At 43.8% G+C, this 115,343-nt stretch carries 95 protein-coding genes (2 of these 95 cut by a window edge); 75 read left to right on the top strand and 20 right to left on the bottom strand.

The window, feature by feature from the left end; all coding sequences use genetic code 11:
• A protein-coding gene (locus MHI25_RS23240) for an S-layer homology domain-containing protein (protein WP_340394432.1) crosses the window boundary here: on the top strand, positions 1 to 2,953 show its 3' portion. It extends 1,943 nt beyond the left edge of the window; the window shows 2,953 of its 4,896 coding nt (coding positions 1,944-4,896); its start codon lies off the left edge, out of view; it ends in the stop codon at positions 2,951 to 2,953.
• A 1,675-nt stretch (positions 2,954 to 4,628) separates the two neighbouring features.
• Here MHI25_RS23240 and MHI25_RS23235 read toward each other — a convergent pair.
• Positions 4,629 to 6,353, bottom strand: a complete 1,725-nt coding sequence (locus tag MHI25_RS23235; RefSeq protein WP_175617405.1) for a sensor histidine kinase — start codon at positions 6,351 to 6,353, stop codon at positions 4,629 to 4,631.
• A gap of 257 nt (positions 6,354 to 6,610) precedes the next feature.
• On the opposite strand from MHI25_RS23235, the gene MHI25_RS23230 reads away from it, so the two are divergent.
• The 3 genes from MHI25_RS23230 to MHI25_RS23220 all read left to right on the top strand — a co-directional run bounded on the left by MHI25_RS23230 (position 6,611) and on the right by MHI25_RS23220 (position 10,205).
• On the top strand, positions 6,611 to 7,567 hold the full coding sequence (locus MHI25_RS23230; protein WP_051491272.1) for an ABC transporter permease subunit: 957 nt from the start codon (positions 6,611 to 6,613) through the stop codon (positions 7,565 to 7,567).
• Positions 7,568 to 7,593: 26 nt separating this feature from the next.
• Positions 7,594 to 8,484, top strand: a complete 891-nt coding sequence (locus tag MHI25_RS23225) for a carbohydrate ABC transporter permease (RefSeq protein ID WP_036683186.1) — start codon at positions 7,594 to 7,596, stop codon at positions 8,482 to 8,484.
• 107 nt (positions 8,485 to 8,591) lie between these two features.
• A complete protein-coding gene (locus MHI25_RS23220) occupies positions 8,592 to 10,205 on the top strand; it encodes an extracellular solute-binding protein (protein WP_038574721.1) in 1,614 nt (537 codons plus the stop codon).
• Between the two features lie 71 nt (positions 10,206 to 10,276).
• Here the strand turns inward: MHI25_RS23220 and MHI25_RS23215 are convergent, their stop codons facing one another.
• A complete protein-coding gene (locus MHI25_RS23215) occupies positions 10,277 to 11,128 on the bottom strand; it encodes a helix-turn-helix domain-containing protein (protein ID WP_076128941.1) in 852 nt (283 codons plus the stop codon).
• Between the two features lie 133 nt (positions 11,129 to 11,261).
• Here MHI25_RS23215 and MHI25_RS23210 point away from each other — a divergent pair, with 133 nt between their 5' ends.
• Positions 11,262 to 13,727: a glycoside hydrolase family 2 protein gene (locus MHI25_RS23210; RefSeq protein ID WP_076187615.1), complete on the top strand. Its 2,466-nt coding sequence runs from the start codon at positions 11,262 to 11,264 to the stop codon at positions 13,725 to 13,727.
• Between the two features lie 235 nt (positions 13,728 to 13,962).
• Positions 13,963 to 16,152 (top strand): alpha-galactosidase, encoded by a 2,190-nt coding sequence (locus MHI25_RS23205; RefSeq protein ID WP_076279238.1) that lies wholly within the window; start codon positions 13,963 to 13,965, stop codon positions 16,150 to 16,152.
• Between the two features lie 1,335 nt (positions 16,153 to 17,487).
• On the opposite strand, the gene MHI25_RS23200 is transcribed toward MHI25_RS23205, so the two are convergent.
• The 3 genes from MHI25_RS23200 to MHI25_RS23190 form a co-directional block, all read right to left on the bottom strand.
• Positions 17,488 to 18,366 (bottom strand): AraC family transcriptional regulator, encoded by an 879-nt coding sequence (locus MHI25_RS23200; RefSeq protein WP_340394427.1) that lies wholly within the window; start codon positions 18,364 to 18,366, stop codon positions 17,488 to 17,490.
• 75 nt (positions 18,367 to 18,441) lie between these two features.
• Entirely contained in the window at positions 18,442 to 19,797 is a 1,356-nt protein-coding gene (locus MHI25_RS23195; RefSeq protein WP_340394425.1) for a response regulator, read from the bottom strand.
• Complete coding sequence (locus MHI25_RS23190) at positions 19,778 to 21,508, bottom strand: histidine kinase (protein WP_076130287.1); 1,731 nt, start codon at positions 21,506 to 21,508, stop codon at positions 19,778 to 19,780. The genes MHI25_RS23195 and MHI25_RS23190 overlap by 20 nt, the downstream gene beginning before the upstream one ends.
• Before the next feature lie 228 nt (positions 21,509 to 21,736).
• On the opposite strand from MHI25_RS23190, the gene MHI25_RS23185 reads away from it, so the two are divergent.
• The 5 genes from MHI25_RS23185 to MHI25_RS23165 all read left to right on the top strand — a co-directional run bounded on the left by MHI25_RS23185 (position 21,737) and on the right by MHI25_RS23165 (position 28,861).
• Entirely contained in the window at positions 21,737 to 22,693 is a 957-nt protein-coding gene (locus MHI25_RS23185) for an ABC transporter permease subunit (protein WP_340394424.1), read from the top strand.
• 36 nt (positions 22,694 to 22,729) lie between these two features.
• On the top strand, positions 22,730 to 23,605 hold the full coding sequence (locus tag MHI25_RS23180) for a carbohydrate ABC transporter permease (protein WP_036683169.1): 876 nt from the start codon (positions 22,730 to 22,732) through the stop codon (positions 23,603 to 23,605).
• Positions 23,606 to 23,646: 41 nt separating this feature from the next.
• Positions 23,647 to 25,320, top strand: a complete 1,674-nt coding sequence (locus MHI25_RS23175; RefSeq protein WP_076147914.1) for a hypothetical protein — start codon at positions 23,647 to 23,649, stop codon at positions 25,318 to 25,320.
• 86 nt (positions 25,321 to 25,406) lie between these two features.
• Positions 25,407 to 26,831 carry a family 43 glycosylhydrolase gene (locus MHI25_RS23170; protein WP_076130285.1) on the top strand — a complete coding sequence of 475 codons (1,425 nt, stop codon included), beginning with the start codon at positions 25,407 to 25,409 and terminating at the stop codon, positions 26,829 to 26,831.
• A gap of 26 nt (positions 26,832 to 26,857) precedes the next feature.
• Entirely contained in the window at positions 26,858 to 28,861 is a 2,004-nt protein-coding gene (locus tag MHI25_RS23165; protein ID WP_076306420.1) for a beta-galactosidase, read from the top strand.
• 76 nt (positions 28,862 to 28,937) lie between these two features.
• Here MHI25_RS23165 and MHI25_RS23160 read toward each other — a convergent pair whose 3' ends face one another.
• A complete protein-coding gene (locus tag MHI25_RS23160) occupies positions 28,938 to 31,226 on the bottom strand; it encodes an AraC family transcriptional regulator (protein ID WP_340394421.1) in 2,289 nt (762 codons plus the stop codon).
• Positions 31,227 to 31,519: 293 nt separating this feature from the next.
• On the opposite strand from MHI25_RS23160, the gene MHI25_RS23155 reads away from it, so the two are divergent.
• The 23 genes from MHI25_RS23155 to MHI25_RS23045 all read left to right on the top strand — a co-directional run bounded on the left by MHI25_RS23155 (position 31,520) and on the right by MHI25_RS23045 (position 59,639).
• Complete coding sequence (locus MHI25_RS23155; RefSeq protein ID WP_076130294.1) at positions 31,520 to 32,470, top strand: ABC transporter permease subunit; 951 nt, start codon at positions 31,520 to 31,522, stop codon at positions 32,468 to 32,470.
• A gap of 15 nt (positions 32,471 to 32,485) precedes the next feature.
• On the top strand, positions 32,486 to 33,355 hold the full coding sequence (locus tag MHI25_RS23150) for a carbohydrate ABC transporter permease (RefSeq protein WP_076130282.1): 870 nt from the start codon (positions 32,486 to 32,488) through the stop codon (positions 33,353 to 33,355).
• A gap of 43 nt (positions 33,356 to 33,398) precedes the next feature.
• Entirely contained in the window at positions 33,399 to 34,961 is a 1,563-nt protein-coding gene (locus MHI25_RS23145) for an extracellular solute-binding protein (protein WP_340394419.1), read from the top strand.
• A 37-nt stretch (positions 34,962 to 34,998) separates the two neighbouring features.
• The gene (locus MHI25_RS23140; protein WP_340394416.1) at positions 34,999 to 35,787 is read left to right on the top strand and encodes a glucosamine-6-phosphate deaminase; all 789 of its coding nucleotides are present in this window, start codon (positions 34,999 to 35,001) and stop codon (positions 35,785 to 35,787) included.
• On the top strand, positions 35,715 to 36,944 hold the full coding sequence (locus MHI25_RS23135; protein ID WP_340394414.1) for an amidohydrolase family protein: 1,230 nt from the start codon (positions 35,715 to 35,717) through the stop codon (positions 36,942 to 36,944). Before MHI25_RS23140 ends, MHI25_RS23135 begins: the two co-directional genes overlap by 73 nt.
• 26 nt (positions 36,945 to 36,970) lie before the next feature.
• The gene (locus MHI25_RS23130; RefSeq protein ID WP_340010926.1) at positions 36,971 to 38,776 is read left to right on the top strand and encodes a DUF4838 domain-containing protein; all 1,806 of its coding nucleotides are present in this window, start codon (positions 36,971 to 36,973) and stop codon (positions 38,774 to 38,776) included.
• Positions 38,777 to 38,943: 167 nt separating this feature from the next.
• Positions 38,944 to 40,860 carry an S-layer homology domain-containing protein gene (locus tag MHI25_RS23125; RefSeq protein WP_340394412.1) on the top strand — a complete coding sequence of 639 codons (1,917 nt, stop codon included), beginning with the start codon at positions 38,944 to 38,946 and terminating at the stop codon, positions 40,858 to 40,860.
• Positions 40,854 to 41,084 (top strand): hypothetical protein, encoded by a 231-nt coding sequence (locus tag MHI25_RS23120; RefSeq protein WP_340394411.1) that lies wholly within the window; start codon positions 40,854 to 40,856, stop codon positions 41,082 to 41,084. The genes MHI25_RS23125 and MHI25_RS23120 overlap by 7 nt, the downstream gene beginning before the upstream one ends.
• Positions 41,085 to 41,155: 71 nt before the next feature.
• A complete protein-coding gene (locus MHI25_RS23115) occupies positions 41,156 to 44,086 on the top strand; it encodes an insulinase family protein (RefSeq protein ID WP_076279226.1) in 2,931 nt (976 codons plus the stop codon).
• A 155-nt stretch (positions 44,087 to 44,241) separates the two neighbouring features.
• Positions 44,242 to 44,673 carry a MarR family transcriptional regulator gene (locus MHI25_RS23110; RefSeq protein ID WP_036683144.1) on the top strand — a complete coding sequence of 144 codons (432 nt, stop codon included), beginning with the start codon at positions 44,242 to 44,244 and terminating at the stop codon, positions 44,671 to 44,673.
• A gap of 18 nt (positions 44,674 to 44,691) precedes the next feature.
• Positions 44,692 to 46,074 carry an MATE family efflux transporter gene (locus MHI25_RS23105; RefSeq protein WP_340394410.1) on the top strand — a complete coding sequence of 461 codons (1,383 nt, stop codon included), beginning with the start codon at positions 44,692 to 44,694 and terminating at the stop codon, positions 46,072 to 46,074.
• Between the two features lie 190 nt (positions 46,075 to 46,264).
• Entirely contained in the window at positions 46,265 to 47,170 is a 906-nt protein-coding gene (locus MHI25_RS23100) for a sugar ABC transporter permease (RefSeq protein ID WP_036683142.1), read from the top strand.
• Positions 47,171 to 47,233: 63 nt separating this feature from the next.
• Positions 47,234 to 48,016: a carbohydrate ABC transporter permease gene (locus tag MHI25_RS23095; RefSeq protein ID WP_052097522.1), complete on the top strand. Its 783-nt coding sequence runs from the start codon at positions 47,234 to 47,236 to the stop codon at positions 48,014 to 48,016.
• A gap of 140 nt (positions 48,017 to 48,156) precedes the next feature.
• Positions 48,157 to 49,521, top strand: coding sequence for an extracellular solute-binding protein (locus MHI25_RS23090; RefSeq protein WP_076130274.1), 1,365 nt, complete (start codon positions 48,157 to 48,159; stop codon positions 49,519 to 49,521).
• A gap of 104 nt (positions 49,522 to 49,625) precedes the next feature.
• Positions 49,626 to 51,425: a sensor histidine kinase gene (locus MHI25_RS23085; protein ID WP_076281335.1), complete on the top strand. Its 1,800-nt coding sequence runs from the start codon at positions 49,626 to 49,628 to the stop codon at positions 51,423 to 51,425.
• Positions 51,400 to 52,998 carry a helix-turn-helix domain-containing protein gene (locus tag MHI25_RS23080; protein ID WP_076194771.1) on the top strand — a complete coding sequence of 533 codons (1,599 nt, stop codon included), beginning with the start codon at positions 51,400 to 51,402 and terminating at the stop codon, positions 52,996 to 52,998. Before MHI25_RS23085 ends, MHI25_RS23080 begins: the two co-directional genes overlap by 26 nt.
• A 24-nt stretch (positions 52,999 to 53,022) precedes the next feature.
• Positions 53,023 to 54,888, top strand: coding sequence for a DUF2264 domain-containing protein (locus tag MHI25_RS23075; protein WP_340394409.1), 1,866 nt, complete (start codon positions 53,023 to 53,025; stop codon positions 54,886 to 54,888).
• Positions 54,878 to 55,993, top strand: coding sequence for a glycoside hydrolase family 88 protein (locus MHI25_RS23070; protein WP_340394407.1), 1,116 nt, complete (start codon positions 54,878 to 54,880; stop codon positions 55,991 to 55,993). The genes MHI25_RS23075 and MHI25_RS23070 overlap by 11 nt, the downstream gene beginning before the upstream one ends.
• Positions 55,994 to 56,210: 217 nt before the next feature.
• Complete coding sequence (locus MHI25_RS23065; RefSeq protein ID WP_076186917.1) at positions 56,211 to 56,876, top strand: amino acid ABC transporter permease; 666 nt, start codon at positions 56,211 to 56,213, stop codon at positions 56,874 to 56,876.
• Complete coding sequence (locus MHI25_RS23060) at positions 56,857 to 57,534, top strand: amino acid ABC transporter permease (protein WP_340394404.1); 678 nt, start codon at positions 56,857 to 56,859, stop codon at positions 57,532 to 57,534. The genes MHI25_RS23065 and MHI25_RS23060 overlap by 20 nt, the downstream gene beginning before the upstream one ends.
• Before the next feature lie 22 nt (positions 57,535 to 57,556).
• Positions 57,557 to 58,312 (top strand): amino acid ABC transporter ATP-binding protein, encoded by a 756-nt coding sequence (locus tag MHI25_RS23055; RefSeq protein ID WP_076134604.1) that lies wholly within the window; start codon positions 57,557 to 57,559, stop codon positions 58,310 to 58,312.
• 19 nt (positions 58,313 to 58,331) lie between these two features.
• On the top strand, positions 58,332 to 59,207 hold the full coding sequence (locus MHI25_RS23050) for a cysteine ABC transporter substrate-binding protein (RefSeq protein ID WP_036683125.1): 876 nt from the start codon (positions 58,332 to 58,334) through the stop codon (positions 59,205 to 59,207).
• A 120-nt stretch (positions 59,208 to 59,327) separates the two neighbouring features.
• Entirely contained in the window at positions 59,328 to 59,639 is a 312-nt protein-coding gene (locus MHI25_RS23045) for a hypothetical protein (protein WP_340394402.1), read from the top strand.
• Between the two features lie 85 nt (positions 59,640 to 59,724).
• Here the strand turns inward: MHI25_RS23045 and MHI25_RS23040 are convergent, their stop codons facing one another.
• Both MHI25_RS23040 and MHI25_RS23035 read right to left on the bottom strand, forming a co-directional pair.
• Positions 59,725 to 59,937, bottom strand: coding sequence for a hypothetical protein (locus MHI25_RS23040; protein WP_038572647.1), 213 nt, complete (start codon positions 59,935 to 59,937; stop codon positions 59,725 to 59,727).
• A gap of 244 nt (positions 59,938 to 60,181) precedes the next feature.
• Positions 60,182 to 61,627, bottom strand: a complete 1,446-nt coding sequence (locus MHI25_RS23035) for a hypothetical protein (RefSeq protein ID WP_340394401.1) — start codon at positions 61,625 to 61,627, stop codon at positions 60,182 to 60,184.
• An 85-nt stretch (positions 61,628 to 61,712) separates the two neighbouring features.
• On the opposite strand from MHI25_RS23035, the gene MHI25_RS23030 reads away from it, so the two are divergent.
• The 5 genes from MHI25_RS23030 (at position 61,713) to MHI25_RS23010 (ending at position 67,340) form a co-directional block, all read left to right on the top strand.
• Positions 61,713 to 62,324: a DedA family protein gene (locus tag MHI25_RS23030; RefSeq protein ID WP_076130264.1), complete on the top strand. Its 612-nt coding sequence runs from the start codon at positions 61,713 to 61,715 to the stop codon at positions 62,322 to 62,324.
• Positions 62,325 to 62,484: 160 nt separating this feature from the next.
• Entirely contained in the window at positions 62,485 to 62,838 is a 354-nt protein-coding gene (locus MHI25_RS23025; protein ID WP_340394399.1) for a VOC family protein, read from the top strand.
• A gap of 202 nt (positions 62,839 to 63,040) precedes the next feature.
• Positions 63,041 to 65,209 (top strand): serine hydrolase domain-containing protein, encoded by a 2,169-nt coding sequence (locus MHI25_RS23020; RefSeq protein WP_081387971.1) that lies wholly within the window; start codon positions 63,041 to 63,043, stop codon positions 65,207 to 65,209.
• Between the two features lie 307 nt (positions 65,210 to 65,516).
• Positions 65,517 to 66,662, top strand: coding sequence for a hypothetical protein (locus MHI25_RS23015; protein ID WP_076310133.1), 1,146 nt, complete (start codon positions 65,517 to 65,519; stop codon positions 66,660 to 66,662).
• A 327-nt stretch (positions 66,663 to 66,989) separates the two neighbouring features.
• On the top strand, positions 66,990 to 67,340 hold the full coding sequence (locus tag MHI25_RS23010) for a DUF6678 family protein (RefSeq protein ID WP_340394397.1): 351 nt from the start codon (positions 66,990 to 66,992) through the stop codon (positions 67,338 to 67,340).
• 103 nt (positions 67,341 to 67,443) lie between these two features.
• Here MHI25_RS23010 and MHI25_RS23005 read toward each other — a convergent pair whose 3' ends face one another.
• From MHI25_RS23005 to MHI25_RS22995, 3 genes are all read right to left on the bottom strand, one after another.
• Positions 67,444 to 67,920, bottom strand: a complete 477-nt coding sequence (locus MHI25_RS23005; RefSeq protein WP_340394395.1) for a hypothetical protein — start codon at positions 67,918 to 67,920, stop codon at positions 67,444 to 67,446.
• A gap of 82 nt (positions 67,921 to 68,002) precedes the next feature.
• Positions 68,003 to 68,410: a VOC family protein gene (locus MHI25_RS23000; protein ID WP_076130260.1), complete on the bottom strand. Its 408-nt coding sequence runs from the start codon at positions 68,408 to 68,410 to the stop codon at positions 68,003 to 68,005.
• Between the two features lie 80 nt (positions 68,411 to 68,490).
• Positions 68,491 to 69,351: a LysR family transcriptional regulator gene (locus MHI25_RS22995; protein ID WP_254847659.1), complete on the bottom strand. Its 861-nt coding sequence runs from the start codon at positions 69,349 to 69,351 to the stop codon at positions 68,491 to 68,493.
• Positions 69,352 to 69,531: 180 nt separating this feature from the next.
• On the opposite strand from MHI25_RS22995, the gene MHI25_RS22990 reads away from it, so the two are divergent.
• A complete protein-coding gene (locus tag MHI25_RS22990) occupies positions 69,532 to 70,725 on the top strand; it encodes an MFS transporter (protein WP_340394393.1) in 1,194 nt (397 codons plus the stop codon).
• 30 nt (positions 70,726 to 70,755) lie between these two features.
• On the opposite strand, the gene MHI25_RS22985 is transcribed toward MHI25_RS22990, so the two are convergent.
• The gene (locus MHI25_RS22985) at positions 70,756 to 71,499 is read right to left on the bottom strand and encodes a MerR family transcriptional regulator (protein ID WP_340394392.1); all 744 of its coding nucleotides are present in this window, start codon (positions 71,497 to 71,499) and stop codon (positions 70,756 to 70,758) included.
• Between the two features lie 92 nt (positions 71,500 to 71,591).
• Between MHI25_RS22985 and MHI25_RS22980 the strand changes: the two genes are divergently transcribed.
• The 18 genes from MHI25_RS22980 (at position 71,592) to MHI25_RS22895 (ending at position 90,034) form a co-directional block, all read left to right on the top strand.
• On the top strand, positions 71,592 to 72,293 hold the full coding sequence (locus MHI25_RS22980; protein WP_340394390.1) for a type II CAAX endopeptidase family protein: 702 nt from the start codon (positions 71,592 to 71,594) through the stop codon (positions 72,291 to 72,293).
• A 317-nt stretch (positions 72,294 to 72,610) separates the two neighbouring features.
• On the top strand, positions 72,611 to 73,534 hold the full coding sequence (locus tag MHI25_RS22975) for a helix-turn-helix transcriptional regulator (protein WP_076218443.1): 924 nt from the start codon (positions 72,611 to 72,613) through the stop codon (positions 73,532 to 73,534).
• 249 nt (positions 73,535 to 73,783) lie between these two features.
• Positions 73,784 to 74,761, top strand: coding sequence for a phosphotransferase (locus tag MHI25_RS22970; protein WP_340394389.1), 978 nt, complete (start codon positions 73,784 to 73,786; stop codon positions 74,759 to 74,761).
• Positions 74,762 to 76,283: 1,522 nt separating this feature from the next.
• Positions 76,284 to 77,102 (top strand): helix-turn-helix domain-containing protein, encoded by an 819-nt coding sequence (locus MHI25_RS22965; protein WP_076194965.1) that lies wholly within the window; start codon positions 76,284 to 76,286, stop codon positions 77,100 to 77,102.
• 23 nt (positions 77,103 to 77,125) lie between these two features.
• The gene (locus MHI25_RS22960) at positions 77,126 to 78,301 is read left to right on the top strand and encodes an MFS transporter (protein ID WP_076184230.1); all 1,176 of its coding nucleotides are present in this window, start codon (positions 77,126 to 77,128) and stop codon (positions 78,299 to 78,301) included.
• 229 nt (positions 78,302 to 78,530) lie between these two features.
• Positions 78,531 to 79,013 (top strand): hypothetical protein, encoded by a 483-nt coding sequence (locus MHI25_RS22955; RefSeq protein ID WP_340394388.1) that lies wholly within the window; start codon positions 78,531 to 78,533, stop codon positions 79,011 to 79,013.
• A 124-nt stretch (positions 79,014 to 79,137) separates the two neighbouring features.
• Positions 79,138 to 79,425 (top strand): hypothetical protein, encoded by a 288-nt coding sequence (locus MHI25_RS22950; RefSeq protein WP_340394387.1) that lies wholly within the window; start codon positions 79,138 to 79,140, stop codon positions 79,423 to 79,425.
• 323 nt (positions 79,426 to 79,748) lie between these two features.
• Positions 79,749 to 80,603, top strand: a complete 855-nt coding sequence (locus tag MHI25_RS22945) for a hypothetical protein (protein WP_076184228.1) — start codon at positions 79,749 to 79,751, stop codon at positions 80,601 to 80,603.
• Between the two features lie 178 nt (positions 80,604 to 80,781).
• Entirely contained in the window at positions 80,782 to 81,225 is a 444-nt protein-coding gene (locus MHI25_RS22940; RefSeq protein WP_076279211.1) for a GNAT family N-acetyltransferase, read from the top strand.
• 95 nt (positions 81,226 to 81,320) lie between these two features.
• Entirely contained in the window at positions 81,321 to 81,761 is a 441-nt protein-coding gene (locus MHI25_RS22935; protein WP_081391890.1) for a DUF6678 family protein, read from the top strand.
• Positions 81,762 to 81,944: 183 nt separating this feature from the next.
• Positions 81,945 to 82,526 carry a TetR/AcrR family transcriptional regulator gene (locus tag MHI25_RS22930; protein ID WP_076184227.1) on the top strand — a complete coding sequence of 194 codons (582 nt, stop codon included), beginning with the start codon at positions 81,945 to 81,947 and terminating at the stop codon, positions 82,524 to 82,526.
• 23 nt (positions 82,527 to 82,549) lie between these two features.
• Positions 82,550 to 83,173 (top strand): HXXEE domain-containing protein, encoded by a 624-nt coding sequence (locus MHI25_RS22925; protein WP_076304651.1) that lies wholly within the window; start codon positions 82,550 to 82,552, stop codon positions 83,171 to 83,173.
• Between the two features lie 287 nt (positions 83,174 to 83,460).
• A complete protein-coding gene (locus tag MHI25_RS22920) occupies positions 83,461 to 84,645 on the top strand; it encodes a glycosyltransferase (RefSeq protein ID WP_076304652.1) in 1,185 nt (394 codons plus the stop codon).
• Positions 84,646 to 84,847: 202 nt separating this feature from the next.
• Positions 84,848 to 85,912 carry a serine hydrolase domain-containing protein gene (locus MHI25_RS22915; protein WP_076304653.1) on the top strand — a complete coding sequence of 355 codons (1,065 nt, stop codon included), beginning with the start codon at positions 84,848 to 84,850 and terminating at the stop codon, positions 85,910 to 85,912.
• A 114-nt stretch (positions 85,913 to 86,026) separates the two neighbouring features.
• Positions 86,027 to 87,136, top strand: a complete 1,110-nt coding sequence (locus MHI25_RS22910) for a hypothetical protein (RefSeq protein ID WP_076304654.1) — start codon at positions 86,027 to 86,029, stop codon at positions 87,134 to 87,136.
• Positions 87,137 to 87,290: 154 nt separating this feature from the next.
• On the top strand, positions 87,291 to 87,749 hold the full coding sequence (locus MHI25_RS22905; RefSeq protein WP_038572615.1) for a GNAT family N-acetyltransferase: 459 nt from the start codon (positions 87,291 to 87,293) through the stop codon (positions 87,747 to 87,749).
• Positions 87,750 to 87,786: 37 nt separating this feature from the next.
• Positions 87,787 to 89,259: an amidase family protein gene (locus MHI25_RS22900; protein WP_340394382.1), complete on the top strand. Its 1,473-nt coding sequence runs from the start codon at positions 87,787 to 87,789 to the stop codon at positions 89,257 to 89,259.
• A 199-nt stretch (positions 89,260 to 89,458) separates the two neighbouring features.
• Positions 89,459 to 90,034 (top strand): dihydrofolate reductase family protein, encoded by a 576-nt coding sequence (locus MHI25_RS22895; RefSeq protein ID WP_076307288.1) that lies wholly within the window; start codon positions 89,459 to 89,461, stop codon positions 90,032 to 90,034.
• Positions 90,035 to 90,173: 139 nt separating this feature from the next.
• Here the strand turns inward: MHI25_RS22895 and MHI25_RS22890 are convergent, their stop codons facing one another.
• Complete coding sequence (locus MHI25_RS22890; RefSeq protein WP_340394380.1) at positions 90,174 to 90,371, bottom strand: hypothetical protein; 198 nt, start codon at positions 90,369 to 90,371, stop codon at positions 90,174 to 90,176.
• 97 nt (positions 90,372 to 90,468) lie between these two features.
• Here MHI25_RS22890 and MHI25_RS22885 point away from each other — a divergent pair, with 97 nt between their 5' ends.
• The 5 genes from MHI25_RS22885 (at position 90,469) to MHI25_RS22865 (ending at position 93,928) form a co-directional block, all read left to right on the top strand.
• Entirely contained in the window at positions 90,469 to 91,092 is a 624-nt protein-coding gene (locus tag MHI25_RS22885) for a hypothetical protein (RefSeq protein WP_340394378.1), read from the top strand.
• 23 nt (positions 91,093 to 91,115) lie between these two features.
• The gene (locus MHI25_RS22880; RefSeq protein WP_076279204.1) at positions 91,116 to 91,466 is read left to right on the top strand and encodes an MmcQ/YjbR family DNA-binding protein; all 351 of its coding nucleotides are present in this window, start codon (positions 91,116 to 91,118) and stop codon (positions 91,464 to 91,466) included.
• 77 nt (positions 91,467 to 91,543) lie between these two features.
• Entirely contained in the window at positions 91,544 to 91,735 is a 192-nt protein-coding gene (locus MHI25_RS22875; RefSeq protein ID WP_076130223.1) for a hypothetical protein, read from the top strand.
• A gap of 365 nt (positions 91,736 to 92,100) precedes the next feature.
• On the top strand, positions 92,101 to 92,613 hold the full coding sequence (locus MHI25_RS22870; RefSeq protein WP_340394376.1) for a GNAT family N-acetyltransferase: 513 nt from the start codon (positions 92,101 to 92,103) through the stop codon (positions 92,611 to 92,613).
• A gap of 175 nt (positions 92,614 to 92,788) precedes the next feature.
• A complete protein-coding gene (locus MHI25_RS22865) occupies positions 92,789 to 93,928 on the top strand; it encodes a 5-methyltetrahydropteroyltriglutamate--homocysteine S-methyltransferase (RefSeq protein ID WP_340394375.1) in 1,140 nt (379 codons plus the stop codon).
• A 445-nt stretch (positions 93,929 to 94,373) separates the two neighbouring features.
• On the opposite strand, the gene MHI25_RS22860 is transcribed toward MHI25_RS22865, so the two are convergent.
• The 3 genes from MHI25_RS22860 to MHI25_RS22850 form a co-directional block, all read right to left on the bottom strand.
• Complete coding sequence (locus MHI25_RS22860) at positions 94,374 to 95,315, bottom strand: NAD(P)H-binding protein (protein WP_076130225.1); 942 nt, start codon at positions 95,313 to 95,315, stop codon at positions 94,374 to 94,376.
• A gap of 78 nt (positions 95,316 to 95,393) precedes the next feature.
• The gene (locus MHI25_RS22855; protein WP_076130226.1) at positions 95,394 to 96,293 is read right to left on the bottom strand and encodes a LysR family transcriptional regulator; all 900 of its coding nucleotides are present in this window, start codon (positions 96,291 to 96,293) and stop codon (positions 95,394 to 95,396) included.
• Between the two features lie 91 nt (positions 96,294 to 96,384).
• On the bottom strand, positions 96,385 to 97,575 hold the full coding sequence (locus tag MHI25_RS22850; RefSeq protein WP_248548383.1) for a coenzyme F420-0:L-glutamate ligase: 1,191 nt from the start codon (positions 97,573 to 97,575) through the stop codon (positions 96,385 to 96,387).
• 147 nt (positions 97,576 to 97,722) lie between these two features.
• On the opposite strand from MHI25_RS22850, the gene MHI25_RS22845 reads away from it, so the two are divergent.
• The 3 genes from MHI25_RS22845 to MHI25_RS22835 all read left to right on the top strand — a co-directional run bounded on the left by MHI25_RS22845 (position 97,723) and on the right by MHI25_RS22835 (position 100,524).
• Positions 97,723 to 98,919 carry a macrolide family glycosyltransferase gene (locus MHI25_RS22845; RefSeq protein ID WP_340394373.1) on the top strand — a complete coding sequence of 399 codons (1,197 nt, stop codon included), beginning with the start codon at positions 97,723 to 97,725 and terminating at the stop codon, positions 98,917 to 98,919.
• Positions 98,916 to 99,863, top strand: coding sequence for a YafY family protein (locus tag MHI25_RS22840; RefSeq protein ID WP_076130229.1), 948 nt, complete (start codon positions 98,916 to 98,918; stop codon positions 99,861 to 99,863). Before MHI25_RS22845 ends, MHI25_RS22840 begins: the two co-directional genes overlap by 4 nt.
• Before the next feature lie 67 nt (positions 99,864 to 99,930).
• Positions 99,931 to 100,524, top strand: coding sequence for a DinB family protein (locus tag MHI25_RS22835; RefSeq protein WP_340395701.1), 594 nt, complete (start codon positions 99,931 to 99,933; stop codon positions 100,522 to 100,524).
• Between the two features lie 17 nt (positions 100,525 to 100,541).
• On the opposite strand, the gene MHI25_RS22830 is transcribed toward MHI25_RS22835, so the two are convergent.
• Positions 100,542 to 102,158: a response regulator gene (locus tag MHI25_RS22830; protein ID WP_340394371.1), complete on the bottom strand. Its 1,617-nt coding sequence runs from the start codon at positions 102,156 to 102,158 to the stop codon at positions 100,542 to 100,544.
• Between the two features lie 4 nt (positions 102,159 to 102,162).
• Positions 102,163 to 103,902, bottom strand: coding sequence for a sensor histidine kinase (locus MHI25_RS22825; protein WP_076130231.1), 1,740 nt, complete (start codon positions 103,900 to 103,902; stop codon positions 102,163 to 102,165).
• Positions 103,903 to 104,249: 347 nt separating this feature from the next.
• Between MHI25_RS22825 and MHI25_RS22820 the strand changes: the two genes are divergently transcribed.
• The 4 genes from MHI25_RS22820 to gnpA all read left to right on the top strand — a co-directional run bounded on the left by MHI25_RS22820 (position 104,250) and on the right by gnpA (position 109,807).
• Positions 104,250 to 105,725: a carbohydrate ABC transporter substrate-binding protein gene (locus MHI25_RS22820; protein WP_076194993.1), complete on the top strand. Its 1,476-nt coding sequence runs from the start codon at positions 104,250 to 104,252 to the stop codon at positions 105,723 to 105,725.
• Between the two features lie 90 nt (positions 105,726 to 105,815).
• Positions 105,816 to 106,757, top strand: a complete 942-nt coding sequence (locus MHI25_RS22815; protein WP_244886367.1) for a sugar ABC transporter permease — start codon at positions 105,816 to 105,818, stop codon at positions 106,755 to 106,757.
• 9 nt (positions 106,758 to 106,766) lie between these two features.
• Positions 106,767 to 107,621, top strand: a complete 855-nt coding sequence (locus tag MHI25_RS22810; RefSeq protein WP_076134560.1) for a carbohydrate ABC transporter permease — start codon at positions 106,767 to 106,769, stop codon at positions 107,619 to 107,621.
• Between the two features lie 26 nt (positions 107,622 to 107,647).
• Entirely contained in the window at positions 107,648 to 109,807 is a 2,160-nt protein-coding gene (gene gnpA / locus MHI25_RS22805) for a 1,3-beta-galactosyl-N-acetylhexosamine phosphorylase (RefSeq protein WP_340394368.1), read from the top strand.
• 452 nt (positions 109,808 to 110,259) lie between these two features.
• Here gnpA and MHI25_RS22800 read toward each other — a convergent pair whose 3' ends face one another.
• Entirely contained in the window at positions 110,260 to 111,165 is a 906-nt protein-coding gene (locus MHI25_RS22800) for an AraC family transcriptional regulator (RefSeq protein WP_076184211.1), read from the bottom strand.
• Between the two features lie 182 nt (positions 111,166 to 111,347).
• Here MHI25_RS22800 and MHI25_RS22795 point away from each other — a divergent pair, with 182 nt between their 5' ends.
• Genes MHI25_RS22795 through MHI25_RS22785 form a run of 3 tightly spaced genes read left to right on the top strand, consistent with a single transcriptional unit; the run spans position 111,348 to position 114,275 of the window.
• A complete protein-coding gene (locus MHI25_RS22795) occupies positions 111,348 to 112,196 on the top strand; it encodes a sugar phosphate isomerase/epimerase family protein (protein WP_076130236.1) in 849 nt (282 codons plus the stop codon).
• 20 nt (positions 112,197 to 112,216) lie between these two features.
• Entirely contained in the window at positions 112,217 to 113,230 is a 1,014-nt protein-coding gene (locus MHI25_RS22790; protein WP_340394365.1) for a Gfo/Idh/MocA family oxidoreductase, read from the top strand.
• A gap of 31 nt (positions 113,231 to 113,261) precedes the next feature.
• The gene (locus tag MHI25_RS22785) at positions 113,262 to 114,275 is read left to right on the top strand and encodes a Gfo/Idh/MocA family oxidoreductase (protein ID WP_076302700.1); all 1,014 of its coding nucleotides are present in this window, start codon (positions 113,262 to 113,264) and stop codon (positions 114,273 to 114,275) included.
• A gap of 77 nt (positions 114,276 to 114,352) precedes the next feature.
• Here MHI25_RS22785 and MHI25_RS22780 read toward each other — a convergent pair whose 3' ends face one another.
• Positions 114,353 to 114,562 carry a hypothetical protein gene (locus MHI25_RS22780; RefSeq protein ID WP_036683023.1) on the bottom strand — a complete coding sequence of 70 codons (210 nt, stop codon included), beginning with the start codon at positions 114,560 to 114,562 and terminating at the stop codon, positions 114,353 to 114,355.
• Positions 114,563 to 114,766: 204 nt separating this feature from the next.
• On the opposite strand from MHI25_RS22780, the gene MHI25_RS22775 reads away from it, so the two are divergent.
• Positions 114,767 to 115,081, top strand: coding sequence for a hypothetical protein (locus MHI25_RS22775; protein ID WP_076130239.1), 315 nt, complete (start codon positions 114,767 to 114,769; stop codon positions 115,079 to 115,081).
• Positions 115,082 to 115,198: 117 nt separating this feature from the next.
• Positions 115,199 to 115,343 carry the 5' end (the start) of a hypothetical protein gene (locus tag MHI25_RS22770; protein WP_076134553.1) on the top strand. Its footprint extends 389 nt past the window's final position, so 145 of the gene's 534 nt are visible here — the first part of the coding sequence; it begins with the start codon at positions 115,199 to 115,201; its stop codon lies beyond the right edge, outside the window.

The following is a 115,343-nucleotide window of genomic DNA, read 5'->3' as shown; positions in this document are numbered from 1 at the left end:
GACAGGCATCGACTGGAAAGGTTCCTCCAATCGGCTGAATGAGCTGGTCGTATATGGCGGTGCAGCTAGTGATGTTACCCGGGATACCCAGCCTCATGGCAGCTTAAGTGGAACAAACTTGTCCTCACCTATGATCATGGTAGGGGCCTTCAGTGATTACCGTACAGGGCTTGAGGAGTATGGCAAAGCTAATGCGATCATTACACCTGCACTTGCGCTAAACCCCGAGCTGCCACAAGGCGTACCGGTTGGTTTTAATAGCTGGGGAGCTTACGAGGGTACGCTTTCGTATCAAGATGTAGTGGATGTCTCCAATTACTACAAAGAGAATCTGCAAAATTTCAATAATAACGGCAATGTATTTATTAACATGGATTCTTATTGGGATAATCTGAATGATAAGCAGCTGACTGACGCCGTATCGGTTATTAAAGGGAATGGCCAGCATGCGGGTATTTATTGGGCACCGTTTGTATACTGGGGCAACAATATGGACCAGATTGTAGAGGGAACTGACAATAAATATACTTACGGCGATATTGTCCTTAAGGATGCCGCGGGTCAACCGCTGCCGACTCTGGACGGGGCTTTTCCTTTGGATGTAACACATCCTGGTGCACAATTGCGCATGAACTATTTTTTGGACAAATTTAAAGCTCTGGGCTTCACCTTCATCAAATTGGATTTCTTAACGCATGGTTCGCTTGAGGGGCAACATTTCGATCCAACTATAACGACAGGAATCCAAGCTTATAATGAAGGAATGCGTTATGTGAAAGAACGTCTGGATGGAAAAATGTTCATTAGCGCATCAATTGCGCCAATTTTCCCGAGCCAATATGCGCATAGCCGACGAATTTCCTGCGACACCTACGGCAAGATCAATGAAACCGAATATATGCTGAATTCATTAACCTATGGCTTTTGGCAAAATGGCACGATCTACACCTACACCGATCCTGATCATTTGGCATTGGCCCGTGCTACCAGCTTGACTGAAGCGCGTACCCGTATGAACTCTGGCGTTATCGCTGGAACAGTACTGCTTGGCTCTGACAATGTTAACGATCCAAAAGCACAGGAGTACATGACCGCTTTGTTCAACAACAAAGATGTTCTCGATTTAGCTTTAAAAGGAAAAGTGTTCAAGCCACTTGAAGGAAATACAAACGCCAATGCCGCCGATACTTTTGTTATGAAGGATGGCAATGATTATTATCTGGCCGTATTCAATTACAGTGCATCTGCTTCGGCAGATAAGCAAGTTGATCTTGGCCGCGCTGGATTGGATACTGCAGAGATTTATACTACGCAAGATCTCTGGACAGGAGAAGTTTCCTCTGCCACAGGAGCTATGAAATTGTCCTTGCAGCCGACAGAGTCGAAACTGGTAAAATTGACGGCTGCACCTAAGACAGTAACCGGTATAACACTGGATAAGACAGAGCTTGCGTTGACCGCTGGTGAAACCGGCAAGTTGACGGCTACAGTATCCCCGGAAGATGCGACGGATAAAGCAGTACTTTGGACTTCGAGCGATACCTCTGTAGCTACCGTAGTGTACGGAACAGTAACCGCTGTAGAAGCTGGAAAGGCCACCATTACTGTGGAGACGGTAGATGGTGGGTTCAAAGCATCGGCAGAAATCACAGTCAAAGAGGCCTCTACAGGAGAGCCGGGAAATCCGGGAGAGCCTAGTAATCCGGGAGAGCCGGGAAATCCGGGAGAACCGAGCGATCCGGGAGAGCCTAGTAATCCTGGGAATCCAGGAAATTCGGGAGAACCGAGTAATCCTGGGAATCCAGGAAACAATGGCGGTACCTCTGGCAGCACTTCTGGTCAGGTAGTGGTTGAGATTAAAGGGGACATCCAACAAGTTCAGTTATCCTCTGCTGTAGTCCGACAGTTGGCGAACCACACCCTAGTTTTGAATGCGGGTAAGCTCTCCTTGCAGGTACCAGCGGAGCTAATTCACCAGTTGCAAAACAAGCTGCCAGAGGGACAGCGGGAAGATAGCAAGATTGCCCTGAAGATGGTGAACCTCAGCAGCAAGGCCGATGAGTTGGTTGCTACAGTGGCTAGTTCTACTAATGCGGCTGCTGTTCTCAAGGGAGACATCTATGAATTTAGTCTTTCTATTACCACTAAGTCAGGCACTACAGACACACTCGCTACATTTGATAAGCCAATAACACTCATCATGCCAGTGGCAGAAGGCTTCAATGCTAAACGAGGCGGTGTTTATTATATCGCGGACAATGGCAGGCTGGAATATATTCAAGCTGATTATGCTAACGGTGTATTAAAAGCTGAGGTCAGCCACTTCAGCAAATATGCTGTGCTGGAGTTGAACCGCATCTTTGTCGATGTTCCGGCCAATCACTGGGCTAACCCAGTAATCCAAGAGCTGGCGTCCAAGCTATATGTGCAGGGCACAAGCAAAGTAAAGTTTGAACCAAGCCGGGCAGTTACACGTGCCGAGTTCACTTCGATGCTTGTTCATGCCCTTGGACTGACCGCGACAGGAAAAGAAAGCTTTGCTGATGTTGCTCCATCCGCCTGGTATGCGGAGCCTATCTCAATCGCTTACAAGGCGGGAATCGTGAGTGGCAGAAGTGCGTCCAAGTTTGAGCCGGGCGCACAAATCACCCGTGAAGAAATCACGGTGATGCTAATGAAGGCTTACGAGCTGAACAACGGCGTAACAGCCAATGGTGCAACAACCAACGGCGTAACAACCATTGGTGCAACAACTAACGGCGCAACAATCAACGGTGCAACTGCCGCAGCGTTCACCGACATGAATCAGGTGTCTGCTTGGGCCGCTGCTTCTGTAAATGAAGCGGCCAGTCTAGGACTGATTCAAGGTCAAAGTCATGAACGGTTTGCACCAAAAGGAATCGCTTCGCGCGCAGAAGCGGCTCAAGTGATCTATAATTTGATTTTGAAGTAAGCTGAAATGACTACAAAAGAGCGACTCTCCATTAACCGGAGAGTCGCTCTTTTTGATAGATCAGTTAATGAAATTAGCTACTTTATCGAACTTTACTAATAGATACTACATTACTATTAGGTACATTGCTATTAGGTACATTACTGTTTGGCAGTTACTAATACCACACTTTACTATCTATCGGAACTTACTCCAGTAAAGTAGAATCCCGTGCAAAAGTCGAGCACACCCCAGCAAAGTAGAATCCCGTGTAAAAGTAGAACACACTCCAGCAAAGTAGAATCCCGTGTAAAAGTAGAACACACCCAGCAAAGTAGAATCCCGCGCAAAAGTAGAACACACCTCAGCAAAGCAGAATCCTGCGCAAAAGTCGAACACACTACGGAAAAGTAGAATCCCGCGTAAAAGTAGAACACACTACGGCAAAGTAGATCATAGTTAGAACACATCGGACCGTATCGCAGCTATTTCGGCTATTTGAGCTATTCTACAAAGGTATCGGACTGTATAGCTCTTATTGCTATAAAAATGTCCAGAATTACTGTGCAAATGAGTCAATAGCTGCATCTGAGTCCGATAGCCGAGCAAAATGCCCTGATTCATCGAAATAGGGTCCCCTCGGTCCGATGCGTATGAGGAAGGAGTATAAGTAGAGCACACCTCAGCAAAGTAGAATCCCGCGCATAAGTTGAACACACCCCAGCAAAGTAGAATCCCGCACAAAAGTCGAACACACTACGGCAAAGTAGATCATAGTTAGAACACATCGGACCGTATCGCAGCTATTTTGGATATTTGAGTCATTTTACAAAGATTTCGGACTGTATAGCTCTTATTGCTATAAAAATGTCCAGAATTACTGTGCAAATGAGTCAATAGCTGCATCTGAGTCCGATAGCCGAGCAAAATGCCCTGATTCATCGAAATAGGGTCCCCTCGGTCCGATGCGTATGAGGAAGGAGTATAAGTAGAGCACACCTCAGAAAAGTAGAATCCCGCGCAAAAGTAGAGCATACCCAGCAAAGTAGAATCCCGCGCAAAAGTAGAGCATACCCAGCAAAGTAGAATCCCGTGCAAAAGTAGAACACACCCCGGCAAAGTAGATCATAGTTAGAACACATCGGACCGTATCGCAGCTATTTCGGCTATTTGAGCTATTCTACAAAGGTATCGGACTGTATAGCTCTTATTGCTATAAAAATGTCCAGAATTACTGTGCAAATGAGTCAATAGCTGCATCTGAGTCCGGTAGTTGAGCAAAGTACCCTGATTCATCGAAATAAGGTACCCTCGGTCCGATGCGAATGAGGAGGGAGCATAAGTAGAACACACTCCGTCAAATTAGAATCCCGCGCAAAGTCGAACACATCGGACCGTATTGCAGCTATTTCGGATATTTGAGCTATTCTACAAAGGTATCGGACTGTATAGCTCTTATTGCTATAAAATTGTCCGGAATTATTGTGTAAATGAGTCAATAGCTGCATCTGAGTCCGATAGTCGAGCAAAATGCCCCGAATCATCGAAATAAGGTCCCCTCGGTCCGATACGAATGAGCAGGGAGCAAATAGTACCGAGCGATCTAAACGATCCCATCGATCCCATCGATCCCATCATATCCAAGGAGAAGCAAGCCAAACGATCCCCGCAATGGAGAATCCCCTCGTCACCGCTCCTACACCTCTTTTTGGGGTAAACGAATCTGCACAGTGGTGCCTATTCCTAGTCTGCTAAACACTTTAACGCCGTAGTGCTCACCAAATTTCAGTTTGATGCGGCGATCAACGTTAGTGATTCCGTACCCTCGTCCAGGCTTATCCTCAAGCAAAGAACTGAGCGTCTCGCGGCTCATCCCCATGCCATCATCGATTACTGACAAAATAATATCGTTCGCTTCCATGACACCTTTGATATGAATATTCAGCGGACTTTCTTGACTCCACACGGCATGCAGCACTGCATTCTCCACAAAAGGCTGTAAGGCAAGTTTGACTGTAGAGTAAGGCAGAATCGCTTCATCTACTTTGTAGGTAATGTTCAGTTGTCCTTTAAAGCGGATTAGCTGAATGGCGTTGTAGCTCTGGGTCAGCTTTAATTCCTCGTGGATGGTCAATATACTTTTCCCTTTATTCAGGGAGATTCGATAAAACTTGGCTAGATGAAGCACCAAATCTTGTATACGGGTATCTTGATGTTTTAGGGCAAGCGATGAGATGGAGCCCAGTGTGTTGTACAGAAAATGAGGGTTGATCTGCGCTTGCAGCAGGTCAAGCTCGGCTTCCTTGCTCTGCAGCTCCTTCTGATACACCTCGGTAATGAGACTTTTGAGCCGGGTGGTCATTTGCTTGAAGGCAAAATGCAGCTGGCCAATCTCATCATTTCCCAAATGTTCTTCTGTACTATGATTGAAATCCCCCCGTTCCAGGCGGCGGATCATCCGGATTAAAGTACGGATACGCTTGCTGAATAGCGACGCCGTAATGTAAATCAGCAGGAGGGCCACGCCAATAAAGCCCAGTGAGATTTTGATAATCAGATCTGAGAGTGATTTAGCATCCTGAATAATGCTGTCATAAGGGAAGATGGACACCGTTTTCCATCCATTTTTGAGCGTGTTATAGACGGCGAAAGCCTTTACCCCTTTGTAAGTTGTGTCAAATCTGCCCGATGGCGATTCATCGAATTTCTGATCAAGCAATTCCGGCAGGCTCGTATTTAATAAGTGCTTGTCTGCTGCTGAGAGAATAAGCCCTTTGTCATTAATAATAAAAATATCTTTCCCGCCCGCTTCTTCCTCCATTAAAGAATAGATTACCGATTCGGAGATTCTGAAGACCAGAATACCGTAGGGATATTGATTGCGGTTATTGTTCAAAAATCTTGCTAAGGTAAACATGGCCGGACTATCTTCGGTTTGCGGTGAGGACAGATGAATGATATTCCCGTGTGACTGCTGAAGCTGCTTGAACAGCTCGGTCTCTTTAACCTCAGCTGTTACCGGCTTGATATAGTAATCATCTTTGGGAAGTGATTCATTGTCCGAATAAATGAAAACGCTATCAAAATCAGGATAGGCAGTCATTATCGTGTCCATGCGGTTGCCTATATATTGATAGACATCCAGATAAGAAGGATCATCCTGGTATTCACTCGTGAGGTAGCTGGCAAGTCTGTTATCCAGGTAGATGGAAGCTGAAATATGTTCATAGCTGTCCAGCTTGTTTTCCAAATTTTTATTAATCTGAGCTGTTGAATTCATCATATTGCTGTAAATCTGATCCGTTAATTTTGATTTTGTTAATTCGTAGGAAAGGTAGGCGAAAAGCATCATCGGAACAATGGTCACTAGCACAAATACGCTGAACAGCTTGGAACGAAAGCTCAAATCAATAAAAGGCATATAAATATATTTCCTATATATATGGCGCATAGAAGAAGTCCCTTCTTTACTGTAAATTCGCTGTTTGCCATGTTCATCATAGCAGACTAAATATCGAAATCCAATGCTCGAATCTGCCGAAACTCCTTTAAAAAGCGCTATCATTCGGAGGATTGAAGTATAGAAAGCCACCTGTTGCGGACTTAAGATGAATAGGAGAGAAGTTGAATCGAGATGTGGCTCGACATGCTGCACTAAATAAAAAGGGAGGGTATTTGATGCATAAAGCAAGCGCTATCAAAACAGTCAGAGGCAATAATCTGTGGTACAGATTAAAAGAGCAGAAATGGTTATTTTTGCTGATGCTGCCTGCCTTAATTGCGACATTGCTATTTTCTTATGGTCCTATGTTTGGGATGTATATGGCGTTTACGAATTATCAGCCGGGCGGAGGAACGTTTTTTCAACAATTTTTCCATGCAGAGTTTGTAGGCTTCAAGTGGTTTGAGTATTTCTTTACTACCGGAGATTTCTACCGTGTAATGCGTAATACGCTCGCTACAAGCTTGCTGACCTTGTTATTCGGATTTCCAGCGCCGATCATACTCGCACTTGTACTGAATGAAGCTAGGCAGGGATTTTTCAAAAGATTTGTACAGACGGTTTCTTATCTGCCGCATTTTATCTCATGGGTTATCGCTGCAAACATCGTGATTACGCTGCTGGCTTCCGATGGGATGTTTAACAATTTACTGGTGACGTTGGGCATTGTTCAGGAACCGGTTGCTTTTCTACAAAATGGACCACTATTCTGGTGGATTATCGCTTTGTCTAACATGTGGAAGGAAATGGGCTTCAGCGCCATTATGTATCTTGCTGCAATTTCCGCTATTAATCCAGAGCTCTACGAAGCAGCAAGAGTGGATGGAGCCAGTCGCTTTCGGCAAATGTGGCATATTACGTTGCCAGCCTTGCGTCCAACCATTGTTATTTTAGGGATTCTAGCCGTCGGAGGCATTTTGAATGCGGGCTTTGAACAACAATACCTGCTGCAAAACAATACCGTGCTTGAGTATTCAGAGGTTATCGATATTTATGCATATAAATACGGGCTACAAAACAGCATGTTCTCCTACGGGGCGGCCGTTGGGGTATTTAAATCCGTGATTGCCTTTATACTTGTTGTAATTGTGAATCGTATTTCTAGAAAAGTGAACGACCAAGCGTTGTTCTAAACACGAAAAAGAGAGGAGCGCTTGTGATGATTTCGAATAGATACGGGGATCATATTTTTAAATTTATAGTTTATTTCATTCTTATACTTGTGTTGTTAGTTACCTTTCTGCCTTTTTGGAATATTCTCGTTCTTTCATTAAATGCTGCTGAGGATACCGTACGTGGTGGCGTCTATTTATGGCCCAGAGTCCTCACCTTTGATAGCTACAGTCAAATCTTAAAAGATAGCGAGATTTTGAATGGCTTATGGGTTACTGTCAAACGTACCGTAATTGGAGCGCCGCTATCTGTCCTTGTCATTACGATGCTTGCTTATCCGCTAAGCCGCCGGAATTTGATGGGACGTAAAGGATGGAATCTATATTTTGTCTTCACGATGTATTTTGGAGGCGGACTGATTCCTTATTACATGGTGCTTAAAGCGCTGAATATGATTGACACGTTTTCCGTATTTATTTTGCCAGGGCTGATGAATGTCTTCTATATGATTATTGTCCGTACCTTTATGGAGGGGCTGCCTGGTGAGATCGAGGAGTCGGCGAAGGTAGACGGGGCGAATGACCTGACGATTTTCTTCCGGATTGTTCTACCTTTGACCACACCCGTGCTTGCGACTGTAGGACTTTTTCAGGCAATCTCACATTGGAATTCGTGGTTTGACTCCTATGCGTTTACCTATAGTTCTGACTTAAAGACCTTACAAGCCGTACTCGTAAAAATATTAAGCCAATTCCAAACCGGAGGCATGGTATCGCAATCGCAAATGCTAGCTAACTCGGCTAAGCGGAATGCGGTTTCAAGTGATACTATCCGGATGGCAGCGACGATGGTGGCAACATTGCCTATCGTACTGGTATACCCATTCCTGCAAAAGTACTTTGTTAAGGGTATGACTTTGGGAGCGGTTAAGAGTTAATATGATTAAATAAATGGCGGCCCTGAAGGGGGGTGAGCGGACAGACTTGCTTGGTTGCTTGATAGACTTATGAAGTAACTTACTTAATGGGAGGAATTAGGGTGTCTATGATAAAGAAAAACAAATGGTTGAACGTGAGTATTACTGCAGCATTAGCCGTTGGTGTATTAGCGGGTTGTGCTTCAAATGATGGAAAAAACAATACAAACCAAACGGCCGGAGACGATAAAAAACAAGAGCCGATTACATTGACCTGGTTTGATTCAAATACCAAGGGTGAGCCTTTCACTGATGCTATTGCGCAAGAAATCACCAAAAAAACGGGCATTTCGATCTCAATACAGCAGCCAACGGGTAATCCTACGGAAAAGCTGAGCTTGATGCTAGCCAGCGGTGACTATCCAGATGTAGTTGTAATGAGCCGGGGTGATGCTTCTCTCGATAAATACATTACAAGTGGCGCATTTATAGCGCTCGATGAGTTAATTGAGAAAAGTGGACCAGACATTAAAGAAATGTACGGCGACACATTGATCAAAACACGTTATAAAGATGGAAAAAACTATTACCTAGCTAACTGGTATGGCCTGGATAGTGATCCTGTTTTCGGTATGCTGATGAGAAAAAATCTGGTTGCTGACCTGGCTCCAGATAAGGCAGATGGCTCCACCCCACTCACAACGGATGAGTTTGAAGCACTTTTAAAGAATTTTAAAGAGAAAAACAAGACAATTGATGGAAAAGAAACTGTTCCAATGACGATGAACGGTGAAAATATGGGCGCCAACCTGGGTACATTTAAAGGGATGTGGGGTCTGAGAACCTACTACGATAATAATGGAACATTACAATATGATGTTAAGGATCCAAAGTATCGCGAGATGCTGCTTTATGTGAACAGTCTGTATAGAGAAGGTCTAATCGAAAAAGAATTTGCCATCAGCAAAACACAAACCTGGATTCAAAAGCTGGCTACCGGCGCAGTGTTCTCCACACCAGGCGCATACTGGGACCCAGGTAACGCAAATGGTACTCTGAAGAAGGATGGCGGAGATGATAATCAGTTCTTCCCGTACAAGGTTGTAGCACCAGGCACAGAGACCTCCCAAACAACATTCGGACCAAGAAGCTCACTTGGATGGGATGCTATTGCCATTACGAAAAATAACAAACACCCTGAAGAAACTATCAAGCTGTTCAACTACCTAGCGAGTGACGAAGGACAACATTTGCTGCTATGGGGTAAGGAAGGCGAGCAGTACACCATGGTGGATGGAAAGAGACAACCAGACCCTGCATTCCTGCAAAGCTTCAAGGATAACTGGGACGATGCTGTGAAGAAGAGTGGTGTTCGTAAATGGTTGTGGTTTGTTAAAAATGGTCTGGATGCCAATGAACAGCCATACGATATGGCCGTTAAATACCAACGTAGTGAAATTGACGAAATGGCCATTAAGAGCCTTGGAGATTCTGTATGGGATACAGCAGAATTTGATAACTTAGGTCCTGACGGCGGAACGCCTGAAGCGCTGACCGCGCAAAAAGTAAAAGATATTATGGACCAAAGCATTACGAGAGTAATCATCGCTCCTTCTGAAGCCGAAGCCAATTCTACATTCGACAAGATGCTTGCGGATATGAAAAAAGCTGGGGATGAAAAAGTAGAAGAAATCTTCAATCAGAAGTATAGCGAACGTATGGAATTGTGGAACTCAAAATAATATATTTATCTATGTAAAAGCTTCCTCTCTGCATTTCAGCAGAGGGAAGCTTTTTTTGTTGTATAAAAAAACTAAACCAGCCGATTAACATGTGCATTCCTGCGGAAATCAAGCGGGGCTTGATGATAGAATTTTTTGAATTGATGATAGAAATGACTGACATTCTCGAAGCCGGATTCCAAAGCGATATCGACCACACGCAGCTCGGTAGTGAGCAGTAGGTTGCGGGCTACATTGAGCTTTAGCTGGTTGATATATTCCGTAGGTGTCTGGTTCAAGTATTGCCGGAAGGCACGGTTCACATGGCCGGCGCTTCTCCCTGACAGCTCGTACAAGGCATGAAGTCCACGGTGCAAATTATCCTTTAAATGCATTTTGGTTATGGCATGCTCTAGCCAGAGCGGGAATTCTGGTTGAGCGACTGTCTCTGCGGAGAAAAAATGCTGGGTGAGTGTATCGACGAGCAGGCCTTTTAGAAAAATCCGGGACTTAACCTTGTCTAGGGTTGATAGGATTCGAATGCGTTCCATAGAACGGATGAAACTAGCCATTTCCAGCTGAGATAACATGGCGATTCGGGGGAGAGGCGTGTTCAGCAATCCGTGCAAAAACTCCTCTTCATTCAGATAAGTTAAAGCATCTTCAATGAGGCTTTTGCGGCAGGGAATGTTCAGGAAACGGCAATCGCTATCACCATCTGCTTCATATCTGTGGGTATCACTGGGCCGAATAAAGACAAGGCAGCCCGTCTGAAGCAGCTGCGCTGTCCCGTTAACAATATGCTGACATCTGCCTTCTGTGAGAATGAAAAATTCATAGAAATCATGCGTATGCTCTGGAGATACCTGACTTAAGGACTCCACCCAGAAAGGGTCTGCTAGTAGTTCAGGATTCATATGGCTTGCCTCGGTGTATTTGAGCATGTTCGTCCTCCAGGGTATTAGTGATGTTAAAATAGCACATGATTATCGAGAACACAACACAAGAAATATAAAGATATTATTGATAGACTTGATCTATAAGAAGGCAAAATAGCACATTTTGGAGGCGGAGAAAATGCATCTTGTAGATATAAATGGAAAATGGAAAATGAGACGTCTGCATGAGCCGAGTTGGCTGGAGGCTAGTGTGCCAGGTTCTGTCTATCACGATTTATTGAATGCCGGAGAAATGCCGGATCCGTTCTATCGTGAGCAGGAATATGAGGTTCTGGAATTATCCAATGACGATTACGAATATCAGCGTTGCTTTCAAGTGGAAGCTGAAGTGTTACAGCATGACTGCGTATTTCTGCTGTGTGAGGGGCTGGATACGTTATGCGAGCTTTTTGTGAATGGAACTAACATTCTGAACAGTGATAATATGCACCGGACGTATGAAGTGGACATTAAGTCAGTGTTGAAGCAAGGCGATAACACCATTCACGCGATTTTTCGTTCCCCAGTGGAATTTGCTCTGCGGAAGCAAGCGGAGCTGCCGCTTAGCAGTTGTGCTGATGCAGTGGAGGGAATATCCCATCTGCGCAAAGCACATTCCATGTTCGGCTGGGACTGGGGTCCGAAGCTACCCGATCTTGGAATCTGGAGAAGTCTCTCCATTCAGGGGTATGACAGTGCCCGTGTTGACGATGTTTATATTACACAATTTCACGAGCCGGATAAGGTTACTCTGGATGTTCGGGTAAGAACAGAGAGCTGGCAGGAGGTTGAACGGGAAATCGTAGTCAGCGTTCACACTCCAGCAGGTGTGGCCGTTGAACGTCGTGTGTTCGAAACTGCCGGAGAAGATCATCATATTACACTGGAAATTATCGAGCCAGAGCTGTGGTGGCCGAATAATCTGGGTGCACAACCCCTGTATAACGTCGAGGTTGTGCTGTTACAGAAGGGACAGGAGCTGGATCGTCGAGAACTGCGGATTGGATTAAGAACGATTTCTGTGAAGCAGGAAGAAGACCAGTGGGGACAATCATTCGCTTTTGAAGTCAACGGCGTGCTTATCTTTTCTACAGGTGCTGATTATATTCTGGAAGATAATCTTCTGCCTCGCGTGACTATGGAACGCACGGATCGCCTGCTCCAAAGCTGCGTGGCTGCTAACTTTAATACTATTCGCGTATGGGGTGGCGGTTATTATCCTGACGATTATTTTTATGATCTATGCGATGAATATGGGCTTATTGTCTGGCAGGATCATCTGTATGCCTGTGGAATCTATGCTCTGACAGAATCTTTTGAGGACAATATCACACATGAGACGATCGACAACATGAAGCGCCTGCGCCATCACGCATCGTTAGGCTTGTGGTGTGGCAACAACGAACAGGAGATGGCTTGGGTCGATTGGGATTGGGAGAATCATTATTCGCTCCAGCTAAAGGCCGACTATATCAAGCAATATGAAGTGCTTCTGCCGGCTATCGCTAAGGAAGTTGATCCCAATACCTTTTACTGGCGTGCCTCTCCTTCCTCTAAAGGAAGCTTTGATAAGCCGAATGACGAGAACTATGGAGACATGCATTACTGGGGAGTTTGGCATGGCAAGGAGCCTTTTACCGATTACCGGAAGCTCTATCCGCGTTATATGTCTGAGTTTGGCCTGCAATCCTTCCCAAGCTTGAAGACGATTGAATCCTTTACGCTGCCGGAGGATCGCAATATTTTCTCCTATGTCATGGAGTCCCACCAAAAGAACAATACCGGAAATGAGAAAATTCTCTATTATATCGGCGAGACCTACAAATATCCGAAGGATTTTGAATCTATTCTCTATGCGTCCCAGCTTATCCAAGCCGAAGGCATGCGCTGTGGCGTAGAGCATTGGCGTAGACATAGAGGGCGCTGCATGGGCGCATTGTATTGGCAGTTGAACGATTGTTGGCCGGTTGCCTCTTGGTCTAGCATCGATTATTATGGCCGGTGGAAAGCAATGCATTATACGGCTAGACGTTTTTTTGCTCCAGTTCTTGCTTCTGCACATGACGAAGGAACCGTAGTTTGCCTGCATGTCTCTAATGAGAGCCGAGAGAAAGTGAGCGGTGAATTAAGATGGAGACTGCTTACTCCGACATCAGAGGTTCTAATGGAAGGTGCGAAGTCGGTGAAGATTGAGGCTTTAAGCAGTGCCGAGTTCGATCGGCTTGATTTTGGTCATGTCTTGGATACAAAAGAGAAGAAACGTGAAGCCTATCTGGAATATGTATTTGAGGTAGAGGGGGAGACGATAAGCGGGGGAACCGTCTTGTTCGTTAAGCCGAAACACTTCAGCTTTGTTGATCCTGAGCTTGAAGCCGTAGTCACAGAGGAAGCAGAACAATTCGTTATTACTGTGAAGTCAAAAGCATATGCCCGTTTCGTTGGACTTGATTTCAAGGAAAGAGATGCGATCTTCAGTGATAACTATTTCGACCTGTCAGCTGGCATTTCAAGAATCGTTACGGTTGCCAAAAAAGATCTCGACAAACCAGCTACGGCTGAGGAACTGCGTGCCCAGCTTACTGTACGTTCCGTCTTTGATATTTAAGCAAAAGGTTATTTTCCTACTATATCCTAGGCTACCAATCTCCAAATGACAGTTTGATGATATATATTCTAGTGGTTTAGATCCTGTGTATAGATAGATCAATATTTTACTATAATAGGTATAGATATTAAGATTGTATACCCTTCCATTTCACTCTAAAATAGACTTCGAAGAAGCATTAACTACAAACAATAAACGTTCTATTGAGCTACCTTAAGGAGAGTGCAAACATATTATGGGTATTTATTATGACGACAACCGCAAGGTGTTTCATTTACAGTCAGAGAAATCCAGCTATATTATTGAAATGATCAAAGGTGTTATTCCAGCGCATGTTTACTGGGGCCCACAATTGGCAGGGAGAGAATTTCAACACCCGTTGAATTTGGTGGAACGTTGCTCTTTTAGCCCAACTTATTTGCAGGAGGATAAAAATATCTCCCTCGACACCTTGCCAAGCGAATTCCCTTCCTATGGAAACGGGGATTTCCGCGAACCGGCACTGGAGGTTCACCTAGTAGATGGCACGACCGTAACGGATTTCCGTTATAAGAGCTACACCATTAATAAAGGAAAACCTGCACTCAAAGGTCTGCCTGCTACTTATGTTGAAAGTGATGAAGAAGCAGAGACCTTGGAAATTATACTGCAAGATGATAAAACAGGATTGATCGCTGCCTTGAGCTATACCGTATTTAACGATCAGGATGTTATAACACGTTCCGTGCGGATTGAGAATCTGGGTAAGGACAATCTGGTTTTGAAAAGAGTATTAAGCGCGAATGTTGACTTCCATGATTCTGACTATGACATGCTGCAATTATCCGGTACTTGGACTAGAGAACGCCATATTCACAAAAGACCCCTCGTTCCTGGCATCCAGCGGATTGACAGCAAACGCGGCTCCAGCAGCCATCAGCAGAATCCTTTTATGGCCTTGCTTGCAAAAGATGCGACAGAGGACCATGGCGAAGTTTATGGATTCAGCCTTGTGTATAGCGGGAGTTTCCTCGCCCAAGCAGAAGTGGATCAATACGGAATTTCCAGAGTAGGGATCGGTATTCAACCTTTCAACTTTCAGTGGTTGCTTGAACCGGGCGAATCCTTTCAGGCACCTGAAGCAGTATTAGTAAGATCCAGTGAAGGGCTTGGCGGTTTATCGAGAACCTATCACCGTCTGTATCGGACCCGGTTATGCAGAGGTGAATTCCGCGATAGCAAGCGTCCTATTCTGATCAACAACTGGGAAGCGACTTATTTTAATTTTAATGCGGATAAAATCAAAGAAATTGCTAAAGCAGGAAAAGAGCTAGGCCTAGAGCTGTTTGTGCTGGATGACGGCTGGTTCGGCAAACGTGATAACGACGACAGCTCCCTGGGAGATTGGGTAGAGGATCGTCGCAAGCTGCCTGAAGGTCTTGGAAAGCTAGGCGAAGATATCACGGCAATGGGCATGGAATTCGGATTATGGTTCGAGCCAGAAATGGTATCGCCTGAAAGTGATCTTTACCGTGAACATCCAGACTGGTGTCTCCATGTACCTGGGCATAAAAGTTCATTAGCCCGCCAGCAGCTAGTGCTGGATTTATCCCGTAAGGATGTATGTGATTATATCGTCGAGTCAGTTAGCTCGGTATTATCATCCGCTCCGATTACTTATGTGAAATGGGATATGAACCGGAATATGACGGAGATTGGATCAGCGCTTCTTCCAGCCGAACGTCAACGTGAAACGGCACACCGTTATATCCTTGGACTTTATGATGTGCTGGAACGTATCGTTTCCCGTTTCCCTCATATTTTGTTCGAAAGCTGCTCCGGCGGGGGCGGACGATTTGACCCGGGAATGCTGTATTATATGCCACAGACCTGGACTAGCGATGATACGGATGCAGTGGAAAGATTGAAGATCCAATACGGAACAAGTATGGTGTATCCTGCGAGTTCAATGGGTGCCCATGTGTCGGCTGTTCCTAACCATCAGGTACATCGTATTACACCTTTGGAGACACGTGGTCATGTCGCGATGTCGGGTAATTTCGGCTACGAGCTGGATTTGACCAAGCTTACTGAAGCTGAGCGCGAGGATATCCGCAAGCAGGTTTCGGAGTACAAGGAACTGAGAATGCTGATTCAGTACGGTGATTTCTATCGACTGCTTAGTCCTTTTGAAGGAAACGAGACGGCATGGATGTTTGTTTCCGCTGATAAAAAAGAAGCCTTCGCCACCTACTTCCAAGTTCTGGCCGGGCCTAATCCACCGTTGCGCAGATTGCGTCTGAAAGGACTCGACCCTGCGAAATCGTATAAGCTTGAGCTTAACGGCGGAGTATACAGAGGGGATGAGCTGATGCACTTCGGACTCACGCTTCCACAGCTTGAGGGCGATTTCAGAAGCCTACTTTTCGTGCTTAGAGAAGTTTAATCAAAAAAGGAGGGTGCCCCAAAAGCCATTGGCTGCTGAGCACCTTCCTTTTTTTTCTCCTTTTTTGAGTTCTTTTGTGACTAGCTGCGCGCCCGAAGCTGTTATTGGATGGGGTGTTTAGCAGAATGTTTACCTAGCCTTAGCCGGGGATAGCGGGCTCGAATAAGGGTGTTTAGCAAGATGCTTTGCTAGCCAGGTGCTGCCGTACGCGAATTAGTGCACCTTGTAAGTAGCTTGACGCCACTGGAATTGAGTGTTTATAACTCGAAGTCGGCGGGCTCAAATTGGTGCACCATGTAAGTTGCTTCCCCAGCCAACACGGTGCTATCGGACTCAAATGCCGCTAATCGCAGTCTTTTCACACATTTGGAGTTTTATCGGACCGCATAGTCGCTATTGACTCTAAAAGTACCTAATATGCACCTCTTTCGAAGGAATAGTTGCACTGGAGTCCGAAACTGTGCTCAAAAGGCGGAAAATTGGCAAATAGCGTCATCTGAGTCCGAAAGCGGCTGTGGAGGGGGGGACTCGGTGCTTTCGTACGCGAATTAAGGTGTTTAGCAAGTTGCTTCCCTAGCCGTGGGCTAGCGTACGCGAATTGGTACGCCTTGCAAGTTACTTACTCAGCCAACACGGTGCTATAGGACTCAGATGCCGCTAACCGCAGTCTTTTCACACATTTGGAGTTTTATCGGACCGCATAGTCGCTATTGGCTCGAAAAGTACCTAATATGCACCTCTTTCGAAGGAATAGCTGCACTGGAGTCCGAAACAGTACTCAAAAGACGAAAAATTGGCAAATAGCGTCATCTGAGTCCGAAAGCGGCGGTAGAGGGGGGTGACTCGGTGCTTTCGTATGCGAATTAAGGTGTTTAGCAGGATGTTTACCTAGGCGGGGGCTGCCGTACGCGAATTTGGGTGTTTAGCAAGTTTCTTCCCTAGCCGTGGGCTAGCGTACGCGAATTGGTACGCCTTGCAAGTTACTTACTCAGCCAACACGGTGCTATAGGACTCAGATGCCGCTAACCGCATTCTTTTCACACATTTGGAGTTTTATCGGACCGCATAGTCGCTATTGGCTCGAAAAGCACCTAATATGCACCTCTTTCGAAGGAATAGCTGCACTGGAGTCCGAAACAGTACTCAAAAGACGAAAAATTGGCAAATAGCTTCATCTGGGTCCGAAAGCGGGGGAGGGTGCTTGTGAGTTGGCACCACCATATCTGAATGGTTGCTACTTGCATCCACCGGCCCCGAATTAGCACCCCACGCCTGCCACGCCTGCCACGCCTGCCACTCAGCTCTATCGAAGCCGAATAGATATGCCTAGCAACATCAATTTTCAAAAAACACATGTTTGGACAGGAACTCTAGGTCCTGCTCGCGGTAAGTGGAGGGGCTAACTCCAAAGTAGGAACGAAAAACTTTGCCGAAATAGCTGGCATTGTCAAACCCGGTGTCCACAGCGATCTGGTAGATCGTCTGATCTGTTGTTTTCAGCATAGATGCTGCCAGCTCGATCCGTCTCCTTCTTAAATACTCAAAGGGCGAGAGATTGATGTTTTTTTGAAATAGCCTGCAAAGATGATGTTTAGAAATTCCAACATGTGCGGCGACATCGTCTAAGCTAAGGTTATTATTGTGCAGATCATTTTTCATGAATTGTATAGCGGCATGGAGTTTGTCATTTTTTATATAGGTGGTTAACAAACTCGGTTTCTTGAGGTATTTCTCCATGGACAATATCCACTGAAAGGCTTTCCCCGTTAGAAAATGCAAATCTCTTTCTTCATCAACCTGGATGTCCTTGAACATACTCCACAATAAATCTATCGGAACCGATTCCTGAGGGAGTTCTATAATAGGACCGCCATGTGCGATCAGCTGGTTCCAGAGTGAAATAGCTAGAGGTCCTCGTACATTCAGCCAAATGAATTCCCAGGGCTCTGTACCTTCCTCCGGATAATAATATCTGTGTATACTGGGGACAGTCACTAGGAAAGCTTTGCCCTTCGTTAATGGGTGAACAACCCCGTCTATTTCAATTCTACCCTCTCCAGATAAGGTGTACTGAAAAATAACACAACTTCTCTCCGTCCGGTTCTGGCCGTTGAATGAATATGCCGGAGTCTCGGCTTGTTCCCAGCCAATAGAATCAAACAGAAGCATAGAAGCTTGTTCTTCCGAGCGAATGGTGTAGGAGGAGCGCAACATTAGCAGGTTTCCTTTCCGTGGTTCGTTACTTCATTCAAAGTGTAAACTTTTTTGTTGATCTGTTCAATTTTTGTTTCATTTAATCTGCTGTCTTCGATATTGATAAGGCGTAATGCCATACTGATCTTTGAACAGCTTAATGAAATATTGTGGCTTTTTGTAGCCGACTAGATGTGAAATATCGAGCACATGTAAGTTGGAATCGATTAATAACTTGGAGGCCTTTTCCAAGCGTTTAGAAGAAATGTAGCTCGATAAATTTTCACCCGTCTCCTGCTTATAAAATTTGGACAGGTAAACAGGATGTAGGTGAACAATTTTCCCTAAGTCCTCCAGGCTCAAGCAATCACTAATATGATTGGAGATATAGGCTTGAATGGTATGAACAATGTTTTGATTGGAAAATTTAGCGCTTCTATCTAATTGGGTGAGACTCTGCAAGATGGATTGAAGAGCCGTATCTGGTTCTGATAATTGATTGAAAATCCAGTCTGCGACCTCACCTGATTGGATTTTATCGGTTGTGGAATACAGCAAATTAATGAATTCGAGCAGGTAGAGGAGCTTTTGTTTTTTGACAGTGAGCTTGGCAAAGTTTTTTAAAATGTTTTTTCTGGTTTGTTCCCATTCTCCAAGCTCTAATTTAGGGAGAGCACTAGAGGCACTCAGCATAGTAAAGTCACTGGCCCCAATATTTTCATTAAAAAAGAAATGATAAAAAATATGCCGAACAGCATGCTTTTGAGAAAATTCAAACGGCTCGGAAAAAGAAATGGAATCGACGCTGCTTGCCACAGTTTCGGTATTGGATTCTGGAATAATTCCAGTAATGGCTGATGGAGTGATCCAAATAAAGTCCCGTCCACCATTATGATCTTTTAACATCATTTCATCTTTCCCTCTAGCCCCTGAGACGTGAAAAAAGCAAAAGTGCTCATTCCGTAAAGCAGTATCGAGTGTGCTGTGATCATAACGTAGTGGGGAAGGTCCGCTAATAACAGAAAGCAAGTAACCTAGCCCATCTATCTTTTTCTCTGCCACTGGGGTTTTTGGGGGTTTCTCAGCGATACTCTTAATAACTTGACTCATGGCTTTTTCCATATCCTCTTTATCTACCGGCTTGAGTAAATAATCCAAAGCGCCCAGACGGATGGCTTGTTGTGCATAATCAAATTGAGAATAACCGGAAAGGAAAATTACCTTGGTATTGAGCTTTTTCTCATGAACATGATGCAGTAAATCAATGCCGGATACCTCGGGCATACGAATATCTGTAATAAGGATATCTATATGATTCTGATTCAATAGCTCCTTGGCTTCAATCGAATTTGTTGTCGTCTCAATATGCTCAATTCCAAATTTGCTCCAATCCAGCAGGTGTTTTAAATATTCAACGATGTAATGTCCGTCATCAACTATCAATAATCGCATATTGTCCTCCTTCATCCAGCGAGAAATCTATGAATGCCAGCACGGATAAACCACCCCAGTCATTGATGAAGAACCGCAGTCCGCTTAATTCACCATACGCATTTTTGAGGCGATGATGAATGTTCCAAAGACCAATTCCTCTTGATCCTTCAGGGGGGGATTCATTCTCAAGTCTGGCCATTAGCTGGTGTATTTCCTCAGCAGTAAGCCCCTTACCGTCATCGGCAACAATAATTAATGCTCCAGTATCAAGTTCTTTTACATCTATAGTAACGCGATGAGCCCCTTGCTGTTCTTCAATCCCATGCTGGATTGCGTTCTCGACCATAGGCTGGATAATCAGTGGCATAATCAGATGCTCTCCCAGTTCAGGAGGCAGGTTGATTTCATAATTTATTTTTTTGGAAAGTGACATGATGGATAAAAAATGATCGGCAAGCTGCAATTCAGAAGCCAACGTAACATTATCTGAATTCATTTTTGTTAAATAACGATAGTACTCTGCTAAATGCTTGCTCATCTGCATTACGGCTTCCGGTGAAGTTTTTGCCACTGCCATAATAAAAAACAGATTATTGTAAAGAAAATGTGGATTGATCTGAGCCTGTAGCTGTTTCACTTCGGCGTTTCTGCGCAGCTCGGTTTCTATTTTTAATGAAGCGAATAAAGCCTGTATTTTGGCGACCATGTGGTTAAAGCTTTTAAATAGACTATAAAATTGATTGTCCGGGTTCTCACTAATTCTGGTGCTGTAATTCCCTTGTTCCACTTGGTAGAATTTCTTGTCGAGCAGATATACATTGCGATAATAGTTTCGATAGAACATAAAAATCACGATAAGACCAATGATCAAGATCATTAAGATGCTGACAAAAAACACCTGTTTATTCCGGTTAAGCGGATTCAAAAAATCACTCATTCGCGTATAGGTAACTAGATACGTATCAATCGGCTCAATATACTTTGATAAAACATAATAATCGTCATCGTTGATATGATAGTCAAACTTTAGAATTTCATGTGCATTGGGTGTTATCGTCTCCTTGGCTTTTTCCTCGATTCGAATATCCACCGCTTTATTGCTAATCATTAAACTCTTGTTCACAAGTAAAAAGGCATTGGAGCTCTCGCCGCCACTCACTGCTTTTTCTAAAAGACTTGTTAAATACTCCTTTTTCAGCTTAACGCCCACGATGTACTGAATATTGGCAGGATTCTTAGGTTCATGAATATAAGGATAGATTGAAAAATAATACAAATTGTTATTAACAATCTGCCAGCCTCGCTGCGTGACTTTCTGAAAGGGCTGTTTGGCAAGCGAATCATGACCCGTAAAAATAAAAGTGCCGTCCGATTTCCAGTAGATACCGATAGATTCAATCGCCTGACTGGAGAGAAGTGGTGCTGATATGCGGTCATAGATATCGTTTTTTTTCATCTGGGCATCGTAATTGTTCATCTCTTGTATTTTGCTTTGATAGAAACGTACGGAGGTGTCGGCTGTATATTGGATGCCATACAAACTTGCCTCAGAGATGATGCCATCCAGAATGCTTTCCGTATAGGCTAGCTGATTTTTGGAGGAGTTAACCAAGCTCTCTTGAATGGTTTTGGAACCTAGGGAGTTCATTACGAAAAACAAACTTAAGGTAAGTAAAAGGAAAAAAACGAAAAAATATATGAATCGTTTCATATTTACTTTTTTAATCATAAGCATTACTCCTGTCGCTAGGACTCGTGTGAATTCATCATAAGCCATATATTCCAAAAGAAAAAGAGAAGAGCTCTCGCAAAATGAAAGCGTTTATAAAGATGTTTAGCGAGTGGTTATGATATTTAATTTGAGACATTTTCGAATGAAAGCGCTTTTGTTAACATTAAACCAGAAAGAAATTAGCAGCCAAGAATGTAAAAGGGGGTAAGCACAATAGCACAGATAATGAATACCCAGCTCAAATGGAGTGAGAAAGCCAACGTTAAAAAAAGCAGAAAGAATCCTTGGAAAAAGGAAATCAAAAAAAATTGGCCATTGTATGTTTTATGTATCCCAGCTTTGGTATTCGTTCTAATTTTTGCCTACGGTCCTATGGTCGGATTAGTGATGGCCTTTCAGGATTACAAGCCCTGGCTTGGAATTACAGGTTCAACTTGGATTGGTTGGGATAACTTCGCAAGAATCTTTCAATATAAAGAGGCAACACAATCCATTATCAACACCCTCATTATTGCTGTAATCAAAATTATAGTCGGAATTATTGTTCCTATCTTTATGGCGATTCTGCTAAGCGAGATTAGAAACATGGGGATTAAAAAGAGTATTCAAACCTTGGTCTATTTACCGCATTTTCTCTCTTGGGTAACCGTTGCCGGAATCATGATTGATATCTTAGGTCTGGATGGGGGCATAAATCATTTTCTTACGAATTTCCTCGGACTGAAACCGATTTTCTTTTTGGGCGATCCTACGCTGTTTAGACCGACGATCATCATCAGTGATTTATGGAAAAACTTCGGATTTGGCATGATTGTCTACTTAGCGGTGATTACAGGGATCGATCCTTCTTATTATGAGGCAGCTGAGATCGACGGCGCGTCACGCCGCCAACAAATAAGACATGTTACCTTACCAAGTATGATGCCAATGATCATCGTAATTGCAACGTTAAGCCTTGGGAATATCCTGGATGCAGGATTTGACCAAATCTATAACTTATACAATCCACTCGTATATAGTACGGGAGATATCATCGATACTTATGTTTACCGGTCATCCTTATTGAATGGCCAATACGGTTTTGGTACCGCTGTTGGATTGTTTAAATCCGGCATCAGCTTCATATTAATCGTAATTTCCTATCGAATTGCTTACAAGGTAGCTAACTATAAAATATTTTAAGCCGAAGTTGTTAAGCTTACAAAACTGTTAGGAGGAATGGGAGTGTATTATAAATCCAAGGGATATAGGATATTTTCGATTTTCAATCATATCCTCCTGATTCTAGTAGCCTTATCGTGTTTATTGCCTATGCTTCATTTGCTAGCACAATCATTTAGTAGTAAGACAGCGGTAAATGGGAATTTGGTATCCTTTTGGCCGGTGGACTTTAATATCGAAGCCTATGTGAAAACTTTTAAAAACACGAATTTTACAGGCTCCATGAGAATCTCAGTGGTCCGGACGGTACTGGGGACGTTAATCAGCATGTTCATTATTACAACGGCGGGGTATGCCTTGTCCAAAGATTTCCGTGGGCGTAATGCTTTAATGTGGATTTTTATATTCACGATGTTGTTTTCCGGTGGATTGATTCCTTCTTATATATTGGTTACGAAACTTGGGCTCAAGGACACGATCTGGTCGCTCGTGCTTCCCGGTGCCTTCGGAGCTTATAATTTGATTCTGATTATGAATTTCTTTAAAACAATCCCTAAGGCGCTTGAAGAGGCGGCATTTATCGATGGGGCTTCGTTCTTCGTCATTTTCCGGAAAATCTATCTTCCGCTTTCCCTTCCCGGTCTGGCAACCGTTGGATTGTTTATCATGGTGGGGAGCTGGAACGCATGGTTTGATGGGATTTTGTATATGTCGAATACAACGGACTATCCGTTAGCTTCATTCTTACAGACTGTAGTGGTGCAAGGTTCAGCGCAGAGTATGGCACTTAGTCAATCAGAAGCAGCCGCGTTGTCAGAACAGAGTATCAAAGCTGCGCAAATTTTTATTAGCACACTGCCCATTATCCTTGTGTACCCTTTTCTACAGAAGTATTTTGTCAAAGGCATCGTTCTGGGTGCTGTAAAAGAATAACGTGACCAACATATAAAACTTTAATTCAAAGGAGCTTATTGATGAAAAAAACAGGGGCCTTAATAACGACTACTGTATTGATGGCAGGATTGCTAGCGGGCTGCGGCTCAAACGGTAAAGAATCTACTGCGGCAGAAGCGGTTCTCAAAGACGGCAAATACGATCCTCCTATTACTATCAACATCGCCAAGCAACAAGATGAGAATGCCGGTAAATATATCAACGGGGAGAGCTTAAATGATAATGTGTTGACCCGCTGGGGTGTCGAGAATCTAGGGATTAACATCCAAACTACTCTTTTGGGCGGTGATGCCTCCCAATATAATACGAAACTTCGTTTAGCGCTCACTGGTTCCGAGAAGCTTCCGGATGTTTTGCCAGTGTATGATACCTCATTAGAAAATGATCTGATTCAATCTGGACTTGTAAAAGATATTGCGGAGGACATTAACAAATACATGCCTGAGCGTCTGAAAGAAATATATAAACAATATCCAACAACGTTCAACCCGGTTATCCAGGACGGCAAGGTTTATGGGATGGCGATCTCGCCCAATCTCACTGAAGGTGAGGTCATGCTTATCCGTCAAGATTGGTTAGATAAATTAAATTTAAAAGCGCCAACAAATATAGATGAATTTGAACAGGTAATCGCTGCTTTTACGAATGATGATCCGGATGGTAACGGAAAAAATGATACTTATGGATTTGATTTCTCGGGAAAAGATTCTTACAACACGGGCTGGGTAAGCGACTCTGTAATGATTTTTAGTGCTTATACAGGGAAGAGTCTCCCCGGCCAATGGTATAACGACAATGGAAAACTCACTTACGGTTCCGTCGCTGATGGGACAAAAGATGCGTTAGCTAAACTTCGCGATTGGTACTCCAAAGGGTATTTAAATAAGGAGTTGGCTACACAGGGTGCATGGGATGCACTGGCGGATTTCACTGAAGGTAAAGCAGGGATTATTATTGGCCGTCCTTGGCTGTACGGCAGTGTTAAAGATGTGGAAACTAACGTAAAAGGGGCTAAAATCAAAGCTTACCCAACAATTAACGGTGTAAGTGGGGATCGAACCTACCAATCCGGTCAACAGAACGATGGTGTCTTTATGTTTAATAAAGACTTTAACAATATGGAAGCTTTCTTCTTGTATTATGACAAGCTTTACGATGCAGCATTTGGTACCGGAGATTTCAAATATGGTTATGCTCAGGGATATGATTATGACATCGTTGGCGATGAAGTGGTATTCGATTCCAAGAAATTCAATACGCCTTTGGATGCCGCTCAAGGTGTAGGGAAAATGGCTTTTACCAAAAATACACCAAGTGTGGATGGCCCAGGTAAATCTTTTTATGATCTTTCCAAAGGTGCAAAAGCTGAGAATGGGGTCTTGATCAGATCGGCATCAAATGATGAAACAGCCAAAGAGGGATATGTGATTTCCTATGAGAATAGAGAGTCACTGCTTCCAAATGCATTTAACGGTCCACCTACCAAGACCATGCAGACAACTTGGGAGCAACTGAATACGATGGAAAAGGAAACCTTCACCAAAATTATTTACAGTAAAGAGCCGCTAACTGCGTACGATGACTTCGTGAAGCAATGGCATGACAAAGGCGGTACGAAAATTTCCGAAGAAATCAACGAATGGTATAACAATGCTAGCAAGGTGGATGTGATGTCTCAGATGGGATTGAAATAAGTTCGCAAGAACAGCAGGTTCAGTTAAGGTCATCCTTGGCCGGACCTGCTTTTTTGTCTAAAAATCTGATCCTCTGGAGGTTAATCATGGACGAAAATGCGAGTACAGTCACCCTACTAAATAGCGCTCCACTTCTGGATATGAGCGGAAATCCTGTACATGCACATGGTGGACATATGCTCTATACGGATGGATATTATTACTGGTTTGGTGAGAACCGGATGGATCGGCGGAGAGTGAGCTGCTACCGATCTGTGGATCTAGTGAATTGGGAATGGCGCAATGATGTGCTCACACTCGATTCACCGGTACAGCCGATTTATCATCGCACCACATTAGAGCTTGAACCCTTGGACAGGGAGGGGCGCCCAACGGGTGCGGTAATTGAGCGCCCAAAAGTACTCTACAACAAACTTACAGGGAGATTTGTTATGTGGATGCATTGGGAAAATGGACGCGACTACTCTGATGCGCGCTGCGCGATCGCTGATTGCGGGACGGTAGATGGGGATTATGTTTACCGGGGCAGCTTTAATCCGATAGGTAACATGTCTCGGGACTGCACCTTGTTCCAGGATGACGATGGGACGGCATATTTTATCTCCGCGGCAAGGGAAAATGCTGATCTTATTATGTATCGTCTGTCACCTGATTACCTCAGCATAGAAGAACAGGTCAAGACCTTGTGGCCCGGACAAGCGCGTGAAGCACCTGCATTAATGAAACGTCAGGGTGTATACTTCCTCATCTCGTCCGCCTGTACGGGCTGGTTGCCTAACCAAGGAACCTATGCCTGGTCCGAGGAATTATTTGGTCGTTGGTCACCCTTGCTGCCTTTGGGCGACATCACTACATACGACAGCCAGCCTGCTTTTATAGTTCCTATTGTAGGAACAGACAATGACCAGTGCTCTTACCTGTATGTTGGGGATCGCTGGGACCCTGCGGATTATTATGCCTCTTCCTATGTATTTCTGCCGCTCGGCTTTCCTTCTGACCGGGAAATGAAGCTTGACTGGGCAGAGCGAACGGTGATTGACCTAAGGAAGGGAATCGTAGCTGTGGAATGCGGCTCTGGTAGTGGTCTGTTCAGATTGAAAAGCTTAGGAATGGGGCTTTATCTGGCGGCGGGAAATCAATCCATTGAACATGAGGAGACCCTGAACGTCGAAGTCCGGACGCTTTCGTATGAAGATCAGCAGCAGAGATGGACGGTTGAATACGGGGAGAAGGGTAGGGCGAGAATTCGAAACAGTGAAAAGGCCTTATCTATTGGCCCGTTGAATTCCTTGCTGCTGGAGCCTATTCGTGACAACGAAGATCAGTTTATATGGTTGCTTACAGAGACAGAAGCAGGTTCACTGACTATTGGGAGCAATGACGGAAGAGTTCTTACCGTAGCAGGAGAACAGCGTGGGGGCTGGGGTTGTGTGTTTCTTGAATCCAAACGCTGCCATGATCCCCGTCTAGGTGCAGACCCGCAGCTTTTTCAACTGATTTCAGTAAGGTAAACAGTTTAGAGAAAAGAGGTATACCGATGAGTTTATCTGTCTCCTTCCCTATGGAATGGTTTAAAAGTGACCCCCATACACAACTTACTGCGACTTCCTCTGAGGCGTTTCAGTTCATCACTACACCAGAAGGTGGTGGATTTGAGCTTCAGTCAGGGCATCTGGAATCCGCCGCTTGGTGCGATTATGGTTTCGTTAATGCGGAGGTTTACCATGAAAGCCGTGACGTTCTGGTGCTGTTATTCAGTTTTTATGATCGGGATCATCGCGTCATTACTTATCATGTAGGAATTTTACCCGGTGTGCGCACGAAAATTTGTTTACCCTTGATTCATTTAAATGGTGAGAAGCTGTTCCTTCCCCGTTATCCGGGTGTGATGCAGACAGTACTGAGGGGAGATGCAGGCATCGATCGCAAGCATATCACCCGATTCTCTATCGCTACTCTCCCTTCAACAACAAGTAGAGCTGTGCAAATTAGTGGCTTGGCTCTAAGTCTAACTGAGCCCGTCTTTGAGTATGAACAGCAACCATATATAGATGATCTGGGCCAATTAAAGGGAAGGGATTGGCCAGGGAAAACGGTTGATGCAGAAGCGATGACGGATCGGCTGCGCACAGAGCGGAAACTTGCGGAACATGCTGATCACAATGGAGGTGACCTCAGCAGGTACGGAGGTTGGAAGGCGCTGAGATTCGCGGCAACTGGATATTTCCGCACGGAGTTTGACGGCAGCCGCTGGTGGTTCGTTGATCCAGAGGGTTATGCCCTGTTCAGTACGGGGATGGACTGTGTGGGTCCAGCTTGTTCTATGCATGTAACTGGCATGGAACACTTGATACCCTCATTGCCGGAGCGGGAAGGAATCTATCAAGAAGCTTGGTCACAGGATGGCGAGGAATTCAGCTTCGAGATTGCTAATCTGATCACTGCTTTTGGGGCGGAGTGGCGCTCTAACTGGGTGGCTATGACGGATTTTCGCTTACAACAATGGGGATTCAACACCATCGGTAACTGGTCCAATGATAGATTTATCAACGAATCCCAGCTTCCGTATGTTTATCCTCTAGTGGACTTTCCGCTGACGGAGCAAACTATTTTCCGGGATTTCCCGGATGTGTTTAGCCCGGAGTATGAGCGGAATGCCGGAAGCTTTGCGGAGCAGCTTCTTCCATTAAGGGAAGACCAGAGAATGGTCGGTTATTTCATGCGTAATGAGCCGCATTGGGCATTCGTGGATGGGTTGAATTTGACCGGGCAGATGCTGAAATCTCCGGTCCGTTATGCCAGTAAGAAGGAATTCATTCGCTGGCTTGCAGAAAAGTACAAAACAGTGGAACGATTAAACATGGCGTGGGATAGCGTTTTTGTAGAATTCGAGGATTTATACGATGTATCGAATGTGAATGTAACCGGGGATAATCTCACTTCTGCCCGAGAAGTGGATTATAACCAGTTTAACCGGATCATGATTCGACGGTATGTAGAAGTGCCAGCCCGTCTTTGCAAGCAGACGGATCCGAATCATCTGAATTTGGGAATGCGTTATGCCTGGGTTGGCAGTGATGAGGTGCTGGAGGGCTGCGAATGGTTTGATGTATTCTCTATGAACTGCTATCAGTTTAGTCCTGACAAGGAACAGATCGCCCAGATCAGCGGACGACTGAACAAACCAGTCATGATTGGGGAATATCATTTTGGTGCGGCTGAAGGCGGCATGTTGGCTTATGGGATCCGTGCGGTGGCAACCCAGAAGGAGCGCGGTGAGGCTTACCGTTATTATGTGGAGCAGGGGGCAGCCATCCCGCAGCTCATCGGAGTTCATTATTTTCAATGGAATGATCAGCCTGTGCTCGGACGTTATGACGGAGAAAACTATCAAATCGGTGTAGTGGATGTCTGCAACCGTCCATATGAACCTTTCGTGCACGCAGCGAGAAAGGCCCATGACCAGATGTATCAGGTGCGGACGGGTATGACAGCGCCCTATAATATTGTGCCAATGGAGATTCCGAAAACGGGATTCTGATTGCAAATCTTTACAACAAAAAGGCCCCCAGCCAATGGGGGGCCTTTTTTGTCCTCTCCTCTGCAATGTAGCCTCTTTACAAGCCAAGGCCGGAGGAGGGGAGTGAACCATCACGGGAATAGCGCTTGCGGTATTCGCCCGGAGTTATTCCGGCACAACGTTTGAACATACGGATGAAGGAATTTACGTTCTGATAACCGACCTGAAGCGCGATATCCTGAATCCGCAGTTCCAGATTCATTAGCAGCTCTTTGGCCCGCTCAATCCGCAGATTGTTCAGATATTCACTGAAGTTGATGTTTGTTTTCTCTTTAAAAATGCTGGACAGGTAACCTGGAGTTAAATTTAACTTGTCTGCTACTAGGTTGAGGTTGATGTCCTCGCCGTAATGTTTGTCTAAGTAATCCAGTACAAAGCTGATAATGGGGTCGCGCGACTCCGAGCGGCTACTGATGACCACGAGCACAGGACGAACCAGATCACGCAGCCATTCCTTGTATTGATCCATTGAGTGGAAAGCGTTAAATGGCTCTAGTCGCGGTGGTAAGAGACGCTCCGCTTCCGCTTGGGGCAGATTCAGCCTCGTCACCGTTTTGCTTGTCTGTTCCGCTGCTCCCAAGGCAAATGCCCGAAAATCCGCCGCCGCCGCGTCCTTGTGCTGCAGCTGCTCCAGCTGACGATCCAACCAAGCGAATACAGCCTCCTCATTGCCAGACTGCAGCAGATTGTGCAGCTCCTCTCCGTGTGTCACCTTTAAATGAAAGGATTTGGCGGATGAGGCTCTAGGTTCTACGATAATTTGTGTTTCCCCGTTCAATCTACGCTCATTTAACAACATCGATAGATTATTGTAGGCATCGGTAAATGAGGTTTCGCCTGAATATACCGGACTTACAGCAATAGTCAGATATAAGGATGTCTCCGAATCCAGCAGCTCCTTAAGGGTATCAAGAGCCTGCAGAAAACTGCTCTGCGGTCCGGGATTGAACAGGAGCAGCATGAGCTGATCATGTTCCGGCTGGAGTGCGACGCTTTCGCTTTCACCACCAGTGATCAAGTTTTGAACCAGCTTCCATAACATCAGTGTGTGTTTCTCCAATTCGTCCGGTAAGGTTTTGAAGCTGACCTTGAACAGAATGGAGGCATAGGGCTGTTCGGATTGCCTTACATCTTCAAGCTCCGCGAGGCTTTTACTCAGCGGGATATTTTTCACTTTATGAGTATAGGCATATTGGCGCACCAATGAGTTCTTATGATCAAGATCGGTCTGGATGAAGCGGTTACTCTCCAAAATGGAGCTCAGGCGGTCGCCAATAATGGCGAATTCCTTCACACTGCTCAATTTTTCAGGCCGGCTGCCTGCCTTACGGTCCAAGGCGGCAATCAGGCGCTGGAGCGGTTGGTTAAGCCGGTGGCTGAAGATTAGGGATGAGAGAACACTGATCAGTACTGCGGCAGAGAGTAATACAGCCAGCAATAGCTGCATCCCCCGCATTTCCGCAGCAATAGCCGCCACCTGGGTCACTCGGATATAGGTGAATCCAGTCTGTTTACCTTTTTCATAGAAGTAATATTGGTCTCCGACCCGCTCATGGGCATTGCCACTTTCCGGAAGCTGGCTTGTTTGCAGTTTACCCTCTGATGTAGAGAACAATAGATTCTTCTGCGCATCCAGGATATAGAACGGGGTATTGCCGGCATCTCCGTAGGCGGCCTGCATCAGCTGCGGATTCAGCATGACAATGCCGTACACTTCCTCATAAGGAATCGCTTTGACCAGCACTGGCATTAACCTTCCGAGCGTACGGGTGGAATGTATGGTTTTCTCGGTAAAGGTTACGGCGGGCATGACTTTTAAAAATTGATTGTCCATCGTTTGCCGGCTCCAGTACTCCGGAGGGTATTCTGCACTGAAGTAGTATTTACCGAACATATCTGCGGCGCTGCTTAGGCCCTCCCTCTCCAGTACATAATTTTCCTTTTTAAAATAAAGAATGAAATTTTCGATATGCAGAAAAGGATTAGCATACAGCGTTGAGAGATCCGATATCACTTCTGCCGGGATATCATATCGTCGGTTCTCTTTGAGGTGGCTTAGAATGCCTAGATTGGCAGTCCATGAATCGGATTGGGTGAGGGCAAGAATCATGTTCTGGGTCAACCGGAAATGATTTTCGTAGCCTTCGACCGTTTGTGCGAGGCCAAGCTCATTTTGCCGGATCATCTCCTTATAGATTTTGCCGCTTAAATACAGATGGGAGAACAGATTAAATGATGCCAAAATCAAGATGACACTGAGGAAGCTTAGCATCAGCTTAACGAACAGGGCATTCAGCGCAAATTTGCCTGTAACGGATCCCTTCATATGTATCCCCCTTTGGATGCACCCGTAAATGAATTGGATTAATTCTATCATAGCGGCAAAAAGCTAACACCAACAATATGCAATTTTGCTGATTTGTACGCTATTCTATGGAAATCCGCAGTTAAGGCGAAATGTTATATAACATGTAGATAGCGCTTTCCAAAGAAATGCAGCTATAATTCGGAGACAAATCCCAGGAAAAAGGGGGAAGTAATCTGACATCTATATGATTTATGATCATTTTAACAAGAGGAGACATGCATATGGCTCAAGCTAGCGTAGTGCAGGACAAAATGCGAAAGAAAGTGCACCGGCGACCCCAACGACCTCAACGCCACAAAGCGGGAATCCTTCGAACTTGGAATAAAAACAAGGCGCTCTGGCTGCTGTTCCTGCCGTGCCTGTTGTATTATTTGATCTTCCGCTATGCACCGATGTTTGGATTAGTTATCACTTTCAAGGATTACAATCTTTTTAAAGGGATTTGGGCCAGTGATTGGGTGGGACTCAAATATTACAGGATGTTTATAGAGAATCCCGATTTTTGGCCGCTGATGAAAAACACTTTTCTGCTTGGTTTATATAAGCTGTTTTTTGGCTTCCCGGCACCCATTCTACTGGCGATTCTGCTTAATGAGGTGCGCAAGGCTGCTTTCAAACGAGTTGTGCAGACCGTCAGCTATCTTCCACATTTTATCTCAAATGTCATTGTTGCCAGTATGGTGATCATGTTTTTATCCCCAACCGGAGGGCTGATTAATAATCTGCTTGGTGCCATAGGGATTGGACCGATCAATTTCATGAACGATCCTGGATTGTTCCGCGGTATTTATGTCCTGTCGGAGATCTGGCAGCATATCGGCTGGGAGACCATTATCTACTTGGCCGCGTTGACCGCTATCGACCCGCAGCTGTATGAAGCCGCTGATATGGACGGAGCCAGCCGCATGCGTAAAATATGGCATGTCACCTTGCCCGGCATTTCACCCGCCATCGTGATCACCTTGATTCTTAATATCGGTAAAGTGCTCGAGATTGGCTTCGAGAAGGTGTTCCTGATGCAGAACCCGGCGATCTACGACACAGCGGATATTATCAGTACTTATGTCTATAGGGTGGGTATGGTGCAGGGGAACTTCAGCTATGGCGCTTCTATTGATCTTTTTATGGGCGTGATTAGCTTGATCTTCATCTATACAGCAAATTACATCAGCCGCCGTGTAAGCGAGACAAGTTTATGGTAGAAAAGAGGTGTGGTGATGAGATCACCCCGTTTATCTTGGTTTAATGTCGTGAGCACTTTTATCCTTCTCGTGGTTGTGGTGGTCACGCTTTATCCGTTCCTGCATATGCTCGCTGTCTCTCTCAGTAGTGATGTGCATGTCATGAAGAATACAGTTTCTTTCTGGCCTAAGGGTTTTAACCTGAATATGTATAAGCTTGTACTCGGAGATTCGCAAATCTGGGTGGCTTACAAAAATACACTCATTTACACCGTGCTTGGCACCCTTATCTCGCTGGTGGTCACCTCCACGGGTGCCTATGCACTCTCACGCAGTGATATGGCACTGCGCAAGAGCTTCACCCTGTTGATTGTGGTGACGATGTTTTTCAGCGGAGGGATGATTCCCACGTTCCTCGTGGTTCGCTCCCTGGATCTGGTCGACACCGTATGGGGCATGGTGCTGCCGGGGGCGGTTAGCACTTGGAATCTGATTCTGATGCGGACCTTTTTCTCCGGCATTCCTAAAGAGCTGGAGGAGTCTGGCCGCATCGACGGACTGAATGATATCGGCATATTTATCCGTATTATTGTTCCGCTTTCCAAGGCTTCCTTCGCCACCATAGCGCTCTTTTACGCGGTTGGCATGTGGAATAACTTTATTTACCCGCTGCTCTACCTGCGCTCACCGGATTTGTTCCCGCTGCAAGTTCTGCTGCGCAATCTGGTGCTGGCTGGCAGTGCTAGCTCAGGGGATGTTACTAGCATTGGAGGTGACAACATGGTGATAGAAGAATCGCTGAAGTACGCGACGATTATGGTCTCGACGCTTCCGATTCTGATTGTGTATCCATTTGTACAGAAGTATTTCGTTAAGGGGGCCATGATTGGCGCGGTTAAGGGATAGGCGGGTGGAACCGTCAAAAATTCAGCATAAGGGAGAGATCGTAATGAACAAATGGAAATCTGTACTGCTGCCACTGGTGATTGCAGCAACCGTAGTAACTGGCTGCAGCGGAGGGGGCAATGACACCTCGTCGCAGAGTAATACTCAGGGCAGCAGTACCGCTTCACCTACTGATTCGTCCAAAACGGAAAAAACCTTCACTGCGCTCTTAGACAACAATGCTACGTTCCCTTATTCGAAAAGCTGGCCCATTTGGAGCTGGCTGAAGGAGAAAACCGGTGTCACACTCGAGGTGCAGACCCCTTCAGGGAAGCTTGAAGAGAGCTTGAACCTGGCGATTGCTTCGAAGGCAATGCCGGATCTGATGTATATGCCTAACCGCAAAGAATCGAATAAATTCGGGCAACAGGGTGCGTTGGTGGATTTGATGGAGTATATGGACAAAATGCCGAATCTGACCGCCTGGGTAAAGCAGTATCCAGAGGAAGCGAAGGCTGCACTATCTGCTGATGGCAAAATGTATATGTTCCCGAATCAGGGCTTTGGCGAGACGAACCGCATGATCTGGTTATACCGTAAAGACATTTTTGACAAAGAAGGAATCCAGGCACCAGCCACATATGAGGAGCTGCATACAGCTCTAAAAACCTTGAAGGCGAAATATCCGGACAGCTATCCGCTTTCGATCCGCTACGGACAAATTCCCGATGAAATGAATGCCAATATGACAGTGAATTACGGGACGGGTGAAGGGGCTTATTATGATTTTGATAAAAAAGAGTGGCTTTTTGGACCCACGGAAGATAGTTACAAGGAAATGGTTGGTATGTGGAAAATATTTTATGACGAAGGGCTGATTCCGCCCGACTTTCTATCTCTGCAAACTAAGCAATGGCAGGACATGGTATCCACGGGCAAATCGTTTGTGACCATTGATTACATCAGCCGGATCGATTTTTTTAACAATGCGATGCAGCAGGAAAATCCGGAGTTCAACATGCAGTTTATGGCTCCTCCAGCGGGCATTGCCGGTGGCAAGCAACTGAACCCGTATTTTCATTATATGGAAGGTGGCCTAACCGTGGCTTCAACCTCGAAGAACATCGATGATGTGATGAGTTATATGGACTTTTTCTATTCCGAAGAGGGACGTACGCTCAGCAGCTGGGGCGTGGAGGGTGAGACATATGTGAAGGAAGGCGACACGATCAAGTTCAAACCAGAGTACAACGATGTGATCGAAATGCGGAAGCAGACAGGACTTCAGACTAGCGGAACGTACACCTGGATCGACTTTGGTGCACATCTGTCGTTGTTCTCAGACAATTTGAAGTATGCCTTTGAAGAAGCGACGAAATATGATCCGTCCATGATGCAGCCACGGCCTGCATTTACGGAGAAAGAGAATGAAATTATTGCGATAACCGGCCAGGCGATCCAAAAACACCGCGATGAAAGCTTTGCCAAGTTTGTTACCGGCTCCCGAAAGCTGGCCGACTGGGACAAATATGTGGAGGAGATGAACAATCTCGGCGTGGATAAGCTGCTGGCTACTTATAAGGAAGCTTACGACCGTGTTCAGAACATTCAGTTAAACGGGAATTAATCTGTCTGGTGCCAAGGACAATAGGTGCCCGGAAAGGATGAGCGGGATGAATGACATCATTAAGCCTTTAGAGACACACAGAGTGGAGCAGATGTCCGTTCAGGTTTATGAAGATCGTAACCTGATGGGCGCTGCGGCGGCATCGCAGGTTGCGCAGAAAATTAGAGCTTTGCTTCAAGATTCTGCGCGTCAGGTCCGAATTGTGTTTGCTGCCGCACCTTCGCAAAATGAACTGTACGAGGGGCTGGTGCGGGAGCAGGGGATGGATTGGTCCCGGGTCAATGCTTTTCATATGGATGAATACATTGGCCTTGCGGCTTCGGCTCCCCAGCGTTTCGGCCGTTTTTTGACAGATCGGCTATACAGTCGGGTTAACCCTGGCCGGGTAGAACTGCTGGATGGTCTCGCCGCTGATGTGGTGCAGGAATGCCAGAGATATTCGGCTTTGTTGAGCGAGGCGCCTATTGATATCGTTTGCCTCGGGATCGGGGAAAACGGGCATATCGCGTTTAATGATCCGCCAGTCGCTAATTTTACCGACCCGCAGCTGGTCAAAGCGGTCGAACTGGAGGAAGCCTGCCGCCGCCAGCAAGTGAATGACGGTTGTTTTACCTCGCTGGACGAGGTGCCAACCCATGCGCTGACGCTTACGGTACCAGCCTTGCTGGCTGGCCGTCACCTGTACGGAATTGTACCGGGAGTGTCCAAACGCAAGGCTTTACAGGCGGCACTTCATGATTCGATCAGCACGGCATGTCCAGCTACTATTCTGCGCACCCATCCGGAGATCACGATGTTCACGGATCGGGCTGCCTTCGGCCTATGAACGCGCCAATTAAGGGAAAGCACTATAAAACTGGGCGGCCGGTTGAGGTAAGTGTCGAGCAGGGGCGAATCACTTCGGTCACCGAACTTGCGGAGAGTCCAGCCAGGGCCGATTGGCCCTGGCTGGCACCCGGGTTGGTGGATCTGCAAGTGAACGGGGGCTGGGGGCTGGATCTCAACACGCTGCCTTTACAGCCTGCAACGGTATTGGAACTGTCCCGACTTTTGCTAGGAAACGGGGTAACCAGTTATTGTCCAACTCTGATTACTAATGGCAAAGAAGCGCTGGCTCAAGCGGTCTCCGCCATTGCGGAAGCCGCTTCGCTGTATCCGGAAGCTGCTGGGGGGATTGTAGGAATTCATCTGGAAGGTCCTTTTCTGTCACCAGAAGAGGGTCCACGCGGCGCCCATCCAAGGGAACATATTGGCCCGCCGGATTGGGATATGTTATGCCGCTGGCAAGAAGCGGCTGAAGGGCTTATCCGTATCCTCACCGTCTCCCCGGAATGGGCAAACGCCGCTGCATTTATCGCCCGGTGCAGTGAATCAGGCATCCTTGTTTCCATAGGGCATACAGCAGCTTCCCCCGAGCAGATTAGGGAGGCGGTTGCCGCAGGAGCGGTGATGTCTACGCATCTCGGCAATGGCACACATCTGACGCTGCCCCGTCATCCCAACTATTTGTGGGAGCAGCTGGCGGCGGATGAACTATACGGCTGTATGATTGCAGATGGCCAACATTTACCACCCGCTCTGTTGAAAGTAATCCTACGGATGAAGCGCAGCCGCACCATCTTGGTCAGCGATGCTGTATCACTGAGCGGAATGCCGCCGGGAACTTATCACCTGCACATTGGTGGGGAGGTTGTATTAACAGCAGAAGGGCGGCTGCATCTGGCTGGCAATCAGCAGCTGCTTGCAGGTTCCGCCATGATGCTTCCAGATCAGGTGGCCTATCTTGCGGAGGCTGGATTAGCCCGGCTGGATGAAGCCTGGGATTGTGCTTCTGCTCATCCGGCTACTTTGCTGGGGCTGGAGCAGGCGGCAGGGCTTAGGGCTGGAGCACCTGCCGATCTCGTGAGCTTCTGCTATGACGACAGGACACTTACCGTGCTGGAATGCTGGAAAAAGGGTCATAGCAAGGCTTGCAGTAATTAATTACAGCAAAGATTAGGAGGAGAACGATGCAGAGCTTGATACCGCAACCGAAGCAGATCCAAGTGAAAGAGGGCGAAGCTTTTGAGTTCAGCGAGGATGTAAGCCTGAGCCTCTACATGGAGCAGCATGATCCGAGACTAGTGGTTCATTGCCGCCGCTCGTTTCCGGAGCTGGAATGTACACATGTTATCTCGGGAAAAGGATATTCACTTATTCTTCAGAGTCTCTCGCAGCCAGAAACGAAAGGAGCACAGCCAGATGAAGTGGATCTGAAATTGCTTAACGGCCGGGCGGAAGGGTACAGGCTGGAGGTGTCGGAGCGCCGGGTGGTAATCCGTGCACTGGATGCGCCGGGTCTGTTTTACGGGCTACAAACGTTACTACAACTGCTTAAGTCAGTAGGGGAAGTTCCTGCTGTGTCTATCACGGACTGGCCTGACACTACCTTGCGGGTGATGAACTTTGATCTTCGCCAGACATTTTCCAAGCCAGAGCTGCTGCTATCGTATTTGGCGGATTTTGCCCGGTATAAAACGAATGCAGTTCTGATTGAATACGAAGATAAATTCCCGTTCCAGAAGTACCCGGAATTCGTGCATCCTCAGCATTCGTTAAGCCTCACACAGCTAGAGGAACTGAAACGTACAGCCCATGAATATTTTATTGAGATCATTCCGCTGCAGCAGAGTTTCGGGCATCTGGAGTATGTACTCCGCCACGACGCTTGGCGGCACTTGCGCGAAACGGAGTTATCCCTCGGGGAGATCTGTCCATCGCATCCGGAATCCTTCGAGCTGATTACCGATCTGTTACAGGAGATGATGGATGCTCATCCGGATTCCCGTTATATTCACCTCGGCTGCGACGAGGTGTACAGCTTATGTGAATGCGAACGCTGTAAAACGTTGTTCGGAGGGGTACGGGAGCGGGCTTTTATCGCTTTTTTGAACACTTTGATTGAATTTACAGCCAGCCGTGGTAAAAAAGTGATTTTCTGGCATGACATGCTGGACAAATGCCCGCCGGAGGAACTGGCAAAGCTGGATAAGCGGAGTGCAGCGATGATCTGGATATACAACGGACGTAATATTGAAGCTGAGGTTTCTTCTCTTGCGGATAAATTCAGGTCACTAGGCATCGAGGTTATGGGAGCACCGGCGGTTCGCAGCTTTGACTGGGCTGAACATCAGAATTATCCGGTACTATTGAACCGGACGGATAATCTGCTCCAATGGGCGGAGACAGCGGATAAGCTGGACCTCGGTTGCATCGTCGCCACGAACTGGACAGGGCCGTTCAGCCTTGGTGTTCCTTATGGGATCTTTGAAACGACGTGGTATCCGATGCTGCTGCACGCCGATTTGGCCTGGAACCGTAAAGCGGACTCAGCAACATTTATCGATCGATTCATGGAGCAGTTTCATGGCATCGGTCCTAGAACAGGTCACGCTCAGCTCGGGAATTATCAGCTGGAAGATTATTATGATGTTATCTGGAAGCTGTTGGACAAGGTGAAGGATCATAAGGATGAAGCAGAGCTGATTGCCATTATGCATGATTTTGAAGCGGCGACGGACCGTTCGCGGGCGATCCACAAATATGTCTACCGCTGGGAGCTCTATCCGGGAGACGAAGCGGAAAGGCACTCGCTGCTGAACAATTACATGCGAAATCGCCGCGGACGTGAGAACGTTTTGCCTCGCATGAAAGCGGCTTTGGAGCGTTACCAGCCATCCGATATGGCGGAGCATTTTGTGAAATCCCGCTTCTATCTTCACGATTATCTGGAGCGGACATTATACCGTGAGCTGGGGTTTGCTCAGGTAGAATAAGAGTTTTGAAAAGATCGTAGGGCTATCGTGTAAGCGGGTAGCAGTGCGGTCTTTTTTTAATTCATAGCTGGATGAAGCTACATATTACAACATATTCAGGAACTAAATCCCAGTTTGCAGCGTCTAACTTATAAAGTTCTAGCAAACTACATTGGAGGAGAATGAATATGAGAGCTACACCCATAAACCGGACTATAAGGAAGGTTACACTTACCGCATTATGTATTTTGCTTGTATTGCTGAGTGGCAGGGTAATGGCGGAGCCGTCTCCGGCACAAAAGACAACCGCGGTATTCACAGCGGAGATGCAGAGTGCCTTGGAAGGGGCACAGAATGTGCTGCTGACGATACAGCCATTCCCGGACGAAGCAGCCGTAGGTTTCTTCAAGAATGGGCGCAGTCTGCCCAAGGGATATCTGGAGCAGACTGCCGATAAGATTCTGGAACAGCGGGGCAAGTTCACCAAGGTGGCAGAGCTAACTCGAACAGCGCTGGCTTACAGTGCTGCGGGGGGCAACATCAACAACATCGCTGGTATTGATCTTTATCCATTCCTGATGAATCATGACGGAATTGATTCGGAAGGGGCAGCAGCGGTAGCAGCCGCCTATATTACCTCGAAGAATTCCATTTCAAATTCATTGGAGCGGACAAACCGTTACCCCGATTTGTTGTTTTATCAGCTGCTTGATATGCAGCTAGCGGACGGCAGCTGGCCGCTGGCCGGGCAGAAGCAAGGAGATCTGGTAGCTACTGCCTGGGTACTAACCGCACTTGCTTCGGAAGTGAGTTCAGAACAAACAGCGCAGCCGATCGAGAAGGCTTTGTTGTGGCTTAAGAGCAAGCAGCAGCTAGACGGAGGGTTCGATGGTAAAACTGCGACGACAGCGCAGGTGATTGTTGCTTTATCCTCGCAGGGAGTCGATGCAGCAGATTTCACCAAGGAAGGCGGAGCCTCGCTGCTGGACCATTTGCTGGCGCGGAAGCTCCCGGGTGGCGGCTTTACACAGACAGCAGGCGGAGGAAACGATAGTCCCGCAACTGTGCAAGCCTATCTTGCCCTGACTTCCTATAAGCTGCTGTCCAAGCAGGCTGGCATGCTGTATAGCGGACTGCATCATGCTGGACTTGACCGGGCAACAATTCAGGTCGAAGGACCCGGTGGCACCGTTGCCGGGGGGCATATTGTTGGCGGAGATGCTGTGAAGGCAGCGGCAGCTTTTTTACAGGCGAAGGGTCTGGCGTATAAGCTGAATGCGGATGCAGCTAAACCGGCCTTCACAGCTATCGAGGGGATTCAGAACGGGCGATACAATGGACGCGGAGAATGGAAGATTGCTGTATTCAGCGGGGGCAGTGCATGGATGTATCCTGAGAATAGCCCGTACAGACTGACGATAGGCAATGGGGATCAGCTGCTTGTTTACTACGCGGACGATACAGAACTGCTTGACCGGATGGAAGTGAAATGGAAAGATAAAAACGGCCAGGAAATGGGTGGATACGCAAGCGCCAATATGCCGTTTTCCCTCCATATCACCAAGTCAAACGGTCAGCTGGGCGGTCTTCCGGCTTTCGGCGCTACTGTGACACTTCAAGGAAAAAGCGTAGTGGCTGACAGCACGGGAAAGGTGTCATTTGCCGGCATGAAGCCCGGTGTCTATCCTGTGCAAGTCACCAAATACCGTAAAGATGCCGCTCCAGCACTTTCCAAACGGACGTTTGCGCTGCATGTCTCTTCCCCGGAATTGGCCAGCTTTACGGATGCCAATAAAGTCGCAGCTTGGGCACGTTTGGATATCGCAACAGCGCTCAGCAGCGGATATATTCAGGGCGTGAGTGCCAGCGGAAATGTGCTGGCTCCTAAGCAGAAGCTGACCCGGGCTGAATTTCTGACCCTGCTGCTGCGGCTATTGCATGAGTTCCCCGATGCCAAGGCCACTTCTAGCTTTAAGGATGTTCCGGCGGACAAATGGTACAGCCGTACCATCGCCAAGGCTGAGAGCTGGGCATTATCAGCTCTCCAACCGGTAAGTTCGAGCCGGACCGCGGTATTACGCGGGAAGAAGCGGCGGTTATGGTAACCAAAGCCGCCCGGTTGTCTACGTACGGCAGCCCGGACCGTGTGAAGTTTGCCGATACTTCCAGTTTGTCAGAGGCGAGCCGCCAGGCGATTCAGGCCGTGAATGAACATGAAGTAATGACCGGCAGCGGGGGCCGCTTCGATCCAAAGCAGATTCTGGTGCGTGAGCAGGCAGCGGCAATTTTAGTCAGACTGCAGAAATTAATCCCGGAAGCCTTCTATTAATGGAATAAACGTCCAGGGATATGATAAGCTTCAGATAGAGTTATCACATCCAGTGCAGAGGAGGCAAATCTATGAGCCGCTTGATCACAGGCAATATATATTATGGATTTCAGGTCGTTAATGAGGAATTTATCCGGGAGATCGATTCCGCCGTATTCACGATGGAACATCTGAAGAGCGGCGCCAGGCTGCTTTTCGTGCAGAATCAGGATGACAACAAGGTATTCAGCGTGAGCTTCAGGACCCCGCCTGAAGATAGTACAGGGGTCTTTCATATTTTGGAGCATTCTGTATTATGTGGTTCGGAGAAATATCCGGTGAAGGAACCTTTTGTAGAATTGCTAAAGGGTTCGATGCAGACATTCCTGAACGCATTTACGTTTGGGGATAAGACGATGTATCCGGTGGCGAGCCGGAATGAGCAGGATTTCTCCAATCTGATGGAGGTCTACCTGGATAGTGTTTTTCAGCCGAATATTTATAAGCAAAAGGAGATTTTTGAGCAAGAGGGCTGGCATTACGAGCTTCAGCAAACAGAAGCTGAGCTGATCTATAAAGGCGTGGTTTACAACGAGATGAAGGGTTCCTATTCCTCGCCGTTTACGGTACTGATGGACAGGATCAAAAAGTCGTTGTATCCAGACACGATTTACCGTCATTCTTCAGGTGGAGATCCGCAGGAGATTCCTGCGCTTACGTATGAGCAATTTCTTGAGGCGCACAGCAATTATTATCATCCGTCCAACAGTTATTTTTATCTGTACGGAGACGTCTCTATTGAAGAGAAGCTGCAATTTATAGACCAGGAATACCTTAGCCGTTATGAAAAAAACAGCTTTGATACCTCCATTCCCCTACAACAGCCTACCGGAATGACGGAGCTGGTAGCGGATTATCCGATTCTGGAAGCAGAAACGGCCGACGACAAAACTTATTTGAGTCTGAACTATGTAATTGGAACCTCTACGGATCGGGAACTGAATCTGGCTTTTGATATTTTGAAAAGCATGCTGATGGACAGCAATGCAGCTCCGCTTAAGCAAGCCCTGCTGGAAAGCGGTCTGGGTAAAGATGCCTTTGCTTTTTATTCCGACAGTATGGTTCAGCCGCTGCTTGGCATTACCCTGACACATTCGAACGCCTCCGCCAAAGATGCCTTCGTGGAGCTGGTGAAGACCACATTAAGCAGCTTGGTTAAGAACGGGCTGGATGAGAAGCTGGTGCTGGCGGCGGTCAACAGCAAGGAATTTGAGCTGCGGGAAGCGGACTTTAGCCGATATCCAAAGGGACTTACTTACAATATCGAAGTGATGAAGTCCTGGCTCTATGACGGTCAGCCGTCTACTCATATGCTTTATGAAGAGGTATTCACTACCATTCGGGAAAAGATAACGGATCGTTATTTTGAGAAGCTGATTGAGGTCTACTTACTGAACAGTGATCATTGCAGTCTGGTGGTGCTGAACCCGTCCAAGACGATTGCAGCCGACAAGGAAGCGAGCACCCAGCGTCAATTAAGTGAATACAAATCATCACAGCAACCAGACCAGCTGGAGCAGCTTGTGCAGAGTACACAGCATCTTCTGGCGCGGCAAGGTCGTGCAGATGCAACCGAGGATTTGCAGAAGCTGCCAAGTTTATCTCTACAGGACATTAACCGCAGTGCTGAACCTCAGGTGCCATCCCATGAATATAACCTTGAGGGTCTAAAGCTGATCCACCATGACGTATCTACTCAAAAGATTGCGTACTGCAAGTTTTATTGGGATACGAGTGTTGTGGCTCCTGAGCAAATTCCTTATCTTGTGCTGCTGGCAGAGGTATTGGGCCAAATGGAGACAGCTTCTTACAGCATTGAAGAGCTCACTAGTGAAATTGGGATCAAAACCGGAGGCATTCATTTCAAAAATGAGATCTTTGGCGCTGCAAAAGATACTGGGGCCAGTTATCAGCCTAAATTCACTGCGCAGGTTAAGGTGATGGCGGGGCATATTGGCGAATCGCTGGATCTGCTGCGTGAGATGCTCTATACCAGCGCGCTCGATAACTTGACGAAGCTACAGGAAATCGTCCGGCGGGAAGCCTCACAGATGGAATCCGTCCTGAATCAAAAAGGTAATGAAATCGCGGCCAGCCGCCTGATGTCTTATTTTTCGGACATGGGAGCGTATCAGGAACAACAGGGTGGCGTGGCCTATTACCGCTTTATCCGTGAGCTTGCCGAGAAGATCGATCAGCAGGGAGCTGAGGTGGCAGACACGCTGAAGGATATCTGTACGGTTTTATTCAATAAACAGAATTTAATCATCAGCGTGACGGGTACCCCTGATTTGTATGAAGAATTCGCCGCTAATGTAGCGAAGCTGGATATTCAGGATCGGCCAGTGGTGAATAAACCTAAGATTACGGCGCAGGGGCATGCGGATAATGAAGGTTTTATGTCTTCCAGCCAGGTGCAATATGTGGTTAAAGGCTACGACTTCAACAAGCTAGGATTTACGTATTCCGGCAAAATGCAGGTGCTCAAAAAAATCATGAGCCTCACCTATCTGTGGAATGCCGTGCGCGTGAAGGGCGGAGCTTATGGCGGCAGCCTGATGCTGCGCAGAGATGGGATATTGATGTTCACTTCCTACCGTGATCCCAATTTGCAGGAGACGCTGGAGGTTTATGATCAGGCGTACCGATTCACCGAAGGATATGAAGCGGATGCCGACGAGATGACCAAAGCAATTATCGGCACCCTGTCCATGTTGGACCAGCCGCTGAGCCCAAGCGCTCAGGGACGGCGGGCGGACCGGCATTATTTTGAACAGGTAACCGGGGCCGAGCTGCAGCAGGAACGGGATGAAATCTTGTCGACCACACCGGAAGACATCAGACAGTATGCCGATTTGCTTAAGGCTGTGACGGAACAAAATTATTTCACAGTTGTCGGCAATGAATCCAAGCTGAAATCAACAAAAGTCTTATTTGGAAACCTAGAAGAACTTGTGATGTAATTCTCTCTATAAACTCCTCTTCAGTACCTGTCTACTCGACAAGTGCTGGAGAGGAGTTTTTGTATTTAGTTAGAACCTTGACAGTTAGAGTTCTATCTATTATGATAATGATGTTACTTAGAGTTCTAACTAATCCGCAAGAGGAGGAAATAACAATGAACAAACCCGTGGTAGACACACCATTTTCTAATTTAATACGAGAGATTGGGATAAAAATAAAAGGTACAGCTGACACCAGGTTAAATGAGTTAGGTCTGAACTCACAACAAGGCCGCATGATCGGCTATATTTTTGAGAATCAAGCAGAAGGGGTTATTCAGAAGGATTTAGCGGAGGTCTTTAACAGGAAGGGGGCGAGCATTACCAGTATGCTTCAGGGGTTGGAGAAGAAAGGGTATATCCAGCGTGTCACTCCTGAAAATGATGAACGTCAAAAGAGTATTTTTGTATTGGAAAAAGGTGCTCTTTTAGTGGAAGAGTTCAATGAGATTTTCTCTGAGGTAGAAGCAAGCATTACTAAGGCGCTTAGTCCGGAAGAAACTGCAACCCTAAAGTCTTTACTTCAAAAAGTTAGTTCAAGTTTATAAACGTTCGGAGGTTCACTTATGACAAATGAGTTGTCAAATCAATATTATTTAGAGTCGGCGCCCATGAAAAAAGCGATCGCTCATTTATCGATTCCCATGATGATTGGGATGTCTGTGGGTACTATTTATAATGTAATCAATGCTTACTTCATCGGCTTATTACACAATACCAGTATGCTGACCGCAATCACGCTGGGCCTGCCTATTTTTACCGTTTTAATGGCTTTTGGAAATGTGCTGGGGGTAGGCGGAGGAACATTTATAACTCGCTTGGCGGGGCAAAAAGAGACGAAAAAAGGGAAAAAGGTTGCCGGATATACTTTTTACGGGAGTATTGTAGTGGGGCTTCTTATCGCGCTCATCGCTTGGTTAGCTATTAATCCGATCACGCGAATGCTTGGTGCAGATGCTGCTACCTTAGACTTTACGAAGTCTTATGTGCTCACTCTTTTTGCAGGCGGATTTGCTGTTGTGCTTAATTTTGCTTTGGAACAACTGGTCCGTTCGGAAGGTGCCTCGAAGGAATCGATGTATGGTATTTTTATCAGTACGGCTTTAAGTTTGATTTTTGATCCTTTATTTATTCTCGTGCTGAATTGGCATGTTGCCGGAGCTGCTTTGGCTATGGTTTTAGCAAATTTGGGCTCTGCCATTTATTATATTTACTTTTTGGAAACGAAAAGTGAGCATTTAAGAGGATTTTTGAAGCATTTCAAGATATCTGTACGAGATCAGCTTGAGGTTTATAAAATAGGTACAGCCGAGCTATTGCAAGCCAGTTTTTTAATTGTCAGCACGCTTTTGTTAAATAACTATTCCATTCAATATGGGGAGAGTGTGGTCGCCGGATTTGGTGTGGCTTTAAGAATTGTGCAGATTCCAGAATTTCTATCGATGGGTTTATTTTTGGGATTGATTCCGCTATTTGCTTTTAACTTTGCTAGTAAAAATACGGAGAGACTTAAATCCAGCATCAAATACGCTTTTGCATATATAGGCGGCATTGCAGTTGTTTTTGTAAGTCTAGTATATGTGTTTAGAGGAACGATTCTTCATTGGTTCTCAGGCGATCCTTCTGTGTTAAGCATGGGAACTTATATTTTGGCAGCTATGCTGATCTCCGCTTTATTTAATGGATTTACCGGATTATTTATGAGCATTTTTCAAGCAACAGGGCAAGGCACACCCACTACTATTATGGCGATAAGCCAAGGTGTATTATTTATACCGATGATTATCGTATTGCATTCTATTTTTGGCCTGCATGGTGTGATTTGGTCGATGACTGTGACTGAGGTAATAACGAGTGTGATGGGTGTGGTTTTGTTTATGATTTTTCGGAAAAAGCTGAATAGTGCGGGCGTTGATGGAAAAGGGACTGTAGAGGTTACGCCGGTATAACGCGATTGCTTTATGTAAAACTCAATATGGATTTTGTTTACTGCGGGAGCTTGGCTCGCGCTTTTTTTGCGTTGTGCAAAAGAATTCATAACTAAAGGATCGGTAAAATTCGTTCCAAAATGAACAATTCTAGTTCTTATGAAGACTGCTTACTTTTTCTACAATTATGGATAAGTAAAGGAGGAGAACTATGATACGCAAAAAAAGGTTTCATCTTAACATGGACACACGCGAAGCGATGGCGGGATATCTATTCGTTGCTCCGCTTATGCTTGGGCTGATCATCTTGACGTTGATCCCGGTGCTGGGCTCACTGCTGTTAAGCTTCACGGACTGGAACTTTGTGGCTGGGTTAGGGGGGATTAAGTTCGCGGGCGTGGATAATTTCATCAGGCTGTTTCATGATGATGCTTTTATGAAAAGCTTGCTGAACAATTTGCTCTTTATTATCACAGTACCGGTTACGATCATCGTTGCCCTGCTGCTGGCTATCCTGATTGATAAACAGGTTTTTCTGAAGGATTTGTTTAAAGTGATTTATTTCCTTCCGTACATTTCCAGTGTAGTTGCCATCGCTATGGTTTGGCAGGTTATGTTTCACCCTTCACTGGGACCCGTCAATCAATTCCTGATGTCACTGGGGTGGAACAACCCACCCAAATGGTTAGCGGATATCCATTATGCTCTGCCGTCGCTGATGTTGATTCAAGTCTGGATTCAGCTCGGTTACAACATTATTATTTTTATTGCAGGTTTACAGAGTATTCCTAAGGATCTTTATGAAGCGGCTGATATTGATGGTGCCAACGTCTGGCGCAAATTCCGCAACATCACGGTTCCCTGCATTTCGCCAACTACCTTTTTCCTGCTGGTAACAGGGGTTATCGGCTCATTTAAAATCTTTGATCTGATACAAGTATTGACCCAGGGTGGACCGGCTAACTCCACGACCGTTATCGTCTACGAGTTATATGATACAGCCTTCAATCAGCTGAAGACGGGTTACGCCTCTAGCATGGCACTCGTTCTGTTCCTTATTTGCCTGATCATTACAGCCTTGCAGATGTTGGCGCAAAAAAAATGGGTCAACTATTAAAGGCGGAAAGGAGAAATTACAGTGAAAAAAGAGCTTTTATCCAGAACCTTCTGGACCATCGCCATGGGACTGCTAGGTATCGCATTTCTTTTACCGTTCCTATGGATGTTATCCACTTCCTTTAAGCTGGAGAAAGATGTGTTTAACTTTCCGATTCAATGGTTGCCACAGCAGTGGAACCTCATTGAAAATTATAAACAGGTGTGGTCGGGTGACTTTGCTCGCTATTATGGAAATTCCATTTATATTACGCTGGCTACGACTATAATTAATGTGCTGATATGCGCACTTGCTGCTTATGGGTTCTCCAAGCTGCGTTTTCCGGGCAGGGATGCGATGTTTATAGTTGTATTGGCACTTTATATGGTTCCTCCGCAGGCATCGTTGGTTCCACAGTTTCTACTGTTTAACTGGCTGAATTTGATTGACACACATTTGGGATTAATCCTGATTAACAGCTTTAGTATTATTGGAGCGTTTATGCTCAAGCAATTTTTTATGGGGGTAAACAACGAGTATCTTGAATCGGCGCGGATGGATGGAGCAGGGCATTTTCGCTCTTTTCTACAGATTGCCTTTCCGCTGATCCGTCCCGCTGTAGCTACTTATGCTATTTTGCGCTTTATTTGGACCTGGAACGACTATCAATATCCACTCATTTTTTTGAAATCCAAGGAGCTGTTCACGATTCAGCTGGGGATCCGGTTGTTCGGGGACCAATACGGGGATGTCTATTCACTCATGATGGCTGGTGCGGTATCTGCAATCCTGCCGTTGCTGATCATTTTTGCACTCGGACAGAAGCAGGTTATTGAGGGAATTGCCCTCGGAGGTGTGAAAGGATAATAAAAGTCAAAATAGTTTCTCTTCGGTAGAATATGAGAACTTTCCTCGTCAATCCTGCATGTTAGGATATTCTTGTAAGCAGTTACATAGTCACTGGTTGTTAAGCAAGTGATGCCCAACACATTTATAGGAGGGTCTAAATGAAAAAGAAATTATTATCTGCATTCATCATCACATCGATGGCGTTATCATTGGCCGCTTGCGGCGGAAATGCGAAAACCAATAATGCAGGAGCGACTAATGCACCCGATGCTGGTGGAAATTCAAAGCCTGCAGCAGAGAAGGTTACCCTGAAGCTGAGCACCTGGCAGACAGAAGCCAAAGCGAAATGGAGCACGATTATCGCGGAGTTTGAGAAGACGCATCCCGATATTCATGTGGAAGTAGATTTGCTGAACGAAAAAGGTGATTCGGTTGCCTCTATGCAGAAGCTGGATTTGATGGCGGCTGCGAGCGATCCGCTGGATATTGTCGAACTGCCTTATACCAACTATTCACAGCGTGCAGATATCGGTTTGTTGGAACCGATGGATGACTATATTCAGAAGGAAGGTTATAAACTCGCAGATGAATATCTGGTGGACACTACGGTCAATGGCAAAATCTATGCATTACCGTCTTCCATGCAGCGCTGGTTCGTGCTCCTTAACAAAGAAATGTTAGATGAGGCGGGCCTTCCGGTTCCGACCGACTGGACATGGGCGGATTTCGAAGAGTATGCCAAGAAATTGACCAAGGGTGAGGGCGCAACGAAACGTTTTGGCGCGTATCTGCATAATTGGCCGGATTATTTCCAGCTCCAGCTGATGAGCAAGTCTACGGATAATACTTTTCTAAAAGCTGATGGAACCTCCAATGCACTTGACCCGCAATTTAAGGCTAATCTGCAGATGATGAAGAAAATGATGTACGAAGATAAGAGTGCCACTCCTTATGAGGATATTATTTCGCAAAAACTAGCCTACCGGAATCAGTATTTTAACGGTTTAGCAGCGATGCTTCCGATGGGCGACTGGATGGTTGCGGAATCGGGTGGAACGGATGCCATTCCGGCAACCTTTGTTACCGCGTTTGCGCCGATCCCCCGTCTTGACAGTGAGAGCAAACATTACTCACCCGTACAGCCGACCTACATGGGAATAGCCGCTAAATCCAAGCATAAGGAGGCTGCCTATACCTTTGTGCGCTGGTATACCTCAGAAGGACTGGAAATCGGTGGACGCGTTTTCTCTGGCTGGGCCAAATCGGATACGAATAAATTAGTGGATACAATTGTGAGTGGTTCTAAGGATTCCTCTAAGATTGATGTCGATTCTCTGAAATATACGATGGAGAACTCGACACCTGGTGCAACGCAGGTTCCGGCTAAATATGCGGATGAAGCTAAGAACAACGTTATTCCAGAAGCGGAGATGTATCTCCTTGGTCAACAGGATCTGGATGTCACAGTTGCCAATATCGATAAAAAAATAACGGAAGTTGTTCAGAACAATAGCGGAAAGTAAGCGGAGGCTGATTGTACGCTTTTCAAAGGGGGCTTATAATGTGGGGGCAGGAAAGCATTTCTGCCTCCTGCTCCAAATTCAAACAGATGTGGGGCCTGTAATCCGTGTTTAGAAAGCATCAATCCCTCCGTAAGAAACTTGTCTGGTCATCGCTGATCTGCGTGCTGATCCCGCTTGTCTGCATTTACATGGTTACTGATTATTTGACCCGGGATCTCATTCTGGAGAAAGCGGTTGGTAGCGCAAGAGAATCTTTAAATGCAGCCAGCGCCAATATGAATGCCATATTTGAACAGACACTGGAACAGTCCAACTTTGTGCTCCAGAACAGCGAGATCAGGCAGATGATGTCTGCCGATTCAGAGTCGCTCCGTGCACCAAAGCAGATCATTCAGTATAACCGTATGTCGCGGATGCTGGATGATATGTTTGTTTTAACAGAATATTTGAAGGTGACGTTAATCGGAAAAAATGGTTTGATTTATACCAGCTATCCTTACAGTGACTTTAACCCGAAAAATTTCTACAACAAAAATTGGACATCGTTGCTGAAACAAATTCAACCCATTTCGACTTATTGGAGAGCGGAGCACGATACGTACTACAATTATTCTGATAAAGGCTCAGCTGATTGGGTAACCATTGCGAGGCCGATTCAATCGACCTCCAGCAGTACCATCGGATATTTAATTATTAATATCAATGAGCGTAAGCTCCGTCCTTATCTAAATAACGATAATGATAAAGAGATGATGCTTTTGGATGACAAGGGAACTGTAGTTTCCCATGCTGACAAGACCCGAATCGGAGAGACGATGACGTGGTTGAAAATGGATGGCGAGCTTGACACTGTGGAAATCGACGGAGAGAAGTTTTTATATGTTGATCAGGAGCTGAGCAGTAACAAATGGCGGATGGTCAGCATTATCCCGCTGAAGGCAGCCTTGTCGAAAAATAAGCAGATTTTATTTATCAGCCTGGCGGTGCAGATTCTTTTTTTTACCTTGTTTTCCGTTCTCTTAACCGTTCTAATCTCAAAGCTGACTCAGCCAATCGTAAAATTAAGCGCTTTTGTAAAGCGAATAGGTCGTGGTCAGTTGGATGAACGTTCGTTCATTCGAGGGAATAATGAGGCAGCACAGCTCGCCCGCACCATTGACCAGATGCTGGATCGGATCGAGTCTATGATTGAACAAATCACTTATGAACAGACGGGAAAAAGAAAAGCCGAACTAGAGATGCTGCAAGCGCAGATCAATCCACATTTTATGTTTAATCTGCTGAATTCGATTCGCTTAAATATCCTGATGCAAGGCGATCGGGAGAATGCTGAGTTGATTGGTTCGCTGTCGTCTTTGCTCCGGATGACCTTTAACAGGGACAATGAGTTTATCCCGCTTCGTGAGGAGACAGATACGATATCGCATTATGTCACTTTAATGAATTTCCGCCATGCCAATCAGGTCAGGCTGGAAATGAATTTAGCGGACGGTAGCGCTGAAGCACTGGTGCCTCGATTTATGATTCAACCCATGATCGAGAATGCCATCATCCATGGCTTCGAGCAGTTTGGTGGCGAGATTTTTATTGAAGCTCGTATTGTTGCAACTACGGGAAGCTTGGTTATCACCATTAAGGATAATGGGATCGGGATGTCGCCGGAAACTTTAACAAGACTTCGTGAAACCGCATACAGCAGCGAACAAATTACAGAGGAGGACAGAAAAGGGTTCTCCGGCATAGGTTTACGCAATGTGGCCCAACGCCTCAGTATGATTTATGGCGCTTCTTTTAAGCTGAATATTCAAAGTGAACCTGATGTGGGCACAGAGATTTGTCTGGAGTTTCCTCTGGATTACGGAAAGGTGGGTGTGGAGAATGCTGACGGCAATATTGGTGGATGATGACTATCCGGTTATCCGTTATTTGTCGCAGGCCGTACCTTGGAGTGAGCTCGGTATTGAACTCATCGGATGTTATTATAGCGGTCTCGAGGCTTGGGAAAAAGCACAGCAGAGTCCACCAGATCTTATTATTACCGATATTGGCATGCCCAAGATGAACGGGCTGGAGATGCTGGAGCTATTCAGAGCTGTGCAGCCCGGAATCCGTGCGATTATTCTCTCCTGCCACAACGAATTCAAATACGCCCAGCAAGCGCTGAAATTAAACGTAGGAGAATATATTTTAAAAGAATCACTGGATATTGAGCAGTTACAGCAAGCGATTAGCACCCTTGTGGCGGAAGTGGGACTGAATAGGCAGCAGCATACAGAGATGCTGGTTTATAAGCAAAAGCAGTCTCAAAATCGCGCCGCGCTGAAGGAAAAGTTTCTAAAAGATACCTTGTATCAATCCTGGGATAAGGGGGCTTGGATCGAGCAGGCCCGATCAAACGGAATTATGATCCATGCCAAAAACTATATCCCGCTGGTTATTGTAATTGATCGTCCAGAGGAAGCTTCAAGGGTGCGCCGGATGAGTGAATATACGATTTCTTTTGCGGTTGAGAATATTATGCAGGAAGTGCTTGAGGCTGATCACAGTCTGTTTATTTCGAGATACAGCCATAAGGAGATTGTCATTCTCTTTTGCAGCGACCAGCCTTCCAAAGATCACCAGGCTATCTATCACTCCATTCAAAATGCAGCCTCTGCGGTTCAAAAATATCTTAAACTCTCTGTCTCTTGCTTATTTGGCGCTGAGGCGCGCAGTCCTGAGGAAATTCGCGGAACATTGCAGCGGATGCTGAGGGAGAAAATACAGCGCTTTTATCTCCCTGCGGCGGGAATCCACCGTTTTGAAGAAGTCTGCTTTTCCGGAGAAGATATTTATGCTGAATATGGAACCTTGTACGCTGTTATCAATGATGATATTGCCTTGAACAGGAACACGGAGCTTCGCGTTCATGTAAAGGAATGGAGGGAATGGGTGGCCTCGCAAAAATTCCATCCGAATGAAGTCAAGGAATGTGTGCTTCGCTTGCTGATGGACTTGCAGATGAAGACGAAACAGCTTCTGCAATCTCCATTGCCTATAACCGAAGAAAAGCTATTTAGCGTGGTTGGTGACATTGAAACTCTGGAGCATTTGGAACAATGGCTGGTGCAGTATTTGGAGGAATTAGCGCGGAAAATAAGTATGTTCTCCATCAAGTCTAAACGGAGTGAGGTCATCAAAGCCCAGCAGTTCGTGATTAGTCATGTGACGGAGAAAATAACGCTGGAGGACATGGCAGGCCGCCTTAACTTAAATGCCAGTTATTTCAGCCGCTTATTCAAACGGGAAACAAACCAGAACTTCATCGAATATGTAAATATGCTAAAGCTTCAGAAGGCAAAGGAGCTGCTTAACCAATCTGAAAAGACAGTGGAAGAGATCTCCGAGTATCTGGGATATGCCAACAAAAGTTATTTCATCAAGCTGTTTAAACGGGAAATGGGCATGAGGCCTAGTGAATATGCCGCTTGGCATTGAGTGTGGACAGGAGGAAACATTGCTGTGGGAATAAAGGGCACTAAAAATGAATTACAGATGTTCCTAAATGAACTATATACTCCACTGGAGCGCAGATTTACCTCTGGTTGTGCAGGAATTAATATGGGCGCTACAGGATCGATTTACAATGAAGCTACAGCGCTTATGGAAGCTTTTGCCCGTCCTCTATGGGGCCTTGTTCCTCATGCCAGCGGTGGAGGGGAAAGTGCACTCTGGCCGATGTTTCTGGAAGGAATCATCAACGGGACAGACCCGGAGCATGAAGAATATTGGGGGCAATTTACTTCCAAAGATCAGCGTATGGTAGAGCAGGCCGTGTTGGGACTGGGGCTTGCTCTTGCACCACATAAAATGTGGGAGCCGCTGAGTGACACGCAGAAAATAAATGTATATAACTGGCTAAATCAGATTAATCATGTGGATCGTTCCAATCCGAATAACTGGCTGATGTTCACGGTTCTTGTAAATGTGGGCTTCAAGAAAGTCGGATTACCTTATGATCAGAGCATAATGGATGATTATCTAGCGCAGATCGATAATTACTATCTTGGTGACGGTTGGTATTCCGATGGATTGACCGATCAGAGGGACTATTATATTGCTTTTGCTATGCATTATTATACGCTGATATACGCTAAGTTGATGGCGGATGATGATCCTCAGAGAGCTGCTGTTTATCGGGAAAGATCCGCACGATTTGCCGAGGATTTCATTTATTGGTTCGCTGAGGACGGAAGCGCACTTCCTTTTGGTCGTAGCCTGACCTATCGTTTTGCACAGGTTTCATTCTGGAGTGCGCTGGTGTATACAGATATGGTTCCTTTTTCATATGGCGTTCTTAAAGGAATCATTATGCGCCATTTTCGTTGGTGGTTTGAACAACCTATTATGGGATTAGACGGACTGCTTAGCATCGGATATGCTTATCCGAATCTAGTCATGACAGAGAACTACAACGCCCCCGGATCTCCGTATTGGGCCTTTAAAGCTATGCTTATTCTTGCCTTGCCAGATGATCATCCTTTTTGGCAGGCGGAGGAGGAGCCGTTGCCTATTTTGAAAGAGGTACGGGCTCTTCAAGAGGCGCGAATGCTTGTGAGTCGTCCGGAAGGAAACAGGCAGGTTATTGCCTATACCTCTGGTCAGATGGCTAACTTTGATATGGCCCATAGCGCAGCCAAATATTCTAAATTTGCATATTCCACTCTGTTTGGCTTTAGTGTCCCGAAAGCGGGTTACGGGTTGGTTCAAGGCGCTTACGATTCTACACTCGCACTATGCGAATGTGATGAACACTATCGGGTACGCAGATTCTGTGAGACCTGGGAAATCGGGGACAGCTATGTATATTCCCGCTGGCATCCCTGGAGTGATGTACATGTGGAGACATGGATTATTCCGGCAGGTCTATGGCATGTTCGTGTTCACAGCATTCATACTGCCCGGCGGCTGGATGTAGCGGAAGGTGGATTTGCCATTGGCCAGTCAGCTGGCTTCTCGCACAGTGAACGGGAAATTATTAATGTATCAAACACTGCTGTTTCGGTACAACTGCCCTGGGGAATCAGTGCCATACATAGGCTATGCGGCTTTGATCGGGGAGAGTGCGTATATCCCGAGCCGAATACCAATCTGCTGAAGCCGCGGACACTTCTTCCGAGCTTGTGCTCCAGACTGGAACCGGGAGATCAAGTATTGATATCTGCTGTCTTCGGAGCGACGAATACTCCGGAGAACCAGGCAAGTCTTGCTTCACCGCCGCTTATTCAATGGCACTCGGACGGAAGGGTTGCTGTATACGAACCTAGTAACGATACACTTTTGCATACTGTTGATTTAAGGGGAGGGAGAAACAAAGATGTGGAATAAGGCTATTGAGGATGCGATTCACAAAGTTGGGAGCAATATGGCTAACCATCCGGGCAAACTGCCTCATATCGCTGAGGGGCAACAGTACGAATGGGGAGATAACGACGACTGGATAGAGGGTTTCTATGTTGGGATGATGTGGCTTGCTTATGAATATAGTAAGGATTCATGCTATAAGGAGGCGGCAGCCTCTTGGTTGGGGGACTTCAAGCATCGTCTGGATCATCACATCGCTCTGGACCATCATGACATTGGTTTCTTGTATACATTGACTGCAGTAGCGGAGTGGAAAATAACGGGCAGCGAAGCGGCACGAGCTGTCGGTCTGCAAGCTGCGGATACGCTGTGCAAGCGCTGGCGTGAACCAGCAGGGATTCTTCAGGCCTGGGGACTGGAGAGTGATCCGGAGAATGCGGGACGTATCATTATTGACTGCTTGATGAATTTACCTCTATTGTTCTGGGCAGCGGAGGAAACAGGAGATAAGCGCTATTATGAAATAGCGCTCGAACATGCGTTTAAGAGCCGGAAATTTCTTGTGCGTGGGGATGCCTCCTCTTACCATACTTTTTATTTTGATCCGGCTACCGGAAATGCAATTCGTGGAGGAACACATCAAGGTTATGAGGACGGATCGACCTGGACACGTGGTCAAGCTTGGGGAATATACGGTTTTGCTCTGGCGTATCGCTATACGCAGAATGAGGATTTTCTTAAGACTTCTAAGAGCCTAGCGGATTATTTTATCAGCCATCTACCGGAGGATAGTGTGGCTTATTGGGATTTCGATGTGATAGTGGGAGCGGAGACCCCTCGCGACAGCTCGGCTTCGGCGATTGCCGCAGCCGGTCTTTTGGAACTGCTCGATCACCTAGGCGTAGACGATCCGGACCGGGCCATTTATGAAGTTGCTTTACACCGTAGCATGAAATCTCTAGTGGAACATTATGCGACATCTGGTAATCCGGAAGCAGAGGGACTTCTAAAGCATGGTTCTTATCATGTGAGAGGTGGACGTGTGCCTGATGGTCATATGATTTGGGGAGATTATTATTATATGGAAGCGTTGATCCGCTTGCAGACCGGCATCCGAGGCTATTGGTAGTGGGATGTTAGGGTGGGGCAAGGTTTATCCTATAGAAGAAGGAAACTGCTAAGACTAATCTCTTAGCGGTTTTTTTTGTGGACTACTATACAAGAGTTTTAAAACGTAGTTATTTACTTGGAATAGTATGAATAAAATCATATCACCACGCGTAAGGTTTAATGTAAGATTTTGATAATTATTAGAAATTAAGAAAAGGGGATCGGGTTACTCAGATATGAATTTAGACTGGGAGTTTATCTACGAGAGTTTGCCGCTTTATGGTGAGGCGATGTGGCTGACAGTGAAGCTAGCGTTGTTAGCTATTGTATTCTCACTCCTTATTGGATTACTGTTCAGTATCGTCTTGTACTATAAGGTCAAAATCGTCAGTGATGTTATTAAGATCTACATTGAGCTTTCACGGAACACCCCTTTACTTGTGCAGCTCTTTTTTCTTTACTATGGCTTACCTAAGATCGGAATTCACTTTAGTGAAATGACCTGTGCGATTGTAGGCATGACATTTTTGGGCGGGAGCTATATGACGGAGGCTTTTCGAAGTGGGTTCGAGGCAGTTAGCCAATCGCAGATTGAATCAGGTCAGAGCATTGGACTGTCTAAGCTGCAGCTGGTCAGATATGTTATTTTTCCCCAAGCTTTTGCGATAAGTATTCCTTCTTTAGGGGCAAATGCGATCTTTCTGCTGAAGGAGACCTCTATTGTAGGTGCCATTGCTTTAATGGATTTGATGAATGTGGCAAAAGACTTGATCGGCATGCATTACAAAACAGCGGAGTCTCTGCTCCTTCTGGTACTCGCCTATTTGGTGTTAGTCCTGCCCTTATCGCTTTTATTGACTTGGGTGGAAAGGAAGGTGAGATATGCAGAATTCGGGGATTGAGGTGCTTTTTGAAGGTTCTAATTTCGAACGATTATTAGGGGGCTTACTTGTAACGATTGAAATTTCATTTCTCTCTATTGGAATCGGTACGTTATTAGGGATCGTTATGGGATTGCTCCGGACGCTGGGATCGAGGTCATTAAGGTTTATATTACGTCTTTATTTGGAGACCTTTAGAATTATTCCGATTCTAGTGTGGCTGTATGTAGTACATTTCAGTTTCTCTCCATTACTTCATATCGATATCAGCGGGGAGACTACCTCTATATTGGTGTTCAGCTTATGGGGAGCTGCGGAAATTGGCGATCTTGTTCGTGGAGCTTTGCAATCTATGCCAAAACATCAGGTGGAATCTGCTAGGGCGCTAGGTCTGAGCAGCAGTCAACTTTATCGGCATATTTTGATCCCGCAGGCTGTACGCAGAATGCTGCCGGGAATGATTAATCTTGCCACACGAATGATCAAGACAACATCACTGGTGGTGCTGATTGGAGTGATTGAGGTGGTAAAGATCGGGCAGCAGATCATTGAACTCGGCGTAATAAAAGCGCCCACCGCTTCATTCTGGGTATACGGCTTTATCTTTATATTATATTTTTCTGTATGTTTTCCGTTATCCAGACTTTCGAAAAAAGTTGAAAGCAGATGGCAAAATTAAGGCTTAGGAAGGAACGGTTGTAATGGCAGATTCCGGAGAACTCCTGCTGGAGGTTACACAATTACACAAATATTTTGGAGAGCGAAAGGTTCTGGACGGCATTGAATTGCAGGTCGAAAAAGGAGAAGTAATCGTTATTCTCGGTCCCTCTGGCTGTGGAAAAAGTACGTTCCTACGTTGTCTTAACGGTTTGGAACCGGTTCAGGAAGGCGCGATACAATATCGTGGGCAGAACCTCGCGGGGGCTGCTGTAGATTGGCGTGAAGTTAGGCAGCATATCGGAATGGTCTTTCAAAATTATGAGTTATTCCCGCATATGACGGTTATGGATAACATTCTTCTAGGCCCTCTGAAAGTACAAAAGAGAGAGCTTAAAGAAGCAACGCAGCAAGCGGAACAGCTCTTAGAGCGGGTTGGGCTGCTTGAGCGTAAACTGGACTATCCACGCCAGCTTTCCGGTGGACAAAAGCAGAGAATAGCTATAGTAAGAGCTTTATGTATGAATCCGGAGATTATGTTATTTGATGAAGTGACAGCATCCTTGGATCCGGAAATGGTTCGGGAAGTGCTTGATGTCATCTTAGGGCTTGCTCAGCAAGGAATGACGATGATCATCGTGACTCATGAAATGGGGTTTGCCAAATCGGTTGGGGATCGGATCGTGTTTATGGATCAAGGCAAGATATGTGAGATCGCTGCCCCGCAACAATTTTTTACCCACCCTGCGACAGAACGTGCCCAGCATTTTCTGGATATATTTCAGTACGAAAAATTATAGAAATAGGAGAGGAAGAGAAATGAAGAAAAGTTTGAAATGGCTAACGATGCTGGTAGGTGTAAGTATATTATTGATGGGATTGGCTGCTTGCGGAAATAGTTCGGATAACAACGGAAACTCAGCATCTTCTAAATTCACTTCTATTGAACAGCTAAAGAAGAAAGGGAAGATTAAGATCGGCGTATTTGCAGACAAACCACCTTTTGGTTATGTGGACGCTGAGGGTAAAAACCAAGGGTTTGATGTGTATATTGCCAAACGCTTTGCCAAGGATCTGCTAGGGGATGAATCGAAGGTTGAATTTGTGTTAGTTGATGCTGCCAGCCGCGTGGCATATCTTGAATCGGGTAAGGTTGATATCATTATGGCTAACTTTACGGTCACCGAGGAAAGAAAAGAAAAAGTGGATTTTGCTAATCCGTACATGAAATTGTCCTTTGGGATCGTATCCCCAGACAGTGCTCCAATCACTTCCATTGATCAATTAAAAGGGAACAAGCAAAAGCTCATTGTAGCTAAAGGTACGACAGCGGAAACCTATTTTACCAAAGAATATCCGGATATTGAATTGCTCAAATTCGATCAGTACACAGAGATTTTTGCAGCGCTTAAAGATGGTCGGGGGGCGGCAATCGCTAACGATAATACAGAACTCATTGCTTGGGCTAAATCAAATCCTGGATTTACGGTCAGCATTCCTGCTTTCGGGGGTCAGGATACAATTGCTCCAGCAGTGGCAAAGGGGAATAAGGAATTGCTGGACTGGATTAATACAGAACTTGATACCCTTGGTAAAGAACAATTTATCCATCAAGCCTACAAAGAAACCTTAAATGAAATTTACGGTGAAGGATATACTGATGAGCTTGTCGTTGAAGGCGGGAAAATCCAGTAACGGATTGGGAATAACATTGCGGGGGCATCTGAGAAGATGCCTTTTCTACAGATAGACTATTGCAATTTCTATAATGCCGAGTATAATACTGGGTATACACAGAATAAGGAGTCGGTGAAAATGTCTGTCGATGATTATCTGGATCTTTTAAACTACGCCAAAGCAATTAACGATGGACAGTGGCAAGCTGACATCATAGATCGTTTGAATAAGCTGAGTAAGAATTCTCATGCTGAGACAACAGAACAAAGTGTGAAAGAGCTGTGGATTCAATTCGACGATATAAATGCAATATTAATGGATTTATTTAATAAGCTGAGGGAAAGTGCGGATCCAGTAGAGCAGTACCGGTGGAAAGAGAAAGTCTGGGAGTTAAAGCAGGAACGGATTAATCTATCGAAGAAGATTCAGAGAAGATATATCAGGATATAATTTAAGCTCACATTGTAATAATAAATAGAAAATAAAAAAAGGCATGCAGTTAGTCTGCTCTGCCAAACTTACGATGGTCTATAGGCTACTTAGACATTTGCATTCCTTCGCGCATCATTGTCATACACATAGTCATCATTTCATCGCAGTCCTGCATTTTTTTCATCATCATATCCATGTTCATATCCATCATGCCCATTTCAGACATTTTTTCCATGCCCATCTTCATACAGTTCATCTTAGACATCATATCATCCATACACATGTTCATCATCATTTCCATACACATCTTGTCCATTTTTAATTCCTCCCTTCTTTTAAATTACCTTTCTTCCATAAAATACTATACAATTTAGGAACAATCAACGCTAGATTTGATATTTTACTAACTTATTTTTCTTATTTGTCGTAATTATGTATATCCTTACCATACGGATGTTATTAATCAGAATACTTAATTGCGGATGGTGACTATTGGCTAGATTGCCTCAGGTCAGCGTTTTTTTGCGTTCTACAGAGTGAGGAATTAACGAGCCGGATCATCACTCTGGGATAAACGAGAAGACACTGCCATAGGTCCCTGTAAATACGGGCTGACCAAATTTTTGTGTCCATTCCTTGAGTAGTTTATAGGGGACCTTTTTGCTCGTAATTACATAATCGGGCTGATCGTAATTAACGATCTCGGGAAGGTATTCAGAGAATCCGTGCATCGAGCGTTCAAAAGCAGTCCAACCCAATACGCCAAGAGAATCTTTTGTCACGAAGGGATCTTGTCTGCCATCACATAACACATCTCCCCCTCGAAACATGACATAGCCGGATGAACCGTAGTGGGCGAGAACTTTCGGACGTGTACCTTCAGATGTATGCTGTAGAATATAGTCCATTTCATCGACAGGATATTTTTTGGCGTCAATAACTGGTGGTACAAGGAATAGATAAGCAATGTTTAGCAGCAGGCCAACTGCCAGTAACCCTCGTAATGTACTTTGTCGGACTAGAATACCTGTTTTGGTGAATTCAGGAAGCGCATCAAAAAATACAGCCGCAAAATAGGGGATGAACAGCCACATAAACAGGTTTTGCTTGAAGTTTGATACACCGAGGTATAGAATCCCAAGCATAAGAAAAAAACGGAACGGTTTACGCTGGAGTGCAAAAGGAAGTGTGCAGGCAAAGAACAAAAGCAATAGTAAGATGGGCAAATTCTCCAAGCTATTGAACCGAATCGGCTGCCATTCATTGATCAGCAGGTTAAAGTTCTTTTTCGTAACTGTCAAAATAAACAAGAGACTTTTTACGCCGCCTGGATTTAGAATGCCAACGAACCAGACGAGACTGAAGACTATGATTTTACGCCCATTCAGCGTTTTTTGGATCAAGGATTCAAGCAGAGCCATCCCTGTAAATACAGCAATTACAAGCCATACTCCTGCATGGAAATTGGCAATGGCAATAGAAAGAGCAATCATCGCAGCGGCATATTTCTTTTGAGAACTCATTTGATATTCACGTAAATATACGAAAAACCAGACAATCATAAACGAAGAGATCATCTGTGGACGGCCTTTGAAATAATTATAATAAATCCAGCAAGAAATTAGCAGCACAAAAGGGAGCAGGAGAACATGGTCTTCTTGAAGTCCCAGTTCTTTGCGTGAAACCTTGCCCAGCCGAAGCAATCCGAGCACTAAAAAGAACAAGCATACAGCGGTCAAAATATACACACCCGGCCATCCAAAAGCTGCATAAAGCGGGGCAACGAGCAGTTGGAATCCGAATTCATGAGGGACGTAGGGCAGCTTATCTCCGTAAAAAGTATGTATGGCATGATGTAGAACTTGTCCGTGCTCGATCATATATTGTCCTAGCTCTATATGCCAGAAGGTATCGGGATCATTGTAAGAAAATTTAGGGAACATCAGCAAGATAGCGGCTATAACGAATATGCCATACAAAAATTTGTGTATATTGAATTTCATCATTATTTTGTTTTCCCCCCGTTTTTTGTTCAATTATAACGAGACTTTCTTAAGGAATAGTAAAATTTATGAAGCGGAGTGAACACTCATGCATCAACTATTTACGTGGATATCTGAATCCGCGCTTCACCTTGTTAATTCTATGGGTATTTGGGGCATATGGTTAGGGATGATTCTAGAGAGTGCCTGTATCCCCATTCCCAGTGAAGTGATTATGCTCAGCGGTGGGTGGCTGATTGCGCAAGGCTCGCTTACTTTTATGGAAGTTGCTGTCGCTGGGATATTCGGAAACCTACTGGGTTCCATCATTGCCTATTATATTGGTAAGGCAGGTGGACGCCGGTTATTAGAGAAATACGGAAAATATATTCTCTTGAATGAGCATCATTTGGAGCAATCGGAGCGTTGGTTCGAGCGTTATGGCGAGAGTACCGTATTTTTTACTCGTATGTTGCCCTTTATTCGTACTTTTATCTCACTGCCCGCAGGGGTTGCTGGAATGAAAGCTTGGAGATTCATAACATTTACAGCACTCGGCTGTATCCCGTGGAACTTAGCTTTGATCTATCTGGGATACCGCTTAGGTGACAACTGGGGTATCGTGGAGCAATTTATTCGCCCAATCAGTTATACCATTTGCGGAATCGTGGTGCTTCTTGTGTTGAGGTGGTTAGTACGGAGATTTCGTAACCAGACTTAATGCCAGTTCTTCGGGTGTTTTCTGGTGTTTTCTGCTCGGTGAGCCTCCGCAGCTAAATATGGATAAATAAAGGTCAGGAACGTCGAGGCTAGAATTAACTGTTATATGTTGAATGCATTCTATATTCAAGGATAATCTACTTCTGTCTGGGAGGTTTGAAATGAAGGTCAAACGAATCGTCGCCAATATAAACACGAAGGATCTCACGGCAGCTAAATGCTTTTACGAGGATGTGCTCGGTCTTGATTTAATGATGGATCATGGTTGGATTAGAACTTATGGTTTAGACGAGGAGATGAGCATTCAGATTAGTTTTGCCTCACAGGGTGGCTCAGAAACGCCTACGCCTGATCTATCAATTGAAGTCGATGATGTCGATGCTACATTTGAAAGCATGAAGAAAGCTGGATTTCCGATAGAATATGGGCTTATTGATGAGCCTTGGGGTGTTCGGCGATTCTATGTCCGCGATCCGTTTGGCAAACTTATCAACATCCTTGAGCATAGACATTAGAAGAGTGGCCATGGCATGCAGAAATCTTGATTGTTAAACTATCGAATAGCGATAGCTAAATGATGACATAAGGCAGCCGATCAGTGGATTGGCTGCCTTTATTCAATTAACGGGCAGTTTTGCGTAAATACTAATTTTTCATTAATATATAAATATACCAATTTAGTGTTATATCTACCAAAACTCCGGAAGGGGAGTTCAAATGATGGAAAGTCGATGGATAATGCTAGCTGTGCTATGTCTGCTTCTGCTGTTAACCTCCTGCGACGACAACAAAGCGACAGAGACGCAGAACATAGCAATAGGACTGAATACGACTGAGGTGATCGAGTCAAGTGCTGCTCCGATAACCGTGTCAACGATTGAAGTGGACTCGCCTTCTTACGAAGCTGGGCTCACCTACGAATTAACCATGAAAGCTGCAAATGAGAAAGCCGATCTCCTTACGAAAGGTTACGATACTAACAGTGTACAGTACGCCCTTATCGATCATGGCAACATTGTTGTATCTGGCCAATCCGGCAGAAATGATGAGCAGGGACAGAAGACGCTCACGAAAGACACGATGTATGGGATCGCCTCGACGAGTAAAATGTTTACCACGGTTGCCGTTATGCAGTTGGTCGATCAAGGGAAAATCGATCTTGATACGCCGGTTGTCCATTATATCCCCGAGTTTACGATGAAGGATGCACGCTATAAGCAGATTACAGCGCGCATGCTGCTGAATCATTCTTCCGGTCTGAACGGATCATCGGTGATGAACGCCGATTTATTCGAAGATAACGACACCTATGCCCACGACACACTGCTGAAGCAACTGTCCGAGCAGACCTTGAAAGCAGACCCGGGCGCTTATTCGGTTTACTGCAATGACGGATTTACGCTGGCCGAGATTTTGGTCGAGCAGGTCAGCGGCATGGACTTTACCTCTTATATCCATCGATATATTACAGAACCTCTGGGTATGGCTAATACGGTGACGCCGCTCGATTCTCCGGACACGGCGAAGATGGCGGGACTCTATTATCATAACTATATAGGACAACTTCCCAACCAGACGATTAACATGATAGGGACTGGAGGTATCTATTCCACGGCAGAGGATTTGGCTCGATTTTCAACGATTTTCACGGGGGAAGCGGAAGAAGTCTTATCAGGTAGATCGGTTGCGGCCATGGCGCAAAACGAGTACAAGATGCCTTTGTGGCCTGACGATGCGGACAACTCAATCGAATACGGTCTAGGCTGGGACAGCGTCAATCTGTATCCGTTCAGCGAATACGGAATAAAGGCATTGACCAAAGGCGGGGACGTCACTCTCTATCACGCGTCACTCGTTGTGCTTCCAGAGCAGGAGATGGCGGTAGCTGTTGTCTCTTCCGGTGGGAGCGGCACGTACGACCAGCTTTTGGCGAACGAAATCCTACTTCAGGCGCTGAAGGAGAAAGGTATAATTGCTGAAATCAAGCCTGAGAAGTCTTACGGCGTGCCGGTAAAGGCTGATATGCCAGAATCCATGCTGCAGTATTCGGGAATCTATGGTACGTATATAGGAACGTTTAACATCGATATTAACGAAGGCGGCGTCATGTCCATTACTTCGGAGCAGCCATCTGATAACCCGGTACAGATCTACGAGTATTCCGCGGACGGCACGTTTAAGAGTGCGGATGGGAAAGTGATGATCAGCTTTGTGACGAATAAGAATGGCCGCACTTACTTATGGATTCGTCAATACGTTTCGGTGCCAGCTCTTGGGCAGACGGCTCTGTCAGAGTACAACGCGGAAAAGCTCCAGCCTCAAGATCTTTCGACAAAGACAAAAAAAGCATGGATGCAGCGCGACGGCAAGAAGTATTATCTGCTGAATGGGAAGTATACGTCGATTTCTTATTTGACATCGGTAACCATCAACTTGAATGTGTCGAAACAGTTGCCTGGATACGTGTTTGATAAGCGAATAACCGGCCCGAATACGGCCATCTCCGAATTGCAAATACCGGGAATGAGCGGGCGAGATCTTTTAGGTCTTACGTTCTTTACACAAGACGGCGTTGAGTACCTAAAGATGGGTGAAATCCTCTTAGTGAACGAGGATGCCGTGAAGCCTTTTAACTTCACTAAGATGTCAACCGTTACAATTCTGCCTGACGGATACGCCCAATGGTATGCGATAAGCGAAAAGGACAGGGGGAAGATCGTTAAGGTGAGCATGTCCCCGAACACTTCCTTCGCTGTTTATAATGCCAGGGGAAAATGCATCTACTTCAGTGTCATCGGTGGCAAGGATCAGGTCGAACTGCCCGCGGGAGGATCTATTGTTTTCGCCGGAGATGCTGGTACGAAGTTCGAGATTACCACTCAGTAACTTCGCAGTAGGCATTTCATAACGAGTCAAGATATAGTCCTGCCTATATGAAAGTAGATTCCCTAAGAAAAGTTGGATAAACTAAAAAGATACATAAAAAGTGCCTTGATTCATTCTAATAGGAAACAATAGCTTAATCTAAAACGAAGGTAGCTGGCCTATATGAACGGCTATCTTCCTTGCGCTAAAGGACACATTTTCCCTTAATCTATATAGAATTAAAGATGAGATAGCAGGAAATCTTGCATCAGCTAGGGAATACCAAATTATGGATTTATAAATGTACATGAAAGGTTGATCCTAGTTTATGAATGACCATAATCTCATCTTCGTAGCAAAAGCGAAAATGATGCTTGTATACCCTTTGCTGCTTGCCCTGATCGTTATATTTGTGGTCAGTAGCCTTACTGCCTGCGATAATTCCACCGCAGGCAAGACAGCAAGTAAATCTGCGCAGCCGACTATAGTGACACCTGTGGTAGCGCAAGCATCGGGCAGCATTTATCTGTACGGTGAAGCACACGGCGTAGCCAAGATATTGGACAAGGAATATAAATTGTGGTCTCAATACTACCATAACGAGGGCATGAGGCACTTATTCGTCGAGCTGCCCTATTTTACCGCCGAATACTTGAATCTATGGATGCAGTCGGACAATGATGATATTTTAGAGGAGATTTATGATGATTGGGAACGGACACGTAGTCACAACCCTGATGTCAAAGAGTTCTACAAAAAAATAAAGAGCGAGTGTCCGGAGACGATTTTCCACGGCACAGACATCGGGCATCAATATGAAACTACCGGGAGCCGCTATTTATCTTATCTTGTGGCAAACGATCTGGGAGAATCGGAGAAGTATACTTTAACAATGGAAGCGATCCGGCAAGGCCGTGTTTTTTACAGCAAAGAAGACGGCGTATATCGGGAAGACACGATGACGGAAAACTTTATTCGCGAATTTGAGAAGTTGGGCAATGAGAGCGTTATGGGCATTTACGGCTCAGCGCATACCGGGCTTGATGAAATGGACTATAAGACCCAATCCATCCCTTGTATGGGCAATCAATTACAGGAGCATTATGGCGATAACATTTATTCTGAGAACCTAAGTTGGATTGCTAAAGATATTGAGCCATCCAGAGTAGATTACATCTCCTTACAGGGCAAGGAATATGCAGCATCTTATTTTGGTAAGCAGGATTTGAACGGGTTCAAGGATTACGCCTATCGAGAATTTTGGCGATTGGAGGACGCCTATGAAGATATCCAAGACCTTCCACTGGTGGACAATTATCTTCCTTACGATAACTATCTGATGCCGATAGAAGTAGGCCAGGTCTTTGTGGTCAAAAGCACCAAAACAGACGGTTCAGTGCAAAGAGATTACTATCTGTCTAGCGGCCAAGTTGTGGAGGGTGTGAACTCAACACAACAATTCACAGCAGAGTGACGATCAGTAATATGATGATTATCTCAAGTACAACACGCTTGCTCATGCATCGGGCGTTCATAAAAGCTAATTGGGAAAATTGTCACGTGCCGAAAATGAGTGCTCGGTTGATATAAGAGTGGCTCCAAAATTCACCGCTTCAACCAAAGTGGTGAACCGTAGGTATGGGTAAGTTTTTTACTGATTGCATTACGCTAACGGGACACGTTAGTTCAATAAACATGATAAGGCAGCCCGTCAGTCAATGCGATCAGCTGCCTTCATTCAACTACCGGGAAGTTTTGTACAAGAGAAAATGATGAAGTGGAATAAACACGTTCAGTACTGATGGATGAAAAAGGTGAATATATGGATTCAAATGAACTAAAACCTTTAATGAACAACACAAAATGGGAAGAAATAAGACAAGCAATGCTCAACTATGCCTTTCCAACCAAATGGAGGATTAAAGACATTGATACTGGCTATATCAGCCTTTGGGATGGAGATTGGTATTACCATTTTTCAGATGGTGGTTACAAATTTATTGAGTGGTTAGAAATTCATGCTGAAAATGACTCGATAAATGCTGATTTAATTCAAATCTTGAAAAAAATACATGTTCCAGGTGAAGAAACTACCGACTCCATCATAATTTATGGATATAACAAAACTAATGAATTCATTGATTATATATAATACGCTTCACCTCAATGCTTCCAAACACAAAGTACAGTTTGACCATTAAATGTATATCTGTATATAAAAGAAAAAACACTCCTGACAATGGAGTGTTTTATTATTATTCAAATTTATTTGAAGTCCATGTAGCAATTCCATTCATTGGACATGCAACAACTAGCCAGTTATCAGATTCTACTCCCACCTGCCAACATTCATACTTCTCATGAAAACCAATAACAAATAGTATGCTACCTGATTCAAAGCTTATAATTAAATGTGGAGTGCTGTCTCCCAATTGTATATCTATAATCTTTTCACGTCTCATCTTTATGATCTGACTGTATTTTTCTTCCTCAGAAACATCTGCAATTTGACTTTCATGTCTAGGGTATTGAGAGGGAACTGAATCCAATATAGTCCACTTTGATTCAATGTTCAGGTACAGTTGACCAGCTAAATCATCGAAGCCTTCATACTTAGTTAAATAAACTTGAGTAGCACCACTTGATACTCCAAATCTAAGACCATCAATTTTTGCCCCAATACAAAGATGTTTAAGAACTCGTTCAGCGAAGTCCCTATTTTCTTTATTCATTCCGTTCCCCAGCTCTTTTCATCAACGTATAAGCCCGAATCATTACACCATATCTTGGATTTGTTGGTGTTGGCTTTTCGCTTCAAATTTCGCGTTTTGGCATTTTGCTCTCATCCATGTACAGCAGATTCCAGCGGTGACCGTCCAGGTCGGCAAATCCTGCGCCGTACATCCAGCCGTCAGTCTCACTTGGCTTGCCAAAGATGTTTCCTCCAGCAGCCTCTACTTTTTGGACAAAGGCATCTACTTCTTCTCTGCTTTCAGCACCAATGGAGAAGATTACTTCAGCGCTATGGGAAGTATCTGCGGTTTTTGAACCAGTAAATTTCTCAAACGCCGCATCCGGGAACAGCAGAATTGTTGTTTGACCTATAACAAGCTTAGCCCTCTCGTTACCAACACTCACCGCTTGGAATCCAATCTCATTGAAAAAGGCAGTTGACCTCTCAACATCTTTGACTGGCAGGTTAATCCAAATCTCCTGTGACATGGCTGTAGCCTCCTAATATATTTTCATTCCTACTATACTCTACTTCTGGCAGCAGAAGCGATCTCTTTCGCATCTCACCTTTAGTTGAAATACTCGATAGTTTTCTCAATAAATGCCTTGGCCGATTTTGTCAGAAAACGGTCGGACCGATGAATGATCTCAAAGTGACGATATGGCGGATCGTCTGTAATTCGGATGCAGCGTAATGTTGGTTCATTCATTGCTTGGATCAAACGGTAAGGCAGCAATGTTCCTCCGACATTGGCTTTCACCAAGCTAATAATGGAAGTTGCCGAACTGGTCTCCATGATCGTATCTAAGCTGAATCCATATTTACGACAATAGCCATCAACTAATTCTCTGCCTGTAAATCCTTCGGGGAACATCACAGTTTGGATATTACGCAGTTCCTGGATTCCAATCGTGCTTCGTTCAGCCCAATCATGATTCTCAGAAACGACAAGTACATATTCTTCACTGCACAAGGGAATGCGTACAAGCCGATCATCTGGAGCAGAGGTGATCTCGATCCCGATGTCTACTTCATTATCTAGTACTTGATTCAAGACGTAGATCGAAGAGATAAGCTTCAGCTGCACCTTGGGGAATCGCGTATGAAAATTCACGAGCAATGGGGTGAGCCGATAGTCCAGATCGGAAGGGAGAACACCAATTACCAACCGACCTCGTTGATCATTGCGTAATTCAGCTAACGCATCCTGGGTATTCTGTAAATGCCGAATCATCTGTACACAGTGCTCCAAAAACAGATTTCCTGCTTGAGTCATCACAATCTTTTTGCCGACTCGGTCAAATAAGGGAACTCCGAGTTCATCCTCAAGTGCGCGTATTTGTTGACTCAACGTAGGCTGAGATATGCCAAGCTTCTCAGCTGCTCGTGTAAAATGAAGCTCCTCACACACAGCAATGAAGTTTTCCATCTGACGAATCTCCATATGAATGACCTCTAATCATTGGTTTTAGTAATCATTTTAATAGAAACAATAGTATTGTTCAATCATTCTAATGATTCTATACTTAATCGTGCCCTCCCAAAGATCTGTTATTAACAAAGGGTCATGGGAGAATGCAGCGATACTACTACCATGAGGTGATTCATAATGAAACTTTTTTATATCGTCTTGGCGCTTATCCTGGCTTCACTGAATTTACGACCACCCATTACATCCATTTCTCCTCTAATGAGCATCATTCAGAATGATCTGGGTATAAGCGGGATTACCGCCAGTTTGTTAACCACACTTCCGGTATTATGCATGGGCATATTTGCTCCGTTCTCTGTACGATTAAGCAGAAGGTGGGGAAATGAGGGCGCAATTGTTCTGGCTTTAATCCTCATTGGGTTAGGTACGGGATTACGATGGTTTGTTGGTACAACTCCTTTGATGATGTTCACTTCTTTTCTTTCCGGTGTAGGAATTGCATTGGCAGGGCCGCTGTTGTCCAGTTTCATTAAGCAGTACTTCCCTGACCGAGTGGCATCCATGGTGGGTATTTACTCTACAGCGATGGTGATGGGGGCCAGCATTAGTGTGGGACTATCGGTCCCGCTGCAGCATACGCTGGGTGGTTCGTGGAGAGGCTCGTTGGCTGTATGGGCATTACTCGCAGCTATTGCATTGCCGATTTGGTTAAGATTAGCCTGGTCTGCGCGCACAGATCGACAATCCGGTAAAATCTCGAGTGTACTTAATGCACCACTTCCGGTGAACAACAAACGTGCCTGGGTGCTGACATTATTCTTCGGGCTGATGGCAGCGATCTTCTATTCGTTGACCGCTTGGCTTGCGCCAGCAATCCAAAGCCAGGGGTATAGTCAAGAGACGGCCGGCAAAATCCAAACTTTATTTACCTTGATATCGCTGCCCTCTACTTTGTTCATTCCGATGCTTGTACATCGTTACCAAAGACGTGTATTCTGGCTTGTCGGGTGTGCAATATTAGAGTTGACGGGTGTCTTGATGCTGAACCTATCCGTTAGCCCCTGGCTCGCGGCGATTCCTCTCGGTATTGGGGCGGGTGGGCTGTTCCCGATTGCACTGATGTTGCCCATTGATGAAACAAGCAATGCTCAGGAAGCCAGTAGCTGGTCCGCAATGACCCAATCTGGTGGCTACATTCTCGGAGCGCTTGGGCCGCTAGCGATTGGCTGGCTCCACGATGCAACAGGTAGCTTCGTTCAAGCATTCTATGGTTTGTCTGTAATCATCGTGCTTCAGATTATCGTTCAAATGGCTATAGGAAATAAAAAAAGTTCTCCAGCGAGTTATGATAAACCGCGGCCTGGGGTATAAAGAAAAAATCTATCAATATGATGAAATCTCCTATTTCTGTGCCATCTCTTTTTCTAGAGCGTGAGCCATGCTAAGCTCCACAAAGTTCAGCGCTTCGTCGGATACGGGATATAGTCCTGACTCTGATGTAGGGAGCTTCCTCACTTCCCAAAACTTCTCCATCAATTCCTCGTCTCCATTAAAGGTTTCGTGTGATAGCTTTATTAACTCACAGGCAATGGAATAACCTTCATCAGATTCAGGTGGAACAGATTGCTGTATGCACCACTCAATCCGGCGCAGCAAAGAGGCATATTGCTGAGTAGTCTGGTCATTACTGCTGAGATTGGGTAGTGCATTTTGTAGAAAGGTACTTTCGGCATCGTTGAAGTAATCGATCCATTGTTTAGAAATGGGTTGTACGTTCTGTATCAGATGAGAAACCCGATCCCAGGAGAGTGTACCTTCTAGATCAATCATGTTGATCAAAGAAGTAGTATTTGCAATACTGCCCTGAAGAGAAGTTAGCTGCTCTTGAAGATGATTATGATGTGCGATTAGAATATGACGAAAAGATAGCTTGTCCATTACATTTTGAATGTCTTCAAGCGGTAGTGATAGTGATTTAAGCAACGTTATCTTTTCGAGAGTGAATAAATCTTCTTCTGAATAATAACGGCGGCCGTTATCTTCCTTATAACTCGGTGTAAGAAGACCGATCTGATCATAATAACGTAGGGTTCGAACGGAAATATTCCGCTGTTTGGATACTTGTCCTGTTGTCCATCTATTCATGTTCCTTCTTTCCTCCCGAAAATAATGCTTGCAGGTGACGTAACGTCACCTAATATCATTAAATTATATCACAGAGGATTGAGGGATTAAGGATGACCAGTACGGAAATGTGGAAGAAGATGGATCGGTGGACATGGCGTGAGTTTATTGCTTTACTTGCGCTTGAGTTTGTATTTGTTATATTCGTTATCAAATATGCGGTACAGTCAATGTATGAGCAATGGTTGGGAAATACTCTTTATTCAGGGACTCTTACAGGGCTTACCATAGCAATTGTACTTTTGTTAGGTTTATATTTTATTGCTTTACGACCGAAGAAAATGCCTTGGGCTGAGGTAGGAGTAAAGAGATTTTCTGTGAAAGATTGGTGGAGGATTGCGCTGTGGACACTTATTCTTATCGTATTCAGTGTGGTGACTCTCTATCTCACGAGTTTTCTTGGGAATTCGGTGGACAATAGTAAAACAGAGAGTCTGAAGCAAAATGTCACTCTATTTACTATAATTATTGGTATTGTGTCGGCAGGGATCGTATCACCATTTTATGAGGAGATATTTTACCGTGGATTTGTATATCGTTGGTTACGGACTCGTGTTAGTATGAGCTGGGCGATTGTGATTAGTTCGCTAATCTTTACGCTTGCACATTTTCCCACTATGAATGCCATGCCCGTGAATTTTATTAGTGGAGTTGTCCTTGCATGGACCTATGAACGTACGGGATCGGTCGTGCCTGGTATGATCGTTCACGGTGTGTTTAATACGATTGCCGTGTTGTTAACAGCGATGAGTTAGAGTGATGATTATATTATGTATAAACGTTGAGCGCTGATGAACCTCAGGATTTCTGAATTAATTGGACGAGAGAGCAACGTATTTAAGACTTCAGTACTGACCAAAGGCCTGGGGATAATTCAACTAGCGGGCAGGATAATGGAAATGAACTGTAGAAAAAAACTATAAATGAAAGTGACAAAAGTGGAGAATTCTACCGACAGTTGAATAAAGCGCCTATGAAAATTCAACCACCGCTTGATAGGATTGCGTTTGAGGAAATGCTATGCTGTTTTCGACAGTGCGCACTGTACATTTTGTTTTATTGGAGGTATACAATGCTCGACTTGCGTAAAATTGGAGCTTATATTTCGAAGCTTCGCAAAGACCAGGATTTGACCCAATTGGAACTTGCCGATCAACTGAATGTAAGTCATCAAGCGGTATCGAAATGGGAACGGGGCGACTCGCTACCGGATATCGGAACGCTTCCGCAGTTTGCGAGGTTATTCGGCAAAACGGTAGACGACATTTTAAATGCAGGAGACAACTCAGAAAATCGGGAGCACCAGCACCTAGGAACGATAGTTGAGGAGATCGCAGAGAACAGGCCGGACCAAGTTGCAGAGATGGTCAATACCGGTGAGATGAAGGTGGAAGAGCTTGTAGAAGTAGCACCGTTTGTAAAAGCAAGCGCTCTGCATAAGGTTACAGAACGATTAGACAGCAGCGTCCTTAAGTTAGACGTGATCATGCGGCTGGCTCCGTTCCTTGGAACAGATACATTGGATGAACTGGTTCGTCAGGCAGAAGAGGGCGAAATTGTGTGGAATGCCATTACTGGACTCGCTCCGTTCGTCAGCAGCGACACATTAAGCCGACTGGTAGATAAATCGATTGACGGTTCCTTAGAAGTGCACAATCTTGTTGGAATTGCCCCGTTTCTTGAAAGAGAACATGTAGATCGGTTGGTTCAACAAGCAGAAGAGGGTAGCTTGAGCTGGCATTTCGTTCAAGGGCTGGCACCCTTTATTAGCAGAGAAACGTTAAGCCGCTTGGTAGACCGGGTTGCAGATGGCACTATTGATGCGAACCGGATCATAAGCCTCGCACCTTTTCTGGACAGGGAAAATCTCGAGAAGTTAATTAGTGGAGTCGAAGCTGAACATCTTAGCCCAGATCTGCTGGCAAGCCTTGCTCCTTTCGTCGATCAAGGGACATTGAGTAGAATGGTGACAAACTTATTAAATAAAGTAAAGTAGACACGTATATCGGAGATTTGTGATGCATAGGCAATGGCGTTAAGCTAACGGGAAACGCTAGTTCCATAAACACGATAAAGGCAGCCCGTCAGTAAATGTGATCGGCTGCCTTTATTCAACTAACGGGCAAGTTACCTTAATAAACTAAGTGGTGGATAAAATATAAATATAAGAGTTCTCTCCCGAACTATTAGAAAAAGTCATGGTACGATTTCCTTATTCGGTTGTTTCAGGGGGAGTGAGGAGAACATGTTAAATACTCATGATGTTGCAATAGAAGCATTAACTTGTTATTCGATTACTTATCAATCAATAGCTCATATTGGCCAAAATGCAAACACCATCTATAAAGTGACAGATAAGGAAAGTAACTACTATAGTTTGCGGATACATCTATCAAAAAATGATTCGATGGAAAATATTTGGTCTGAGGAAAAAGTCATTCATTCAGAAATGATTTGGCTGGAATCATTAATAAATGATACTGATCTGGTGTTACCGTCACCTATAAAAAATAACATTGGTGAATATGTTACTAAGATAGCTGACATGAACTGTACATTGGTAAAATGGGTAGAGGGTGAACTAAAACAATTTGTTCCAACAGTCAATGATGCCGAGTGCGTAGGTGAATTGATCGGAAAGCTTCATAAACAATCATCTATTTGGAAGGTTCCGCAATTATTTACTAGACCATCCTTTGATAATACTAGAATTTCACAATCATTAGAAAAGCTCAAACAGCTTGCTGACGGTGGTGAGCTCAATAAAAATGATGTGGAAATTCTGCAATTGGCCGGTGAGCGTGCAATTTTAATGATGAACGATATAGAAAGAACACCTGGCAACTGGGGGATAATTCACGCAGACTTGATTCCAAGTAATTATGTGTTTCATAAACAAGAAGCTAGAGCCATTGATTTTGGAGCTTGCGGGTTCGGATATTATTTATTCGATTTAGGTTGGGCACTTTCTTATATCCACCCAGCGTTCAGAAGCCAGTTGCTAGAATCATACGCCAAACAATTCGACCTGCCTCATAACTATGTTCAACAGTTAGAAGGCTTCTTTGTAGCTGCCCAACTCGAGACAATGAATTTTTGGCTTGGGTTGCCTGAATCTAATGAGTGGTTACCCAGTCATATTAGTAAATTAGCAAGTCGGGAATTTAGGTTATATGTAAATAAAGAAGAATTTCTTTTTAGTGGGACTCCTTACTGGGAGTAGTTTGTTCCACTAACGGGAAACGTTGGTTCAAATCACGATCAGCCAGCTGCGTGATCAGCTGTCCTTTGCTCGATCTTGATCGTATCGGACCGTATTGCAGCTATTTCAGCATATGGGTACATATTGCGAAGGTTTCGGACTGTATAACTCTTATTGCCCTTGATTTACGTAGAAAAGAAGTACATTTGAGCGAATAGCTGCAACTGAGTCCGATAGTGTGGCAAAACGAGCTGAATTGTGGAAATAAGAGCAACTGAGTCCGAACAGTTGGTGAAAAGAACGCCGCCTGCCAAATTTGCTTCTAAACGTGCTACCCAGTGTTTAAACTAGCCGTCTATACACCGTGCGCGGAATTAGCTACCTATAGCTCAACCTAGCTGCACCGTGCGCAGAATTAGCTAACTACAGCTCGAGCTATCTACTCCGTGCGCAGAATTAGCTAACTACAGCTCAAGCTATCTACACCGTGCGCAGAATTTGTTACCTGTTGCTCAAACTAGCCGCCTATGTCTCGAAACTAGCTGCCCTTTGCGCGATCTTGATCGTATCGGACCGTATTGCAGCTATTTCAGCATATGGGTTCATATTGCGAAGGTTTCGGACTGCATAGCTCTTATTGCCCTTGATTTGCGTAGAAAAGAAGTACATTTGAGCGAATAGCTGCAACTGAGTCCGATAGTGTGGCAAAACGAGCTGAATTATGGAAATAAGAGCAACTGAGTCCGAACAGTTGGTGAAAAGAACGCCGCCTGCCAAATTTGCTCCTAAACGTGCTACCAAGTGCTTAAACTAGCCGTCTATAGCTCAAGCTATCTACACCGTGCGCAGAATTAGCTAACTATAGCTCAAGCTATCTACACCGTGCGCAGAATTTGTTACCTGTTGCTCAAACTAGCCGCCTATGTCTCGAAACTAGCTGCCTTTTGCTCGATCTTGATCGTATCGGACCGTATTGCAGCTATTTCAGCATATGGGTACATATTGCGAAGGTTTCGGACTGTATAGCTCTTATTGCCCTTGATTTGCGCAGAAAAGAAGTACATTTGAGCGAATAGCTGCAACTGAGTCCGATAGTGTGGCAAAACGAGCTGAATTATGGAAATAAGAGCAATTGAGTCCGAACAGTTGGTGAAAAGAACGCCGCCTGCCAAATTTGCTCCTAAACGTGCTACCCAGTGTTTAAACTAGCCGTCTATAGCTCAAGCTATCTACACCGTGCGCGGAATTAGCTACCTATAGCTCAAGCTATCTACACCGTGCGCGGAATTAGCTACCTATAGCCCAACCTAGCTACTCCGTGCGATAATTGAAGGATGGGCAAAGGTGAAAACGTTTATTGGCTTATAACGCACCAATTAAACCTTGGAAAGAAGCTTAATATAAATAAGAAGGCAGCCGATCAACACGATCAGCTGCTTTTGTTCATCTAAGAGTAATTTCTCAAATAAATAAAAGCATCCTTGACTTTCCCCTGCACGGGAAACTGTATACTCACTTTATGTTATAGATTGGAGATGATATTTTGTTCAAAATCAGTGCATTTTCTAGGCTAAGCAAGGTATCCTTAAAAACACTGCGTTATTACGACCAGATTGGCATACTAAGGCCGAAAAAAGTGGATCAGGATACGTGCTACCGTTACTATTCCGCAGATCAGCTCCTTGAGCTCAACCGAATTTTAATCTATAAGGAATTGGGTTTTACATTGCCTCAAATTAAACAGCTGCTTCAGGAAAATATTTCATTAGAAAATATTCAAGGCATGTTTAAGCTGAAAAGAAGCGAAATCCAGCATATCATCGATACGGAACAAGCTAAACTCGTCAGGATTGAGGAACGTATGCAGCTTATAGAAAAAGAGGGGCAATTCGAAACGGGTCAAGAAATCAGAGTCAAAGCAGAGGGTGCTCAATTGTTTCTTTATCAGAAAGCATGCGGGAAAGAAGAGGACATTCCGGATTTGCTTCGTCAATTTGATCAGTTTATAACGACGGAAAATCGTCAATTCATTCAAGGCCCTCAGGTTGTTTTGTGGAAAGAAGTCGAAGGAAAAGAGGATGAGTTTGAGTTTGAAGTCGGGTATTTTTTAACCTGTGAGCTGCGATCATTTCCAGAACCGTTTCAGCTACGGACTCTTCCTCCTGAACCGATGATGGCCACAATGGCTTTTCATTCAAATACTAGTTTTGATTGTGCGGCCTGTGTTCATTTAGCTAAATGGATTGAGAAAAACAACTATCAGATCAAGGAGAACGAACCGGGCAGGGAGTTATATTTACCGTTATCTCCAGAACGAGATGCACAATTCATAGAAATACAAATTCCCATTATAAATAGATAACAGAAGAAGTGGAGTGGGGGAAATTGAAAAATAAACGGATCATTTATATTCTGGCACTGGCTGTTTTTCTGATTGGAACCATTGAATATATTATTACAGGAGTTATTGAGATGATCGCTGTGGACTTGGGAGTATCTACTTCTGAAGTTGGATTATTGGTGACTGTGTTTGCCCTCTCTGCAGCCATTGTCGCTCCGGTTTTGATTGCATTAACGATCAATGCAGACCGCAAGAAACTACTAATGACCACCCTAGGTGTGTTTATTGCCAGCAACGGACTTATGTTTGTAGATCTTGCTTATGAAACAGTACTATGGATACGTATTATCCAAGGGGCTAGCGGAGGAATCGCTACCGTTGTAGCCATGGCAATAGCGACCCGACTCGTTGAAAAAGAAAAAAGGGGCAATGCCATCGGTATCATTTTGATGGGGCTTAGCAGTTCACTAGTGCTTGGTGTTCCTGTGGGAACATTTTTTAGTGAGCTGTTTGGATGGAGAGTGCTATTTGTTTTAATCGGATTATTAAGTATTTTTCCATTACTTATCATCTATAAAAAGGTACCGGCAATCAAAGAAGAGGAGAAGGTTACCCTCAGAATGCAGCTCTCTATTTTAAAAAATCCAACCATTCTGATGGCCTTGGTTATTACGTTATTTTATGTCGGCGGCTATTCTACACTGTTTACTTATATTACGCCTTTCTTGCAAGCCACGTCCTCTCTTTCCATGACCGAAATTAGCGGTGTTCTGTTCCTGGCGGGCATTTGCAGCTTTGTCGGATCAAGGCTGGGCGGACAACTGGCAGATGCAAAGGGATCGAAATTTACCATTTGTCTCGGGCTTCTGTTACAAGGAGCGACTCTGCTTTTATTTGCTCTAGCCGGAGTCAATCTGTTGGTTTTAATCTTGGTTTTAATGATTTTTATGTTAGCAACGTGGAGTATTTCCCCGGCCCAGCAACTATATCTGGTTACTCTGGCGCCTCGAAATCCGGACATTGCTCTTAGTGTAAATACTTCGTTCATCCAATTTGGCTTTGCACTGGGATCTGGATTAGGCGGGTTAGTCATCAGTCGTACATCTGTCCTATATTTGAATTGGCTGGGTTTTGCCGCTGTATGCATAGCTTTACTTCTTGCCCTCTTACTATTTAAAAAAATGAGCAGTAGGACTAAAACTACTATGGTTATTAAATAAGAAATGGATTGGGAAACGACAAAGAGAACCTTTTCGCTGATTTTTGGTTTGACTGCGATAACCTCAAAGAATTTATTTTTGAAGTCGAATCACATGTCGATTCATTACCTGAACTTTACGCTAACGTGAAACGATAACACAATAACGACACACAGGCAGTCGGTCAATGGATCGGCTGCCTATGTTCAACTAACGGGCAGAATACTTCCAATATGTGGTATTCTAAGGTATGGGATTTGAACAGGGGGGAGCCATGTTGACGGAAATAAAATATCCAGTTAAGAATCCATCCAGAATTGGAACTATTATAGGCATGATTGCTCTTATATCGAGTCAATCTATTCTTGGATTGAGATTATGGAATCAGAGGGGGGTATTCTACACTTCGTTAACTGTGGTTCTTTTGTGTTTAGTTTTATTGTTACTCACATTGTACAGAACATTTTTTAAGAAACCAACGGAGTTATGCCTATCCAATGAGCAAATTATATTAAATGGAAATATGATTAATCCAAAGGATATTAAAGTGATAATGACCAGGGGGTACTTTAAACCTGTTATTGGGATATTACCTTACAGGAGGAAGATCGTCCCATTAGATATGGCATTTAGGTATTCAAAGGATGAAGATAAAGGTATCTCGGATTTAGAGAGTTGGGCAAAAATGAACAATGTTAAGATGGTCAATAAATCGTTTCAAACGTGGATATAAGTGTATTCAAAAGCACTATTCGGCAGTTAAATGCGGTATATATAGTACGATTATCCATAAGAGATGAGGTGCCTTTATCAAGAAGAAATATGCTTTTCTAATCGTTTCCATATTATTATTTGTGATGGCTTATACAAAACCAAGTAGTCAATATTATGATAATTACCTCCATAAGGTTCACGGTCTTAAATGTGACAGTTCCGAAAGCTCAAATTGCTTTCATACTATTAATGACTTGAAATCATCAAGTCTCACACATCAGATTATTTTTATGACAGCAGAAACAAAAATTTTTGGAGAGGCAGATAACAAAATACGAGTAATAGGTATTTTCAATCATTTTTTTGTGATAGAAAATCGTCTTCATCCTAAATCAGATAATAACAATAATATCGAAGTTCCGTTAAGCTAACGGGCAGGATTGTTTAGAAAGTCCCTGATTGTATTTACCTATGCTTACTGTTAATCTAAACAATAGAGATGCTAACAAAGGAGCATAAACCTTATCATGTGGAATACTCTGTAAAGATTAACAATTTGAAAGGATGCCTGAAATAGTGATTACACTATTTTATTAGGTGTGCTTTTCTTTAATCTTACAGGGTGTGCAGGGAAAGGTGTATCATATACCCATCCTGCGGATACCTGATGGTATTCGCTTTTATTCGTGGGAAAACGCATCTCTATTGATTCCTACCTGTTTATCCTTCTACTAGCGAGTGGAGGAACTTTATTATGCGATCGAAATTAGTCTTAATTGAGGGGATGCCAGGATCTGGCAAAACAACAACTGCTCAGCTCGTTCATGAAATTCTTACGGAAGTGAACATTACATCGCAGCTTTTTTTAGAAGGAAATTTGGAACATCCTGCTGATTATGATGGAGTCGCTTTCTTTAAGAAAACTGAATGGGATGAATTATTGAATACCCATAAAAAGTTTAAAGATTTGTTGAGTAATCTAATGATTCAACAAGATAACGATTACTTCCTAGAATATCGGAAAATAAAAAGTGAAGTCTGGTCAAGTTTTCCAGATGAATTGCATCGCGCAGTTTTTAAACATGATATTTATGAATTGCCGCTAGATCAGAATAGGAAACTTATAACAGAACGATGGACGAAGTTTGAGGATCGTGTTATGTATGGCGCAGACACCTTTATTTTTGATTGTTGTTTTATACAAAACCCTGTAACAATAGGCATGATTAAACATGCTGCGAAGAAGGAAGACGTTATAAGTTATGTTATTGAACTGGCAACAATTGTAGAGCGGCTGAATCCATTGTTGATATACGTACAGCAGAATGATCTTGATCATTCTTTCAGAAAGGCTGTAAAGGAAAGACCTCAGGAATGGTCAGAGGGATTTATTGAATATTACACGAACCAGGGGTATGGAAAAACACAAAATTATAAAGGGTTAGATGGAACACTGCAGGTTCTTAAAGCAAGAAGGGAACTAGAAGAAGAGATTTTTACCAGATTAAACATTACCAAGATAAAAGTTGATAACTCTTCTTATAATAAAAACGAGTATAAGCAAGTTTTAGAGGGCATTTTATCAGAATATTATAAATCAACAAACTAATGAGAGATTGGATTCTAGGGATTGCAGGCTGAAAAAGAGGCAATCTATAAAGCTTACGGGAAACGATAGCTGAGGAGCATTGCCATGGCAATGCTCCTTTTTTATTTGTTGAAGTAACGGGCAGGATTGCTTCATCCACTGTCGAATCCTTTGCTTGAATATTTCTATAAAGGAGGGGATGGAAATTAAGATACGAGAAGTTGTAGCAAATGATTATGCTGAAGTTGTTTTTTTATGGAATGATGTACTTGGTGTTCGCAATGTTAATATTGAAAATTTTCGAGTTACTATGGAAAACATGAATAAGGCTGGGAATTATAAAACATTCGTTGCATTATTTGAAAATGAAGTGGTTGGTTTTGTCACTATAGTTCAGGCGTTATCCGTAGGGTCTTCGAATGGTTATCTACATATTCAAGGGCTTGCCGTTAAAAAGGAATTACAGCATAGTGGGATAGGTACAGAACTACTAAGACACACTGAGAATTATGCTAAAGAAATGGGAATATCAAGTATTATTTTATGTAGCGGATTTAAGCGAACCGACGCCCATGCTTTCTATGTGCATAATGGCTATGACAAAGATTCATACTGCTTTGATAAGATTATTAAACTTGACTAATTTTGAATTAATTTACCGGGAAACGTTAACTCAATAATGACACACAGGCAGGTCAGCGTGGGATTTATGTTGTTTATTCAGGAGGATTTTTGATTGTGGGTTATGAACAGGATTTTAAAAAAAGGGTACATGAAGTTATTAAACAGAAACAATTATGTTCAGTTATGAATGACACTAAGTGGGGAAACTTACAAAGTGATGTACTAAATAAACTACCTTTTACCCCTCCATATCAAGCTAAGTATGTCTTAGACGATATACCTTATCCAGAGAACTTCGAAAACGACGTCTGGTATTTAGGGGATTGGATAGAAGGACTTTCACCTTTTTTTTCTGTAGAATGGATACGGGTTAGACCAAGGTATCAGAAGCACAAGGGGAATCTGCTTCCTCCTGAATTAATTGACATAAGTAAAGAATTTCTTTCGATTTTACATGAATTAAGAATTCCGTATAGAGAAGAAAATAATACATTTTTCATTTATGGATATATATCAAATACAGACTCACTTTTCAAAGGTAATCAATTAAGCTAACAGGAAACGTTAATTTAATAAAAACATGTAAGCAGCCGCTCAAACAACCGGCTGCTTTTTCATTTAAACTTGGTTTGATTTCGGATAAATAAAAGTTGCAAAAAGGAAAAAGATTGCTATACTAAATTTAAACGTTATTTTAAATGTCATTTAAATCAAAGAGAATATACTTGGAGGTTGCGTATGGAGACAGACAAAAAGTTGGAAACAAAAGAGAAGATTATGCGTGCCACACTGGAGTTGACTAAACAAGAAGGCTTTGAAAGGATTACTATAAAAAAAATTGCAGAAGCCTCAAGCACGAATGTCGCTCTAGTTAACTATTACTTTGGGTCCAAAGAAAATTTGTTTAGCGAGTCCATCAAATTGATATTGAACAGCTTTCAGCATACCTTTGCCATACTTGACGATTTCTCTATATCCTCACGAGATAGATTGAGGCAATTTTTACTGGATTATTTGCAAGTGATCCTTCAATATCCCGAATTGCTCTCCAGAATCATCCTGATGGGCAAGACCGTTTTCTCCTCCCAGCATGAATATGGATCATTTTTGAATCTATTGGGGTTTCCTAAGATACAAAATACTTTAAGAGAGTTAACCGATGAACAGCAACCAGAGCACCTGATGACCATGACGATGCAGATTTTTGGAGCGCTTTTTCTACCGGCACTTATGAGTCCTATTCTAGAAACAGGAGCTTCCGTGAAGATTGCACCTATAGAGGAACAGATTGACCTGCTCTTTGCAAGATACTTTCATTAATAAACTCAGATTGAGGTGATTAAATGAATTTTTTAAGAAAATATTGGCAGGATATAGGACTATTCATTGGCATTGTTATATGCATGTATCTTCTAATGAATTGGCAAACAATACCGCGGATAAACAGCATATTATGGTTAAGCTTTGTGGCGATCCTTCTTCATCAATTTGAGGAATACCGCTGGCCAGGGTACTTTCCAGGCATATTCAATATAGCCCTTTTTAAAAGTGAATCCCCTGACAACTATCCATTAAATAAACAGTCGGCAATGATTATTAATGTGGTCATCGCCTATGTGTTCTACTTGCTCCCTGTATTCTTCCCGTCAGTAGTATGGCTGGGGATGGCACCTGTTTTAATGGGCTTTTTCCAAATCATTTTCCATGGAGTCGTCATTAATATAAGAGCAAAAAGCATGTATAGTCCAGGATTAGTCTCCGCAATTTTTGTACATTTGCCGGTGGGGATCTGGTACATCAACTACTTATATGAGCATCATTTAATAACCCTCTCAGACTGGATTTGGAGCGCAATTTATTTTGCCATAGCTGTTTATATTTTAATAGTGAAAGGAAATACATGGATGAAAAACAAAAACTCCATTCACAAATTTTCGCAAAAGCAATTATGGTCTTTTCATAAGTAGCTCCTCATAACCCACCAGAAGGTCCAGTTGTTATAACTCTTGATGTAAAATTTGATCATATTACACGTTCGAAGATGCTCCCGGATTCAGTTGGCCTTTAACTAAACACAGTACATTAATCCTCTCGTTACTGGAGGTTGATACACTGTGTTTTTTTCTGCGGATTTCTTCGTTTGCTTCGCGCTATAGAAAATGTTGAAGTTAATATTCTGTTGAGGATCTCATCACTATCTGTTTACGATTCAGAGTTAGAGTTAGAGAAGGCCAAGCGAAAAAGGAGCTTTCTCATGAACACAGATCCTAAAGTGCTTATTGTAACTTCGGCATTTGGAGACGGGCATCTCAAAGTAGCAGAAGCGATTGATCATTCTTTTAGACGTAGAGGGATCAGCCGGATTGTCACCTTGGATCTTTTCGCTGCAGTCTACCCTACTCTGAATGAGCTGTCCCGCAGATTCTACCTGAACAGCACAGGTTATACTCAAGAATTTTATGGATTAGTGTACAAGTTGACGAGCAAGATGAACCCAGACCAGTTCATGGGCAGATGGATTCATTCTATGGGCAAGCGGAAAGTGCAAAGGATCATCGATGAGATCGGACCGGATATTATCATTCATACCTTTCCTTATTTGGCCGCTGCAGAGCTTGCATCAACAAAGGGGAGACGGATCCCCCTTTTCACTGTCATGACGGATTATGTGGTTCATGGCAGATGGCTTCATCCACAAACCACAAAGTATTTTATCGCTACGGAAAGCATGAAAGAAGAACTGATGTCATTAGGTATTGCTGAAGAAAAGCTTGTGGTTAGCGGGATTCCGATTCGTGAAGCTTTTGAACAGACTCAGGAACGTGAAGCCCTTTTACGTAAGCACGGACTAGATGGAAATCGGCATTATCTATTACTTGCGGCAGGGGCTTACGGTGTGTTGAGTGATATTAACCATTTAATAATAAGGGCGCTGCAGCAATCAAACTTTGATGTAATGGTATTGTGCGGGAATAATCATAAGCTCCAGATGGCTACGGAAGAGCTTTTTCAAGAGAATCCTCGGGTTCACATACGGGGTTATACAGAAGAAATGCAGGAGCTAATGTGCATATCCTCCTGTCTGTTGACCAAAGCAGGGGGGATTACCTTGACTGAGGCGATGGCTCTAGCACTTCCTGTAATTGTCTATCGTCCGCTCCCCGGTCAGGAGGCAGGCAATGCAGAATGGTTGTCTGAGCACAATTTAATAGAGATTGCCCGAGACGAGGAGCAGTTAGTAGAGCAGCTTCAGAGATTGGAACATCTTGGGTACAAGGATGAAAAGGTACAGGGTATGAAGAGTTTTTCCCGGAAATCAGCCGCGGATGCTATTGTTACTGAGGCTTTAGAGGTTATCAAGCTGCGGCAGCCGTCTGTTTCAGCCGTAAAATCTATGGTTGTTGAAGGGCAGGCGAAGACGATTCATGGATATTATTAGCAAGGTAGAAAGACCACGCGTTGTGGGTCCTCTAATTGGAGGCTGGCTCGGAAGCTCGGGGAATGAATTGCTGCCTTTTCAAGTAAGCACCTGTTTATTTGATTATAATTATTTATTACCAGATAAAGGGTCGATAAGATGTTATTATTTGTATGGGTGAATTTATTGGAAATGGTGCTTTATTGTCATTGGGGAGGTCAAAATGTACACGAATCAGAAGATAGAGGATATTTTGCATGAAATGCTAATCAAGTCTGTGGAAAATGAAAAGTTTCCGGGATTAGCGGCCGGAATCGTAAAGGACAACCAAGTTCTGTTTACTGGTGAATATGGGACGGCAAATTTATCGACGGGTGATCCTGTTGTTCGTGGCACTTTGTTTCACCAAGCCTCTGTCTCCAAAACCTTCGTAGCAACTGCCATTATGCAATTAGTTGAGCGTGGTAAGGTAGAATTGGATGCTCCCATCACTAAATATCTGTCATATTTTAAGTTAGAGGATGAGCGGTATCAAAATATAACAATAAGACAGCTTATGAATCATACCTCCGGTATGCCTGATGAGGAAGATTACGCGTGGGACCGCCCTGAATACGACGAGCAAAGTCTTGAACGATATGTAAAAGGGATAGGTCACCACAAGCTGTTAAGCCAACCGGGAGAGAAATTTGCCTATAGTAATATAGGATATGAGATCTTGGGAGATATGATAGCAAAAGTCAGCGATATGAGCTTCGAGCAGTATATGGAAAAAAATATTCTTGAACCGACAGGAATGCAGTCCAGTTCTTTTCTTAAACAGGAGGTTGAAGCTTATATTGCTGCACCTCATGTGCTTGGAGCTACCCATGAATGTGGTGGCTGCGTTAGTAGTGTTTTTCCATATAACAGGGCTCATGCACCTAGCTCCACTTTATATACCCATGCCGAAGATATGTGCCAATATCTGCTGATGCATCTAAACGGTGGAACAGCCGGGAACGGCAATGAAGTCCTCCAGCCAGGTAGCTATAATGAAATGTGGAAACCTCATGCACAAACGGGCTATGATCCGGAAAATGCACAGATAGGATTGGGCTGGTTTCTAGGAGAATATAAGGGTTCTCGTATTCTCTCACATTCCGGCTGGGATACTGGATTCTTAAGCAATCTGTTCCTGCTTCCCGATAAAAAAATCGCTATTTCTGTTATGAGTAATTGTGACTATGTCAACATGGGCAGTGTATGCTTCCCAATCCTTGATCTGTTGCTTGGCTCCAATATTTAGAACGAGTCTGTAATTGATTTTACAACTTCATAACAAGGGGCTTCGTACTTTATAACATTCGTATCTTAAAGTACATGTAAGTCAAGCCCACTTACACTATGGAGGTTATGAGAAATGAAGAGTAAAGATGTGAAATCAGCCCTCGGGGTGATCGCGATATCCAGTGGTCTGCTAGCCCTCACTGCTTTGGCAGTGCCCACAATCGTCGCTTATACTACAGTGAACCAGAATGTGTCTCAAGCGGACGTTTCCTACACGCAAGAACTCAACCAGAAGCCAGCTGTTCAACTGGCGAGCAGCCAGATCCCGGTACTTAAGGTTGCAACCAAAACACCGGTCTCGACGATCAAGTCGTATTTTGAGCGCACAGTCACTGCTGAAGAAATTAAGCAGATTAATGAGTATGCAGAGAAGGCCAGGCTCACTGGCAAGGATGAACAGCTTACGCGGCAATTTACGGACCAAGAGAATAAGCGGCGGATGTTATTGGATGATCAATACAAGTACGATGGCTTACGGCCCCAGCAGAAGCTACCTTTGAAATCAGGGAGTTCCGAATTTTATCTGGATCAAAGCAAATTTACCTATGTAATTCCTAAGCGCGAACTGACTGATGAAGAAATGCTGCAATTGATCGACTGGAATTATCGCTTTAATTATGTGGTAAGCCTCAATCTTGTCGTGGCACAGCCAGATAAGAAGGACATCAGTCAGGATGAAGCCCTACGCAGAGCAGAAGAGAGCGTAAGCCGTCTATTCGGTGTCGATCTCTCAAAGTTGCAGGCTCAGACCTCATATTATAAACCTTTTCCTGATTCGAAAGGGCAATGGTTCGTTAATTTTCTACCTTACCGTGCAGAGACACTGCGGGCTCAGGATAAGTCTTATTTCATGTATAATACGTTCGTGGATGCAAAGAGCGGGACCGTACTTGATACCACGATAGTGGACCTGTCCTATAAGAGAACTCCGATTACAGCAGCTATGAATAAACAGATTAGCCAGGATTCCAGCTGGCTTCAAGCCGCTAAATCCATTGTGGTGGACAAGCAGGGCGAGACCCGTGCGATAACCAGCTCCTCTATCATTAAAGACAGTGCATATGACAAAAGCGGAGTAGTAGCGGTCTTGGTCAAACTGAAAGACGGTAGCTCCTACACGGTAGAGCTGCGCTATCCGGAGAAGACTCTGCGCTGCCTGATCTATACACCGGTTTCCAAGTAATGAAGTGAACCAGCGTTATAAACTACTTTAGTATTTACAACCTACAGCAAGCCCCACTCGGGGCTTGCTGCTCTGCATTTTGAGAGCTGGTTGATAACTATTGTGAGAGCAGGCACGGGTATAGGAATTTCTTTTTACAAGAAGGGATGGTTAGATGCTAGATATTAAATCCTTACAAGAATGTCCTCTTCGCCAAAATGAGCTTATTGAGTATGTCAAAAAACGATGGCCAAAAGTACAACAAGTTGTGCTCCCCAATATACAAGAAAGTTTAATCTCCAAAGATGAGGAGTTCCCTTTTACATTTTTGCTGTTGAAACATGATGTAATCATCGGGTTTTATCAATTAATTGAGCAGGAATTTATAACTCGAAAAGATTTATCACCTTGGATTGCGCCATTGTTTATTGACGAAAGTGAGAGGGGCAAAGCACTGGGAGCCGTTTTGTTGGAGCATGCCAGAAAAATAGCTGGGCAACTAGGTTATGCAAAAGTCTACTTGGCGACGGATCATATTCTTTATTATGAGAAATATGGATTTAAGGAAATAGGTCTGGATAACTTCGAGTGGGGACGGCCCACCAAAATATATGAACATGACACTATTACATAAATGACCCAAATGACCCAAATGGAAAGCAGGAGTTATCATGGAACATATCTTCGAATTAACAAAAATAAAGAGTGAAGAAATAACGATACTCGAACTGCAGGATGCAATGGATAGAGGGGATGTTAGTTCTAGGGAACTTGTTATGTATTACATGTATCGGATAGCAACGTTTGACCAGAGTGGTCCCATGATAAACTCTATTATGGAAATGAATACAGATGCGATTTATATTGCCGAGGCATTAGATCAGGAAAGGAAATTAAGCGGAGCACGAAGTCTTCTACATGGTGTGCCTGTATTATTGAAAGGAAATATTGAAACGAATGATAAAATGCATACAACTGCGGGCGCATTAGCTTTGGAAAACCATGTTAGCTCGAACGATGCTTTTCTTGTCCAAAAACTAAGGGATGCTGGGGCCATTATACTTGCAAAAACAAATATGACGGAATGGGCAAATGGGATGTCATCATCCATGTGGGCTGGGTATAGCTCAATAGGAGGACAAACCAAAAATCCATACGGTGATCATTTTCCGGGAGGTTCCAGTACGGGTTCTGCCGCTTCCGTTGCAGCCAACTTTTCAACAGTAGCCGTGGGGACAGAGACGTCTGGCTCTATTTTAAGTCCAGCTGTGCAAAACGCAATAGTTGGTTTAAAGCCAACTGTAGGTCTAATAAGTAGATCAGGCATAATTCCATGGTCATATTCTCAGGATACAGCTGGACCTATGGCAAGGAATGTGACAGATGTTGCGATCTTATTAAATGCGCTTACGGGAAAAGATGAAAGTGATCCTGCTACTTGGAAAAATGAATATTCTACTATGGACTACACAGCATTTTTGGATAAAGACGGATTAAATAAAGCGACCATAGGCGTTTTTAGAAATGCTCTACCTAAGAATTATTGTGACATGGGTGAATATGATGAACATTTATTTAATGATGCTGTGGCTAAATTAAAAGGTTCTGGAGCCAACATAATAGAAGATATAGATATTCCATCGTTCCATAGAGAGTGGAAATATAACAAAATGAATCTTGAATTTAAGCATTCCGTTGAAAATTACTTATATAACCTTCCGGCTCAACTTCCTGTCCATAACCTAAATGAATTGATGGAATGGAACGAGCGGAATTCGGAAAAGGCTTTGAAATATGGACAAGATATGCTGAACTATCGATCACAGCTAGATAAACCGTTGAATCATTCGGAATATATAGTAGAGTCTATCTCTGACTTATATTATTCGCAAAATATGGGGATCGATCATGCTTTAGAAAAGTATGGATTGGATGCAATCCTGTTTCCTGCTTATGTCGGAGCTGATTTAAGTGCTAGAGCAGGTTATCCAACTATAGCAGTGCCCGCAGGCTTTCAAGAGAATGGAAGAGCCTTTGGGATCACATTTGCAGGAACGGCATTTAGTGAACCGACACTCATTCGGATTGCATTTGCATTCGAACAACAAACGAAACACAGGAAAATGCCGGCTCTAAAGAAATGAAAGATGAATTGAAAATTAGAAAAAGGTGCATTTACAAACGAACGTACGTTTGCTAATATGTTGATGTGGATAAAAATACCAAAGTGAAGAAAAAAGCGTTTGAGATTAGCAATCCATAAGAAACAACCCAAGTTGAATTCTGCTAAAATGTAGTTAATGTCTAATGTAGATATCCCTCATGAACAAAGGAGAACTGAAAATGAGAAAACTCGTTCTATTTCTTCACGCATCGCTTGACGGTTTTGTAGAAGGGCCGAATGGTGAAATGGACATTGGCTGGGTTTCCTACGATGCTGATTTGGAGAACCATGCGAAAGAAATTCTGAGTACTGCCGACACTGTCATTTGGGGACGTGGGACTTATCAGATGATGCACAGTTACTGGCCATCTGTCCCTTCGAACCCATCAGCTTCGCAGCATGAACGGAATCACGCCGAGTGGATCGAAAAGACAGCCAAAATTGTTTTTTCCACGACGCTGGAGAAAGTCGAATGGAATAATTCCAGACTCGTGAAAGAAGCTGTCGAGAAAGAGATCAATATCCTCAAACAGCAGCCCGGCAAGGATATGGTCATCCTCGGCAGTCCTAGATTCGCACACCACCTTATGCAGCTTGATTTAATTGATGAGTATAAAATTACGGTTTCTCCCGTCCTGATCGGTAAGGGATTGCCATTATTCCAAGGTCTCAAGGAGAAGAGAAATCTTAAGCTAATCGAAAACAAGACCTTTGATTCTGGAGCCATAGGTCTCGTTTACCAGACGGTAAGATAACCTTGTCACTTAAGGTGATTGCTCACGGGGAACGTTATTGGAACGACAACAGCGGCAGTCTAAGACTTTATTTATCAAGTCTTGGTCCGCCGCTGCTTCTTTTAATGGATCCAGTCTAATACTTTATTTTTACCAAACACTAATCAGATGTTGGTTCTTTCATAAACCATGAAATATGGGTGCATCGCTTACAAATAAGGATGGCAGCGTTTTTGTTCGCCCAGTCAAAGCCTAAAAATGATGCGCCGCTTGTGTTAAGCAGTTTATAATCCAGATCAAAAGTATCGTTTTGACAGCAAGGACAGGTTATTGGTGCGCTTGCAGCACTGTATCTCATTTTAAAAACCTCCTGTGGATTTGTATAATACTTTAACGTATTTGAGGTTATTCAGGTTTCGTGCACTTGAACTTACTAGTTAATTTGGGGTGAAGTTATGTTTAGCTGGACAAAAGCTTTGTCAAAGGTATGTGAACTTTATTTTTCATCCAAAATGAATTCGAATTTAGAATGGATCTTGGTTGGCTCGGTCGGTTCGGTTCTTCAGGGCTGTGAAATGACCCCAGGAGACGTTGATATTTATACAAGGAATAAGGAAGGGATTGACCAATTTGCAGAACTTCTTAAAGGATTTTCCCTTTTGGATAAATGTGAATTTCCTCATGGGGATAACTGGTTATCTTCTTTAGAAGAACCTACATTCACTCAAACCTTTTCTTCGGGATTTTCTTGGACAAAAGGGAGTTGGATAATCGATGGATTTAAGGTGGAGGTTGTTCATATTTCCAATTCAGCTGGAATTCCTGATTCTATGGATGGTGATGGGATATGGGAAGGTGGACAATTCATTTGGAGCCATTTCAAAAACGTGGAGATCGGACCGTATACTATTCCTACAGTTCCGCTAGAAATACAGTTGGAATCTAATTTAAGACGAAAAAGATCAGATAGGACACAAGCGATTATCGCTGCATTACAAAAAAATGGCTATGATAAAGAACTAATCGATAAAGCCTTGTCAAAGGAACACTTATCTTATTTTTATTCCCAAATTGGTTAGGCTGAGAAGGCGAGGGACTGATTTTGACCCATAATATTATTGAATACTGTTTAAAAAAGAACGGAGCAACAAAGGACTATCCTTTCGGATTCGATCCATTGGTGATTAAGATTGCCGGTAAAATGTTCGCGCTTATTTTTGAGAATAAGGGGAATTATGCTTACATAAATCTAAAATGTGATCCGGTGATTGCAGGGAACTTGCGAGAGCAGCATGAGAGCGTTCGGCCAGGATACCACATGAACAAAAAACACTGGAATACGATTGTTTTGGATGGCTCCTTACCAGAGTCGGATATCTATTTAATGATTGATCACTCTTACGATAGGGTTGTCAAAAATCTCCCTAAAGCCCTCCGACAAACGATATACTGAATGTGGCATTAATTTGTCGTTTAAATGGTAATGGACTGGTATAATATGGTTTATAATCATGGAAAGGAGTTGTTTTTATGTCTGACTTTTTTAATTCAGGACCTAATCCCAATATGACGGACCCTGGAGGCCATAAAGCAAACCATGATGTAAATGCGCAAAAATATCATACTGAAGGCGTTCCTGGATTTTGGAGCGAGGTAACCAATCTGTTGATCGTTGTGGCTATAATTGCCGTCATTTTTTTAGTTATAAGGTTTGTTTTATGATTACCCTGGTTTAGAGTGAAGATATTGACTTTTAGGAGACGGTTCCATTGGTAACTATCATTAGGTGGACAGAATTTAAAAGGATAACGCCTACTCGTCCATAAACTGCGTATTTCCTTCTGAATGAGGGTACTAGATGCAAAAATATAACATTAGTACAATGAAAGACTTTTCAAAGCATTACATTGACCAAATCCGAATATTAGAACACCTTTGCAAGACGTCCGATAGGTCAAGTTTGAGGGTGGGTGTAGAAAGCCTTAAGGAGATAGACGGAGATGAGGCATTCTTGTGCCAGATCAGATATGCAAATGCAAGGCATACAAACTTGCCGTTTTAGGATACCTTCTAATTCTGAATCAGGGATGGATTATATACGGTATTTAGGGGCAAGTGCTGCACCGTCTGAATTCCTCATGGTTTTTAATCGGGCACAAATCGCTGGATCAAGCCACTCCGGTTTAGTTGTGCGATTGGAAGAAGATCAGGATTTAGAGTTCATGGTTAAATGTTCATCACAAGCCTTTGGTGATTCAGAGTCCTGGACTAGGAATTATTTAACTCGTACCAGAGAACCGGCACGGATTACTTACATTGCTGTGGACAACATGATTCCGGTTGGGATGATCAGAGTCAATGATTTAGATACAAATACTGCGGTTATACATGATTTTTGTGTGCTTCCTTCGTGTCAAGGCAGAGGATACGGTCGTGAAATTCTTTCAGAGGTAGTTAAAATCTTGCGAGATCAGAAGAATTCCCAGATTCGTCTTAGCGTGGTCACTCAAAATAGAAATGCATTATCCCTCTATCAGTCGGTTGGGTTCGAGGTGACTGCGGAGTTTAATTACTATGTAATTTCCGTCGATATGATTTGATAAGGAAGAGGCGCTACTCATGCGCCTCTTTCTTTTTTGGTATGTCCTTCTAATTATCACGCTGAATCTAGCTATAGTTAATACTTATAACCTGCCATAGCGCATTGGTAGATCGGTATAGTCAGTCGGTTATGCTATATTAATTCTAATAATTTGTTTACGAGGAGATTAATATATGAGCATTCAGACCAAACCCCAAAAACGAACCGTTACTCCATTTCGATATGATATCGTGGGCAGCTTCCTGCGCCCCCAAGCGTTGAAAGAGGCTAGATTAAAATTCAAGAACGGGGAATTTACTGCCGAGCAGTTGAAGGAAGTAGAGAACGACGAGATCGTTAAGCTCGTGCAGAAACAAAAAGAGGTGGGGCTTCAAGCGGTGACTGATGGTGAATTCCGCCGCTCTTGGTGGCACCTCGACTTCTTCTGGGGACTTGACGGTGTAGAACGGACAATTATTGATCAAGGTTACCAATTTAACGGTGCAGAGTCCAGACCAGAAACAGCCCGACTGACCGGGAAAATAAGCTACAGCAGCCATCCTTTTGTTTCTCATTATGAATTTTTAAAAGGTGCTGCTGGTCAGGACGTTGTTGCCCGTCAATCGATTCCTGCGGCTGCACAATTCCTGTTCGAGCTAGATCGGGCGGAAAACAAGGAAAGCACAAATGAATTATACCCGAATCGCGAAGAGCTTATCTCGGATATTGCCAAAGCATACAAAGCATCGATTCTTGCCTTCTATGCAGCGGGCTGCCGCAGTATTCAAATCGACGATTGTACGTGGGGAGCGCTTTGCGACGAACAGTTTATAGCGTTTATGAATCAGATTGGCGTGAACGTAGCTGAATATGCAAGCGAACTTGCAAAATTGAATGAGGAAGTTGTAACCGGTCTGCCGGAAGATCTTGTTGTAACAACCCATGTATGCCGGGGCAATTATGTTTCGACTTATGCTGGAGTAGGTGGAGGCTACGAGCCTATCGCGCAAACGCTTCTTAATATCAATAACTACTCGGGTTATTATCTGGAGTTTGATACCGAACGTGCAGGCGACTTCAAGCCATTGCGCTTCTTGAAAGACAATCAGCAGGTTGTGTTAGGTCTGTTCTCATCCAAATTTGGTGAGCTTGAAAGCAAGGAAGATATTCTGAAGCGTATTGAGGAAGCGAAGCAATACGTTGATCTAAACCGGATTTGCCTTAGCCCGCAATGTGGCTTTGCTTCCACGGAAGAAGGCAACCACCTGACTGAAGAGCAGCAATGGCGTAAGCTTGCTTATATTAAAGAAATTGCTGAAGAGATCTGGAACTAACTTTAATTAAAAATAGACAGAGATAAAGATAATGCACCTTTAGCCATTCGGATGTTTATCCGTACAGTTAAAGGTGTATTTTGTTCTACAGCGATTTTACCGATATACTTGGCTAGTTCTATCTATACCGTGACGGAGGATTAGGGAAAACCTCCCTAATAAAAGTCGATAATTGCTCTAAATGAATGAAATTAAGGAATAACTCCCTAAAAACAGAGCAATATCAAGATTTACAGCCAAATCACTTAAATTTCAGGGAAGAATTCCCTGATTATTAGTCTGATGACCAGAATCCTCAGAATATTAGGGAGGTTTTCCCTAATTATCTCCAGGGCGAGCATATGATTGAGCTTTACGGAGTTTTTGTGCCACGCTCAGTATAAAAGAAATCACCCCCGTTTAATAAACGGGGGTGATTTAGCCTAAGAAGTAAGAGTGGCAGCTTTTAATTGTCTTTAGAGTGTCTTTCGCCAACCTGGAATTCATCGGCATGTTCAAACATATATTTCACGGTCAAAGGGTCTTGACCAGTAAGTTGTTTGAAGTCGTCCGTATAAACATCCATTTTTCCTTCACGAATAGCTTGTCCGAAAGTAACCATACCTTCTGAAGAAAAGGGGGCTTCGGAACCTTCTTTAAATGCACCATCGGTGGTTCTAGGCACGCCCATTGCTTCGAATACGGCATAATTTTCTTCGTCCGTGTTTTCTTTGTAGGTGATATGATTGCCCGTTACTTCATTACCAATCTTAATGAAGTCGGTAATTGTCATCAATTCAAGCCCGTTGATATTTAGAATCGCTTCCTGATAGTTATTGGAGGCTAGGGCATACGCAACGGCTTTTGCGCAATCCTTCCGCGAGATATAAGCCATTTTACCGTCACCTTGATTGTTTGTTAATACCCCGTCACCCTTCACATACGTAAAGTAATTGGTTATCATGGCTTCCGCATATTGGGAATTGCGAAGGAAGATATAATCTAGCCCAACGCTTTGAATATAACGTTCGGTATACACATGGTCAATTTTTTCTACGCTTGGATTGCTTTCATCGGCTGCGTTGACCAAAGAAGTATAAATGATCTGTTTGACTCCAGCTTCTTTGGCAGCATCGACCACATTTTTTTGTGCATTTTGACGTTTCTCTCCAACAAAAGGCATGGAGATTAGTGCGAGTTTATCGGCATGTGCAAAAGCTTCGGCAAGGCCGTCCTTGTTATTAAAGTTGGTCACATGTGTTTCAATCCCTTGTTCCGCATATTCTTTCAAACATGCTGGATCGTAAGCGCAAAAAATGATTTGGTCTTTATCTACCAGCTCCAACAAGTATTCCGCAGCTTGCTTCCCTAGATTTCCATCGACACCAGTCAACAATAATTTACCCATGATCGTTGTCACTCCTTGTGGATATGATTTATACCCTTATAGTATGTGAAAAAAAGAACATAGTCTAACACATAAAACTTATGGTCGATTGCTAAATCCAATTTGGATTTGTTGCAGGAAGGAGGGCAAGGCCGGGTTTGTATTATTTTTGAGATAACCTGCTTCGATTGCAAAGGTATGGTGTGAATCATCTAAAGGAATTAGCCGGACTTCATCTTGAAGATAAGCGAGCTGATAGTTATCCGGGAAAAAGCCAATCAAATTCTCTGTGATGATATAAAACAATTCTGTCTCCACATCGTCTGCGGTTCGAAGAATGTTCGGCTGATAGCCGTCTTCAATTGCATGCTGGATCATTAGATGATAAGAGTTTCCAATAGCTGTTGGATTCAGCATGACTAGCGGATGTTCATATAACTCCTCTTTGGCGATCGATTCATGATGAAACAGGGGATGGTGATGACTCACAGCCGCACAATAACGTCCCTTATATAAGGGATAGGTTACAATGTCCTCTTTTCCCTGAAACTCGGAATCAAAGGCAATAGCCACGTCGTAAATCCCTTTTAGCAAGTATTCTGCAATATCTTTTAGCAATACTTTATTCAGTTCCAGCTTAATATTCGGATGATGATCCTGAAACGAGGGAATCAATTTCAACAAACTTTGGATATCCGTCATCGCCGCATATTCGATACTCAGGGATTGCGTATTATACTTTTGAAAGTTTTCCATGCTCAGCTTCATATGGTTATATTGCTTCCAGAGGATGAGAGCTTCGCCATAGAAAAGCCATCCGGCTTTGCTTGGCTCGATAGGGATCTGCTTTCTGTCAATTAATTGAATGTTGAATTCCTCTTCAAGCGCGGCGATTTGTTGACTAATGGTGGTCTGCGATACATAGTTCTTTTTAGCTGTTTCCGTAAAATTTCTGCATTCTACGAGATCGATAAAATATTTAATCCTTCTTATGTTCATAGTATCCTCCGCCTGCCGCTGTTTGCTTTTATTATAACCCAGAAAGTAAAAAAGAGAGCCTCGTTTAGAGACTCCCTTTGTTGTACTACTCTTATTTTGTATAGTTATCGAAATAACCTTGGATATAAATCATTGGTGTTCCTTTATCGCCACTACCAGAAGTCAAATCAGATAATGATCCAATCAGGTCAGTTAATCTACGAGGTGTAGTCCCTTGGGCTTCCATCGCACCAACTAGATCATCATTTTTATTCTGGATGTATTTAGAAATGGCTTGTTTTAACTCTTCACCACGAAGATGAGAGAAGTTGTTATCGGCCAAGTATTTCAATTTTACTTCATTTGGTGTTCCATCAAGTCCGGCAGTGTAAGCAGGGGAGACAACTGGATCTGCGAGCTCCCAGATTTTTCCGACTGGATCTTTGAATGCTCCATCGCCATAAACCATAACTTCTACAGTTTTACCTGTAATTTCTTTGATTTTTGCTTGGATACCATCCACGATAGGCTGGCAGTTATTGGGAAATAGCTTAACACTTTCTTCTGTTGCTTTATTTGATCCTAGCAGACCATAGGCTTCGTTAAAGCCGCTGCCATCGATTGATTGTGTAAGAATATCATCCAAGCCAAATACTTTTTCAGCACCGTTGTTTGTGAGAATGCGTTTGGTTCTGAAGCGAGTGTGAATATCGCAAGTTAAAACATTTTTTGTATAGTTTAAAATGGTTTTTGGGTTGTTGGAGAAGACGACTTCACATGCCACACCTTCAGCTTCAATTAAACCTTTATAATATTCAATATAGTCAACCCCTGTGAATGGGTGCTTAATATAGCCGAAAAACTCACGGAACTGAGCTTCTGTTAATACATCCGTCCATGGATTGATACCTTTAGCATCTAGTTCGTCGATGTCTACAAGGTGGTTTCCTACTTCATCAGCTGGATAGCTTAACATTAGGACTACTTTTTGTGCCCCTTTGGCAATACCGCGTAAGCAGTTAGCAAACCGGTTACGGCTAAGGATTGGAAAAATGACCCCTACGGTTTCTTCGCCGAATTTCCCCTTTATATCAGCAGCAATATTGTCGATCGTTGCATAGTTTCCTTGCGCCCGAGCAACAATGGATTCAGTTACGGTCACAATGTCACGATCTTCGATCGAAAAACCCTCGACTGTTGCTGCATTCAATACCGTCTGAACTACGATTTCTTCAATGTTATCCCCATTGTTAATGATAGGTCCGCGAAGTCCACGTACAACTGTTCCAACTACTCTTTCCAATATGATCTCTCCTCTAATAAGGGTATACTCTATATTATTAAAATGGTTTTAAAACCTATATTACTATACCCTTTTAGAGCGATATAAGTAAAATTAATGTTTATAATATCTAATATAAAAATGATTTATAGTTAAGGAGGATTACAATTGTCGCGTGTGTTATTTATTAATGGTGGATCAGAGGGACATATTAATCCCACGGTTGGCGTTGTGGAAGAGCTTATTTCTCGTGGCGAAGAGGTAGTGTACTTTTGTATAGAAGCTTATAGAGAACGTATGGAGATGACGGGGGCTACAGTACGAACATTTGACGATCAGAAATTTATACAAGCTTTTATCTCAGGTGGAAGAAATTATGTACTCGAAAGAATCAACGGTCTTTTACTTACGGCAGATATAGTTATTCCAAGCGTTCTTGAACAGATCAAAGGGGAGCATTTTGATTACATCATCCATGATTCTATGTTTGGTTGTGGACGTTTGTTAGCTCAAATTCTTAGGCTTCCGGCCATTAGCTCCTGTACTTCTTTTGCGCAGACAAAAGCAGCATTCGATGAAATGTTAGAACAATTTTATACTACAGTTCCTGCAGAAGTAACTAATCCTATAAAGGATAAATTCCAAAGCTTGACGCAAATGGTGAAGGGCAAATATGATGTGGACATCCAATCCCCTTATGAAGTGTTTTGTAATCCTGCCCCACTTACTATCGTTTATACAACTAGGGAGTTTCAACCTGAGGGAGAAGCTTTCGACCCGTCTTATATCTTTGTAGGACCCTCCATCTCTTCACGATTAGCTCCAGAAAACTTCGACCTCATGGCAATTAAGGGGAAAAGTCCAATTTACATTTCACTCGGCACAGTTTTTAACCAAGCCATTGAATTCTATAAGCTTTGTATTGAAGCATTGGGGAACACGGAGCACACTATTGTGATGTCAATTGGAGATAAAGTCCAAATCACTGATTTAGGGGGAATTCCGCAAAACTTTTTCGTGAAAAATTATGTTCCACAAACGGATATACTGCAATACACAAAGTTATTTATTACACATGGTGGAATGAACAGTATCAATGAAGGGCTTTATTACGGGGTTCCGCTAATTGTAATTCCACAAAGTGCGGATCAGCCAATAATTGCGGATCAAGTCGTCCATGTCGGAGCAGGCATTAAGTTACAAATGCAAAGTTTAACTGCAACTCAACTACGAGAAGCCGTAGATCATATATTAAGCGATTTATCTTATAAAAAAGCTGTCTCCAATATCAGTGAATCGTTTCGGAACTCGGGTGGGTATCGACGAGCTGTTGATGAGATTGTTCGGGGAGGGGGAGTCGTATGAACAAAATGGACCGGTTGTTAGCTATAGTGCTTGAACTGCAGCGTAACAAAATGTTGCGGGCGGAGGATTTGGCTGCTACGTTTGAAACGAGCGTAAGAACGATCTATCGGGATATTCAGGCACTGAGTGAAGCGGGCGTTTCCATAATAGGAGCGCCAGGGCAGGGTTACTCCTTAATCGAGGGGTATTTCCTGCCACCCGTTAGTTTCACGCTGGACGAAGCAGTGACATTGCTTATAGGAACTGATTTTATCGAGCAGCGGTTTGATGCACACTATGGTAATAAGGCTAGAAGTTCTAAAGCAAAGATAGAAGCCATCCTGCCGGAAGCTATCCGCAGTGAAGCATCACAGATTCGCAAAAGTTTTCGTTTATTTGCATCCGCAGAAGATATAGCACCCATACAAGAGAAGGCATGTTTGGAAGCCATTCGTGGAGCAATATTGGAGGGAAGGAAAATAAGATTTCGTTATTCCAAAAGAATCGCCGAAGCCGATGGGAACCGTCAAAGTATTCGTACGGTTGCTCCTTATGGACTTGTGCTTCATCACGGGTCATGGGTACTCATCGCCTGGTGTGAATTGCGTCAAGACATCCGTCATTTCCGGTTATCCCGAATGAGGGAGCTTATTAATCTGGAAGATGAATTTATACTGCCAGCAGATTTTCATCTGGAGGTATACCAACCTCCTGATGATCGCAACGTTCATGTGCTTATCTTAGTCCAAGCTGACATAGCCGATAAGGTAAGGGAATCAAATAATTTCTATATGGAAACTATTGAGGAGCATGCGGAGGGGGTACTTGTTACTTTTCGCGTTCGCGAGCCAGGGGAATTGCTGCAATGGGTGCTTGGCTGGGGAGGCGGTATGGTTGTGCTGGAGCCCGAATCTTTCCGTGATCAGGTTAGAAATGAAATAGAAATAATGTTAAAACGCTACTGACATAACGCTGTCAGTAGCGTTTTTGTATACTTGGACCATCAATGACTACAGGAGCTGATATATGATGATTACAACAAAAGAAGTCTTACAACGATTTGAAGAAACTGCGACATACTATATTCAAGAATTGGAGCGATTCAATCTGGAGCAGTTGAAGCAAAAGCCGAGTGAAAACGCCTGGTCCATCGGACAGATGTTTCAGCATCTCATTAACTCGGCGCTGTATATGCAGCTTCGTAATATTGATCAATGCCTTGTGCTAGACCAAGATCCCTTAGTAGCTCATGTGGGGAAAACTGAGGATGGTGCGGCTATATTTGCGCAAGGAAGCATTCCGCCCATTCGTATTCAGGTTCCGCCTTCCGCCCAATATACGCCGGAGCAGCCGGAGAGCAAAGAACAATTAATTCAAGGGTTACGTACAGTCATTCAAAGAATGAGAGAGATCGAACCCTCTCTTGAAAAAGCGTCCAAACAAAATACCGTATCTCACCCGCGATTCGGTGGACTATGCGCGGAGGAATGGTTCCTACTTATTGAAATGCACTATCGTCATCATCTTCTGCAGCTGGAGCGGTTAAACAAAGAGTTGTTGTTTAATTCCATATTTGCACCTAAAGAAGGGTTCATCAATAACATTCAGGTTGTGAAAGGATCATAAAAAGAGTTTGAATGGTCTTAATTTCCTGAATCAAGCGTGGCCTGAACGTGATTCTTATACTCACTAGGATTAACACCAAAGTGTTTTTTGAATAACCGGGTGAAATAAAATTGATCGTGTATACCGATTTGCGTGGAAATTTCTTTAATGTATGGATTCCCTTTAAGTATTAATTCTGCAGCCTTTTCCATTTTCACAGTATTAATGTAGTGAATGATGCTTTGTCCCACTTCTTCTTTGAAGATTCTGGACAGATAGTTCTCACTTAAGTTGACATGCTTGGCAATCAGAGATAAGGTGAGCTTCTTCTGATAATGTGTGTTGATATAGTCAATCGCTTGTTTAACATCTCTATTGTGTGTAGTTACGATCTGTTGCTTTTGATGGGAGAATAGTTGGAACACAAGCTCCATTATAGATAGAACGTCAGTGGTACGTTTACTGCTGGCGATATTTTCTATATAGGTCTTCAAAAGCTTTGGATCCTCGACAATGAGATGGGCATCGCATAAGGGAAGATAATGCAGACAATTTACGATGAACTTTTTGGTTTCAGCAGGATTAATTTGCTTGGATTTACAGATGTCGAGAAATTGCTGAGTTGCTTGATTAACGGCTTCAACCCCTGAAAGCTTCCAGTTCTGAATTAATTGCGTCGAGAAATCATGTACATCCTCGAAGTCCAGCGTATCCTTTAAATGGACATCCTTTGGATCTATAATCGTTATTTCGTTGTAAAATTGGATTTGCAAGGATTCTTTACATCGCTCTAGGGTTCGTTTTGCTTCAGCATATCCCCGTACAGGATCAGAAAAAACAATAGTAGGGGTGATAGAAATATACATTTTGATTAACCGAATGACCCTCTGGATAAAGTCTGTGCGGATAATTTGATGATCGTCTAAGGTATCACAGGAGATTAGAAGCAGCAGCCCATTAGATTCTAGCTGAATAATTTCTAACTGATCTACGGTCTCCAAGATATCCAAGATAATGTTTTCAATAAAGGATACGGAGATGTGATTTTGTCTTTCGTTTTGGGTGGCGTTATTCTGCTCAAAAGTAATGAAGAATAAATAACAGCTGCTTTCACTGAAAGCGAAACTTATAGCATCATGCTGATCAAGCTGCTGCACATCGTAATAAGGATCGGTGAAATAATCTTTTAGCAGCGCATTTTTCACGCTTTTTAAATTGTGCTGTAATAACTGTGTTTGGGTCTCCTGCTGCTGCCTAGATTGAAGCTGCTCTTGAATTAGCTTCGTAGATTTCTCCAGCAAATGGATCAAATCCCCCGTTTTCATACTAATCTTCAGCATATAATCTATAGCCCCAAGCACTAAGGCTTCACGAACTAACTCATACTCCCCGTGGTTGCTCGCCACCAGAATTTTTCCTGCAAACCCTCTGTTATTCAGTTCTTTTATCAGCTGCAGACCATCCATATTAGGCATTTTGAGATCTGTAATGATGATATGGGGATTAAACTTGTCTACAAGTGTTAAGGCTTCAACTCCGTCAGAGGCAGTAGCACAGATCATGTATCCAAGCTCTTCCCATGGAATCATGGTTCTGAGCGCGACTTTAACAATAGGTTCGTCATCCACTAGCATTACATTATACATAGGATACATAGTATCACCCCTTAAGTTCGTATGTTTGTTTAGGGATAATTAGGCGGCAGCAGGTTCCATGACCCATTGAGCTTGTGATGAACAGCCCGTAACTCTCACCGTATTGAAGTTTAATGCGATCGGCCACATTTGAAATTCCGATACCCGACAGATTGTCAGCTTTTTCAGATTTGGTGGTGTCAAACCCTTTTCCGTTATCGATGATCTCAATAATAAGGGTGTATTCATTTTTTGCGTATACCTTAATTTGGATTAGAACTTTTCCTCCTATATCTGTAACTCCATGAAGAATCGCGTTCTCTGCGATCGGCTGCAGGATGAGCTTGGGGATCATGCTCTGTAATAAAGACTCATCCAAGTCATATTCAATGTCAAACCTGTCGGCATAACGTATTTTTTGAATGGCAAAATAATGATCCAAATTGTTCAGCTCCTGCTTGATGGTGATTTGCTCATCTTGATCGATAATGGTACTACGCAGCAATTCAGCTAGTGAGGAGATGCCGTCGCTAAGGACGGGAACCTGGTTAATCATCGCCAGCCATCGTAAGGAGTTAAGTGTATTAAAAAGAAAGTGAGGATTAATCTGCGATTGCAGCATTTGCAATTCGAGCGAACGTCTTCTTTTCAGATCTTTCTTTTGATCCTTCATCAGCTGTTCCATTCTACTGACCATGCTGTTAATTCTATTGGCCAACACGCCCATTTCATCGTTGCTGTGATCTTCAATCCGGCTCGATAGATCACCATAAAAAATTTGATTGCAGAAGACGATGATTTGTTTGATTGGTTTCAGGATGCTTTTATACAATACGATAATAATTAGAATACACACGACTACAATGATGCTGACAACAATAAGTAGTCCAGTGGTGATTTTACTTGTCTCTGAATTGATATAAGAGAAGGGCACGGTAGAAATCATGTACCAGCCTAATTGATTATTGTTAATATAGGAGATTTGCTGCATTTTGCCATTGACCATGCCTTGGAAGGAATGGTTTTTCTTTGCCTCTTGTGTCTTGATTTGCTTAAAAAGCTCATCTTTATAATAGGGTTCTCCTAGCGGAGTATCCTTTTGATTCGAGGACATTACTTTTCCCTCCCTATTCATAATAAGGAGACTGGAACCTGTACCTAAATCCACACTGGAAAGAATGACTTTTGAAAATAACTCCCCACCAATAAAAACAAACACATGACCTAAGGGAACGCCAATGTCATCTTGATCAAAAATTTTCCGGCCCAGGACAATGGTATTGTAAGCGCGATAGCTTTTTGCGTAGTTAAGACTGTCATAAGGGGCATTGAGCTCTACTTGTTTCATAATTTCTTCATACTTAGGATTGGGGATGCCATCGTAGCCTAATTCATAAATAGGTTGGTTCTTGGCGTCGATGACCCGAACGTTCTGGACATATCCGGGGTAGATGGTTCTATATAAATTGTCCATGGCATGATTAATGGCAGCATTGCTAGGAGCGGGTTCATTTGGTGCTGCCGATAAACGCTCCTGAATAATACTATTGGTAGAAACAGAGCCTGCAAGATATTGATAGTTGTTAAGTTCACTTAACATCGTTCGATTAAGCAGTGTTAAAGCCTGAAATGTGGATTTACTTAATTTATTGTTAATAGATTTGGAGTAAATGGTGTAGGAGTAGAAACCTATAAAGATGATTGGGATCACGGATACGATTAAGAAAATGACGGTTAAGCGATTTTGAATTTTAACCTTGCGCATGATTTGCGGAGGATTAGGAAAATGCAGCTTCCCTTTGCGTCGACTCAGGTGGATGACCTCCCATTCACTATCTTTTACTTACAAGTTAACATAAAAAGAACAATGGAATATATATGCAGCGGCGAAAAGTGAGAATAATCTATGGAATGGATAATATTATCCATTCCGTTAACGGCTAAGTTTACAGGTTATGTGATCCTGATGAATAAGCTTATACGAGCTTGCATTGGAAGATGGATAAGATAATACATAGGTAGGTTTGTATTGTAAATGTAAATATAGCGTAAATCCTTCTATACTTAGATTATTAAAAAAGCGTTTACAAGAATATCTTAAGGAGGGCGTTTATGAAAAAGACTATGAGTACATTATTAGCAGTAATGCTGCTAGGTGTGGGGTTGCTCGGCTGTGGGAACAGCAATAATAAACCTGCTGCCTCTAATGAATCAGATTCAACGAAAGCTGCGAGCACCGCGCAAGCTACAAGTACAACGAACGCCGGGAAGACTAAAGAAGAACCTGCTAAAGATTTTGATAACAAGGAACTTAGCATTGCTGTATTCCAAGGGGGATATGGTGCGGATTATTGGAATGAAATTGTCAGCAAATTCGAAAGTGCTTATCCAGGTGTGAAAGTGAACATGACGATTAATCCTAAAGTTGGTGAAGTAATCCGGCCGCAGATTGTTGCGGGTAATCCTCCCGACTTCCTATCCGTTACAGATACAGAGCAAAGTGGCATCGTGCTTTCATTGATTAAAGAAAAAGGACTGCTAGATATCAGCGATGTATTTGAAAGCAAAGCGCTTGATAAAGAGGAGACGCTTAAGGATATGATTCTACCGGGGATGCTGGACAGTACAAGATTTCAGCCCTATCAAGATGGAAAGACGTACCTCGCACCTTTTAATGCTGGACCGATGGGCTTGATTTACAATAAAACACTGTTCACAGAAAAAGGCTGGAGTGTTCCTGAGACTTGGGAGGAGTTCTTTGCTTTAGGGGATGAGCTGAACAAAGAGGAGAACTATCTGGTTAATGCAGATGGAACCAAAACGAAGCGGGCTTTATTCACTTACCAAGGCATCTATCCGGATTATTTGGAGGAAATTCTCTACCCGGCCATTGCGAGTGCGGGGGGAAAAGAAACGCTGGATAAAGTCTTTGCTTATGAGGAAGGTTCATTTAAGAACGACACGATCAAAAAAGTACTGGATATTTTCTATAAAATCTCTAAAGACGGTTATCTGATGGACGGCACGGTTGCCTTGAACCATACACAGTCGCAGACCGATATGATGATGGGTAAAGCTTTGTTTATCGTAAACGGGAACTGGATGGAAAATGAAATGAAGGATTCACCTAGAGAAAATGGGTTTGAATTTGGGATGACAACTGTACCTGTGTTCAATAAAGGCGATCAGAAGTATGTGCTTTCCAGCTACGAGCAATTCTCCATCCCTGCTAAGGCCAAAAATCCTGAGCTCGCTAAGGAATTCTTGAAGTTCCTGTATACCGATGAGTCTGTGAAACTATTCGCGGAAAAAGCGAATGGGGCGTATGCGCTTAACGATGCGAAGGAGCTGTCTAAGCCATTTTTGACTAAAGGTGTCTATGACATGTTTGAGGCTTATAATGGTTCCATTTCTATTCTACAGGGCTGGCAATCATTACCGAAGGGTTCCAAGGTTAGTGTAGTCACTGAAATGTTCAAGAATACGGTCACACCAGTGATGACAGGCCAAATGACCACAGATCAATGGATGGATAATGTGGAAAAAGCTTTTGCACAGATTCGTAAAGAGAAAGCGGCTAGTAAATAATCTATAGTATCTCATGCAAATGCATCCTGTTAGGAATGGATAAGGTTATCTATGAACGGGATGCATTTTGTATGAAGGGGAGTGAGAAAGATGTCTGAAATGCAGCTGGCAGAAGTAGCTCCTAGACAGAGGAAATCAAAGATTAGGACAGCGAAAACCAGAAATCCTAAGCTATTCATAGCGGTATGCACGATTCCAACGCTCCTGTTGACCCTCGTATTTATGATTATTCCAACCTTTCGGGCATTTTTTATGTCTTTTACGGATGCTACCGGGATGAGTGATGAGAACAAGTTTATCTTTTTGGATAACTATAAATATATGTTTCAAGATGAGATGTTCCTCAAAGCTCTGAGCAATACATTTAAACTGATGCTGGTTGTGCCAGTGATTACGTTGATTTTTGGGCTGGTGCTTGCTTTTCTATTAACGCAGACGAAGCTGAAGGAAAGAGGATTTTACCGAACCGTATTTTTCTTTCCTAGTATCATCTCTTTGACGGTAGTCGGAATTATCTGGTCCTTTGTGTTTCATCCCAATATGGGCATTTTGAATAATATTCTGGGGAGCATCGGATTAGATCAACTGAGCAGACCCTGGCTTGGAGATAGCCGAACAGCATTGTGGTGTGTAGCCGTTACACTGATCTGGCAAGCGGTTGGTTATTATATGGTCATGTACATCGCTGCGATTGATGGGATTTCTGCGGATGTGTTTGAATCGGCGACTATTGATGGTGCGGGATATTTCCGGAAGCTTACCAGTATTACGATCCCTCTGCTAAAAGATATTATTGGCATTACGTTTGTGTTGTCTCTGGCAGGTACGATCAATTTAAGTTTTATAGTTGTAACTGTAATGACTGGTGGTGGTCCGGCAGGTGGAACTACTGTTTTACTCCACTACATGTACACGCAGGCCTTCCAGAATGCGAACTTTGGTTATGCCATGGCTATAGCTATATTTACGCTGGTGTTCGCCTTTGTGCTTTCTTTTCTGTCCAGACTACTTACAAATCGAGCAGAAGGGTAGGGGAGAAGGATGACGAGCAATCAACAGAGTCTTCTAAAAATGAATATTGCTAACTGGATTACGCGGCTGTTTCTGATTGTAGCCACCATTGTTTTGTTATATCCGTTTGTATGGAATCTCTTAGCCTCATTTAAAAGCAATACGGAATTTCTGACCGACCCCTTCTCCTTTCCACAAGCCCTACACTTCGATAACTATGTACGTGCTTTTCAGAAATCCAAGATGGGGAGTTATTTCCTGAACTCTATCTTTCTTGTGGTGTTATCCACGGCGATTTTAGTTATTTTTGTGGTTCCTATGGCTTATGTCTTAACGAGATTTAAGTTTTGGGGCTCTAAACTAATCCTTAACCTTTATATGGCCTGTATTTTTCTGCAAGCCTCCTACATTATGGTTCCTTTATTTCTGCAGGTGAATTCGTTCGGGATGTTAGACAATCGCGGGATGCTCAGTTTAATCTATGCTGTTCTGCAGTTTCCCTTTGCCATCTTTGTATTAAGTGGATTTCTGAGGTCCGTCCCTAGAGATTATGAAGAGGCCGCTAAGATTGACGGTTGTGGCAACACAGGAGTGCTCGTCAGAATTGTTGCGCCGCTTGCTAAACCGGGCATTGTGACGGTCTGTATGCTGGCAGCGATGGGCTTTTGGAATGAGTATCCGCTGGCATTGGTCTTAATTCAAAGTGATAGCAAAAAAACATTGCCAGTAGGTTTAGCCAATCTTTTTGAGGTTCAACGTTATGCTACTGATTGGAGTGCACTTTTTGCCGCGCTGATCCTAGTGCTGATTCCAACGATTCTTTTATATGTGATAGGACAAAAGCAATTGCTCCAAGGAATAAGCGCAGGCGGAATTAAGGGCTGAACAACAAAGATATGGAGGGAAGTTACGTGGACAAAGGAAGATTTACACTGCCTGGTGAAACAGGGATGGAAGAGGTCATAGCCGATCTCGTCGAAAGATGGGGTGTAGATGCCGTACGTGACAGTGATGGCACGAATCTATCGCAGGACATTCTCGATATGGGTCTGCAAATTTATTCAACGCTTTGTCTTGTCCGTGAGGACAACGAGTGGGCGAAGCAGCATCCGCAATATAGACAGCAGATTTATCTGATGTCTGCTCCAGTAATAGTAACTTCAAAGGTGAAGGCCATCGATATTATGGCTGATTATTTTGCCGAGCAATTTATTCCTAACACAGATGTGGATATAAAAAAATATTGGCAGGTTGTAAACCGGACTACAGGAGAAGTATTACCTTCTGAATGTTGGAGTTACGCAGAGGGAATTGTCACACTTGAACAGGCGGTACAATTTCACAAGTATACGGTCAGTTTCTTGGCCTACCAGAAATGGGAGCCGGTCTCCATGTACAATCACATCACGAATGATTGGGATGAGGAGCATCGTTTACCGTTGGATGTTCGTTACCCCGAGGCTCAAGGGCATGTTTTGAAGGTGCTGGAGGATTGGCTAAAGAAACATCCCAAGACTGATATCGTACGTTTTACGACCTTCTTTTATAATTTTGATTTGATTTTTAACAAGGAAGGTAAGGAGAAACAGGTGAATTGGTTTGGCTATCTGAGTTGTGTGAGTCCACTTGCGTTAGAGCAATTCGAGCAAGCTTATGGGTACCGATTGACTGCAGAAGATTTTGTGGATCAGGGGCGATATAACACACCATTTAAGAACCCGACCCAAAGATATCTGGACTGGATGGACTTCAATCAGAAATTCATCGCAGGTTATGCGAAACAATGTGTAGAAATGGTGCATGATTTCGGGAAGAAAGCGATTATGTTTTTTGGGGATCACTGGGCTGGTACAGAGCCTTATGGCAAATATTTTCCGGAGATAGGGCTCGACGCAGTGGTAGGGGCAGCAGGAGATGGCGTTACAACCCGTATGATTGCGGATATACCTATTAAGGATACCGAGGCACGTTTCTATCCTTATTTCTTTCCTGATGTCTTTTTTGAAGGGGGAGACCCTGTCGGAGAGTCCATGCCGATCTGGATCAAATGCCGGCGTGCGCTCATGCGTAAACCAGTTGGCAGGATGGGGTATGGCGGATATTTAAGTCTAGCGCATCAATTTCCGGATTTTATAGATCATGTGACAGAAATTGCGACGCAGTTCAAAGGGATTCATGCCAATGCAGAAGGGACACAGCCTTTTAAAGCTCCTTTTAAAGTGGCGGTTCTGAATACTTGGGGCTCCCTTCGAAGCTGGCAGACACATCAAGTGGCTCATTCATTATGGAATCAAAGATGTTATTCCTACATAGGAGCATTAGAGTCATTGGCGGGCTTGCCGTTCGACATTGAGTTTATAAGCTTTGATGACATCAGGTTAAGTGGGATTGATCCTAGTATCGGTGTGATTATTAACGCGGGTGATGTACACACCTCTTGGAGCGGTGGAGATCAATGGAGCGATCCGCAAGTTGTGGCAACACTTCGTGAGTGGGTGGAGCAAGGGGGCGGTTTTATTGGGATTGGTGATCCATCAGCTTATGAACATCAAGGGGTTCTTTTTCAACTAGCGGATATTCTAGGTGTTCAGAAGGAAATTGGATTTACAGCAAGCATCAATAAGCCCAAGGTAACGCCTGTGCAGGGTCATTTCATAACGGAAGATCTGGAAGGTGAGATTAATTATGGTGAAGGGATGACCATGATTTATCAAGCGGAGGCCGGAGCAGAAATATTGGACGTGCACCAAGGCAGCTGCAATCTTGCCGTGAATTCATTTGGTCGGGGGCGGGGCGTTTATATCGCGGGGCTTCCCTATAGTATTCAAAATACCAGACTACTCAGCCGAGCGATCTTTTGGGCTGCACATCAAGAGAAGCAATTGTATTCATGGTTCTCAGTGAATCCGAATGTTGAATGTCACGCGTATCCTGAGACGGGTCGATATTGTGCCGTAAATAACACTGCCGAGATCCAAAAGACACTGATCCTGATGGACAACGCTGTGATCCAAGAAATAGAGTTGCGTGGGATGGAAAGTGTGTGGTTTCAATTTGAGATCATACATTAAGAGTCAGCCGTAACTACGGCGAATAATTAGACTTCCGGCTGCTGTTATCTCCAACTTTCCTGAATTGTCCTGCTTCGATAGAGTGATTGGGGAATTTCTCCCTGAAATTCCGGGATATTTGGTCATCAGACTAATAATCAGGGAAAACCTCCCCAAAGTTTAGCTGATTCGTTAGCAATTATAGTTATTCCTCTTATTATTAGGGAGGAATTCCCTGATTTCGTTCATTTAGAGCGAATATTGGCTATTTTCAGGGAGTTTTTTCCTAATTAGTTTTAGAGCCGTCCCCGCATACTGCATTAACGCAGAAAACACGAACGTTCGCCGCCTCCTTCTTCGATTTTTCAGGGAAGGGTGCTTTTGCCTTTTTGAATCATAAGGAAGAATCCATCACCCTCAATGTTTTTGGGAGTTTTTCTTACTTGGACTGAGATATCTTGAGTTTTCCGTATCTAGAGTATCCGGGACATTTTGCGATAAGCCCGCGGAGAAATTCCCTCATTCGCAGTAAATACCCTGCTGAAATAATGGATATCAGGATAACCAACCTTATCCCCGACCTGTTCAATCGGCCAATCCGTTTCGCGCAGCAGCTTGCGTGCTTCTCGATGCCGGATGGAACGGAGATATTCACCAGGAGGCATGCCAGCCACCTCACGAAATAACTTGGAGAAATGGTCTTCATGCATATTCATGGCACCAGCCATGGATTTATTGCTCCAGCGGTCTGCTAGCTTTGAATCCATCTCATCGATTAAAGCTCTGATCCGCCCGGTATGAACGGAAGATTTGGCTGTATTCCGGGAGCTTTGTGTTCGGAGCAGCGAGGTTAGAACGCCGAGCAGTAACCCCCGACAGACCCATTCATAACCGGCAGGCCGCATCGTAAATTCATGCACGAGCTGTTCCATCGCATGGATACATTCGGGTGGCGGGGTATAAATGGGCTCCTGTGACAATGGCATAAAAGGAGCGGTCACAGCTTCCAAGGCAAACTTCTCGTCCATAACCTCCTCCTCATTGACCAGCATGTCTTCATCGCTTGTAATAATCGATTCCCCAAAAAAATCAAAATGGATCCCAATGAGTTTGGTTTCCGAATCTGAGACAATCGCATTTTGATGATATACCCCGGAAGAAAGAAATATCAGTTGTCCTGAATTCAGGATATATTCCTCCGTATCCATCTTTGTTGATAATTTCCCCTGGCGAACGTATAGCAGCTCGAAATCATACAATCTTCTTCTTGGGAAGAGGCAAGGTGAGAGAGTTTGGAATTGTGCGTAGTGAATGCCAGGTGACCACTCCCGGGAGGGGACCTGTTTTCTCAGGGGATAACGGGGTTCTTTTTCAGCCACGAATAAACCTCCCATACAGTATAAAATGAATTTTTAAATAGACCGGAATCGTGCAACAAATCTCTTGTTCACCTAAATAAATTCAACTTACAATCTATTATAATATAAATAAATCAAGGATATAAGGGTATTTAGGGTAGGATCTTAAAAAACGGAAAATAACAAATTTGAGGAGGATTCAGATGAAAAAGGGAATAAACATTTGGTCGTTTCGCGAAGGTACTGAGATCGAAGAATGTGCACGTCTGGCTAAAGCGGCAGGTTTCGACGGAATTGAGTTATCTTTGAATGAATCGGGTGAACTTGGCCTGCAAACCACTGAGAAAGAAGCTATTAAGATCAAAAATTCCATTCAGGAGATGGGGTTAGAAATTGCAGGACTGGCGACAGGACTATATTGGTCATATGCCATGACAAGTGAATCCGCGGCGAACCGGACGAAGGCTATCGATGTATGTAAAAAACAATTGGAGCTGGCAGCAACACTTGGCGTAGATACGATTCTTGTCATTCCTGGTGCGGTTGGTGTGGATTTTATTGAGGGCTGTGAAATAGTCGATTATGAAAAAGCTTATGATCGAGCCTTGAAGGCGATCAGTGATCTAGCTCAGGATGCAAAAATGGCGGGTGTTTCTATTGGGATTGAAAATGTGTGGAATAAATTCCTGCTGTCTCCGCTCGAATTACGTTCTTTTATAGATGCTGTAGGCTCCAATTATGTAGGTTCCTATCTGGATGTAGGGAATATCGTTCATTCTGGTTATCCAGAGCAGTGGATACGGATTCTAGGCCATAGAATCAAGAAGGTGCATTTCAAAGATTACCGCCGGGCAGCCGGAGGACTTCATGGATTTGTTGATCTACTTGCTGGGGATGTGGATTATCCTGCTGTTATGGAAGCACTGCAAGAGATCGGCTACAGCAATTATGTTACTGGAGAAATGATACCGCCATATACGCATTATTCGGAGCAAATCATTTTTAATACTTCTGCAGCGATGGATGCTATTTTAGGACGCACTAGTTACTAAGTTTAAGAGAGGTGAAGGCTGTGCTCAGAGTGGGGCTGGTGGGTTTTGGATTTATGGGCCGAATGAACTTTGATCAGTATGTTCAATTGCAGGAAGACGGCCATCCGATTTCTCTGGTTGCCATTTGTGACCCGCAGATTAAAGTCCTTAAACATACTAAATCCGCGGGGAATATGAACACAGCCCACGAGGTATATGATTTATCCCCTTACAGCCTTTATGAGAATTTGGAGCATATGCTCGAAAAAGAAGAACTAGATGCTATTAGCCTTGCAGTACCTACGTACTTGCATGCTGAAATGGCTTGTTCGCTGCTGGAACGAGGGTATCATGTGTTCTGTGAAAAGCCGATGGCGAGACATTCCGCAGAAGCTTGGAAGATGGTAGCGGCGGCGCAAAGCAGCGGAAAAAAATTGCTGATTGGTCATTGTCTTCGCTTCTGGCCGGGATATGGATATTTGAAGGGGGTTATAGCTAGCGGTGAGTTCGGTGAAGTGACAGAGGCTTATTTTTACCGGGGTTCCGGTGCTCCTAAAGGGTGGTTGGTCAATGATGAGCTAAGTGGCGGCTGTATGCTGGATATGCATGTACACGATACGGACATCATCCATCACTTGTTTGGGAAACCAGATAAAGTATCAACGCTTGGGCGGAAGGTTTTACCGGGAAGTGGCTATGATATCGTCTCCACTCATTATTTTTATCAGGATGGAAAAGTGGTCAATGCCCAAGCGGACTGGACACTGGAAGGCGACTTTGGTTTTTACATGGGCTATCGGATTAATTTTGAACGGGGTAATGTAGTCTTTGATGGCGCGGAAGTTAAGGTAAATCCTAATCGTCAACCGGGGTTCATTGCGAAGCTTTCTTCGCATACCGGATATTACAGAGAGTTGGTATATTTCTTGAAAATCATCCAGAACGATGAGCCAGTGACCCTATGTATGCCCGAAAGTGCTGCCCAGTCCATAGAAATCATTGAGGCTGAAATCCAATCGGCTGATCAAGAAGGGGCCTGGATACGGATACGTTAAGTACCATACTTTTAGTAAAGGAGACTTCACGATGTTGAAAATAGGCTTGATCGGCTTTGGATTTATGGGCCGGATGCATTTTGATAATTATGTGCGCTTAACGAAAGAGGGGCAGCCCATTGCCCTTAAAGCCATCTGTGATTTGCGAATTGAGGAATTAAAGGATGGAAAAGCAGCCGGGAATATGAGCACTGCCCAGGAAGTCTATGATTTGTCAGCTTACAATCTATACGATGATCTGGAGAAAATGATAGCCAGTGAGGAACTGGATATGATCGACATTGCGGTTCCTACTTATCTGCATGCGGAAATGACTTGTTCGCTGCTGGAGCGTGGATATCATGTTTTTTGTGAGAAACCGATGGCCAGAACTTCCGTACAAGCGCTGGAAATGGTGGAAACGGCAGCCCGCTGTGGGAAAAAACTGATGATCGGACATTGTCTCCGTTTTTGGCCGGGGTATGAATATTTAAAAGAAGTGATAGAGAGCGGGCAGTTCGGTCAGGTCACGGAAGGGTATTTTTACAGGGGATCTGGTGCTCCTAAGGATTGGTTTCTTGATGAGACACTAAGCGGTGGAGGCATTATGGATATGCATATTCACGATACGGATATGATTAACTATCTGTTCGGCAGACCGGATAAAGTATCATCCTTAGGACGTAATGTCCTTCCGGGTAGCGGATATGATATCGCATCGACTCACTATTTTTATAAGGATGCAAAAGTAATTAATGCTCAGGTGGATTGGACGCTGGAAGGTGACTTTGGTTTTTACATGGGGTACCGGGTTAATTTTGAACGTGGAAATATAGTGTTTGATGGCAGCGAGGTCAAGGTCAATCCGAATGACGGGGCAGGCTATTTAGCGGAACTTTCACCGGATGTTGGCTACTATAGAGAGCTTGTATATTTTCTGGATGTTATTATCCAGGATAAGCCTATCATTATTTGTACGCCAGAGAGTACAGCGGAGTCTCTAAGAATCGTGGAAGCAGAAATGAAGTCAGCGGATGCTGAAGGCGAATGGATCGTGCTAGATTAGTTGTGTGTAGAGTGAATAAGGACGTGAGCTGGAAGAGGATCATTCACAATGACCTTTTTCCAGTTCACGTCCTTTTGTCATCGCTGAAATTTGGTGTTGTCTCTTGCATAATGGGATACTGATCCGTCATATCTTCTCAGCCGTACTTGTTCGTCAGAGAACAGTTCAACAATTCCTGAAGCAACCTCTGAATACATTCCATCAGGATCAAGCTGTAGCGCAGAAATATAGGTTTGGGATAAGGCAGCTATAAAAAAATCAATATTTTTCACTAGTGTTTGTGGCATGTTATTCCCTCCGGTGACATCTTGTACATGATGATATTTTAACCATAGGAGTTATTTTACCATGATTTATCGTTGAGTTTTAGGAAGAATTCTTTGGTAAAAGTCGAAAATATGAGAAATTTGGTTGAAATTGTATTTAAGATCGTCTTTAATGAAACGAAGAGGGTAATTTTACCACTCTAAATAAATTAAGGGGATTACATAATGAAAGACTATGAAGTGCTGGAAATTAACAAAAAGAGTTTTTTTAAAACAACTATCTATTTTATGATCATTCCTACATTGCTATTGTTTATAGTAGGTCTAGGGATGGTGGTGGTCGGGCTTATCATTAAAGAGACGTTTATTGTTGTTATGGGTATCCCTTATTTGATTATGCCGGTTATTTTGATACTCATTTATGGATTGGTGGGTATGCTGGTAGCGCTGGTATATAACAAGCTGGCGAAGAGATTCGGAGGACTAGAACTGAAAATAGTGGAGAAAACCCCTCCGGTTGAAGCAAACTATTTACCATAACCCGAAGTTATTAAAGGGCAGGTATTGCGATGATTTCGCTACCTGTCCTTTTTTATTTTAATTTGAAAAGAAACCGGGGAATGGATATGATTTGGATAATGAAAGGATGATTGCCAGATGACAGAACCGACACAAAGAGCCAAGGAGCTGTACATTCAGTTTTTGGGTCATTTTTTAAATATGCATAAAGCAGGAGTACTTAAGGAGTACAAAAGTTTTGAAATTCCAAGAGAAGTGGAGCTGGAATGGCTGCAGGAATGGG

The organism is Paenibacillus sp. FSL E2-0177 (genome assembly GCF_037992975.1).
GTDB lineage: Bacteria > Bacillota > Bacilli > Paenibacillales > Paenibacillaceae > Paenibacillus_AQ > Paenibacillus_AQ odorifer.
The sequence above is the reverse complement of the archived record's forward strand: the minus strand, read 5'-3'. Positions and strand labels throughout refer to the sequence as shown.

Bases quoted from the DNA above. Each gene is read 5' to 3' on its own strand.
- MHI25_RS23160 (WP_340394421.1), bottom strand. From the start codon at position 31,226: ATGAAGGGATCCGTTACAGGCAAATTTGCGCTGAATGCCCTGTTCGTT.
- MHI25_RS22980 (WP_340394390.1), top strand. From the start codon at position 71,592: ATGACCAGTACGGAAATGTGGAAGAAGATGGATCGGTGGACATGGCGT.
- MHI25_RS23090 (WP_076130274.1), top strand. From the start codon at position 48,157: ATGAAAAAGAAATTATTATCTGCATTCATCATCACATCGATGGCGTTA.
- MHI25_RS22970 (WP_340394389.1), top strand. From the start codon at position 73,784: ATGTTAAATACTCATGATGTTGCAATAGAAGCATTAACTTGTTATTCG.
- MHI25_RS22920 (WP_076304652.1), top strand. From the start codon at position 83,461: ATGAACACAGATCCTAAAGTGCTTATTGTAACTTCGGCATTTGGAGAC.
- MHI25_RS22810 (WP_076134560.1), top strand. From the start codon at position 106,767: ATGACGAGCAATCAACAGAGTCTTCTAAAAATGAATATTGCTAACTGG.
- MHI25_RS23115 (WP_076279226.1), top strand. From the start codon at position 41,156: ATGAGCCGCTTGATCACAGGCAATATATATTATGGATTTCAGGTCGTT.
- MHI25_RS23220 (WP_038574721.1), top strand. From the start codon at position 8,592: ATGATAAAGAAAAACAAATGGTTGAACGTGAGTATTACTGCAGCATTA.
- MHI25_RS23165 (WP_076306420.1), top strand. From the start codon at position 26,858: ATGAGTTTATCTGTCTCCTTCCCTATGGAATGGTTTAAAAGTGACCCC.
- MHI25_RS22795 (WP_076130236.1), top strand. From the start codon at position 111,348: ATGAAAAAGGGAATAAACATTTGGTCGTTTCGCGAAGGTACTGAGATC.
- MHI25_RS23040 (WP_038572647.1), bottom strand. From the start codon at position 59,937: ATGGACAAGATGTGTATGGAAATGATGATGAACATGTGTATGGATGAT.
- MHI25_RS23195 (WP_340394425.1), bottom strand. From the start codon at position 19,797: ATGCGATTATTGATAGTTGATGACGGACATTACATCGTTGAATATTTA.
- MHI25_RS23190 (WP_076130287.1), bottom strand. From the start codon at position 21,508: ATGATTAAAAAAGTAAATATGAAACGATTCATATATTTTTTCGTTTTT.
- MHI25_RS22905 (WP_038572615.1), top strand. From the start codon at position 87,291: ATGCTAGATATTAAATCCTTACAAGAATGTCCTCTTCGCCAAAATGAG.
- MHI25_RS22820 (WP_076194993.1), top strand. From the start codon at position 104,250: ATGAAAAAGACTATGAGTACATTATTAGCAGTAATGCTGCTAGGTGTG.
- MHI25_RS23000 (WP_076130260.1), bottom strand. From the start codon at position 68,410: ATGTCACAGGAGATTTGGATTAACCTGCCAGTCAAAGATGTTGAGAGG.
- MHI25_RS22955 (WP_340394388.1), top strand. From the start codon at position 78,531: ATGGGATTTGAACAGGGGGGAGCCATGTTGACGGAAATAAAATATCCA.
- MHI25_RS23205 (WP_076279238.1), top strand. From the start codon at position 13,963: ATGGGTATTTATTATGACGACAACCGCAAGGTGTTTCATTTACAGTCA.
- MHI25_RS23055 (WP_076134604.1), top strand. From the start codon at position 57,557: ATGGCAGATTCCGGAGAACTCCTGCTGGAGGTTACACAATTACACAAA.
- MHI25_RS22825 (WP_076130231.1), bottom strand. From the start codon at position 103,902: ATGCGCAAGGTTAAAATTCAAAATCGCTTAACCGTCATTTTCTTAATC.
- MHI25_RS22895 (WP_076307288.1), top strand. From the start codon at position 89,459: ATGAGAAAACTCGTTCTATTTCTTCACGCATCGCTTGACGGTTTTGTA.
- MHI25_RS22885 (WP_340394378.1), top strand. From the start codon at position 90,469: ATGTTTAGCTGGACAAAAGCTTTGTCAAAGGTATGTGAACTTTATTTT.
- MHI25_RS22780 (WP_036683023.1), bottom strand. From the start codon at position 114,562: ATGCCACAAACACTAGTGAAAAATATTGATTTTTTTATAGCTGCCTTA.
- MHI25_RS23215 (WP_076128941.1), bottom strand. From the start codon at position 11,128: ATGCTCAAATACACCGAGGCAAGCCATATGAATCCTGAACTACTAGCA.
- MHI25_RS22865 (WP_340394375.1), top strand. From the start codon at position 92,789: ATGAGCATTCAGACCAAACCCCAAAAACGAACCGTTACTCCATTTCGA.
- MHI25_RS23225 (WP_036683186.1), top strand. From the start codon at position 7,594: ATGATTTCGAATAGATACGGGGATCATATTTTTAAATTTATAGTTTAT.
- MHI25_RS23230 (WP_051491272.1), top strand. From the start codon at position 6,611: ATGCATAAAGCAAGCGCTATCAAAACAGTCAGAGGCAATAATCTGTGG.
- MHI25_RS22995 (WP_254847659.1), bottom strand. From the start codon at position 69,351: ATGGAAAACTTCATTGCTGTGTGTGAGGAGCTTCATTTTACACGAGCA.
- MHI25_RS22915 (WP_076304653.1), top strand. From the start codon at position 84,848: ATGTACACGAATCAGAAGATAGAGGATATTTTGCATGAAATGCTAATC.
- MHI25_RS22925 (WP_076304651.1), top strand. From the start codon at position 82,550: ATGAATTTTTTAAGAAAATATTGGCAGGATATAGGACTATTCATTGGC.
- MHI25_RS22830 (WP_340394371.1), bottom strand. From the start codon at position 102,158: ATGTATCCTATGTATAATGTAATGCTAGTGGATGACGAACCTATTGTT.
- MHI25_RS23065 (WP_076186917.1), top strand. From the start codon at position 56,211: ATGAATTTAGACTGGGAGTTTATCTACGAGAGTTTGCCGCTTTATGGT.
- MHI25_RS22785 (WP_076302700.1), top strand. From the start codon at position 113,262: ATGTTGAAAATAGGCTTGATCGGCTTTGGATTTATGGGCCGGATGCAT.
- MHI25_RS23170 (WP_076130285.1), top strand. From the start codon at position 25,407: ATGGACGAAAATGCGAGTACAGTCACCCTACTAAATAGCGCTCCACTT.
- MHI25_RS23180 (WP_036683169.1), top strand. From the start codon at position 22,730: ATGGGAGTGTATTATAAATCCAAGGGATATAGGATATTTTCGATTTTC.
- MHI25_RS23010 (WP_340394397.1), top strand. From the start codon at position 66,990: ATGGATGAAAAAGGTGAATATATGGATTCAAATGAACTAAAACCTTTA.
- MHI25_RS23125 (WP_340394412.1), top strand. From the start codon at position 38,944: ATGAGAGCTACACCCATAAACCGGACTATAAGGAAGGTTACACTTACC.
- MHI25_RS22900 (WP_340394382.1), top strand. From the start codon at position 87,787: ATGGAACATATCTTCGAATTAACAAAAATAAAGAGTGAAGAAATAACG.
- MHI25_RS22860 (WP_076130225.1), bottom strand. From the start codon at position 95,315: ATGGGTAAATTATTGTTGACTGGTGTCGATGGAAATCTAGGGAAGCAA.
- MHI25_RS22840 (WP_076130229.1), top strand. From the start codon at position 98,916: ATGAACAAAATGGACCGGTTGTTAGCTATAGTGCTTGAACTGCAGCGT.
- MHI25_RS22945 (WP_076184228.1), top strand. From the start codon at position 79,749: ATGCGATCGAAATTAGTCTTAATTGAGGGGATGCCAGGATCTGGCAAA.
- MHI25_RS23050 (WP_036683125.1), top strand. From the start codon at position 58,332: ATGAAGAAAAGTTTGAAATGGCTAACGATGCTGGTAGGTGTAAGTATA.
- MHI25_RS23105 (WP_340394410.1), top strand. From the start codon at position 44,692: ATGACAAATGAGTTGTCAAATCAATATTATTTAGAGTCGGCGCCCATG.
- MHI25_RS22975 (WP_076218443.1), top strand. From the start codon at position 72,611: ATGCTCGACTTGCGTAAAATTGGAGCTTATATTTCGAAGCTTCGCAAA.
- MHI25_RS23015 (WP_076310133.1), top strand. From the start codon at position 65,517: ATGAATGACCATAATCTCATCTTCGTAGCAAAAGCGAAAATGATGCTT.
- MHI25_RS23150 (WP_076130282.1), top strand. From the start codon at position 32,486: ATGAGATCACCCCGTTTATCTTGGTTTAATGTCGTGAGCACTTTTATC.
- MHI25_RS23145 (WP_340394419.1), top strand. From the start codon at position 33,399: ATGAACAAATGGAAATCTGTACTGCTGCCACTGGTGATTGCAGCAACC.
- MHI25_RS23235 (WP_175617405.1), bottom strand. From the start codon at position 6,353: ATGCCTTTTATTGATTTGAGCTTTCGTTCCAAGCTGTTCAGCGTATTT.
- MHI25_RS22875 (WP_076130223.1), top strand. From the start codon at position 91,544: ATGTCTGACTTTTTTAATTCAGGACCTAATCCCAATATGACGGACCCT.
- MHI25_RS23135 (WP_340394414.1), top strand. From the start codon at position 35,715: ATGTCCAGCTACTATTCTGCGCACCCATCCGGAGATCACGATGTTCAC.
- MHI25_RS23030 (WP_076130264.1), top strand. From the start codon at position 61,713: ATGCATCAACTATTTACGTGGATATCTGAATCCGCGCTTCACCTTGTT.
- MHI25_RS23045 (WP_340394402.1), top strand. From the start codon at position 59,328: ATGTCTGTCGATGATTATCTGGATCTTTTAAACTACGCCAAAGCAATT.
- MHI25_RS23060 (WP_340394404.1), top strand. From the start codon at position 56,857: ATGCAGAATTCGGGGATTGAGGTGCTTTTTGAAGGTTCTAATTTCGAA.
- MHI25_RS23035 (WP_340394401.1), bottom strand. From the start codon at position 61,627: ATGATGAAATTCAATATACACAAATTTTTGTATGGCATATTCGTTATA.
- MHI25_RS23130 (WP_340010926.1), top strand. From the start codon at position 36,971: ATGCAGAGCTTGATACCGCAACCGAAGCAGATCCAAGTGAAAGAGGGC.
- MHI25_RS22815 (WP_244886367.1), top strand. From the start codon at position 105,816: ATGTCTGAAATGCAGCTGGCAGAAGTAGCTCCTAGACAGAGGAAATCA.
- MHI25_RS23110 (WP_036683144.1), top strand. From the start codon at position 44,242: ATGAACAAACCCGTGGTAGACACACCATTTTCTAATTTAATACGAGAG.
- MHI25_RS23025 (WP_340394399.1), top strand. From the start codon at position 62,485: ATGAAGGTCAAACGAATCGTCGCCAATATAAACACGAAGGATCTCACG.
- MHI25_RS22985 (WP_340394392.1), bottom strand. From the start codon at position 71,499: ATGAATAGATGGACAACAGGACAAGTATCCAAACAGCGGAATATTTCC.
- MHI25_RS22950 (WP_340394387.1), top strand. From the start codon at position 79,138: ATGGCTTATACAAAACCAAGTAGTCAATATTATGATAATTACCTCCAT.
- MHI25_RS23120 (WP_340394411.1), top strand. From the start codon at position 40,854: ATGGTAACCAAAGCCGCCCGGTTGTCTACGTACGGCAGCCCGGACCGT.
- MHI25_RS23140 (WP_340394416.1), top strand. From the start codon at position 34,999: ATGAGCGGGATGAATGACATCATTAAGCCTTTAGAGACACACAGAGTG.
- MHI25_RS23175 (WP_076147914.1), top strand. From the start codon at position 23,647: ATGAAAAAAACAGGGGCCTTAATAACGACTACTGTATTGATGGCAGGA.
- MHI25_RS22910 (WP_076304654.1), top strand. From the start codon at position 86,027: ATGAAGAGTAAAGATGTGAAATCAGCCCTCGGGGTGATCGCGATATCC.
- MHI25_RS23005 (WP_340394395.1), bottom strand. From the start codon at position 67,920: ATGAATAAAGAAAATAGGGACTTCGCTGAACGAGTTCTTAAACATCTT.
- MHI25_RS23095 (WP_052097522.1), top strand. From the start codon at position 47,234: ATGGGACTGCTAGGTATCGCATTTCTTTTACCGTTCCTATGGATGTTA.
- MHI25_RS22940 (WP_076279211.1), top strand. From the start codon at position 80,782: ATGGAAATTAAGATACGAGAAGTTGTAGCAAATGATTATGCTGAAGTT.
- MHI25_RS23210 (WP_076187615.1), top strand. From the start codon at position 11,262: ATGCATCTTGTAGATATAAATGGAAAATGGAAAATGAGACGTCTGCAT.
- MHI25_RS23185 (WP_340394424.1), top strand. From the start codon at position 21,737: ATGAATACCCAGCTCAAATGGAGTGAGAAAGCCAACGTTAAAAAAAGC.
- MHI25_RS22855 (WP_076130226.1), bottom strand. From the start codon at position 96,293: ATGAACATAAGAAGGATTAAATATTTTATCGATCTCGTAGAATGCAGA.
- MHI25_RS22990 (WP_340394393.1), top strand. From the start codon at position 69,532: ATGAAACTTTTTTATATCGTCTTGGCGCTTATCCTGGCTTCACTGAAT.
- MHI25_RS22775 (WP_076130239.1), top strand. From the start codon at position 114,767: ATGAAAGACTATGAAGTGCTGGAAATTAACAAAAAGAGTTTTTTTAAA.
- MHI25_RS22930 (WP_076184227.1), top strand. From the start codon at position 81,945: ATGGAGACAGACAAAAAGTTGGAAACAAAAGAGAAGATTATGCGTGCC.
- MHI25_RS23070 (WP_340394407.1), top strand. From the start codon at position 54,878: ATGTGGAATAAGGCTATTGAGGATGCGATTCACAAAGTTGGGAGCAAT.
- MHI25_RS23200 (WP_340394427.1), bottom strand. From the start codon at position 18,366: ATGTTGCGCTCCTCCTACACCATTCGCTCGGAAGAACAAGCTTCTATG.
- MHI25_RS22870 (WP_340394376.1), top strand. From the start codon at position 92,101: ATGGATTATATACGGTATTTAGGGGCAAGTGCTGCACCGTCTGAATTC.
- MHI25_RS23100 (WP_036683142.1), top strand. From the start codon at position 46,265: ATGATACGCAAAAAAAGGTTTCATCTTAACATGGACACACGCGAAGCG.
- MHI25_RS22890 (WP_340394380.1), bottom strand. From the start codon at position 90,371: ATGAGATACAGTGCTGCAAGCGCACCAATAACCTGTCCTTGCTGTCAA.
- MHI25_RS23155 (WP_076130294.1), top strand. From the start codon at position 31,520: ATGCGAAAGAAAGTGCACCGGCGACCCCAACGACCTCAACGCCACAAA.
- MHI25_RS23080 (WP_076194771.1), top strand. From the start codon at position 51,400: ATGCTGACGGCAATATTGGTGGATGATGACTATCCGGTTATCCGTTAT.
- MHI25_RS23020 (WP_081387971.1), top strand. From the start codon at position 63,041: ATGATGGAAAGTCGATGGATAATGCTAGCTGTGCTATGTCTGCTTCTG.